The sequence below is a fragment of the Streptomyces sp. NPDC058691 genome (genome assembly GCF_042714775.1).
GTDB lineage: Bacteria > Actinomycetota > Actinomycetes > Streptomycetales > Streptomycetaceae > Actinacidiphila.
Window position 1 is genome coordinate 56615 of record NZ_JBHXSO010000003.1, and the last position, 112921, is coordinate 169535.

The 112921-nt window shown below is 72.5% G+C and carries 100 protein-coding genes (2 of these 100 cut by a window edge); 52 read left to right on the top strand and 48 right to left on the bottom strand.

The genetic code is table 11. The features are described 5' to 3' along the window. The 3 genes from ACFWVC_RS02990 to ACFWVC_RS03000 form a co-directional block, all read right to left on the bottom strand. A protein-coding gene (locus ACFWVC_RS02990) for a sensor histidine kinase (RefSeq protein ID WP_384275316.1) crosses the window boundary here: on the bottom strand, window positions 1-836 show its 5' portion. Its footprint begins 358 nt before the window's first position; 836 of the gene's 1194 nt are visible here — the first part of the coding sequence; it begins with the start codon at window positions 834-836; the stop codon falls past the left edge of the window. A gap of 41 nt (window positions 837-877) precedes the next feature. Then, complete coding sequence (locus ACFWVC_RS02995) at window positions 878-1414, bottom strand: hypothetical protein (protein ID WP_384275323.1); 537 nt, start codon at window positions 1412-1414, stop codon at window positions 878-880. A gap of 104 nt (window positions 1415-1518) precedes the next feature. Further along, entirely contained in the window at window positions 1519-2388 is an 870-nt protein-coding gene (locus tag ACFWVC_RS03000) for an alpha/beta fold hydrolase (RefSeq protein ID WP_384275326.1), read from the bottom strand. Between the two features lie 375 nt (window positions 2389-2763). Here ACFWVC_RS03000 and ACFWVC_RS03005 point away from each other — a divergent pair, with 375 nt between their 5' ends. From ACFWVC_RS03005 to ACFWVC_RS03020, 4 genes are all read left to right on the top strand, one after another. Further along, entirely contained in the window at window positions 2764-2991 is a 228-nt protein-coding gene (locus tag ACFWVC_RS03005) for a type A2 lantipeptide (RefSeq protein WP_384275329.1), read from the top strand. Window positions 2992-3105: 114 nt separating this feature from the next. Next, on the top strand, window positions 3106-3912 hold the full coding sequence (locus tag ACFWVC_RS03010; protein ID WP_384275332.1) for an HlyD family efflux transporter periplasmic adaptor subunit: 807 nt from the start codon (window positions 3106-3108) through the stop codon (window positions 3910-3912). Window positions 3913-4016: 104 nt separating this feature from the next. Further along, window positions 4017-6146: an NHLP family bacteriocin export ABC transporter peptidase/permease/ATPase subunit gene (locus ACFWVC_RS03015; RefSeq protein ID WP_384276370.1), complete on the top strand. Its 2130-nt coding sequence runs from the start codon at window positions 4017-4019 to the stop codon at window positions 6144-6146. A 1-nt stretch (window position 6147) separates the two neighbouring features. Further along, window positions 6148-8979 carry an NHLP bacteriocin export ABC transporter permease/ATPase subunit gene (locus tag ACFWVC_RS03020; RefSeq protein WP_384275338.1) on the top strand — a complete coding sequence of 944 codons (2832 nt, stop codon included), beginning with the start codon at window positions 6148-6150 and terminating at the stop codon, window positions 8977-8979. A gap of 94 nt (window positions 8980-9073) precedes the next feature. Here ACFWVC_RS03020 and ACFWVC_RS03025 read toward each other — a convergent pair whose 3' ends face one another. After that, window positions 9074-9889, bottom strand: a complete 816-nt coding sequence (locus ACFWVC_RS03025) for a class I SAM-dependent methyltransferase (RefSeq protein ID WP_384276373.1) — start codon at window positions 9887-9889, stop codon at window positions 9074-9076. 332 nt (window positions 9890-10221) lie between these two features. Here ACFWVC_RS03025 and ACFWVC_RS03030 point away from each other — a divergent pair, with 332 nt between their 5' ends. Next, entirely contained in the window at window positions 10222-11301 is a 1080-nt protein-coding gene (locus ACFWVC_RS03030) for a hypothetical protein (protein ID WP_384275347.1), read from the top strand. On the opposite strand, the gene ACFWVC_RS03035 is transcribed toward ACFWVC_RS03030, so the two are convergent. Beyond that, window positions 11282-12508 carry a helix-turn-helix domain-containing protein gene (locus tag ACFWVC_RS03035; RefSeq protein ID WP_384275356.1) on the bottom strand — a complete coding sequence of 409 codons (1227 nt, stop codon included), beginning with the start codon at window positions 12506-12508 and terminating at the stop codon, window positions 11282-11284. The two genes, ACFWVC_RS03030 and ACFWVC_RS03035, sit on opposite strands and share 20 nt — an antisense overlap. A gap of 116 nt (window positions 12509-12624) precedes the next feature. On the opposite strand from ACFWVC_RS03035, the gene ACFWVC_RS03040 reads away from it, so the two are divergent. The 3 genes from ACFWVC_RS03040 to ACFWVC_RS03050 all read left to right on the top strand — a co-directional run bounded on the left by ACFWVC_RS03040 (window position 12625) and on the right by ACFWVC_RS03050 (window position 16469). After that, window positions 12625-14334, top strand: a complete 1710-nt coding sequence (locus tag ACFWVC_RS03040; protein ID WP_384275362.1) for an alpha-keto acid decarboxylase family protein — start codon at window positions 12625-12627, stop codon at window positions 14332-14334. Window positions 14335-14481: 147 nt separating this feature from the next. Then, window positions 14482-15300 (top strand): maleylpyruvate isomerase family mycothiol-dependent enzyme, encoded by an 819-nt coding sequence (locus tag ACFWVC_RS03045; protein ID WP_384275367.1) that lies wholly within the window; start codon window positions 14482-14484, stop codon window positions 15298-15300. A 95-nt stretch (window positions 15301-15395) separates the two neighbouring features. Next, window positions 15396-16469 (top strand): alpha/beta fold hydrolase, encoded by a 1074-nt coding sequence (locus ACFWVC_RS03050; RefSeq protein ID WP_384275372.1) that lies wholly within the window; start codon window positions 15396-15398, stop codon window positions 16467-16469. Between the two features lie 105 nt (window positions 16470-16574). Here ACFWVC_RS03050 and ACFWVC_RS03055 read toward each other — a convergent pair whose 3' ends face one another. After that, window positions 16575-17531: a 2-hydroxyacid dehydrogenase gene (locus ACFWVC_RS03055; protein ID WP_384275380.1), complete on the bottom strand. Its 957-nt coding sequence runs from the start codon at window positions 17529-17531 to the stop codon at window positions 16575-16577. Between the two features lie 252 nt (window positions 17532-17783). Between ACFWVC_RS03055 and ACFWVC_RS03060 the strand changes: the two genes are divergently transcribed. From ACFWVC_RS03060 to dhaM, 5 genes are all read left to right on the top strand, one after another. After that, complete coding sequence (locus ACFWVC_RS03060) at window positions 17784-20255, top strand: SpoIIE family protein phosphatase (RefSeq protein WP_384275385.1); 2472 nt, start codon at window positions 17784-17786, stop codon at window positions 20253-20255. A gap of 54 nt (window positions 20256-20309) precedes the next feature. Then, complete coding sequence (locus ACFWVC_RS03065; protein WP_384275390.1) at window positions 20310-20969, top strand: LuxR C-terminal-related transcriptional regulator; 660 nt, start codon at window positions 20310-20312, stop codon at window positions 20967-20969. Window positions 20970-21116: 147 nt separating this feature from the next. Further along, complete coding sequence (dhaK, locus tag ACFWVC_RS03070; protein ID WP_384275397.1) at window positions 21117-22109, top strand: dihydroxyacetone kinase subunit DhaK; 993 nt, start codon at window positions 21117-21119, stop codon at window positions 22107-22109. 21 nt (window positions 22110-22130) lie between these two features. Beyond that, window positions 22131-22799 carry a dihydroxyacetone kinase subunit DhaL gene (dhaL, locus tag ACFWVC_RS03075; protein ID WP_384275404.1) on the top strand — a complete coding sequence of 223 codons (669 nt, stop codon included), beginning with the start codon at window positions 22131-22133 and terminating at the stop codon, window positions 22797-22799. Beyond that, on the top strand, window positions 22796-23194 hold the full coding sequence (dhaM, locus tag ACFWVC_RS03080) for a dihydroxyacetone kinase phosphoryl donor subunit DhaM (RefSeq protein WP_384275409.1): 399 nt from the start codon (window positions 22796-22798) through the stop codon (window positions 23192-23194). Before dhaL ends, dhaM begins: the two co-directional genes overlap by 4 nt. A 112-nt stretch (window positions 23195-23306) precedes the next feature. On the opposite strand, the gene ACFWVC_RS03085 is transcribed toward dhaM, so the two are convergent. Together ACFWVC_RS03085 and rpmG are read right to left on the bottom strand one after the other, a co-directional pair. Then, window positions 23307-23564 (bottom strand): type B 50S ribosomal protein L31, encoded by a 258-nt coding sequence (locus ACFWVC_RS03085; RefSeq protein WP_384275412.1) that lies wholly within the window; start codon window positions 23562-23564, stop codon window positions 23307-23309. A gap of 79 nt (window positions 23565-23643) precedes the next feature. Continuing rightward, window positions 23644-23808, bottom strand: a complete 165-nt coding sequence (gene rpmG, locus ACFWVC_RS03090) for a 50S ribosomal protein L33 (protein WP_384276376.1) — start codon at window positions 23806-23808, stop codon at window positions 23644-23646. A gap of 164 nt (window positions 23809-23972) precedes the next feature. On the opposite strand from rpmG, the gene ACFWVC_RS03095 reads away from it, so the two are divergent. Continuing rightward, complete coding sequence (locus ACFWVC_RS03095) at window positions 23973-25061, top strand: PP2C family protein-serine/threonine phosphatase (RefSeq protein WP_384275415.1); 1089 nt, start codon at window positions 23973-23975, stop codon at window positions 25059-25061. 20 nt (window positions 25062-25081) lie between these two features. Here the strand turns inward: ACFWVC_RS03095 and ACFWVC_RS03100 are convergent, their stop codons facing one another. Together ACFWVC_RS03100 and ACFWVC_RS03105 are read right to left on the bottom strand one after the other, a co-directional pair. Further along, entirely contained in the window at window positions 25082-25624 is a 543-nt protein-coding gene (locus tag ACFWVC_RS03100) for a PadR family transcriptional regulator (RefSeq protein WP_384275417.1), read from the bottom strand. Between the two features lie 26 nt (window positions 25625-25650). After that, entirely contained in the window at window positions 25651-27678 is a 2028-nt protein-coding gene (locus tag ACFWVC_RS03105) for an FAD-dependent oxidoreductase (RefSeq protein ID WP_384275420.1), read from the bottom strand. A 177-nt stretch (window positions 27679-27855) separates the two neighbouring features. On the opposite strand from ACFWVC_RS03105, the gene ACFWVC_RS03110 reads away from it, so the two are divergent. The 4 genes from ACFWVC_RS03110 to ACFWVC_RS03125 all read left to right on the top strand — a co-directional run bounded on the left by ACFWVC_RS03110 (window position 27856) and on the right by ACFWVC_RS03125 (window position 31137). After that, window positions 27856-28665 (top strand): DUF6597 domain-containing transcriptional factor, encoded by an 810-nt coding sequence (locus ACFWVC_RS03110; protein ID WP_384275423.1) that lies wholly within the window; start codon window positions 27856-27858, stop codon window positions 28663-28665. 143 nt (window positions 28666-28808) lie between these two features. Next, window positions 28809-29522 (top strand): flavin reductase family protein, encoded by a 714-nt coding sequence (locus ACFWVC_RS03115; protein WP_384275425.1) that lies wholly within the window; start codon window positions 28809-28811, stop codon window positions 29520-29522. Window positions 29523-29623: 101 nt separating this feature from the next. Further along, window positions 29624-30244 carry a CGNR zinc finger domain-containing protein gene (locus ACFWVC_RS03120; protein ID WP_384275427.1) on the top strand — a complete coding sequence of 207 codons (621 nt, stop codon included), beginning with the start codon at window positions 29624-29626 and terminating at the stop codon, window positions 30242-30244. Window positions 30245-30267: 23 nt separating this feature from the next. Further along, window positions 30268-31137 carry an alpha/beta hydrolase family protein gene (locus ACFWVC_RS03125; protein ID WP_384275430.1) on the top strand — a complete coding sequence of 290 codons (870 nt, stop codon included), beginning with the start codon at window positions 30268-30270 and terminating at the stop codon, window positions 31135-31137. A 499-nt stretch (window positions 31138-31636) separates the two neighbouring features. On the opposite strand, the gene meaB is transcribed toward ACFWVC_RS03125, so the two are convergent. From meaB to ACFWVC_RS03145, 4 genes are all read right to left on the bottom strand, one after another. After that, window positions 31637-32620 carry a methylmalonyl Co-A mutase-associated GTPase MeaB gene (gene meaB, locus ACFWVC_RS03130; protein ID WP_384275433.1) on the bottom strand — a complete coding sequence of 328 codons (984 nt, stop codon included), beginning with the start codon at window positions 32618-32620 and terminating at the stop codon, window positions 31637-31639. A gap of 4 nt (window positions 32621-32624) precedes the next feature. Beyond that, window positions 32625-34808, bottom strand: a complete 2184-nt coding sequence (gene scpA / locus ACFWVC_RS03135) for a methylmalonyl-CoA mutase (protein WP_384275435.1) — start codon at window positions 34806-34808, stop codon at window positions 32625-32627. Continuing rightward, a complete protein-coding gene (locus tag ACFWVC_RS03140) occupies window positions 34808-36703 on the bottom strand; it encodes a methylmalonyl-CoA mutase family protein (RefSeq protein WP_384275440.1) in 1896 nt (631 codons plus the stop codon). Before ACFWVC_RS03140 ends, scpA begins: the two co-directional genes overlap by 1 nt. A gap of 96 nt (window positions 36704-36799) precedes the next feature. Then, window positions 36800-37582, bottom strand: coding sequence for a potassium channel family protein (locus tag ACFWVC_RS03145; RefSeq protein ID WP_384275443.1), 783 nt, complete (start codon window positions 37580-37582; stop codon window positions 36800-36802). A gap of 291 nt (window positions 37583-37873) precedes the next feature. Between ACFWVC_RS03145 and ACFWVC_RS03150 the strand changes: the two genes are divergently transcribed. Beyond that, a complete protein-coding gene (locus ACFWVC_RS03150) occupies window positions 37874-39937 on the top strand; it encodes a phosphocholine-specific phospholipase C (protein WP_384275446.1) in 2064 nt (687 codons plus the stop codon). 87 nt (window positions 39938-40024) lie between these two features. Here the strand turns inward: ACFWVC_RS03150 and ACFWVC_RS03155 are convergent, their stop codons facing one another. Then, entirely contained in the window at window positions 40025-40402 is a 378-nt protein-coding gene (locus ACFWVC_RS03155; RefSeq protein WP_384275449.1) for a nuclear transport factor 2 family protein, read from the bottom strand. Between the two features lie 2 nt (window positions 40403-40404). After that, a complete protein-coding gene (locus ACFWVC_RS03160) occupies window positions 40405-40866 on the bottom strand; it encodes an Lrp/AsnC family transcriptional regulator (protein ID WP_384275452.1) in 462 nt (153 codons plus the stop codon). 94 nt (window positions 40867-40960) lie between these two features. Between ACFWVC_RS03160 and ACFWVC_RS03165 the strand changes: the two genes are divergently transcribed. Continuing rightward, the gene (locus tag ACFWVC_RS03165) at window positions 40961-41806 is read left to right on the top strand and encodes an LLM class flavin-dependent oxidoreductase (RefSeq protein ID WP_384275456.1); all 846 of its coding nucleotides are present in this window, start codon (window positions 40961-40963) and stop codon (window positions 41804-41806) included. A 2-nt stretch (window positions 41807-41808) separates the two neighbouring features. Continuing rightward, window positions 41809-42258 carry a nucleoside deaminase gene (locus ACFWVC_RS03170; RefSeq protein WP_384275463.1) on the top strand — a complete coding sequence of 150 codons (450 nt, stop codon included), beginning with the start codon at window positions 41809-41811 and terminating at the stop codon, window positions 42256-42258. 23 nt (window positions 42259-42281) lie between these two features. Here ACFWVC_RS03170 and ACFWVC_RS03175 read toward each other — a convergent pair whose 3' ends face one another. The 3 genes from ACFWVC_RS03175 to ACFWVC_RS03185 form a co-directional block, all read right to left on the bottom strand. Beyond that, the gene (locus ACFWVC_RS03175) at window positions 42282-43328 is read right to left on the bottom strand and encodes an ABC transporter permease (RefSeq protein ID WP_384275466.1); all 1047 of its coding nucleotides are present in this window, start codon (window positions 43326-43328) and stop codon (window positions 42282-42284) included. A 2-nt stretch (window positions 43329-43330) separates the two neighbouring features. After that, window positions 43331-44917 (bottom strand): sugar ABC transporter ATP-binding protein, encoded by a 1587-nt coding sequence (locus ACFWVC_RS03180; protein ID WP_384275470.1) that lies wholly within the window; start codon window positions 44915-44917, stop codon window positions 43331-43333. Between the two features lie 107 nt (window positions 44918-45024). Then, entirely contained in the window at window positions 45025-46077 is a 1053-nt protein-coding gene (locus ACFWVC_RS03185; protein WP_384275473.1) for a sugar ABC transporter substrate-binding protein, read from the bottom strand. A 260-nt stretch (window positions 46078-46337) separates the two neighbouring features. Here ACFWVC_RS03185 and ACFWVC_RS03190 point away from each other — a divergent pair, with 260 nt between their 5' ends. The 6 genes from ACFWVC_RS03190 to ACFWVC_RS03215 all read left to right on the top strand — a co-directional run bounded on the left by ACFWVC_RS03190 (window position 46338) and on the right by ACFWVC_RS03215 (window position 52385). Continuing rightward, a complete protein-coding gene (locus tag ACFWVC_RS03190; protein ID WP_384275475.1) occupies window positions 46338-47678 on the top strand; it encodes an enolase C-terminal domain-like protein in 1341 nt (446 codons plus the stop codon). Next, window positions 47675-48439 (top strand): SDR family NAD(P)-dependent oxidoreductase, encoded by a 765-nt coding sequence (locus ACFWVC_RS03195; protein WP_384275477.1) that lies wholly within the window; start codon window positions 47675-47677, stop codon window positions 48437-48439. Before ACFWVC_RS03190 ends, ACFWVC_RS03195 begins: the two co-directional genes overlap by 4 nt. Window positions 48440-48453: 14 nt before the next feature. Next, window positions 48454-49455, top strand: a complete 1002-nt coding sequence (locus ACFWVC_RS03200) for an aldo/keto reductase (RefSeq protein ID WP_384275481.1) — start codon at window positions 48454-48456, stop codon at window positions 49453-49455. Next, window positions 49452-49763, top strand: coding sequence for an L-rhamnose mutarotase (locus tag ACFWVC_RS03205; protein ID WP_384275484.1), 312 nt, complete (start codon window positions 49452-49454; stop codon window positions 49761-49763). Before ACFWVC_RS03200 ends, ACFWVC_RS03205 begins: the two co-directional genes overlap by 4 nt. A 2-nt stretch (window positions 49764-49765) precedes the next feature. After that, window positions 49766-50614, top strand: coding sequence for an amidohydrolase family protein (locus ACFWVC_RS03210; protein ID WP_384276379.1), 849 nt, complete (start codon window positions 49766-49768; stop codon window positions 50612-50614). A gap of 127 nt (window positions 50615-50741) precedes the next feature. After that, entirely contained in the window at window positions 50742-52385 is a 1644-nt protein-coding gene (locus ACFWVC_RS03215; RefSeq protein ID WP_384275486.1) for a PucR family transcriptional regulator, read from the top strand. A 37-nt stretch (window positions 52386-52422) separates the two neighbouring features. Here ACFWVC_RS03215 and ACFWVC_RS03220 read toward each other — a convergent pair whose 3' ends face one another. The 4 genes from ACFWVC_RS03220 to ACFWVC_RS03235 form a co-directional block, all read right to left on the bottom strand. Next, entirely contained in the window at window positions 52423-53955 is a 1533-nt protein-coding gene (locus ACFWVC_RS03220; protein ID WP_384275489.1) for an NCS1 family nucleobase:cation symporter-1, read from the bottom strand. 101 nt (window positions 53956-54056) lie between these two features. Next, entirely contained in the window at window positions 54057-55076 is a 1020-nt protein-coding gene (locus tag ACFWVC_RS03225; RefSeq protein WP_384275496.1) for a TIGR03842 family LLM class F420-dependent oxidoreductase, read from the bottom strand. A gap of 29 nt (window positions 55077-55105) precedes the next feature. Then, complete coding sequence (gene hydA / locus ACFWVC_RS03230; RefSeq protein WP_384275501.1) at window positions 55106-56506, bottom strand: dihydropyrimidinase; 1401 nt, start codon at window positions 56504-56506, stop codon at window positions 55106-55108. A 17-nt stretch (window positions 56507-56523) separates the two neighbouring features. Next, complete coding sequence (locus ACFWVC_RS03235) at window positions 56524-57366, bottom strand: nitrilase-related carbon-nitrogen hydrolase (protein WP_384275507.1); 843 nt, start codon at window positions 57364-57366, stop codon at window positions 56524-56526. Window positions 57367-57677: 311 nt separating this feature from the next. Between ACFWVC_RS03235 and ACFWVC_RS03240 the strand changes: the two genes are divergently transcribed. Both ACFWVC_RS03240 and ACFWVC_RS03245 read left to right on the top strand, forming a co-directional pair. Next, complete coding sequence (locus tag ACFWVC_RS03240; protein ID WP_384275513.1) at window positions 57678-58319, top strand: ArsR/SmtB family transcription factor; 642 nt, start codon at window positions 57678-57680, stop codon at window positions 58317-58319. A gap of 116 nt (window positions 58320-58435) precedes the next feature. Continuing rightward, complete coding sequence (locus tag ACFWVC_RS03245) at window positions 58436-59167, top strand: SRPBCC domain-containing protein (RefSeq protein ID WP_384275517.1); 732 nt, start codon at window positions 58436-58438, stop codon at window positions 59165-59167. 92 nt (window positions 59168-59259) lie between these two features. On the opposite strand, the gene ACFWVC_RS03250 is transcribed toward ACFWVC_RS03245, so the two are convergent. Next, window positions 59260-61479, bottom strand: coding sequence for an NADP-dependent isocitrate dehydrogenase (locus ACFWVC_RS03250; RefSeq protein WP_384275520.1), 2220 nt, complete (start codon window positions 61477-61479; stop codon window positions 59260-59262). 281 nt (window positions 61480-61760) lie between these two features. Here ACFWVC_RS03250 and ACFWVC_RS03255 point away from each other — a divergent pair, with 281 nt between their 5' ends. Next, window positions 61761-63137, top strand: coding sequence for an MFS transporter (locus tag ACFWVC_RS03255; protein WP_384275526.1), 1377 nt, complete (start codon window positions 61761-61763; stop codon window positions 63135-63137). 113 nt (window positions 63138-63250) lie between these two features. Then, window positions 63251-63487 (top strand): hypothetical protein, encoded by a 237-nt coding sequence (locus ACFWVC_RS03260; RefSeq protein ID WP_384275531.1) that lies wholly within the window; start codon window positions 63251-63253, stop codon window positions 63485-63487. On the opposite strand, the gene ACFWVC_RS03265 is transcribed toward ACFWVC_RS03260, so the two are convergent. From ACFWVC_RS03265 to ACFWVC_RS03275, 3 genes are all read right to left on the bottom strand, one after another. Further along, window positions 63478-65376 (bottom strand): helix-turn-helix domain-containing protein, encoded by a 1899-nt coding sequence (locus ACFWVC_RS03265; RefSeq protein ID WP_384276382.1) that lies wholly within the window; start codon window positions 65374-65376, stop codon window positions 63478-63480. The genes ACFWVC_RS03260 and ACFWVC_RS03265 overlap by 10 nt on opposite strands. Before the next feature lie 96 nt (window positions 65377-65472). Next, a complete protein-coding gene (locus tag ACFWVC_RS03270) occupies window positions 65473-66267 on the bottom strand; it encodes a 3-hydroxybutyrate dehydrogenase (RefSeq protein ID WP_384275538.1) in 795 nt (264 codons plus the stop codon). An 85-nt stretch (window positions 66268-66352) separates the two neighbouring features. Then, window positions 66353-66838 (bottom strand): NUDIX domain-containing protein, encoded by a 486-nt coding sequence (locus ACFWVC_RS03275; protein ID WP_384275546.1) that lies wholly within the window; start codon window positions 66836-66838, stop codon window positions 66353-66355. Between the two features lie 174 nt (window positions 66839-67012). On the opposite strand from ACFWVC_RS03275, the gene ACFWVC_RS03280 reads away from it, so the two are divergent. The 3 genes from ACFWVC_RS03280 to ACFWVC_RS03290 all read left to right on the top strand — a co-directional run bounded on the left by ACFWVC_RS03280 (window position 67013) and on the right by ACFWVC_RS03290 (window position 70835). Then, the gene (locus ACFWVC_RS03280; RefSeq protein ID WP_384275553.1) at window positions 67013-68098 is read left to right on the top strand and encodes an O-antigen ligase family protein; all 1086 of its coding nucleotides are present in this window, start codon (window positions 67013-67015) and stop codon (window positions 68096-68098) included. A 218-nt stretch (window positions 68099-68316) separates the two neighbouring features. After that, on the top strand, window positions 68317-69366 hold the full coding sequence (locus tag ACFWVC_RS03285; protein WP_384275558.1) for a LacI family DNA-binding transcriptional regulator: 1050 nt from the start codon (window positions 68317-68319) through the stop codon (window positions 69364-69366). Window positions 69367-69443: 77 nt separating this feature from the next. Continuing rightward, a complete protein-coding gene (locus ACFWVC_RS03290; RefSeq protein WP_384275564.1) occupies window positions 69444-70835 on the top strand; it encodes a GH1 family beta-glucosidase in 1392 nt (463 codons plus the stop codon). 61 nt (window positions 70836-70896) lie between these two features. On the opposite strand, the gene ACFWVC_RS03295 is transcribed toward ACFWVC_RS03290, so the two are convergent. Both ACFWVC_RS03295 and ACFWVC_RS03300 read right to left on the bottom strand, forming a co-directional pair. After that, the gene (locus ACFWVC_RS03295) at window positions 70897-71424 is read right to left on the bottom strand and encodes a hypothetical protein (protein ID WP_384275571.1); all 528 of its coding nucleotides are present in this window, start codon (window positions 71422-71424) and stop codon (window positions 70897-70899) included. Between the two features lie 66 nt (window positions 71425-71490). Continuing rightward, complete coding sequence (locus ACFWVC_RS03300; RefSeq protein WP_384275577.1) at window positions 71491-72291, bottom strand: glutamate racemase; 801 nt, start codon at window positions 72289-72291, stop codon at window positions 71491-71493. 59 nt (window positions 72292-72350) lie between these two features. Here ACFWVC_RS03300 and ACFWVC_RS03305 point away from each other — a divergent pair, with 59 nt between their 5' ends. Then, window positions 72351-73577, top strand: a complete 1227-nt coding sequence (locus tag ACFWVC_RS03305; protein ID WP_384275584.1) for a glycosyltransferase — start codon at window positions 72351-72353, stop codon at window positions 73575-73577. On the opposite strand, the gene ACFWVC_RS03310 is transcribed toward ACFWVC_RS03305, so the two are convergent. After that, window positions 73550-74665, bottom strand: a complete 1116-nt coding sequence (locus ACFWVC_RS03310; RefSeq protein ID WP_384275589.1) for a glycosyltransferase — start codon at window positions 74663-74665, stop codon at window positions 73550-73552. The two genes, ACFWVC_RS03305 and ACFWVC_RS03310, sit on opposite strands and share 28 nt — an antisense overlap. 348 nt (window positions 74666-75013) lie before the next feature. Between ACFWVC_RS03310 and ACFWVC_RS03315 the strand changes: the two genes are divergently transcribed. The 4 genes from ACFWVC_RS03315 to ACFWVC_RS03330 all read left to right on the top strand — a co-directional run bounded on the left by ACFWVC_RS03315 (window position 75014) and on the right by ACFWVC_RS03330 (window position 79742). Continuing rightward, window positions 75014-75550 (top strand): DUF6643 family protein, encoded by a 537-nt coding sequence (locus tag ACFWVC_RS03315; RefSeq protein WP_384275594.1) that lies wholly within the window; start codon window positions 75014-75016, stop codon window positions 75548-75550. Between the two features lie 63 nt (window positions 75551-75613). Further along, complete coding sequence (locus ACFWVC_RS03320; protein ID WP_384275600.1) at window positions 75614-76450, top strand: MOSC domain-containing protein; 837 nt, start codon at window positions 75614-75616, stop codon at window positions 76448-76450. A gap of 139 nt (window positions 76451-76589) precedes the next feature. Further along, window positions 76590-77195 carry a hypothetical protein gene (locus ACFWVC_RS03325; protein ID WP_384275607.1) on the top strand — a complete coding sequence of 202 codons (606 nt, stop codon included), beginning with the start codon at window positions 76590-76592 and terminating at the stop codon, window positions 77193-77195. Window positions 77196-77306: 111 nt separating this feature from the next. Then, entirely contained in the window at window positions 77307-79742 is a 2436-nt protein-coding gene (locus ACFWVC_RS03330; protein ID WP_384275611.1) for a right-handed parallel beta-helix repeat-containing protein, read from the top strand. On the opposite strand, the gene ACFWVC_RS03335 is transcribed toward ACFWVC_RS03330, so the two are convergent. Next, window positions 79712-82018: a hypothetical protein gene (locus ACFWVC_RS03335; protein ID WP_384275617.1), complete on the bottom strand. Its 2307-nt coding sequence runs from the start codon at window positions 82016-82018 to the stop codon at window positions 79712-79714. The genes ACFWVC_RS03330 and ACFWVC_RS03335 overlap by 31 nt on opposite strands. A gap of 283 nt (window positions 82019-82301) precedes the next feature. Here ACFWVC_RS03335 and ACFWVC_RS03340 point away from each other — a divergent pair, with 283 nt between their 5' ends. Further along, window positions 82302-83174, top strand: a complete 873-nt coding sequence (locus ACFWVC_RS03340; RefSeq protein ID WP_384275623.1) for a DeoR/GlpR family DNA-binding transcription regulator — start codon at window positions 82302-82304, stop codon at window positions 83172-83174. Window positions 83175-83238: 64 nt separating this feature from the next. Here the strand turns inward: ACFWVC_RS03340 and ACFWVC_RS03345 are convergent, their stop codons facing one another. From ACFWVC_RS03345 to ACFWVC_RS03355, 3 genes are all read right to left on the bottom strand, one after another. Then, window positions 83239-84435 carry a hypothetical protein gene (locus tag ACFWVC_RS03345; protein WP_384275630.1) on the bottom strand — a complete coding sequence of 399 codons (1197 nt, stop codon included), beginning with the start codon at window positions 84433-84435 and terminating at the stop codon, window positions 83239-83241. 91 nt (window positions 84436-84526) lie between these two features. Further along, window positions 84527-85906: a hypothetical protein gene (locus ACFWVC_RS03350; protein ID WP_384275636.1), complete on the bottom strand. Its 1380-nt coding sequence runs from the start codon at window positions 85904-85906 to the stop codon at window positions 84527-84529. A gap of 92 nt (window positions 85907-85998) precedes the next feature. Next, complete coding sequence (locus tag ACFWVC_RS03355) at window positions 85999-87099, bottom strand: PLP-dependent cysteine synthase family protein (RefSeq protein WP_384276385.1); 1101 nt, start codon at window positions 87097-87099, stop codon at window positions 85999-86001. Between the two features lie 163 nt (window positions 87100-87262). Between ACFWVC_RS03355 and ACFWVC_RS03360 the strand changes: the two genes are divergently transcribed. Beyond that, window positions 87263-87574 carry a hypothetical protein gene (locus tag ACFWVC_RS03360; protein ID WP_384275643.1) on the top strand — a complete coding sequence of 104 codons (312 nt, stop codon included), beginning with the start codon at window positions 87263-87265 and terminating at the stop codon, window positions 87572-87574. A 192-nt stretch (window positions 87575-87766) separates the two neighbouring features. Then, complete coding sequence (locus ACFWVC_RS03365) at window positions 87767-88318, top strand: ATP-binding protein (protein ID WP_384275648.1); 552 nt, start codon at window positions 87767-87769, stop codon at window positions 88316-88318. 66 nt (window positions 88319-88384) lie between these two features. Here ACFWVC_RS03365 and ACFWVC_RS03370 read toward each other — a convergent pair whose 3' ends face one another. Genes ACFWVC_RS03370 through ACFWVC_RS03380 form a run of 3 tightly spaced genes read right to left on the bottom strand, consistent with a single transcriptional unit; the run spans window position 88385 to window position 92027 of the window. Next, complete coding sequence (locus ACFWVC_RS03370) at window positions 88385-90952, bottom strand: ABC transporter permease (protein WP_384275653.1); 2568 nt, start codon at window positions 90950-90952, stop codon at window positions 88385-88387. After that, window positions 90949-91719 carry an ABC transporter ATP-binding protein gene (locus ACFWVC_RS03375; protein WP_384275659.1) on the bottom strand — a complete coding sequence of 257 codons (771 nt, stop codon included), beginning with the start codon at window positions 91717-91719 and terminating at the stop codon, window positions 90949-90951. The genes ACFWVC_RS03370 and ACFWVC_RS03375 overlap by 4 nt, the downstream gene beginning before the upstream one ends. Further along, window positions 91716-92027, bottom strand: coding sequence for an SHOCT domain-containing protein (locus ACFWVC_RS03380; RefSeq protein WP_384275664.1), 312 nt, complete (start codon window positions 92025-92027; stop codon window positions 91716-91718). Before ACFWVC_RS03380 ends, ACFWVC_RS03375 begins: the two co-directional genes overlap by 4 nt. Window positions 92028-92264: 237 nt before the next feature. On the opposite strand from ACFWVC_RS03380, the gene ACFWVC_RS03385 reads away from it, so the two are divergent. Further along, window positions 92265-93074, top strand: coding sequence for a DUF2797 domain-containing protein (locus ACFWVC_RS03385; protein ID WP_384275670.1), 810 nt, complete (start codon window positions 92265-92267; stop codon window positions 93072-93074). An 18-nt stretch (window positions 93075-93092) separates the two neighbouring features. Here the strand turns inward: ACFWVC_RS03385 and ACFWVC_RS03390 are convergent, their stop codons facing one another. Further along, on the bottom strand, window positions 93093-94316 hold the full coding sequence (locus ACFWVC_RS03390; protein ID WP_384275677.1) for an ROK family protein: 1224 nt from the start codon (window positions 94314-94316) through the stop codon (window positions 93093-93095). Between the two features lie 17 nt (window positions 94317-94333). Between ACFWVC_RS03390 and ACFWVC_RS03395 the strand changes: the two genes are divergently transcribed. From ACFWVC_RS03395 to ACFWVC_RS03410, 4 genes are all read left to right on the top strand, one after another. Then, window positions 94334-95578 (top strand): MFS transporter, encoded by a 1245-nt coding sequence (locus ACFWVC_RS03395; RefSeq protein WP_384275683.1) that lies wholly within the window; start codon window positions 94334-94336, stop codon window positions 95576-95578. Between the two features lie 84 nt (window positions 95579-95662). Then, window positions 95663-96019 (top strand): SCO4225 family membrane protein, encoded by a 357-nt coding sequence (locus ACFWVC_RS03400; RefSeq protein ID WP_384275689.1) that lies wholly within the window; start codon window positions 95663-95665, stop codon window positions 96017-96019. 48 nt (window positions 96020-96067) lie between these two features. Then, a complete protein-coding gene (locus ACFWVC_RS03405; RefSeq protein ID WP_384275694.1) occupies window positions 96068-96814 on the top strand; it encodes a maleylpyruvate isomerase family mycothiol-dependent enzyme in 747 nt (248 codons plus the stop codon). Window positions 96815-96872: 58 nt separating this feature from the next. Continuing rightward, window positions 96873-97340, top strand: a complete 468-nt coding sequence (locus ACFWVC_RS03410; protein WP_384275701.1) for a DUF4442 domain-containing protein — start codon at window positions 96873-96875, stop codon at window positions 97338-97340. A 49-nt stretch (window positions 97341-97389) separates the two neighbouring features. On the opposite strand, the gene ACFWVC_RS03415 is transcribed toward ACFWVC_RS03410, so the two are convergent. After that, on the bottom strand, window positions 97390-97782 hold the full coding sequence (locus ACFWVC_RS03415; RefSeq protein ID WP_384275707.1) for a MarR family winged helix-turn-helix transcriptional regulator: 393 nt from the start codon (window positions 97780-97782) through the stop codon (window positions 97390-97392). An 86-nt stretch (window positions 97783-97868) separates the two neighbouring features. Between ACFWVC_RS03415 and ACFWVC_RS03420 the strand changes: the two genes are divergently transcribed. Then, window positions 97869-99362 carry an MFS transporter gene (locus tag ACFWVC_RS03420; protein ID WP_384275711.1) on the top strand — a complete coding sequence of 498 codons (1494 nt, stop codon included), beginning with the start codon at window positions 97869-97871 and terminating at the stop codon, window positions 99360-99362. 55 nt (window positions 99363-99417) lie between these two features. Here the strand turns inward: ACFWVC_RS03420 and ACFWVC_RS03425 are convergent, their stop codons facing one another. Genes ACFWVC_RS03425 through ACFWVC_RS03435 form a run of 3 tightly spaced genes read right to left on the bottom strand, consistent with a single transcriptional unit; the run spans window position 99418 to window position 102144 of the window. Further along, complete coding sequence (locus ACFWVC_RS03425) at window positions 99418-100083, bottom strand: response regulator (protein WP_384275718.1); 666 nt, start codon at window positions 100081-100083, stop codon at window positions 99418-99420. Next, window positions 100080-101363, bottom strand: a complete 1284-nt coding sequence (locus tag ACFWVC_RS03430) for a sensor histidine kinase (protein WP_384275723.1) — start codon at window positions 101361-101363, stop codon at window positions 100080-100082. Before ACFWVC_RS03430 ends, ACFWVC_RS03425 begins: the two co-directional genes overlap by 4 nt. Before the next feature lie 58 nt (window positions 101364-101421). Beyond that, entirely contained in the window at window positions 101422-102144 is a 723-nt protein-coding gene (locus tag ACFWVC_RS03435; RefSeq protein ID WP_384275731.1) for a TetR/AcrR family transcriptional regulator, read from the bottom strand. 128 nt (window positions 102145-102272) lie between these two features. On the opposite strand from ACFWVC_RS03435, the gene ACFWVC_RS03440 reads away from it, so the two are divergent. Next, window positions 102273-102722, top strand: a complete 450-nt coding sequence (locus ACFWVC_RS03440; protein ID WP_384275738.1) for a nitroreductase family deazaflavin-dependent oxidoreductase — start codon at window positions 102273-102275, stop codon at window positions 102720-102722. Here ACFWVC_RS03440 and ACFWVC_RS03445 read toward each other — a convergent pair. Next, on the bottom strand, window positions 102715-103368 hold the full coding sequence (locus tag ACFWVC_RS03445) for a DUF4230 domain-containing protein (protein ID WP_384275746.1): 654 nt from the start codon (window positions 103366-103368) through the stop codon (window positions 102715-102717). The two genes, ACFWVC_RS03440 and ACFWVC_RS03445, sit on opposite strands and share 8 nt — an antisense overlap. Window positions 103369-103443: 75 nt before the next feature. Continuing rightward, on the bottom strand, window positions 103444-104727 hold the full coding sequence (locus tag ACFWVC_RS03450; protein WP_384276388.1) for a geranylgeranyl reductase family protein: 1284 nt from the start codon (window positions 104725-104727) through the stop codon (window positions 103444-103446). Window positions 104728-104828: 101 nt separating this feature from the next. Between ACFWVC_RS03450 and ACFWVC_RS03455 the strand changes: the two genes are divergently transcribed. Next, entirely contained in the window at window positions 104829-106190 is a 1362-nt protein-coding gene (locus ACFWVC_RS03455; RefSeq protein WP_384275751.1) for a dipeptidase, read from the top strand. Window positions 106191-106274: 84 nt separating this feature from the next. Here the strand turns inward: ACFWVC_RS03455 and ACFWVC_RS03460 are convergent, their stop codons facing one another. Beyond that, window positions 106275-107315: an NUDIX domain-containing protein gene (locus ACFWVC_RS03460; protein ID WP_384275757.1), complete on the bottom strand. Its 1041-nt coding sequence runs from the start codon at window positions 107313-107315 to the stop codon at window positions 106275-106277. A 499-nt stretch (window positions 107316-107814) separates the two neighbouring features. Then, window positions 107815-108822: an ROK family protein gene (locus ACFWVC_RS03465; RefSeq protein WP_384275763.1), complete on the bottom strand. Its 1008-nt coding sequence runs from the start codon at window positions 108820-108822 to the stop codon at window positions 107815-107817. Window positions 108823-108908: 86 nt separating this feature from the next. Here ACFWVC_RS03465 and ACFWVC_RS03470 point away from each other — a divergent pair, with 86 nt between their 5' ends. Together ACFWVC_RS03470 and ACFWVC_RS03475 are read left to right on the top strand one after the other, a co-directional pair. Further along, window positions 108909-109895 (top strand): LacI family DNA-binding transcriptional regulator, encoded by a 987-nt coding sequence (locus ACFWVC_RS03470; protein ID WP_384276396.1) that lies wholly within the window; start codon window positions 108909-108911, stop codon window positions 109893-109895. Window positions 109896-110045: 150 nt separating this feature from the next. Then, window positions 110046-110276, top strand: coding sequence for a hypothetical protein (locus tag ACFWVC_RS03475; RefSeq protein WP_384275772.1), 231 nt, complete (start codon window positions 110046-110048; stop codon window positions 110274-110276). A 21-nt stretch (window positions 110277-110297) separates the two neighbouring features. Here ACFWVC_RS03475 and ACFWVC_RS03480 read toward each other — a convergent pair whose 3' ends face one another. Next, window positions 110298-111353: a DUF4190 domain-containing protein gene (locus ACFWVC_RS03480; protein WP_384275780.1), complete on the bottom strand. Its 1056-nt coding sequence runs from the start codon at window positions 111351-111353 to the stop codon at window positions 110298-110300. Window positions 111354-111758: 405 nt separating this feature from the next. Continuing rightward, window positions 111759-112921, bottom strand: partial view of a DUF6986 family protein gene (locus ACFWVC_RS03485; protein ID WP_384275786.1) — the 3' portion only. It continues 118 nt past the right edge of the window; 1163 of the gene's 1281 nt are visible here — the last part of the coding sequence; its start codon lies off the right edge, out of view — the gene reads right to left on this strand; the stop codon is at window positions 111759-111761.

The window sequence follows — 112921 nt, forward strand, 5'->3', positions numbered from 1 at the left end:
ATCGCGGTCAGGCTCTCGACCAGCGGCAGGGCGTCCTCGCGCAGCGCGTGCACGGTCCACTGCGCCTGCTTCAGGCTGTCCCTGACCATGCTGTGCGCCTTGGCGTTGGCCTCGCGGACCTTGTCCAGGTCCCCGGTGTCGATCAGCGCGTCGGCCAGTTCCAGCTGCATGTTGATGCCCGCCAGCGAGTGCGCCAGTACGTCGTGCACGTCCCGGGCGATCCTGCTGCGCTCGGTCAGCACGGCGGCCTGCGCCTCGGCCCGGGCGGCGCGTTCGGCGGATTCGGCCGCCGAGAGCGCCGCTCGCACGGCCTTGTGGTGGCTGCGGTTGACGATCCCGGCCAGCACCGGGGCACCGGCGGCGAGTCCGACGGCCCAGGGCAGTACCTCATGGCCCGGCCCGAGGCGGAGGTACAGGACGCCGCCGCACAGCAGACTGCAGAAGAGCGCGAGGACCAAGGCCTGCCTGGTCTCCAGCCGGTATCCGATGTGACCGCTGATGAAGAAGGCGAAGAGATAGGCCGATCCGACGGTGGCGGTACCGATCAGTGCGGCCGCCGCGACGATGCCGATCGTGAACCAGACCAGAGCGGCCCGCCGGGGCACCTTCGTGTCGGGAAGGGCCCTGACGCCCAGCGCCGCGCAGTTGACCACGAACAGTGCGAGCACCACCAGGCCGCGGCCGCTCAGGCCCATCGGCCGGATGGTCAGCGCCCCGGCGACGATGACCGCGGCCGGGATGACCCATTGCACCCGGTGGTCGCGCAGGGGAACCGGCCGTGGGCCGGTCCCGGGAGGCGGGGTCGGCCCGTGCGGCGGGATCTTGGCTGCGGGCATGGCCCGACCATAGTCCACCGGCGTTCCGGGCCGCCTCACCGTCACACCACGTGGTCGAACGCGGGCCTGACCTGCGCGGTCTGCCGGGTGCGGCTCACCATTCGGCTGCGGACGAAGATCGTGGCCAGCCGTGTGACCACCTCGGTGAGCGCCATGAGCACGAACGCCGCCACCCAGGCCTGGCTGCTGCTGATGTGGTGGGCCATGCTGAACCGGGCCACGTCGTCCGCGCCGCCGCCATGCTCCACCCACATCTGGAAGACCATGCGCCCGCCCATGCCGAGCACCCACAGGGCCGCCGCGACCGCACCGGCCTTGATCAGGATGTGCTCACCGGCGGCCCGGACCCGGGTGTACACACCGCCGGTGATGCCGAGCACGGCACCGACGCCGATCAGGGACCCGATCAGCACCAGGTCGTTGCCCGCTGTGGGGATCGAGTCGAGATACGTGTGGGCCACGAACGCCACGATCCCCAGCGGGATCAGGAACGTCACCGGGCGCAGCCGGTCTTCGCGCAGTTGCCGGAAGACGACGAGGATGAGAGCGATGTCGGTGATCCACTCGGTTGCTGTCATGCCCGTAAGCCTGCTGCGGCAGGCCCCGCCGCACCTGGACCCAGGGGTGGATCCCGGGGTGGAGATCGACGGCCGGCCGCTGCCCGGGCCCCGTGAAGCTCCTCCTAGGACTCCCCCGCCACGGCCCGGCGAATCGCCGCCGCGAAGATCGCCGGGTACTCCACCGGCGCGAAGTGCCCCACTCCGTCGACGAGTTCGAGGGTGACGTCGGCGAAGAACTCCGCCAGCCGGTCGGACCACTCGCGGGGGAAGAGCGGGTCGGACTCGGGCCACAGCACCGTGGCCGGCACGGAGATCCGCTCCTCCGCCGCGGGTGCCTCCTCCGTGAGCGCGTTCGCCACCGCCCCCGCACCCGCCCGGTACCAGGCGAGGGACGCGGTGAAGGAGCCCGGCGGGCCGTAGGCGGTGACCAGGCGGTGCAGCCGCCCCTCGTCGGGGGTGAAGGACGGCCCGGACCAGTGCGTCCAGAAGTACCGCAGGTAGGCACGCACGGCCACCGGGTCCCCGTCGATCAGTTCCTCGGCGAGCGGGAGCCGGTGGAACCACTGGTACCAGAACTCCCGCTGCGCGTCCGGGTCGAGGATGCGCCGCCCGGTGCCCGGGAGCGGCGGGGTGACGACGAGCGCGCGCACCGCGTCCGGATGGTCGCGCGCCACGGCCTGCGCGACGCGGCTGCCGATGTCGTAGCCGGCCAGCACCGGCCGCTCCAGACCCAGTTCGCGGACCAGCCCGAGAACGCTGCGCGCCTGGGCGGCCGTGCCGTACTGCTCCGCGGGATCGGCGGCGTGCTTGTCCGAGCCGCCGAAGCCCCGCAGGTCGGGGACGATCACGTCGCAGGAGCCCGCCAGCAGGGGGACCACATCGTGGTAGTCGCCGCGGTCGCCCGGCCAGCCGTGGAGGAGCACGACCGGCGCACCGGATCCCCAGCGGTCGTAGGCGAGCCGGAATCCGTCCACCGGTGCGCTGTGGGGCATGCCAGACCTCCCGGGCCGAGTCGATCACCGGGTGCCACGCTACCTCCCGGCGCATTACCTCCGGTAAATCTGCACACCGCACACGCCGACGACATATCGCGCCCGACCGGTCGTCCGGTCCCCCCTTCCACACGCGACGTTTGATCCGGAGTGCCCGGTTCCGCCATGGGCGGGCAATCGCCCCCGCGTGAAGAAGTTGACACCAAGCCGTGGGAATTCGGGAACACCCGTGAAGTCGAGAATCCGAACCACATTCGAACAGGCGCACCGGCAATTGGCTGGGCCACGCGGCCCCGTGCTTGGATCCTGGTCGGTGGCGGGAGGTCCTCCCTGATTCGCCACTCGATATCTGTCAGCACGAAGGGAAGAACCATCATGAACTTCACCCCCCAGGTCGAGACCCGCGAGATTTCCGACGCCGACCTCGACAACGTCTCCGGCGGCCTCGTGGGCGGCCTGGTCAGCAACGTGACCGGCACCGTCGACTCCATCGCCCCGGTCACGGGCACCGTCGCCGGCGTGGTCGGCACGGTCGAGGGCCTGACGGGCCTCAACACCGGCGCGGTCACCGGCCTGGCCACCGGCCTCGTCGCCGGTCTCTGAGACGGCACCGCAACCGTGGGCCCCGGCAACCTCCCTACCGGGGCCCACGGGCGTGCCCGCACCATGTGTCCAGATGGCCCCGATAACGAGGAATGCGGCTGAGGGAAGAGTCCCGTGGAGTTCCGTCAAAAAGCCCTCACCAAACTGCAGTCGCCCGAGGAGCTCGATCTCCCGGTGCGTTTCGCAAAACCGCGGGGCCTGCTCGTGATGTCCGTCACGATTGCCGTGGCGGCAGCCGCCGCATTCTGGGCCGTCACCGGTTCCGTGGCATCGAAAATGAACGCCCCGGGAATTCTCACGCACGGCCAGGGCAGTTATGTGCTGCAGAGCCCGGTGGCCGGACAGGTCACCCGGGTATTCGCCGAGGAGGGGCGGCGGCTGGCCGCCGACGCGCCCCTGCTGAAGGTGCACACCCCGGAGGGCGACACCCTGATCCGCACCGTGGCCGCGGGCCGTGTGACCGCGCTGGCGGCCACCATCGGCACGGTCGTCACCGTCGGCACGGACGTCGCGGCCGTGGAACGCGTCGCCCATGCGGACGACCCGCTGACGGCCACCTTGTACATACCCGCCGGCAGCGCCTCCTCGGTGCCCGTCGGCGCCGCCGTCGACCTGACCGTCGAATCGGTCTCGCAACAGCGCTACGGCGTGCTGCGCGGTCATGTGCGGGCCGTGGGCAGGACCGTGCAGACGACCCGGCAGATCAGCGCCTACCTCGGTGACGGCCAGCTGGCGCAGGCCTTCGCGCGCGGCGGGCGGCCGGTCGCCGTCCTGGTGCGGATGGACACCTCGCGCCGCACCGAGTCCGGGTACGCCTGGTCGTCCTCCGACGGCCCGCCGTACGCGCTCGACTCCATGACCCTGGCGGGCGGCGCCGTCCACCTCGCCGCCCAGCGCCCCCTCGATTGGCTGCTCCCGTGACCGCGACCGCTCCCCCGCCCCAGGTCGGCCACCGGCGCGGCGACACCCGCCCCCGGCCCAAGGCGCGCAAACCGCGCCGGTACAAGGCCGTGCGCACCCCCACCGTGCTCCAGATGGAGGCGGTGGAGTGCGGCGCCGCCTCCCTCGCCATGGTGCTCGGCCACTACGGACGGCACGTCCCGCTGGAGGAGCTGCGGATCGCCTGCGGCGTCTCCCGCGACGGCTCCCGGGCCGGCAACCTGCTCAAGGCAGCCCGCGGCTACGGCCTGCGCGCCAAGGGCATGCAGATGGAGACCGCGGCGCTGACCGGGGTCCGCACGCCGGCCATCCTGTTCTGGGAGTTCAACCACTACGTCGTCTACGACGGCATGGGCCGCCGCCTCGGCCGGCCCGGCGTGCACGTCAACGACCCCGACAAGGGCCGCCGTTTCGTGCCGTTGGAGGACTTCGACACCAGCTTCACCGGCGTCGTCCTCACCTTCGAACCCGGCCTGGACTTCCAGCGCGGCGGGCGCAAGCCCGGCGTGCTGGCCGCGCTGCCCGCCCGGCTGCGCGGCACCGGCGGCACCCTGCTGACCGCGCTGCTGGCCAGCCTGCTGCTGGTCGGAGTGGGCGCCGCGCTGCCCGCGCTCAGCCGCACCTACATCGACCTGTTCCTGATCGGCGAGCAGACCTCGCTGCTCGGCGTGCTGTTCGCGGCGATGGCCACCATGGTGGCGCTCACCGCCGCCCTCACCGCGGTGCAGCAGTCCAATCTGCTGCGCGGCCGCGTCATCTCCTCCACGCTGGGCAGCGCCCGCTTCCTGCGCCATCTGCTCCGGCTGCCGGTCGCCTTCTTCACCCAGCGCAGCCCCGCCGACCTGGTGCAGCGCCTGCAGTCCAACGACACGGTCGCCGAGACCCTCGCCCGCGACCTGGCCTCCGCGGCGGTGGACGGGATCGTGGTCGTCCTCTACGCCCTGCTGTTGTGGACCTACGACCCCCAACTGACCGTCCTGGGCGTCGGGATCGCGCTGCTCAACGTGGTCGCCATGCGGGTCGTGGTGCGGCTGCGCGCCACGCGGACGCAGAAACTGCGGGCCGACAACGCCCGGCTGACCAACACCGCCTACACCGGCCTGCAGTCGATCGAGACGATGAAGGCCACCGGCGGCGAGAACGGCTACTTCCGCCGCTGGGCTGGCCAGCACGCGGTCACCTTGGAGGAGCAGCAGCGGCTCGGCGTGCCGAGCGCCTGGCTGTCGGTGGTCGCGCCCACGCTCGCCACGCTCAACAGCGCGCTCATCTTGTGGATCGGCGGTCTGCGGGCGGTGGAGGGCCACATCTCCATCGGCCTGCTCGTCGCCTTCCAGGCGCTGGTCACCCGTTTCACCGCGCCCGTGACCCGGCTCAACGGCGTCGCGGGACGCATCCAGGACTTCGCCGCGGACGTCGCCCGGCTCAAGGACGTGGAGAACTTCCCCGTGGACGCGCTCTATTCGCGACCCGAGGCCGAGGCGGGCACCCGCCGGCTCAAGGGCCATGTGACGCTGGAGGACATCACCTTCGGCTACAGCCCGCTCGACAAGCCGCTGCTGACCGGGTTCTCGCTCTCGGTCGCCCCCGGGCAGCAGGTGGCGCTGGTCGGCGGCTCCGGCAGCGGCAAGTCGACGGTCTCCCGTCTGGTGTCCGGTCTGTACAGCCCCTGGGAGGGCGTGATCCGCATCGACGGGCAGCGCCTGGAGGACATCCCCCGCAGCGTGCTCGCCGCGTCCGTCTCCTTCGTCGACCAGGACGTCTTCCTCTTCGAGGGCACCGTGCGCGACAACGTGGCGCTGTGGGACCCGTCCATCCCCGACGAGGACGTGGTGACCGCCCTGCGTGACGCCGCCCTGTACGACGACGTGATCGCCCGCCGCCCCGGCGGGATCCACAGCCGTGTCGAGCAGGACGGCCGCAACTTCTCCGGCGGGCAGCGTCAGCGACTGGAGATCGCGCGGGCGCTGGTGCGCCGCCCCAGCATCCTGGTGCTGGACGAGGTGACCAGCGCCCTGGACGCGACGACCGAGCAGGTCATCATCGACAACCTGCGGCGGCGCGGCTGCGCTTGCGTGGTGATCGCGCACCGGCTCAGCACCGTGCGCGACAGCGACGAGATCGTCGTGCTCGACCACGGCTCGGTCGTGGAGCGCGGGCGGCACGAGGACCTCGTCGCCGCGGGCGGCGCCTACGCCCATCTGGTCAAGGAGCACTGAGGTGATCCCCGTACAGCCCGCGGAGGCCACCGGCGACCCGGTGATCGCGGCCCTCGGCGGCCTCGCCGCGCCCGTGGACTGCGCGGGCCTGCGCAGCCTGTCCCTGGAGGGGCCGCACGTGCTGTGGCTGGTCGTGGCCGGCTCCCTCGACCTCTTCGCCGTCGACGCCGCCCAGCAGGGCCACTGGCACTTCCTCGGCCGGCTGGAGGCGGGCACCCTGCTGCTGGGCCCCGTCGAGGGCCCGCAGCACACGCTCGTCGGCCGGCCGCTGCAGTCCTGCGTCCTGCACCGCATCCCGCTGCGCGAACTGCACCGCCCCGGGTACGACGGCGCCTGGACGTACGACACCCAGGACCAGACCCTCAGCCTGCTGGAGCACGCGTTCGCGCTCGGCGTGGGCCGCAGCCAGCGCGTGCTGTACGAGGCCCCGCTGGACGGCCGCGGCGTCGCGGACGAGGCGGTGGCGGACGACGACATCCTGTGGCTGCCCGTCGCGCCGGGCAGCGTGCAGTACGGCGCCGCTTACAGCACCGAGGCGGCGGGCGACCTCCTGCTCGACGGCGCGATGTGGCAGGGCATGGTCAACCAGCAGTACCGGCTGCTGTCCACGCTGGACCGCTGGATCGAGCGGCTGGAGCAGGCCCACGAGGACCGCACCGCCGCCGGCATCCGGGCCGGCGAGGCCGTCCGCGAGCAGGCCGACCAGGCGCTCCTGGCGTCCATCGCCCGCTCCCGGAAGGCGCCGTCGCGCGCGTCGCACGCGCCCGCGGCCTCCGACGACGCGACCTACGCCGTCTGCCGGGTGGTCGCACGGGCCGCCGGGATCACTCTCGCCTCCCCGTCCGCGAGCGGCGCGGTCAGCGACCGCATCGACCCGGTCGAACGGGTCGCGGTCGGCTCGCGGGTCCGCACCCGCCCCGTACGGCTCGACGGCCGCTGGTGGCGGGAGAACTCCGGCCCCCTCGTCGGCTACCGGGCCGCCTCGGGCATGCCGGTCGCGCTGCTGTGGCGGCGGGGCGGCTACGAGGCGGTCAACCCCGCCAGCGGCAGCCGCATCCGCGTCACGGCAGACAACGCCGCGGAGTTCGCCCCGCGGGCGGTGATGTTCTACCGGCCGCTGCCCGAACAACCGCTGCGCCCCTGGCGGTTGCTGCGCTTCGCCATGCGCGGCACCGGCTCCGACCTGCGTGCGCTCATCGTCAGCGGGCTGATCACCGTGCTGCTCGGCGCGCTGGTGCCGATCGCCACCGGGCAGGTGCTCGGCCGTTACGTACCCGGCGCGGAGACCGGGCTGATCGTGCAGGTCTCGTGCGCGATCATCGTCAGCAGCGTGGTCTCGGCGGCCTTCATGCTGCTCCAGAACCTCACGCTGCTGCGCGTCGAGGGCCGCATCGAGGCCACCTTGCAGCCCGCCGTCTGGGACCGGCTGCTGCGGCTGCCGACGTCCTTCTTCGCCGAGCGCTCCACCGGCGAGCTGGCGAGCGCCGCGATGGGCGTCAGCGCCATCCGCCGCGTACTCGCAGGCGTCGGCCCGGTCGCCGTCCAGTCCTGCACGATCGGCGCGATGAACCTCGTCCTGCTGCTGGTGTACAGCGTCCCGCTGGCCCTCGTGGCGATCGGCATGCTGATCGTGATCGCCGCCGTCTTCCTCGGCCTCGGGCTGTGGCAACTGCGCTGGCAGCGGCAGCTGGTGGAGCTCGGCAACAAACTCAACAACCAGGCGTTCCAGACCCTGCGCGGGCTGCCCAAACTGCGTGTCGCGGCCGCCGAGAGCTTCGCGTACGCGGCCTGGGCCCGCGAGTTCGCCCGCAGCCGGGACCTCCAGCAGCGCACCGGGCGGATCAAGAACCTCACGGGTGTGCTCAACGCGGTCTATCTGCCGCTGTGCTCCCTGCTGTTCTTCGTGCTGCTGGCGGGTCCGGCCCGCGGCTCGCTGTCCGCGAGCGGTTTCCTGACCTTCAGCACCGCCGTGACGATGCTGCTCACCGCGGTCACCCAGCTCACCGGGGCGCTGGTCTCCGCCGCCGCCGCGCTGCCGATGTACGAGCACATCAAGCCGGTGCTCGACCAGGCCCCCGAGGTGCGCGGCGCCAGCACCCAGCCCGGCGAGCTGTCCGGGGCGATCGAGGCCCGCAAGCTCTCCTTCCGCTACTCCGAGGACGGCCCGCTCGTCCTGGACGACGTGTCGCTGGAGGTACGGCCCGGCGAGTTCGTGGCGATCGTCGGCCCCAGCGGCTGCGGCAAGTCCACGCTGCTGCGGCTGCTCATCGGCTTCGACCGGCCCGCGGCGGGCAGCGTGCTGTACGACGGCCAGGACCTCGCGGCCCTCGACCAGGCCGCGGTCCGCCGCCAGTGCGGCGTCGTCCTGCAGAACGCCCAGCCGCTGACCGGCTCCATCCTGGACTGCATCTGCGGCACCGAGAGCTTCACGCAGGAGGAGGCGTGGGAGGCGGCCGCGATGGCCGGCCTCGCGGAGGACATCAAGCGGATGCCGATGGGTCTGCACACCATGATCTCCGGCGGTGCCACGGTCTCCGGCGGCCAGCGGCAGCGCCTCATGATCGCCCAGGCCCTCGTCCGCCGCCCGCGCATCCTCTTCTTCGACGAGGCCACCAGCGCGCTCGACAACGAGACCCAGCGCGTGGTCATCGAGAGCACCCGCGCCCTGCGCGCGAGCCGCGTCGTCATCGCGCACCGCCTGACCACGGTCATGGACGCCGACCGCGTCGTCGTCATGTCCGACGGCCGCGTCGTCGAGCAGGGCCGCCCCGTCGACCTCCTCGCGAACCCCGAGGGCAGGCTCCGCGAACTCGTCCGCCGCCAACTGGCGTGATCACGCCGGTTGACGACGGCCGACGGGGGCCGGGGCGCTGTTTCCGGAGGCCGTGCGGGAAAACGAGGAGGTGGTACCCGTGACCGCAGGCGCTCTACCGGCGGACCGCCGAGATCAGTCCGCCGGACCGCTCCTCGCGCTGCGGCGGGGTGCTGATCGGGCGGCCGTAGGCGGCAGCGCGCTCGCGCAGGGTGTGGCTTTCGGCCTCCCATCCGTGGCCGGCCAGCCAGCCCACCGGGTCGTCAGGCATCTCCGAGACCCACATGGACGCCGCCGATCCCGGCGCGGCGTCCGCGCCGAAGCGCTCGATCACGCCGCGCGAGCCCAATGTCAGCCCCATCCGACTGCCTGCCGCCGACTGCGTGCCGATTCGGGCCAGCAGTAGCTCCACCGCGTCCTCGGGCAGATAGATCAGCAGTCCTTCGGCGATCCACACGGTCGGCACGGCCGGGTCGTGCCCTGCGGCAGCCAGCGCGCCTGGCCAGTCCTCACGCAGATCCACCGCGACGGTGATCCGTTCGCAGCGTGCGACCGCCCGCTCCTGGCGCAGCACCGATGCCTTGAAGTCCAGTGGCGCGGCGGTGTCGACCTCGAACAGCCGGGTGCCCTCGGGCCAGTCCATCCGGAAGGCCCGGCTGTCCATGCCGGCGCCGAGCAGCACGACCTGCCGGACCCCGGACGCGGAGGCCCGCCGCAACAGGTCGTCGAGGAACTTCGTCCTGATGACGATGGAGAACGACACGGCCAGCCGGCGGCGTCGCGCCGCCTCGTCATCGGGCAGCGGCGGCGAGGAGGGCCACAGGCCGCCGGCGGCGGCGAAGGCCTGTGCCAGTGGGTCGCGGAACAGCGCGTTCTCCCGCGCGGTCTCCAGCGCCCGCACCCTGGCCACCCCCACCGCCGTGGCCCACACTCCCGACGGCTGCACCCGCTTCTGCCCACCAGTCACCGTGCCAGCCTAGAGGTGCGCCCCATGGCGCGGGCGGTTACGGTCTTCCCTCCCGCCTACACCAGCGTGTGGGGGGCGGCAAGATCAGGCGCACCGTTGCCGCTACAGGACTTCGTAGTGCCGACCCGGGCCTGAACACGCAGACGGTGCGAAGGTGGACGAGTACCGCCCCGCAGAGGGCGGCCCCCTCAATCGAACGACCGCACACTCCGGCCGCGACCGGCCCGGGCATTCACCGACCGGTCCGGCGGCCGGTGAGCGGACAACCACCCCTGAACGCGAGGGAAGTCACCTTCATGCGCCACAAGCGCACCGCCCGCCGGCTGGTCCGCCACCTGCTCACCGGGCACCACACCGTCCGCCATATGACGGGCCACTTGGTCGTCCCGCTGCTGATGTGCCTCGGCATGGGCCTGGCCTACCTCGGCGCCTTCCACGCGCCGCAGGCCCACGCCCACGACCTCAAGGTCGCCGTGGTCGGCACCTCGGAGCGCCACCGACTGCTGGCCCAGACGATCAAGGACAAGGCCGGTGACGCAGTGGACGTCACCACCCTTCCCGACCGGGCCACGGCGCGGCACCGGATCCTGGACCGGGACCTGGTCGGCGCGTACGTCCCGAGCTCCAAGCGCCCGGAACTGATGGTCGCCGCGGCCAACTCCAGCACCTCCGCCACCGCCGCCGAGGAGATCTTCACGGCAGTGGCGGCCGGGCAGGACGACCCGCTGAAGGTCACCGACCTGTCGCCACCGGCCGGCGGCGACCCCGGCAATCAGGGCCTGTTCTTCGTGCTGATCGCGCTGACCATCGGTTCCAACGCCTGTGCCGTGGCCATCGGCACGGCCGGTGCCGCGCTCAGGGTCTGGACACGGGCCGCCGTCGGCCTCCCCGCCGCACTGGCGGTGAGCGTCATCGGTGCGCTGCTGGCCGGTCCGGCCTTCCACGTCGTCGACCACGACCTGCGGGGGGTGTGGGCCATGGCCTGGCTGTACACGGCGGGAGCCATCACCTTCGGTATCGGCCTGCACGCCTTCCTCAAACGCTTCACGATGCCGCTCCTGATGGTGCTGTTCATCATGCTCAACTTCACCTCCTCCGGCGGCGTCTTCGAACCCGAGTTGCAGAACGGCTTCCTCGGCGCGTTGCACGCCTTCTGGAACGGAGCCGGCTTCGTCGAAGGCGCCCGCAGCCTGCTCTACTTCGGCTCGGCGGGCCTCGGCGGCCGGCTGCTCTCCCTGGTGCTGTGGTTGCTCGCGGGCCTCTTGCTCGTGGCCGGAGCCCACGCCGCCGAGCGGCGCGCCCGCCCTGCCGTGGCGCCCGTCCTCCCGGACGAGGCGGGCCCCGGCGCAGCGAAGGTCAGGGCCGCCGCTGTGTGACCGGGATCGGCTGGGCCGTGCGGTAAAGGCGGAGCACGACCAGGGAGGCGACGAGCCCGTCGCCACTGCGCGGATCGAACTCGGTGAGTTCGTGCCACCGGCTGAGCCGGTACGCCAGCGAGTTCGGGTGCAGGTGCAGCGCGCGGGCCGCCGCCGCCACCGACAGACCGTGGTCGGCGAATGCGACGACGGCCTCGGCCAGGTGGGAGTCCGTGCGCGCGGTGGCCACGGCCTTGGTGAACAACGGCGCGAGGCGCTCGGCCTGTTCGCCGAGGCTGGCGGCGAGCCAGGTGTCGGCGAAGCGGACGACCTGACGCTCCCCGGCCGCCTGGGACAGCGCCTGGGTCGCGTCGGTGATGCTGTCCACCGCCCCGGCCAGGCCGGGCCGCGGAAGACCCACACCGGCCGCGCTGCCGGACTCCGGCGGAGAGATCGCCGCGATGGCCGCGGTGACCGTGTCCTGATCGTGCCGCTGCCCCAGGACCAGGAGCCGGGTGCCGACGGTCGCGCAGTGGAGTTCGCCGGGCAGCGCGGCCAGCCGGTGCCGCAGTTGTTCCGTGCGGTCGTCCGGCCAGTCCTCGGCGCGCAGGCACAGCGCCTGGAACTCGCCGTCCGGTGCGTAGCCGAGCGCCTGGGCCAAGGCGGCCGCCGGTTCCGCCTGGACGGGATCGGCGGTGAGCGCGGCGAACAGCCGGTGGGCAAGCGTGGCCCGGGTGACCTGGGCACGCCGGAGTTCCTCGCCGTAGGCGTCGGAGGCGTTGCCCATGAGGATCCGGAACCACGTCCAGATGAGAGCGACCAGATAGGCCAGCTCGCCGACCTGCTCGGATTCGTCGGCCGTGGCCCGCCGCAGGATCATGTTCCAGACCTCGCGGTAGTTGATGTGGTAGGCCCCCAGCAGCAGTTCGATGGACAGACCCTGCTGGGCGCGCCGCCTGCCGAGTTCCCGGGCGTGTGCGATGTGCTCCTCCCGTGGCGGGCTCTGCTCGGCGATGCCGGCCAGCAGCATGCGGCCCTGGTACAGCACGAACCGGCGTTGCTCCTCCTCGGGCACCAGGGCGTAATCGGGGATCTCGGCCCGGATTCGCCGGACGACCTCGTGACTGGTCTCCGGCAGGTCCCCGGCGATGTGCGCGCAGATCCGGGCGACGGCCTGCCGGGCCGCGTCCGAGAGCGGCACCGGCAGATCAGGGTTCGTCGATTCCACGAATTCGAGCCTAGCATTTTCGACTTTTCGCCGTAGCCCAGCGAATTCCGTAGTGAAAAGCTCGAAACATCGGATGCACGCACAGGCAGCGGCGCCTGCCGGAATCGAGGTTGGACATGCCAGGCGACTTCACCGTTGGCGACTACCTTCTCGCCAGGCTCGCGGAGATCGGCATCAGGCACCTGTTCGGGGTGCCGGGCGACTACAACATGGCGTTCCTCGATCACGTCATCGACCACGACCGGATCCGCTGGGTCGGCAATGCCAACGAACTCAACGCGGCCTACGCGGCCGACGGCTACGCCCGCTTCGCCGGGGCAGGCGCCCTGCTCACCACCTACGGGGTGGGCGAGCTCAGTGCGATCAACGGGATCGCGGGCGCCTACGCCGAATACGTGCCGGTGATCCACATCGTCGGCGGACCGTCCACAGCGGCGCAGGAGTCCGCCGTCCTGGCCCACCACACCGTCGGTGACGGCGACTACCGGCATTTCCTCCGGGCGCATGGCGAGGTCACCGTGGCCCAGGCCTATCTGAGCGCGGGCAATGCGCTCGCCGAGATCGACCGGGTGCTGGCCACCAGTCAGCGAGAACGCCGTCCCGGCTACCTGGTGCTGCCCACCGACGTGGCGGAGAGCCCGGCCGAGCCGCCGGCGGAGCCGCTGGTCGTGCCGGAGCCGGAAGCCTCGGCCCGGGTGCTGGCACGGTTCACCGACGCCGCGCGCAGCGCACTGGCCGGGGCCCGCACGGTGGGGTTGCTCGCCGACTTCCTGGTCGACCGGTTCGGGGCCCGGGACGAGGTGGCCGGACTGGTCGCCGCCGGGCAGGTCCCGAGCGCGACGCTGTCGATGGGCAAAGGCGTGCTCGACGAGGGCGACCCGAACTTCGCCGGCACCTACTGCGGCGCCGCCAGCACGAAGCGGGTGCTCGCCGCCGTCGAACAGGCCGACCTGCTGCTGTCGGTGGGCGTGCGGTTCGCCGACTCCACCACCGGGGCGAGCCACGGCGTCGACCCGGACCGGACGATCGACGTGCAGCCCTTCACCACCCGCATCGGCGACCGGCTGTTCGCGCCCCTGCCGATGCGCGACGCGGTCCGTGCGCTGACCGCGTTGGTGGCCGATTCCGGGCGGTCATGGGCACGCTCGGATCTTCCGCCGATGCCGCCCGCCCTCACGGACGGGCTCACGGACGAACTCACCGACGATCTGCGCCACGCTCAACTGTGGTCGGCGGTCGAGGAGTTCCTGCGGTCCGGCGACATCGTGCTAGCCGAGCTGGGCACCTCGCTCTTCGGCGCGCAGGCGATGCGGCTGCCCGCCGGGACGACGTTCGTCAGTCAGCCACTGTGGGCCTCCATCGGGTACACCCTCCCGGCGGCCCTCGGCGCACAGCTCGCTGCGCCCGGGCGGCGCACGATCCTGCTCATCGGGGACGGCTCCGCGCAGGTGACCGCTCAGGAGATCGGCACCCTGCTACGGGAAGGCTGCACGCCGATCGTGCTCCTGGTCGACAACGGGCGCTACGCCATCGAAGACGCGCTTCACGGCAGGGAGCGGCCCTTCAACGACATCCCCCGGTGGAACTGGACGCTGCTTCCGGCGGCCATGGGAGGGTCGGCGACCACGATGCGAGCGGGCACTGCGGCCGAACTGAGCGCGGCACTGGGCCGCCTCAGCGATGCGCCGTCCGGCCTGGTGCTGCTGGAGGCCGTGCTGCCCGCCTCGGACGTCCCTGACGTACTGCGGGCCGTGACGCGGTCGCGCGCCGTTACCGGCGGTTCCGGCGGTTCCGGCGGTTCCGGCGGTTCCGGCCTAGCGAACTGACCCCGGCGACCGCCCCAACGACCGCCCGGCACCAGGGCACCGGAGGAACCGAGACTCATCTGCCGTCACAACACCTGACTTGTGAAAACCAAGTCAGCCATGGGATGCTCTCTCCACCTTCAGGATGTTTTTCATCATCCTGAATAGGTGCGCCACCTCACCCCGGAGCAGAAGTCGACGCTCCCACTCACCCCCCGTCCCACGGAGATCGCCGTGCATCAGCCCCCCGTTCCGCTGCCGCTCGCCCCCGACACCCATCTCGCCGCACTGCGCCAGGAAGCGGCCGTACTCGAACAGTTGCTGCGCACCGCCGATCCGGCCACGCCGGTGCCCACCTGCGGCAACTGGACCCTGCACGACCTGGGCGTCCATCTGGGCCAGGCGTCCCGTTTCGCGGCCGCGGTGGTGCGGACCGGGGAACTGCCCCGCGAGCAGTTCGCCCCGGCTGCCGGCGAGCGGATCGCCGACTGGTACGCCGAGGGCGCGGCCTCGCTGCTGGCCACCCTGGAAGAAGCCGACCCCGCCGCACCGTGCTGGGCGTTCGGCATGGAGGACGCCACGGCGGCGCTCTGGTTCCGCCGCGCGACCTTGGACCCGGCGGTCCACCTGGTCGACGTCCAACTGGCCACAGGGGCCCGGGTGCACGTCGATCCGCTGATCGCGGCCGACGGCGTGGACGAGGTGTTCGCCCTGATGGTCCCCAGGGTCTGGCACAGCAGCGAACAGAAGCCGCTGCCCGCACCCGTGGCGCTGCGCACCACCGACACCGGGCACGGCTGGCTCATTCAGCCGGGCGACGTCCCGCACGCCCGGCCGGTGGACTCCGGGCCCGCGGCGGCCACGGTGGAGGCTCCCGCCGCCGACCTGCTGCTCGCCCTGTGGAAGCGGCAGCCCGTCCGGCCGGAGTGGATCAGCGGCGACGGCGCCGCGGCCGACGCCCTGCTGACGGCCACCCTGACGCTCTGATCACCCGTCACCCCACCAAATCCACTGCGGGGCCCCGCCGCACATCTCGGCGTCCCGTCTCTCCGCGCAAACCGAACAGTCTCAGGAGACTTACCGTGTCCGAAATACTCCCGCCGCACTCCCGGCGGAGTTTTCTCTCCACCTCTGCCGCCGCGATGGCCGCGGCGACCGCCGGTTCCCTCGGTCTGCTCACCACGCAGTCGGCCGTGGCAGCCGAAGGTCCCGACCGCGGACGGCCGGCAGGCAGCGGCGCGAGCGGTCCCGGCAGCGTCTCGCAGGCACCGCATCTCCCGCCGGGGTTCACCAAGACCTTCAGCAGCCGGTTCGTCCACGCCGGCGGGCTGCGGCAGCACGTGGTCGTCGGCGGCACCGGCCCTGCCCTGCTGCTGATCCACGGCTGGCCCGAGACCTGGTACGCCTGGCGCCTGTTGATGCCCGCGCTGGCCCAGAACTTCACGGTCGTCGCCGTCGACCAGCGCGGCATCGGCCTGACCGACAAGCCCCAGGACGGCTACGACACCGGGACCCTGGCCGCCGACCTGGCCGCGCTGATGGACGCGCTCGGCCATCAGCGGTTCGCCGTGGTCGGCCACGACACCGGAATGCCGATCGCCTACGCCCTGGCCGCGGATCACCCGGAGCGCGTCGAGCGCCTGGTCGTCGCCGAGGCTCCGCTCCCGGGCATCAGCACCTCACCGCCGCTGTTCGGCCCCGAGTGGCTCAACAACCGGGTGTGGCACATCGGGTTCAACCGGCTCGCCGAGGTGAACGAACTGCTCGTCAGGGGACGGGAAGAGATCTTCTTCGGCTTCGAGTTCGACATCAACGCCGCGAAGAAGCTGCCCGATCACGCCGTCGAGCACTACGTCCGCACCCTTGCCTCCCACCGCGACGCACTGCGCGGCAGCTTCGGCTTCTACCGGGCGTTCGACACCACGCTCGCGCAGAACGTCGAACGCCAGAAGACCGGCCTGCTGACCATGCCGGTCCTGGCGATCGGCGGAGCGCTGAGCATCGCCGACGGGGCTGCGGTCACCATGAAGGCGGCCGCACACGACGTGCAGACCCTGGTCATCCCCGACTGCGGTCACTGGGTCGCCGAAGAGGCGCCCGAGGAAATGCTGGCAGGCCTGACCACGTTCCTGGCCCCCCACCGCGCCCAAGCATGAGGCCGCGGCCCCACGCCGCCGCTTCGCACCGGTAGCCGGCCCCCTGCGCCCACGCGTCACCGGCACGAGCCCGCCACCGCCGTGGCGGGCTCGTGCCGGTGCGGTTCAGGCGTCCGTGACGACGTTCTCCAGTGGTTCTCCGGCGACGAAGCGGCCGATCTGGGAGCGCAGCAGGCGCTTGACCCGCGGCAGGAAGGCGGAGGTCGCGTTGCCCACGTGGGGGCTGATGAGCACTCCCGGAGCGTGCCACAGGGGGTGACCCGCGGGCAGCGGCTCCGGGTCGGTGACGTCCAGCGCCGCGCACAGCCGTCCGGACTCCACTTCGGCGAGCAGCGCCTTGGTGTCGACGACGCGGCCGCGGGCGATGTTCACCAGCAGGGCGCCATCACGCATCCGCGCCAGGATGGCGGCGTCGACGAGGTGGACGGTGGCGTCGGTGAGCGGTGTGGCCAGGATGACCACGTCGGCGCGTGGGAGGAGGTCGTGCAGGTCCGCAAGGGCGTGGACGGGGCCGCGGGGCGCACTTCGGGCCGTGCGCGCGACCCTCAGCACGTCGCACTCGAACGGCGTGAGCCGGTCCTCGATCGCGCTTCCGATCGCCCCGTAGCCGACGATCAGCGCGGTGCGGTCGGCGAGCGCCGAATGGACACCGCCGCGCCACTCCTCGGCGACCTGGCCGTGGACGAACTGCGGAATGCCGCGCAGTGACGCGAGGGTGAGGGCCAGCGCCAGCTCCGCCACGCTCGCGTCGTGCACCCCGTGCGCGTTGCAGAGCACGGTGCCGGACGGGACGTGGCCGCGCACGTGGTCGGTACCGGCGGTCAGCGTCTGCACGACGCGGGGCCGGGCGCCGTGCCGCAGCGGGCGTGTGGCGATCTCGGCGCCCTTCCAGTACGGCGGCACGTAGAAGTCGACCCCGGTGGGGTCGGCGGGGAACGTGTCCTCGCCGTCCCAGTGGACGTAGACCGGGCCCGCGGGCAGACCAGGAATCTCCGCGGGCGGAATCGGCAGCCAGACGGTCGCGCCCGCGGCTGCGGGGGCAGGGTTCGCTGTATCGGCCATGGAACACGAGGCTATGCCAGTCCCGGCCGCTGATTCCATCGCCGGCCGCCTCCGGGCGGCGGACCGCCCGGGCCGCATCCGAGAACGGCCCCGGCAGAACCGTCATTCGTCGATCCAACGAACCATGTCGGTGTAATTCCGACTTTTCGCCGTAGATTGACCGATTTCCTGGTGGAAAGCTCGAAGTGTCGATGAACAGAGTCGACAGCCGCACCCGCCGCGGCGTCACCGAAGGGATGCCCAATGACTGGAATGACTGGAATGACTGGTTCGACACTCACCGCCGCCCGGACGGCTTTTCAGGCGATCGACGAGGCGATGGCCCTGATCGACGCGGAGGGGACGGTGGTCGGGTGGACGCAGTCCGCCCAGCAGCTTGTCGGCTACCAGGCCGCGGAGGTGGTGGGCCGGTCCGCCGCGCTCCTGCTTGCGGCTGCCGAGGACCGGGCGAAGGCCTCGGCGTTCTCGGAAACCGGCGGTTCCCCCCGCCGCTGGTCCGGCGTCACCCGGGTCCGGCACCGCGACGGCCACGGGATCGATCTGCGCCTCGGGGTGCAGTCGCTGATCGGACCGGGCCGCCGCGCCCGGTGGGTCGTGACGGCGACCGAGCACGCCACGGTTCCCTCGCGGGTGGCGGACGGTTCCGTGACGGCCTCGCTCCCGGTCTCCCTGCGCCTGCCGGACAACCTGCCGCTCGGAGTCGTGATTCGCGACACCGGGCTGCGCTGCACCTGGGTGAACGACACCCAGGGCTTCAAGGACGGCATTCCTCTCGAACAACGGCTGGGGCGCACGCTGAGTGAAGCGGCGCCCGGCACTGAGGCCGAAACGCTCGAGGGGCTGATGCGACAGGTGCTGGAGAGCGGTGTCCCGGCGACCAAGGTGGAGTACCGGCCTTTCGCGACGGCGCGGGTACGCGCGGAACGCACGTTGGTCGCCTCCTACTTCCGCCTGGACGACGCGCACGGCCGTGCGCTGGGGGTGTGCGTCGTCAGTGTGGACGTCACCGACAGCCGTCGGGCGCGGGAGCGCCTGGCGATCCTGGGCGAGGCCAGTACGCGGATCGGAACCACCCTGGATGTCATGCGGACCGGGCAGGAACTGGCCGACCTGGCGGTGCCGTCCCTCGCGGACTTCGTCGCCGTCGATCTGGCGGAGTCGGTGCCTCTCGGCGAGGAGCCCCTGCCCCGCCTCGGCCCGGAGGGCCGTGACATCTCCGCCTTCCGCCGCGCGGGCCTGGCGTCGGTCCGTCAGGAGGTCCCGGAGTCCCTGTTCGCGCGGGGGGAGCAGGTCTCCGTTCCGCCGGCCTCGCCCGTCAACGACGTCCTGCGTTCGGGGAAATCGCACTTCGAGCCGATGCCGGGCACCGCCCCGGGTACCTGGGTGAGCCGGCAACCCCCCGCGAGGGTACGGAAGATCCACGACCACCGGATGCACTCCTTCATGATCGTCCCCATCCACGCGCGGGGCGCCGTGCTGGGGGTGGCGCAGTTCGTGCGCGCGGGGGATTCCCCGCCGTTCGAGCGGGACGACCTGCTCCTGGCGGAGGAACTCGTCAGCTGGGCCGCGCTGTGCCTGGACAACGCCCGCCAGTACGCGCGCGAACGAGCCGCCGCGCTGACTCTGCAGCGCCATCTGCTGCCGCACCGTGCCACGGGAGGGTCCGCCGCCGACGTGGCCTGGCGCTACCTTCCCGCCGACGACCACCACGGCGTCGGGGGCGACTGGTTCGACGTGATCCCGCTGCCCGGCGCCCGGGTCGCCCTGGTGGTCGGCGACGTGGTCGGACACGGCATCAACGCCGCCGCCGGCATGGGCCGGCTCCGCACCGCCGTACGCACGCTGGCCGACATGGACCTGCCCCCGGACGAGTTGCTGGCCCACCTCGACGACCTGGTCATCCGTCATCTCGCCGAGGATGCCAACCCCCTGGACCCGGCCGGAGCGACCATGGCCGCCACGTGCCTGTACGCCGTCTACGACCCGGTCACCCGGCACTGCACGATGGCGCGCGCCGGTCACCCTCCGCCCGCGATCGTCGACCCGCACGGCGGGGTGACCTTCGCCGACCTGCCGCCCGGAGCCCCGCTCGGCCTCGGGCTGGTTGCTTTCGAGTCCGTGGAGATGGAGCTGCCCGAGGCAAGCGTCCTCGCCCTCTACACCGACGGCCTGGTCGAGACCCGCGATCAGGACATCGACGTCGGCATGGACCGCTTGGGCACCGCCCTGGCCCGCGCCGGCCGCCCCCTGGAGGAAATGTGCGCGTCCGCGGTGGACGCGTTGCCGGCCAGGGCACCGAGCGACGATGTGACCCTGCTCCTCGCACGGACCCGGTCACTGGGCCCGGGCCAGGCCGCCACGTGGCGGCTGCCGGCCGATCCGGCCGTCGTCAGCCACGCCCGCGCCCTGGCCACCCGCCAACTCGCCGAGTGGGAACTGGAGCACCTGGCCGAGTCGACGGAACTGATCGTCTGTGAACTGGTCACCAACGCCATCCGCCACGGCTCCGGCACGATCGGCCTGCGCCTCATCCGGCACGAGGCGCTGACCTGCGAGGTGTCCGACGCCGGCAACAGCCGTCCACGCCTGCGCCACCCCCGCACCACCGAGGAGAACGGCCGGGGCCTGCTCCTCGTCTCGCAGTTGTCCCACCGATGGGGAACCCGCTGCACACCCGACGGCAAGCTCATCTGGGCCGAACAGCAACTGACACCCGGTCCGTGAGGCAGGCGCGGTCGGACGCCCGCATCCCCTCCGTCATCTGCCTTCGAGGTCGACATGATCAACGAATCCCGTGAAACAGCCACGTCGCGGCAGGAAACGGCGGCTTGGCGCAATCGCTTCCTGCGCCTGCTCGACCGCTCGCCGGCACCCACCGCGATCAGCCGCCCCGACGGTTCACTCATGATCGCCAACCCGGCATTCGCCACCCTGTGGGGCTTGAGTCCCGGACGGATACGTGATCGCAATCTGCTCGATCTCCTGGTCCCCACGGACGAGGACGCGTTGCTCAAAGCCACGGAGGGGCTACGGCACGGGCGCCGCTCCCGTTACCCGATTCACGTCGAGTGGGAGTCTCCCCACGGCTCGACCCGCACCGGCCGGCTCACCGTGGAGGCCGTCAGCGATGAAGTCATCTCCCCGACGCCGCTGCTCGCATTCCTGCACGTCGATCCGGTCGCGCAGGGCAGGGAACCGATCGCCGCACACGCTCTGTCCCCGCGAGAATCCCGGATCCTGGCACTGGTCGCGTCCGGAGCCACGTCCGCGCTGATCGCCCGGTCGGTCGGCCTCACCGCGGACGGCGTCAACTACCACCTGGCCCGGATGAGCCGCGTGCTCCACGTCCCGAACAGGACCGCGCTGGTGGCCAAGGCGTACGCGCTGGGGCTGCTGCGCCCCGCGTGCTGGCCCCCGGCCTCGCAAGAGGGCCGGTGACGTCCGGCACGGAGAGTGCCCGGTCGACAGCGGGGGGCGACCCCGGTCACGAAAGTCCGCAGGGGCCACGGCTGGCGCGACGATACGCCTGCTCACGCTGCGGCAAGTTCGTACGCTTGTCAGAGCAACCTCAGACGGAGGGTCCCCATGAAGATGCTGATCAATGTCCCCGAGACCGTGGTGGCCGATGCGCTGCGGGGAGTCGCCGCCGCGCATCCGGAGTTGACGGTCGACGTCGACAACCGGGTGGTGATCCGCAAGGACGCGCCGGTCGCCGGGAAGGTGGCTCTGGTGTCCGGTGGCGGGGCGGGGCACGAGCCGCTGCACGTGGGCTTCGTGGGACGCGGGATGCTGGACGGGGCCTGTCCCGGCGAGGTCTTCACCTCACCGGTGCCGGACCAGATGGTCCGGGCGGCGGCGGCCGTCGACAGCGGCGCGGGCGTACTGTTCATCGTGAAGAACTACACCGGTGACGTGCTGAACTTCGACATGGCCGCGGAACTGGCCGAGGACGAGGGCATCCAGGTCGCCAAAGTACTGGTCAACGACGACGTGGCGGTGACCGACAGCCTCTACACGGCCGGACGCCGCGGCACCGGCGGCACGCTGTTCGTGGAGAAGATCGCCGGGGCGCTGGCCGAGGAGGGCGCGCCGCTGGAGCGCGTGGAGTCCGTCGCACGGCAGGTGAACGAGGTGACCCGGAGCTTCGGGGTGGCACTGACCGCGGTCAGCACACCCGCCAAGGGCAGCCCCACGTTCGATCTGCCCGCGGGGGAGCTGGAGCTCGGCATCGGCATCCACGGGGAACCCGGCCGGGAGCGGCGGGCGATGATGACCTCAGGGGAGATCGCGGAGTTCGCGGTCGACGCGATCCTGGACGACCTGCGCCCGAACGGGCCGGTGCTGCTGCTGGTCAACGGCATGGGCGCGACGCCGCTGCTGGAGCTGTACGGATTCAACGCCGAGGTGCACCGGGTGCTGGCGGCCCGCGGCGTCTCGGTGGCCCGCACGCTGGTCGGCAACTACGTCACGTCGCTGGACGCGGCGGGCGCCTCGGTGACGCTGTGCCAGGTGGACGACGAACTGCTGCGCCTGTGGGACGCGCCGGTGAGCACACCGGGCCTGCGCTGGGGCGCCTGAGAAGCAGGAGGAGCACGACAGATGAGCGAGGGACCGTCCACCGGACCGGCGACGATCGACGCGGGCTTCATACGCCGCTGGCTCGCCGCGGCTGCCTCGGTGATCGAGCGGGAGGCCGACCGGCTGACCGAACTCGACTCCCCCATCGGCGACGCCGACCACGGCGCCAACATGCGGCGCGGCTTCATCGCGGCCCGCACGGCCGTCGAGAAGGAACCGCCGGACACCCCCGGCGGCGTCCTGGTGCTGGTCGGCCGGCAGCTGATCAGCACGGTCGGCGGCGCGTCGGGACCGCTGTACGGGACCCTGCTGCGCAAGGCCGGCAAGGCGCTCGGGGACGCGGAGCGCGTGACGCCCGAGCAGTTCGCCGAGGCGCTACGCGCTGGGGTCGACGCGGTGGCGACGCTGGGCGGGGCCGCGCCGGGCGACAAGACGATGGTGGACGCGCTGGCCCCGGCGGTCGAGGCGCTGTCCTTCGCGCTCGACAAGGGCGCGGGGCTGGCGGAGGCCCTGGCGGCGGCCGCCATGGCCGCCGACGAAGGCGCGATCGCCACGACGCCCTTGGTGGCGCACAAGGGACGCGCGAGCTACCTCGGCGAGCGCAGCGCGGGTCACCAGGACCCGGGGGCGACCTCCTCCGCGCTGCTGCTGGGCGTCCTCGCCATGACGTCGCGGGAGGACGCGGGATGACCGTGGGCGTGGTGCTGGTGTCGCACAGCGCGGCGGTGGCGGAGTCGGTCGCGCACATGGCGGCGGGGCTGAACGGTGGCGGCGAGGCGGTTCCGGTGGCGGCCGCGGGCGGCACCCCGGACGGCGGGCTCGGCACCGACGCGGAGAAGATCGCCGCGGCGGCGCACTCCGTCGACCGCGGCGAGGGCGTGGCCGTCATAGCGGACCTCGGGAGCGCCGTGCTGACGGTCAAGACGCTGCTGTTGGAGGAGGACGAGCTGCCGCCGGGCACTCGCCTGGTCGACGCGCCCTTCGTGGAAGGCGCGGTGGCCGCGGTGGTCACGGCCTCGACCGGTGCAGATCTGGACGCCGTGGTGGCGGCGGCCCAGGAGGCGTACACCTTCCGCAAGACGTGACGTCCCGGCCCCCGCAGGGTGCCTGGAGACGGCGACGGCCGCCGCGGTGATCCGCGACGGCCGTCTGTGCTTCTGTGCTCCCCGATTCCCGCGTTCCCGCGTTCCCGCGGCGTCAGCCGCGCGCGGCGGCGCGCCCGTAGCGGCGCTCGAAGCGCTCGACGCGGCCAGCGGTGTCCATGACACGGGCGTTGCCGGTGTAGAACGGGTGGCTCGCCGAGGAGATCTCCACGTCGAACACGGGGTAGGTGTTGCCGTCCTCCCAGACGACGGTCTTGTCGCTGGTCAGCGTGGACCGGGTGAGGAAGGCCTGGTCCGCGCTGCGGTCGCGGAAGACGACCGGGCGGTAGGCGGGGTGGATCGCGTGCTGCATGATGCTCCTCCAGTCGGTGCGGTGGGACGGACGGCTACGGGCGGCTACCGGCGACGGTGCCGCGCGGTCGGGCGCCGGATCAGCGCTCCTCGCGGAACTCGACGTGGCGGCCGACGGCCGGGTCGTACTTGCTCAGGACCATGCGGTCCGGGTCGTTGCGCCGGTTCTTCCGGGTCACGTACGTCGTGCCGGTGCCGGCGGTCGACCGGAGTCTGATCACCGGGCGCTGCTCGCTGCGGGCCATGAAGCGGGTCCTTTCTGCCATCGCAATGGTTTTCATTTCCATCGGATGTACCCCTCAACGCGGGGCACCCCCCGCTCATTCCCGCGCTCCCGGGCGGGTGCGGCGAAGATGGAAGGAGGCGCCGCGGGCACCCGCCGGCGGCGGTGACAGGAGGGCTGACACCCATGGCCCGCGGCCCCGCGCCCCAGCAATCCCGGCCCCTCCCGCTGCCCCGGTGGGCCTGGTGGTTCCTCGCCGCCTCGTACGCGCTGATCGCGGCGTGCATCGCCGTCGACGTCGCCAGCGGCCCGGAGACGACCCTGACCCCGGTCCTGGCGGCGCTGCCCGTGCTCGCCGGAGTCAGGGCCCGCCGGGCCCGCGTGCCGCTGCTGACGGGCCTCGTGGCGATCGGCCTGGTCTTCTTCCTGGCCGCGGCCAACAACGGGGTCCCCGCCCTGGTGCACGTCACCGCCGCGGTCTCCGTCCTGGCCGTGACCTTCACCATCACCGGCTCCGTCGTCCTCGTCACCGCCAGGGAACGGGAACTGGCCCGGGTCCGCGGGGTCGCCGAGGCCGCGCAGGGGGCGCTGCTGCGCCCGCCACCGCCCGAGGTGGGCGGCCTGCGGGTGGCCGTGCGCTATGTGGCGGCGGAGGCGGAGGCACGGATCGGCGGGGACCTGTACGAGGTCGTGGAGACCGACTTCGGCGTGCGCGCGCTGCTGGGCGACGTACGCGGCAAGGGCCTGGAGGCCGTCCAGACCGCCGCCGACGTGCTGGGCGTCTTCCGCGACGCCGCCCGCGCCGAACCCGCCCTCGACGCGGTGGCGGCCCGGCTGGACGGCGCGCTGGTACGCCGCGGCGGGGGCGAGGAGTTCGTCACGGCCGTGCTGCTGACCGCACCCCGCTCCGGTGACACGGCCGTCCTGGTCAACTGCGGCCACCCTCCACCGCTGTTGCGCCACGAGGGGACCGTGACGGAGGTGACGCCCGAGGCGTACGCGCCACCGCTCGGGCTGCTGGCGCTGGCCGGCGGCCACTACCGCCCGCAGGCGGTGCCGTACGGGGCCGGCGACCTGCTGCTCCTCTACACCGACGGCGTCTCCGAGGCACGCGACCGGCGTGGCCGCTTCTATCCGCCCGCCGAGCGGGTGGCGGACATGACCGAGCAGGACCCCGACGCGCTGCTGGACCGCGTCCTGCTCGACCTCCACGCCTGGACCGGCGGCGGACTCGGCGACGACGCGGCACTGCTCGCCCTGCGCCGCCCGTCCTGACCGCGCCGGGTCAGATGGGGTCACGCCGGGTCCATGGTCCCGACCTCGGCCAGCGCCTCGCGCAGCCACTGCGTCCAGAACGTCTCCAGCTCGATGCCCGCGCGCAGCACCAGATGCCGCAGCCGGTCCTCGTCGTTCACGCGGCCGGGCGGGAAGTCGCGCCGCTCGATGTCCGTGTACTCCGCCAACTGGGCCTCGTGCAGCGCCAAGTGCCTGCGCATCTCGTCGGCGAGGCCGCGGCCCCCGACCACGGCCGCGGCGCGCATGCGCAGCAGCAGCGGGTCACGGATCGGCCGGGGGTCCTCGACGGCGGCGACCCAGCCGGCCAGTTCGTCCCGGCCGGCGGGCAGCACCTCGTACTCCTTCTTCTGCCCGCGGGCCGGCTGAGCCGTGGGCAGGGCGCGGATCAGGGCCGCCTCCTCCAGCCGCCCGAGTTCGCGGTAGATCTGCTGGTGCGTCGCGGACCAGAAGTAGCGGATCGAGCGGTCGAAGCGGCGCGCCAGCTCCAGCCCCGAGGACGGTTTCTCCATCAGGGCGGTGAGGATGGCGTGCGGGAGGGACATGGCCGCATCCTACGGACGGGTCGCGGTCACAGGGCCGCGGCGAGTTCGGTGCCCTGGCGGACGGCCCGCTTGGCGTCGAGTTCGGCGGCCACGTCGGCGCCCCCGATGAGGTGGACGCCGTGCCCGGCGGCGCGCAGGGCGTCGTACAGGTCGCGGCGGGGCTCCTGCCCGGCGCAGAGGACCACGGTGTCGACCGGGAGCGTGCGGCGCTCGCCGTCGACGGTGATGTGCAGCCCGGCGTCGTCGATCCGGTCGTAGGCGGCGCCCGCGACCATGGTGACGCCCCGGTGCTTGAGCTCGGTGCGGTGGATCCACCCGGTGGTCTTGCCCAGGCCCGCGCCGACCTTGGTCGTCTTGCGCTGCAGCAGGTGCACGGTGCGCGGGGGCGCCGGCCGCTCGGGGGCCCGCAGCCCGCCCCGGTTCGCGTAGCCGGTGTCGACGCCCCACTGCCGGAAGTACGTCTCCGGGTCCCGGCTCGCGCCCTCGCCGCCGTCGGTGAGGAACTCGGCCACGTCGAAGCCGATCCCGCCCGCGCCGACGATCGCGACCCGCTCCCCCACCGGGGCGCCGTCGCGCAGGACGTCGAGGTAGCTCAGCACGCTGGGGTGGTCCACGCCGTCGATCTCCGGCGTGCGGGGCGCGACGCCGGTGGCGAGGACGACCTCGTCGAAGCCGGGGTCGTGCGCGGCCAGCGTCTCCGGCGTGACGAGCATGTTCAGGCGCAGTTCCACGCCCTCCTCGGCCAGCCGGGTGCGGAAGTAGCGCAGCGTCTCGTCGAACTCCTCCTTGCCGGGCACCTTGCGAGCGATGTTGAGCTGCCCGCCGATCCGGTCGGCGGAGTCGAAGAGCGTGACGGCGTGGCCGCGTTCGGCCGCGGTGACCGCGCAGGCCAGTCCGGCGGGCCCGGCGCCGACGACGGCGACGCGCTTGCGCAACCGGGTGGGCAGCAGGACGAGTTCGGTCTCGTGGCACGCCCGGGGGTTGACCAGGCAGGAGGTCAGCCTGCCGCTGAAGGTGTGGTCGAGGCAGGCCTGATTGCAGCCGATGCAGGTGTTGATGGCCTCCGCCCGGCCCTGTTCCGCCTTGGCGACGAACTCGGGGTCGGCGAGCATCGGGCGGGCCAGGGAGACCATGTCGGCGTACCCGTCGGCGAGCAACTGCTCGGCGACCTCCGGGGTGTTGATGCGGTTGCTGGTCACGAGCGGCACCGACACCGCACCCATCAGCTTCTTCGTCACCCAGGTGTACGCGCCGCGCGGCACGGAGGTGGCGATGGTGGGAATCCGGGCCTCGTGCCAGCCGATGCCGGTGTTGATGATCGTGGCGCCCGCCGCCTCGACCGCCTTGGCGAGGGCGACGACCTCCTCCAGGGACGAGCCGCCGGGGACCAGGTCGAGCACCGAGAGCCGGTAGACGATCACGAAGTCGGGGCCGAGCCGTTCGCGCGTGCGGCGGACGATCTCCAGCGGGAAGCGCGTGCGGTTCTCGAAGGACCCGCCCCAGCGGTCCTCGCGGAGGTTGGTGGCGGGCGCGACGAACTCGTTGATCAGATAGCCCTCGGAACCCATGATCTCGACGCCGTCGTACCCGGCCCGGCGGGCGAGTTCCGCCGCCCGCACGAAGGCCTCGATCGTCTCCTCGACCTCGCCGTCGGTGAGGGCGTGCGGGACGTAGGGGCTGATCGGCGCCTGCAGCGCGCTCGGGGCGACCAGTTCGGCGTGGTAGGCGTACCGGCCGAAGTGCAGGATCTGCATCGCGATACGGCCGCCCTCGCGGTGCACGGCCCGCGTGACCACGGCGTGCTGATCGGCCTCCGCCTCGGTCGTCATACGGGCGCCGCCCGGGTAGGGACGGCCCCGGTCGTCGGGGGCGATGCCACCGGTGACGATCAGGCCGACGCCGCCCCGGGCACGCTCGGCGTAGAAGGCGGCCATGCGCTCGAAGCCGCCCTCGGCCTCCTCCAGCCCCACGTGCATCGAGCCCATGACGACACGGTTGGGGAGGGTGAGGAATCCGAGGTCGAGCGGGCGCAGCAGGTGCGGATAGCGACTCATCGGAATCTCCTCGGGCGGCGGCGCGGCGGCGCGTGGGTGGCAGTCCGTCCTTTGTAGACCAGCCGGAGACGATTCTGCAACTAGTTGCATAAGATCTGGCGCGCCCCCGCACCACGGACGGAGCGCAGACGCAGGGCTTGAAGAAATGCGACACCAGGCCGCCGTACCATCGCCCTCATGGCCGGTCAGGACACGCCGCGGCGCGACACCCGGGGCATCGTCGGCGCCCCGGAGCTCTTCGCGCGCGTGCGGTTCCGGCGGCGGGCCCCGGCGCCGGAGCTGCGGCCGTACCTGGAGCACTACTGGCTGATCGACTGGGACCTGACCGAGCCGTACGCCTCGCACGTCGTGCCGCACCCGTCGGTCAACGTCGTCTTCCAGCGCTTCGCCGGCACGCCGGACTTCGGGGAGGTCGCCGGCATCGGACTGGAGCTGTTCACACAGAAGCTGGAGGGTGCCGGGCGGGTGTGCGGCGTCCAGTTCCGGCCGGGCGGCTTCCGGCCCTTCGCGCCCGCGGTGCCGGTGTCCCACTGGACCGGCCGCCGGGTCCGGCTGGACGAGGCGCTGCCCGGCCACGCCGCCGCGCCGGGCGCCGTGCTCGGGCCGGACGAGGAGGACGAGCGGGTCGCCGCCCTGGACGCCTTCCTGCTGTCACTGGCCCCCGCGCCGGATCCCCAGGCCGACCTGGCGATGGCGCTCGCCGAGCGGATCCGGCACGACCGCGGCATCCTGCGCGTCGCCGCCCTCGCCCGCGCCGAGGGCCTGTCGGTGCGCTCGCTGCAACGGCTGTTCGCCGCCCACGTCGGCGTCAGTCCCAAGTGGGTCATCCTCCGCTACCGCATCCACGAGGCACTGGAACGTGCGGAGTCGACGACGGCCGTCGACTGGGCGGGCCTGGCGGCCGAGCTCGGCTACAGCGACCAGGCCCATCTGGTGCGGGACTTCACGGCGACCGTGGGGGTTCCCCCGACCGCGTACGCGGGCTGAGGGTCCTGCCGAGAGTGACATGAAACGCACCCAAATAGGTCGATACCATCTTGCCTGACATAGCCAAGGAACTTACGCTCATGTCAACGACAGATTTACCCGACTGCGGGAGAGCGAACACCAAGGCGCCATAGGAGGCCGCTGTGATCATCGACTCCGCCACTCTTGATGCCACGTCGGCCTACAAATTGCTGATCGGAAGCATCATTCCCCGGGCGATCGGCTGGGTGAGCACGATGTCCGCGGACGGCGTTCCCAATCTCGCCCCCATCTCGTTCTTCACCGCGGTCGGCCGCAAGCCGCCGATGATCTCGCTCACGTTGCAGCCGCGGTCCGACGGCGTCACGCTCAAGGACACCTTCGTCAACATCCGCGACACAGGGGAGTTTGTGACCAATCTCGCCACGCTCCCGCAAGCGGGCGAGATGCATCGCACCGCAGTCGAATTCGACTCCGGTATCGACGAATTCGACGCGGTGGGCTTGGAGAAGGCCCCGTCCGAGGTGGTCCGTCCCCCACGGGTGAAGGGGGCGCCCATCGCCATGGAGTGCAGGGTGGAGCGCATCATCACGATCGGCGACCTGAACGACCACGTCGTCTTCGGGGAGGTCGTGCGATTCCACATCCGCGACGACATCTACCTCGACAGGGGCCGCATCGACACCGGCGCCCTTCCCGCGGTGGGGCGGCTCGCCGCCGAGTACACCGTGGTCGAGAACGCCTTCACCACGCCGCTCGACGGCGGGATTCTCGACGCCCGCCACGGACGCCGCGTGGGCCGACTCGACGCCAAACCGGCCGACTGGTCACCGATCGACACCGACGAATGGTCCCCCTCCGGATCCGTCACGTCCTGAGTCGCGGAGGCGGGCGGCGCCGCCCGGGCCTGGTTCCCAGCTGCCAGGGGCGTACGTCACTCACTTCTGTCATATCCGGGAAGAACAGGTACGGTGGTGACATGTCATGGTCGGCGACTGAACGATTCGAGGTGCGGCCCGCACCGGGCGGACTCGTCGTGGTGCAGGAACTGCTGAACACCTCGGCCGGCGGCCGGCCCCGGAAGCCGGACCTGCTGGACACCCTCGACTCCGCGCAGGGCTGGCTCGATCGCGTCCTGGACGAGTGGGCGGCGGCCTCGGGCCGCACGCGTGAGCGCGTGGCACTCATCGACCGCGACCTGGACGAGCTCAAGCGGCTGCGCACGCGGCTGCGCCAGGCGCTGGCCGCCCGCGGCGGGAACGGAGCGGCAGACGAGGCGGAAGACGCCCTGCTGGCCGCGGAACCGGTGACGCTCCGGATGGCCGCGGATTCCACCGTCACCGTGGAGCCCCAGGGCGACGGCGCCCGCCGCGTCACCTCCGCGGTACTGGCCGAGTGCCTGCTCTCGCAGACGCTCGGAACCTGGCAGCGCCTGAAGATCTGCCGCCACGACCGCTGCGGCGCCGCCTTCTACGACCACTCGCGCAACAGCAGTGCCGTCTGGCACGACGCGCGCACCTGCGGCAACACCGTGAACCTGCGCGCCTCGCGCGAGCGCCGCCGCGCCCACCAAGAGTCCGAACATCCCGTCCGGCCGTAGGGCGGTCCCCCTACGATGCCGCTATGACGACCACCGGGCGGGACGAGCCGCTGATACGGGTCCTGTACGACGCGTCCCGCCCCGACCTGCGGGAGCCCGGGCGCCCGCGCCCTGTCCGCCTCTATCTGTGGGAGCCGGTCAAGCCGGCCGGCGGACCCGCCCCGCTGGTCGTGGTCTCGCACGGCACCGGAGGCTCCGGCAGTGCCATGGACTGGCTGGTGCGTCCGCTGCGCGAGGCGGGTTTCCGGGTGATGGCCCTCGACCATCACGGCAACAACTTCGTCGACGGCTACGAGCCGGAGGGCTTCCTCCACGTGTGGGAGCGGCCCCGGGACATCTCCTTCGCCCTCGACACGCTCGCCCGGGAAGAGCCCCTCGGCCCGGTCGGCGCGGCGGGTTTCTCCATCGGCGCCTACACGGCGGTGGCGCTGGCCGGTGCCCGTGTCGACGAGCGGATCCTGTGGGCCGTCCTGTCCGGGGCGGTGCCCCTGCCGGAGATCCCCGAATACCCCGATGCGCTGGAGGCGTTGCGGAAGAAGTACCCGGATGAGCGGTCGTCGCGGCGCGCGCTGGAGGGTGCCGGGTCGGACCTGTCCGATCCCCGTGTGGTGGCGGTCTTCCAAGTGGCGCCGGGAGCAGGCGGTTTCGTGACACCGGAGAGCCTGGCGACCGTGCGGGGGCCGGTGGAGATCCGCTGGGGTGGGGCGGACACGGTGAACCCGTACGAAGCCGACACCAGGCCCTATCTGGACCACATTCCCACGGCGAGCGGCCGCTCGGCCGGCCCCGGCGTCCGCCACGACGACTTCTTCGCGCCGGAACCCGCCGACCCGGCCGTCCGCGTCCGGGTCGGCGGGGAGGCGGCCGCCTTCTTCCTGCGGCACCTCGGCTGACCTGGCCCGGCCGCGGGATCCCGGCGGCCCGGTAACCGCCGGGCCCGGCGGTTACCAACTTCTGACCTCCGAACACGCGTCGGGGACACCCTTGAGCGGGCACACCCATCTGTAGGGCGCGAAAACGCCCGTTCCCGGAGACGTACGCATGTGTCGTCGCATCCTGCGACAAGGGAGCCGAGCCCTATGGCAGAGCCGCCGATCACCCCCCGACTGACCCCGATCCCCATCGACGGAACGACTTTGTGCGGGCGCCTGGAGAGCGGTGGCGCGCGGCCCTGCGGAGGGCCCGCCGAGTGGCACGTCCAATGGCTGCCCGGGCACGGCTCGTTCGCGTGCGGGCCGCATATGGCGGAGGCGCGGAGGTTGTTCGCGTACATCGACCGGCATCGCGTCGGCCCGGACTGCAACATGCCCGGCGCGTTGTGGTCGACGGGGCGCTGCGCGGTGCCCCGGAGCCAGGCGAAGGCGGCCTGACCTGACCCCGGGGTCAGGCGCGTCAGCCGGAGAAGGCGTCGAGAATCCGCTCGGCCGCCGAAGTGGCCGTCAGCGTGCCCTCGCGGACCTGGCGTTCGACCTCAGGGGTCAGGCGGCGGACCCCGGGGTGGTCCCGCAGCCGGCCGAGCAGTTCGTCGCGGACCATGCTCCAGGCCCACTCGATCTGCTGGTCGCGGCGCTTGGCCTCCAGCCGCCCGTCGGAGTCCAGGAGCGCGCGGTGCTGCTCCAGCCGTTCCCAGACCACGTTGAGGCCGGTGTCCTCGCGGGCGCTGCAGGTGAGCACCGGAGGCGTCCAGGCGGCGTCGGCGGACTGCATCAGCCTCAGGGCGCCGGACAGTTCGCGGGCGGCGGCGCGCGCGTCGCGCTCGTGCGGGCCGTCGGCCTTGTTGACGGCGATGACGTCGGCGAGTTCCAGGACGCCCTTCTTGATGCCCTGGAGCTGGTCGCCCGTGCGGGCCAGCGTGAGCAGCAGGAAGGAGTCCACCATGCCGGAGACCGCGGTCTCGGACTGGCCGACGCCGACGGTCTCGACGAGCACGACGTCGTATCCGGCGGCCTCGACCACGACCATCGACTCGCGGGTCGCCTTGGCGACGCCGCCGAGCGTCCCGGCCGACGGGGACGGCCGCACGAAGGCCGCGCGGTCCACCGCCAGCCGTTCCATCCGCGTCTTGTCGCCGAGGATGGAGCCGCCGGTCAGGGTGGACGACGGGTCGACGGCGAGCACCGCGACCCGGTGGCCGAGGCCGGTGAGCTGCGTGCCGAAGGCGTCGATGAAGGTGGACTTGCCCACCCCGGGCACTCCGCTGATGCCGATCCTGCGGGCCTTGCCCGTGTGCGGCAGCAGCTCGGTCAGCAGCCGCTGGGCGAGCTCCCGGTGGTCCGGCCGCGTCGACTCCACCAGGGTGATGGCGCGCGCGATCCAGGCCCGGGAGCCGTCCAGCACACCTTTGACGTAGGCGTCCAGATCGAGGGTCGGCGGCATGGGCTCACAATTCGTGGCCGAGCGCGGCGGCGAGCCGCGTGACCAGGTCGTGTGCGGAGTCCGGGATGACCGTGCCGGGCGGGAAGACGGCGGCCGCGCCGGCCTCCAGCAGTTCGGGCACGTCCTGCGGCGGGATGACGCCGCCGACCACGATCATGATGTCCTCGCGCCCCTCGGCGGCCAGTTCCTCGCGCAGCGCGGGGACCAGGGTGAGGTGTCCGGCCGCGAGCGAGGAGACGCCGACGATGTGCACGTCGGCCTCCACCGCCTGCCGGGCCACCTCGGCCGGGGTCTGGAAGAGCGGGCCGACGTCCACCGTGAAGCCCAGGTCGGCGAACGCGGTGGCGATCACCTTCTGGCCGCGGTCGTGGCCGTCCTGGCCCATCTTGGCGACCAGGATGCGCGGGCGGCGGCCCTCGGCCTCCTCGAAGCGGCCGACCAGCGCACGGGTGCGGTCCACGGACGGCGACTCCCCTGCCTCGTTGCGGTACACACCGGAGATCGTACGGATCTGCCCGGCGTGCCGGCCGTACACCTTCTCCAGGGCGTCGGAGATCTCGCCGACGGTCGCCTTGGCGCGGGCGGCGTTCACCGCGAGCTCCAGCAGGTTGCCGCTGCCGCCGGCGGCGGTGGTCAGGGCGCTCAGCGCGTCCTGGCAGGCCCTTTCGTCGCGCTCCTCGCGCAGCCGGCGAAGCTTGGCGATCTGCTGGGTGCGCACCGAGGAGTTGTCGACCTTGAGGACCTCGATCTTCTCGTCGCTGTCCACCCGGTACTTGTTGACGCCGATCACCGGCTGACGGCCGGAGTCGATACGGGCCTGCGTGCGGGCCGCGGCCTCCTCGACGCGCATCTTCGGGATGCCCGCGTCGATGGCCTGGGCCATGCCGCCCGCCGCCTCGACCTCCTGGATGTGCTGCCAGGCGCGGCGCGCCAGGTCGTACGTCAGCTTCTCCACGTACGCGGACCCGCCCCAGGGGTCGATGGCCCGGTTGGTGCCCGCTTCCTGCTGGAGCAGCAGCTGGGTGTTGCGGGCGATGCGCGCGGAGAAGTCGGTGGGCAGCGCCAGCGCCTCGTCGAGGGCGTTGGTGTGCAGCGACTGGGTGTGCCCCTGGGTGGCGGCCATGGCTTCCACGCAGGTGCGTGTGACGTTGTTGAAGACGTCCTGCGCGGTGAGCGACCAGCCGGAGGTCTGCGAATGGGTGCGCAGGGACAGCGACTTGACGCTCTTGGGCTCGAACTGCTTGACCAGCTTCGCCCACAGCAGGCGCGCCGCGCGCAGCTTGGCGACCTCCATGAAGAAGTTCATGCCGATCGCCCAGAAAAACGACAGCCGCGGCGCGAAGGCGTCCACGTCCAGGCCCGCGCCGAGACCGGCCCGCAGGTACTCCACGCCGTCGGCGAGGGTGTACGCCAGCTCCAGGTCGGCCGTGGCCCCGGCCTCCTGGATGTGGTAGCCCGAGATGGAGATCGAGTTGTAGCGCGGCATCTTCTGCGAGGTGTACGCGAAGATGTCGGAGATGATCCGCATCGAGGGCTTCGGCGGGTAGATGTAGGTGTTGCGGACCATGAACTCCTTGAGGATGTCGTTCTGGATGGTCCCGGCCAGCTTCTCGGGCGGTACGCCCTGCTCCTCCGCGGCGACGATGTAGAGCGCGAGCACCGGCAGCACGGCACCGTTCATGGTCATCGACACGGTCATGCGGTCGAGCGGGATGCCGTCGAAGAGCTGCCGCATGTCGTAGATCGAGTCGATGGCGACGCCCGCCATGCCGACGTCGCCGGTGACGCGCGGGTGGTCGCTGTCGTAGCCGCGGTGGGTCGGCAGGTCGAAGGCGACCGACAGGCCCTTCTGGCCGGCGGCGAGGTTGCGCCGGTAGAACGCGTTGGACTCCTCGGCGGTGGAGAAGCCCGCGTACTGGCGGATCGTCCAGGGCTGGTTGACGTACATCGTCGGGTACGGGCCGCGCAGGTACGGCGCGATGCCCGGGTAGGTGCCCAGGAAGTCCAGGCCCTCCAGGTCGCGGCCGGTGTACAGCGGCTTGACGCCGATGCCCTCGGGCGTCTCCCACAGCAGGTCCTCGACGGCGCGGCCGGTGGTCTCCTTGACCGCCGCGCGCCACTGGTCCTCGGTGGCGCCGCTGCCGGCGCCCGGTCCGAGCTCGATCTCGGAGAAGTCCGGGATCCGCATCACGCCACTCCCATCCGGTCGAGAACCGAGGTCAGGACGGCGACCGCGTCGCCGCCCGCGAAGACGAACGCGTCCACGCCGGCCTCCGTGTACGCCTGCTCCCGCGCGCCCGGGCGGCCGGCCAGGAACACCGGGCCCGCGCCCGCGGCCTTGAGGGCGGCGGCCACCTCGGCGGCCTGCTCCTCGTACAGCGCGTCGCTGGAGCACAAGCAGGCCACCTGGGCGCCGCTGCGGGCGAAGGCCCCGGCCACGGAGCCGGCGTCCACGGACACCGGGTCGTGGACGGGCTCGATGCCGCCGGCCTGGAAGAGGTTGGCGGCGAAGGTCACCCGGCCGGTGTGCGCGGCGGCGGGGCCGAGAGCGGCCAGGAACACCCTGGGGCGGGCGCCGGTGGCGGCCAGGTGCGCGTCCGAGCGGGCGCGCAGCGCCTCGTACGCCTCGTCGCGGCGGACCCTCGGCAGGCCGCCGGAGGGCGCGGCGGGGGCCGGGTCGCGCTCGACCGGCGTCTCGGAGAGCAGCGGGAACTCGCTGACGCCCGTGATGGGTTCGCGGCGCTTGGCCAGCGCCTTGGCCCGCACCTGCCAGGTGGCGGCCAGCCGCTCGCCGACCAGGCCGGAGGCCAGCGCCGCGGCCTGGCCGCCGGCGCGCTCCAGCTCCTGGAACCAGGACCAGGCGGCGTCGGCGAGCTCGGCGGTGAGCCGCTCCACGTACCAGGAGCCGCCGGCCGGGTCGACGACCCGGGCGAGATGGGACTCCTCCATCAGGATGGTCGAGGTGTTGCGGGCGATGCGCCGGGCGAAGGCGTCGGGCAGGCCGAGCGCGTGGTCGAACGGCAGCACCGTGACCGAGTCCGCGCCGCCGACACCGGCGGCGAGCGTCGCGACGGTGGTGCGGAGCATGTTCACCCACGGGTCGCGGCGGGTCATCATCACCGACGAGGTGACGACGTGCTGACGCTGCGCCCCCGCGGCCGCGGTCGCGCCGCACACCTCGGCGACACGGGACCACAGGCGGCGGGCGGCGCGCAGCTTGGCGATCGTCAGGAACTGGTCGGCGGTGGCGGCGTAGCGGAACTCCAGCTGCCCGCAGGCCGCGTCGACCGGCAGCCCGGCCTCGGTGAGCGCGCGCAGGTAGGCGACGCCGGTGGCGAGGGAGGCACCGAGTTCCTGGGCCGCCGAGCCGCCGGCCTCGTGGTACGGCAGCGCGTCCACGGTCAGGGCGCGCAGCCCCGGGTACTCCTCGTGGACACGGCGGGCGAGCCGCGTGGCCGCCGCGGTGTGCGCGTCGAGCGCTCCGGGGTCCCCGGTGCGGGCGAGAAGGCCGAGCGGGTCGGCGCCGAGGTTGCCGCGGGCGGCCTCGGGGGCGATGCCGCGCTCCTCGTACAGCGCGAGCAGCGCGTCGGCCGCCGCCTCGGTGTCGGGGCCGGCGTCGAGCACCACGGGCGCGAGGTCGAGGAAGACCCCCTGGAGCGCGGTGCCGAGCGCGGCGGCGGGGACGCCGGAGTCGCCGACGGCGAGCCAGAGCGAGGTGACCCCGTTCTCCAGGTCGGCGAGCACGGCCTCGTTCGTGCGGAGCGCGTCGGGCCGCGTGTGGCGCTGCCGTACGTCCCAGCCGCCGGCCACCGGGCCCGCGGGCCCGGCGCCCCGGGTGAAGGGCGCGAAGCCGGGGAGTCCGACCGCGTCGCCGAAGGCTCCGGGCGCGTCGGACGCGGTGTACAGCGGGCGCGTGGTGAGCCCGTCTTCGAGGGTGGTGGACAGCGCGTCCTCCACCGCCTCTCCCGAGACGTCCTTGCCCGCCTTGCGCAGCACGCCCTCCACGAGGGACTGCCATTGCGCGCGGCTCGCATCCGGGAATTCGGCGGCCAGAGAAAGCCCGTCGTCAGGCAGGACCGTCATGCTCAAAGGTTAGTGGGCGTTAGCAGGTGAGCAGCAGGGGCAACGCCTGTGACCTAGCCCATTCCGGGCCGTCTTGATCGGTTCCACTCCGATGCCCTATCCGGGGGTCTGCTCGTGGGCCCTTTCCGGCGGGGCGGCCGCCGCGTCCCGCGCGCCGCCCGCCCTGGCGGCGCCGAGCTCGGCGACCTCGCGCCGCAGCTCCCTGAGCTCCCGCAGCACTTCCTCGGTCACCTCCTGGAGGCGGCGTCCCTCCTCCTCGTCCTCCTGGAAGCGGGCCAGGAACCAGGCCGCGATGTTGGCGGTGACCACACCGAGCAGGGCGATCCCGGACAGCATCAGGCCGACGGCGATGAGCCTGCCGACGCCGGTGGTGGGGGCGTGGTCGCCGTAGCCCACCGTCGTCATCGTGGTGAACGACCACCACAGCGCGTCGCCGATGGTGCGGATGTTCCCGTGCGGCGAGTGCCGCTCGGCCTCCAGCACCGCGACCGAGCCGAACGCGAGCAGCCCCAGCACCGCGCCCACCACATACGTCGTCAGCCGCACCTGTGCCGCCAGCCGCACGCGCTGGCCCACCAGGAAGAGCGCGGACACCAGCCGCAGCAGGCGGAGCGGCTCCAGCAGCGGCAGCACGACCACGGCCAGGCTCAGCGGCTGGCGCCTGATGAACTCCCACCGCTGTTCGCTCAGCCCCAGCCGGACCACGTAGTCGCCCGCGAAGAGCGCCCACACGCTGCGCTCGGTCCAGTGGGCGGTGGTGATGAGCGCCGGGTCGGCGTCCGGCACCAGGATCGGCAACGCGTACGCCGCGCCGAACACCATCGCCAGGGCGAGCAGTGGCGCCCTGGTCCGCTGCTCCCAGCGTTCGAGACGGTTCATGGGGGCAGTATCCCGTGCGCTCTTGGCGCGACGGCCGTCCCGGCACCGGTGGGGGTCCGCCGCTGACCTGCGGTGACGTTCGGTCCGCGATGGATCAGGCCGGGCGCAGGAGCATCGCTCAACTACGGTTTCGTGTGGGCCCGTTGGACGGCGACAACGGTGTCCCGGGGGGCGGCGGGTTGGCGCAGGTTTCGCAGGTGCTTCTCCTCGCCGCCAACAGGAGTTCGCGCGGGCCTGGTGACACTGGCCACCCCTGTTACGGCCGCGGAGATTCCGGGAGACAGGCCTTACATGAACGCCATCGACCGCAGACGCTTCATGCAACTGGCAGGCGGTACCGCCGCCTTGTCCGTGCTTTCCACCAGCATCGCCCGAGCGGCGGAGATCCCGGCGAACCGCAGGACGCGTTCGCTCCAGGATGTCGAGCACATCGTCGTCCTGATGCAGGAGAACCGCTCCTTCGACCACTACTTCGGCACGCTGCGTGGTGTCCGCGGTTTCGGCGACCCCCACCCGGTGACGCAGCCGAACGGCAAGTCGGTGTGGTACCAGTCGGACGGCACGAAGGACGTCCTGCCGTTCCGCCCGGACCACGACGACCTCGGGCTGGCGTTCCTGCAGGACCTGCCGCACGGCTGGAACGACGGCCACGCCGCTTTCAACCAGGGCAAGTACGACAAGTGGGTGCCCGCCAAGTCCGCCACCACCATGGCGCACCTGACCCGCGAGGACATCCCGTTCCACTTCGCGCTCGCCGAGGCCTTCACGATCTGCGACGCGTACCACTGCTCGTTCATCGGCTCGACCGACCCGAACCGCTACTACATGTGGACGGGTTACACGGGCAACGACGGCAAGGGCGGCGGCCCGGTCCTCGGCAACGACGAGGTGGGCTACGGCTGGACGACGTACCCGGAGCGCCTGGAGCAGGCCGGGGTGTCGTGGAAGATCTACCAGGACATCGGCGACGGCCTCGACGCGGCCGGCGGCTGGGGCTGGATCGAGGACGCCTACCGCGGCAACTACGGCGACAACTCGCTGCTGTACTTCAACCAGTACCGCAACGCCAAGCCCGGCGACCCGCTGTACGACAAGGCCCGCACCGGCACCGACGCCAAGCACGGCGAGGGCTTCTTCGACATCCTGCGCGCCGACGTCACCGCCGGGAAGCTCCCCCAGGTCTCCTGGATCGTGGCGCCCGAGGCGTTCACCGAGCACCCCAACTGGCCGGTCAACTACGGCGCCTGGTACATCGCGCAGGTCCTCGACGCCCTGACCTCCAACCCCGAGGTGTGGAGCAAGACGGCGCTGCTGATCACCTACGACGAGAACGACGGGTTCTTCGACCACGTCGTGCCGCCGTTCCCGGCCGCCTCCGCCGGGCAGGGCAAGTCGACCGTCGACGTCACCGGCGACCTGTACGCGGGTTCCGGCTCGCGCCCGGCGGGCCCGTACGGGCTCGGCCAGCGCGTGCCGATGTTCGTGGTGTCGCCGTGGAGCAAGGGCGGCTACGTCTGCTCGCAGACCTTCGACCACACCTCGATCCTCCAGCTGATCGAGCGCCGCTTCGGGGTGACCGAGCCCAACATCTCGCCCTGGCGCCGCGCGGTGTGCGGTGACCTGACCTCAGCGTTCGACTTCCGCCACACGGACACCGACGCGCCGGAGCTGCCCGACACCAGCGGGTACCTCCCGCCGGACAACGACCGGCACCCCGACTACGTGCCGACCCCGCCGGCCAAGGGCGCGCTGCCCCGCCAGGAGGGCGGCATGCGCGCCGCGCGGGCCCTGCCGTACGACCTGTCGGCCGACGGCCGGGTCAGCACCGCCGCCGGTTCGCTGCGGATCGACTTCGCCTCGCACGGCACCGCGGGCGCCGGCTTCCTGGTGACGTCGGCCTCGCACGCCGCCGGTCCGTGGACGTACACCGTCGAGTCGGGACGCTCGCTGTCCGACACCTGGAGCGTCGCCGAGGACGCGCAGGGCGGCTACGACTTCACCGTCCACGGCCCCAACGGCTTCCTGCGCCGCTTCGCCGGCCGGGTCACCGGCGCGGGCCCGGAGGTCAGCGCCCGGCACGACGAGGAACTCGGCATCGCACGGCTCGTCCTGACCAACGACGGCCCCACCACCGTGCAGCTGACGGTGACGGACGGATACGGCAAGGAGAAGGCGGCCACCTACTCGCTGCGTCCCGGCGCCCGCGTCGTGCACTCCGCGGAGACCAAGCGCAGCCAGCGCTGGTACGACCTGACCGTGACCGCGGACCACGACAGCACCTTCGTACGCCGCCTGGCAGCGCACGTGGAGAGCGGCTACACGAGCACCAGCGACCCGGCCATCGCCGCCCGCTGACCCCGCTGACCGCACACGCACCGCGGACGTCACGTGCTCACCGCGTCGGCCGCGGCCCGGCATCCCGCCGGGCCGCGGCCGTCGCGGTCACATCGGTTCGGCCCAGGCGGCCCGCCACTGCGGGCGGGGGTCGCTCCCGGGGCTCGTCCAGTACTCGCGCCCGCCGGTGATCCTCCCGTCGCGCACCGTCCAGAAGGAGGCCGCCCGGAAGACCCCGAGTTCGACGTGCGGGACCTCGACCTCGGAGACGGCCTGGTCGTCCTCGCCCAGCACGCGCAGCACGCGGATCGACCAGCCCTGCGGGTACTCCCTGTTGACGGCGACGAAGTTCGCCCTGCCGACGATGCGCTCGCCGCTGACCGGCCACTCCACGACGGCGTCCTCGGCGATCAGCTCACCGACGCCGGTCCAGTCCCGTGCTTCGATCCGGGCCCACAACTCCTCGACGACCTCTGCGGCTTCCATCGTCACAGTGTGGCGGACGCGGGGCCGCACGGTCCCCGGTACGGCAGCGTCTGCCGGTAGACCACGCTGGTGGTCGTGCTCCCGAAGCCGGCCAGTTCGTCCATGACCTCCTCCAGATGAGCCATGGACGTGGCGGCGACCTTCAGCACGTAGCAGTCCTCGCCCGTGGTCCGCAGGCACTCCAGGATCTCCCGCCGTTCGCCGAGCAGGCGGTGCAGCGGTTCGTGCCGGCTGCCGGGGTACTTCAGGCGGACGACGGCGAGCACCGGGAGCCCGGCCCTGCCGAGGTCGACCTCGGCCCGATAGCCGGTGACGACGCCCAGCGCCTCCAGCCGGCGCACCCGCTCGGTCGTCGCCGACGCGCTCAGGCTGACCCGGCGCGCGAGTTCGGTGAAGGGGACCCGTCCGTCGCGCTGCAACTCGTCGAGGATCGCCCAGTCGGTCGCGTCAAGACTCTCGGCCATCTGCCGAGAATACCGGTGGATCCACGGCGGTCGACCCGGTACTCCGTGAGGAATGCCTTACGATCGGCCGCCCGCGGTGGATAGCCTCATCGGCATGCGACTTGGTGTGAACGTCCCCAATTTCGGGCCGGGAACCGACCCCGGCGTGCTGCGCGACTGGGCGCGGACGGTGGAGGGACTCGGCTTCGACCTGCTGATGGTCTCCGACCACCTCGTGGTGACACCCGACGTCGCCGAGCAGTACCCGGCCCCGTTCTACGAACCGTTCACCACGCTGTCGTGGCTGGCCGGGGTCACCGAACGGGTGAACCTCGGGACCACCGTGCTGATCGTCCCGTACCGGCACCCGCTGGCCGTCGCCCGGATGGCCGCCAACCTCAACGCGCTCAGCGGCGGACGGCTGGTGCTCGGGGTGGGCGTCGGCTGGGCGCGTCAGGAGTTCGAGGCGCTCGGTGTGCCCTTCGAGCGGCGCGGGCGGCTGACGGACGATCACCTGGAGGCCATGCGGGCGGCGTGGCGGAACGAGGCCGACTACGCCGGCGGGCCGATCCCGTTGTGGGTAGGCGGCAACAGCGACGCGGGTGTCCGCCGGGCGGTCCGGCTCGGCGACGCCTGGCATCCGCTGCGCGCCACGATGCCGTGGCTGCGCGAGGGGCTCGGCCGGCTCGTGTCGGCCGCGCGGGAGGCCGACCGGCCCGTACCGGCGTTCGCTCCGCGGATTCTGCTGCGCCTCACCGACGCCCCGATCGCCACGCCCGGCCGGCGCGCCGGTGAGGGCACGCTCGACCAGATCATGGACGATCTGCGGCAACTGCGCGTGATGGGCGCGGAGTCGGTCGTCCTCGACCCCTTCGGCGGCGACCCCCGCGAGACGCTGCGTCCGCAGTGGGCCTGGCACGCGCTCGCGGCGGTGGCCGCCCACCGCACGGAAACGGAGTGACCATGGACGACGGAGTGACGATGGACGACGAGACCACACGCCTGCTGCGCAGGGCCCTCGCGCTGGCCGCCGAGGCCCGCGCGTCGGGCAATCCGCCCTTCGGTTCGCTGCTGGCCGGCCCGGACGGCGCCGTCCTCGCCGAGGAACGCAACAGCAGCGTCACCGACGACGACATCACCGCCCACCCCGAACTGAAGCTGGCCCGGTGGGCGGCGCGCGAGCTGGACCCCGCGACGGCCGCCGCCACGACGATGTACACCAGTTGCCAGCCCTGCGGCATGTGCGCGGGCGCCCTGGAGCGGTCCGGCCTCGGCCGCGTGGTGTACGCCCTGTCCGGCGAGCAGCTCACGGGACTGAAGTCGCCCGCCGCGAAGGCCGGGTTCCCGCATGTTCCGCAGGAGGGCCCGGCCCTCTACGACGAGGCCCGCGTCCCGGTCGAGGGCTACTACTGACCGGGCTGTCCGCCGGGCCGGTCCTACTCCTGCTTCTCCCCGGAGGCGAAGCGGGAGATGATCAGGGCGACGATGATGATGGCGCCGTTGAGGAACTGGTTCCACAGCGGCGGCACGCCCGCCAGCGTCATGACGTTGACGACGAGTTGCAGGGTGAGCACACCCGTCAGCGCCCCGAACAGCGTGCCGCGCCCGCCGTTGAGGCTGACGCCGCCGATGACGGTCGCGGCGAAGACCTGGAAGATCCAGCCGCTGCCCTGGTCGGCGGAGATGGACCCGTAGTGCCCGCTGTACAGGACGCCCGCGAAGGCCGCGAGCACCCCGCCGGCGATCAGGACGACCCAGGTGATCCGGTCCACGCGGATGCCCGCGGTGCGGGCGGCCTCGGCGTTGCCGCCGATCGCGTACAGCGCCCTGCCGTGGCGCAGCCAGGCCAGGGCACAGCCGCCGATGGCGAACAGGAAGGCGCAGACCCAGATCGCGGCCGGCACCCCGAGCCAGGAGGCGTGACCCAGATAGGTGAAGGAGCCGGGCAGTTCCACGATGGAACGCCCCTCGGAGATGGCGATCTGCAGACCGCGCAGCATGGTGAGGGCGCCCAGGGTGACGATGAAGCCGTTCAGGCGCAGCTTGAGGATCAGGAAGCCGTTGACCGCGCCGATCACCGCGCCCACCAGCAGGCACAGCGGGATCGCCGTCCACACGGGAAGGAGTTCCAGGCCGGTGAAACGGCCGCCGGCGGAGGGCAGGACGAGCCACACGGCGATCACCGGGGCGACGCCGATGGTGGATTCCAGGGACAGGTCCATGCGCCCGGCGATGAGGATCAGCGCCTCGGCGAGCACCAGCAGACTCAGCTCGGTGGACTGCTGGGCCACGCCGATGAGGTTGTCGGAGGTCAGGAAGGCGGGCGAGACGATGAAACCGATGACCCCGAGCACGAGGATCGCCGGGACGAGGGAGAGTTCACGGAAGCGCGCGAGACCGCCGGGCCCGCGGCGCGGCACGTCCGCCGCGGAGTTCTTCGTGGTGGGCACCGGGGGTTCGGTGACGTCGGTGGTGGCGGACATGACTACCTTTCCTGCTCTCGGGGGCCGGGGACACCGGCGGTGTCGCTCGCTCCGGCGGACGGCGGGCGGGACACGCCCTCCATGGCGGCGACCAGTTCCTCGTCCCGCCAGCCCCGGCCGAACTCCGCGACGACCCGGCCGTGGAACATCGCCACGATCCGGTCGCAGGCCCGCAGGTCGTCGAGCTCGTCGGAGATGATCAGTGCCGCCCGGCCGGCGCCGGCGACCTGGCGGATCCTGCCGAGCAGGAATTCCTTGGACCGCACGTCCACGCCGTTGGTCGGGCGGACCGCCACCAGGACGTGCGGGTCGGTGGCGAGCGCGCGGGCGACCACGACCTTCTGCTGGTTGCCGCCGGACAGCGCGGAGACGGGAGTGGCGAAGCCCGGGGTCCTGATGTCCAGGTCCTCGATCATCCGCTCGGCGAAGTCCCGTGTGCGCGAGGGGAGTACGGTGCCGAACGGCCCGAGCTGGTCGGTGACGGTCAAGGTGGCGTTCTCGGCCACGCTGCGGTTGCCGACCAGTCCCTGGTGGTGACGGTCCTCGGGCACCAGGCCCACGCCCGCCGCGAGGGCGTCGGGCACCCCGCCGGCCCGCACCGGGCGCCCCGCCACGGCGATCCGCCCGGCGTCGGCGCGGTGCAGCCCCGCGATCGTCTCGCCGAACCGCACATTGCCGCTCGCGGTGGCTCCCGCGAGGCCCACCACCTCGCCGGCGCGCACCGAGAGGCTGACGTCCCGGTACGCCCCGTCGAGCGTCAGCCCGGCGACGGAGAGCAGCTCCGGGCCTTCCGCCGCGGCGGGCGCGGCGGCGGCCGCGTTCTCCTCGGGCCGCCCCGCCCCCCCGGACTCCCCCGTCATCGCCTCCACCAGGGCGTCGTGGTCGATCTCGGCCACGGGCGCGGTGACGATGTGGCGGGCGTCCCGGTAGACGGTGACGGTGCTGCAGAGGTCGTACACCTCCTGCAGGTGGTGGGAGATGAACAGGAAGGCGACGCCCTGGCGTTGCAGATCGCGGAGCTTGTCGAACAGACGCGAGATGCCGCGGGCGTCGAGACGCGCGGTGGGCTCGTCGAGGATGATGAAGCGCGCGCCGAAGGACAGGGCGCGCGCGATCTCGACGAACTGCCGCTGTTCGACGGTGAGGTCACGGGCCCGCGCGGCGGGGTCGATGTCGACCCCGTACTCGGCGAGCAGATCCGTCGCCCGCTGCCGCAGGGTCTTCCAGCGGATGGGCCGCAGAGCGGCGGGGCTCTGCCGGTTGAGGAAGAGGTTCTCGGCCACCGACAGCTCGCCGATGACCGTGGAGCGCTGGTAGACGCACGCGACGCGGGCGCGCCAGGCGTCGGTGTCCCCGAACGAGGGAGCCGGTTCGCCGGAGAAGCGCAGGCTGCCGGAGTCGGGCTGGTGCAGGCCGGTGAGGATGTTGACGAGGGTGGACTTGCCCGCGCCGTTGCGGCCGACGAGTGCGTGCGACTCGCCGGCCGCGACCGAGATGCGGGCGTCGCGCAGCGCCACGGTGGCGCCGAAGCGTTTGCCGATCCCGGTCGCCTCGGCCACGGGAGGCGGCGCGGTGGCGGGGTCCGCCATGGTGGATTCCGTTCTGCGGATGCGGATGCGGATGCGGTGGGCGCGGATGCGGTGCGGCCTGGTGACGCGGGCCGGTGGGGCCGGCAGGACCGGCCCCGGACCGCGGATCAGCCGATGTTGTTGCCCCACAGGGCCTTGTCGTCGACGTTGTCCTTGGTCACCAGGGGCGCCGGAAGCTGGTCCTCCAGGCCGTTGGGGATGGTGATGATGGTGGAGTCGTGGTCGGTGGGGCCGGCCTTGAAGGTCTTGCCCTCGGCGGCGGCCTTGGCGTAGAAGAGCGCGTACTTGGCGTACAGGTCGGCGGGCTGGGAGACGGTGGCGTCGATCTCGCCCTTGCGGATCGCGTCCAGTTCCTGCGGGATGCCGTCGTTGGAGACGATGAAGATGTGGCCCTTCTCCCCGGCGGGCTTGAGCAGGCCCTTCTGCTTCAACAGGGCGAGCGTGGGCTGCAGGAAGACGCCGCCGGCCTGCATGTAGACACCGCCGAGGTCGGGGTGCTGGGCGAGCAGGCTCTGCAGCTTGGCCGAGGCCACGTCGCCCTTCCAGTCGGTCGGCAGCTCGAAGACCTGGATTCCGGGGAACTTCTCCTTCATGCAGGCCGCGAACGCCTCCGAGCGGTCGCGTCCGTTGATGGAGTCCAGCGCGCCCTGGAACTCGGCGATCTTGCCCTTGCCGCCCATCTGCTCGCCCAGGAACTCGCACGCCTTGGTGCCGTACGCCTTGTTGTCGGCGCGGACGACCATGTACACGTCACCCTTGTCGGGGCGGGTGTCCACGCTCACGACCGGGATCTTCTTGCCGGCCAGGGTGTCGAGCGTGGAGGCGATGGCGCCGGTGTCCTGCGGGGCCATCACGACGGACTTCGCGCCGGTGTTCTCGAACACCTGGACGTTGGCGACGAGCTTGGTGACGTCGTTCTGGGAGTTGCTGCGCGGCAGGGCGTTCAGGCCGTCGTCCTTGATGCCCTGCTCGATGTACTGCGCGTAGGAGTTCCAGAAGTCGGAGTCGGAGCGCGGCAGGTCGATGCCGATGGCCGGCTTCTTGTCCCCACCTGCCCCGGCGGTGCTGTCGCTGCCGCGGTTGCAGGCGGTGGCGAGGGCGGCCATCGCGAGTGCGGCCGCGGCGACCGCGGCGGTGGAGCGCGTACGGGCGAGCTTCATGGCCGTGTTCTCTCCTTGCCCAGTGCGGGGGCGATTCATCCGAGGTATGGCGGACGAGAAGGAAAGTAAGTCCGCCGTGCGGCCATGACAACCCCCTGTACGGACACGATCGGCCGAATCCGTCACCCACGGGGCGCGGCACACACATCCGTCACAGACATCCGAGGAATGGATTGCCAGCCGCGGCCGATGACGCTTACAGTCACCGTGGTGCGAGACCTCCGATGTCTTGCCCATGGCCGAGCGTGAAAGGCAGCCAGTTGTCCGCGACCTCCGCCTGTATCACCGCGATCGACACCCACGACATCCGCTTCCCCACCTCACGGGAACTGGACGGGTCGGACGCGATGAACCCGGACCCCGATTACTCCGCCGCATATGTGGTGCTGCGCACCGACGCCGGCGACGGCCTGGAGGGGCACGGCTTCGTCTTCACCATCGGGCGAGGCAACGACGTCCAGGTCGCGGCGATCGAGGCGCTGCGTCCTCATCTGATCGGCCGCCCGGTGGACGAGGTCTGCGCCGACCCCGGCTCGGTCGCCCGCGACCTGACCGGTGACAGCCAGCTGCGCTGGCTGGGCCCCGAGAAGGGCGTGATGCACATGGCGATCGGCGCCGTCGTCAACGCCGTCTGGGACCTGGCCGCCAAGCGCGCCGCCAAACCGCTGTGGCGCCTGCTGGCCGACGCGGAGCCCGAATGGCTGCTCTCCCAGGTCGACTTCCGCTACATCGCCGACGCCCTCACCCCCGAACGCGCCCTGGAACTGCTGCGGCGCGGCAAGGAGGGCGCGGCCGGCCGCGCCGCCACGCTGCGGGAACGGGGCTACCCCGGCTACACGACCTCGCCCGGCTGGCTCGGCTACTCCGACGAGAAGCTGACCCGGCTCGCCAAGCAGGCGGTCGCCGACGGCTTCGCCCAGATCAAGCTGAAGGTCGGCGCCGACCTGGACGACGACGTCCGCCGGCTGCGCGCCGCCCGCGCCGCCGTCGGCCCCGACGTGCGCATCGCGATCGACGCCAACCAGCGCTGGAACGTCGGCGAGGCCGTGGCCTGGGTGAACGCGCTCGGCGAATTCGGCCCCTACTGGATCGAGGAGCCGACCTCGCCCGACGACATCCTCGGCCACGCCGCCATCCGCGAGGCCGTGGCCCCGGTCAAGGTCGCCACCGGCGAGCATGTGCAGAACCGCATCGTCTTCAAGCAGTTGCTCCAGGCCGGGGCGATCGACGTGCTGCAGATCGACGCGGCCCGCGTCGGCGGCGTGAACGAGAACCTGGCCATCCTGCTGCTCGCCGCCGCCTTCGGGGTCCCGGTCTGCCCGCACGCGGGCGGCGTGGGGCTGTGCGAGCTGGTCCAGCATCTGTCGATGTTCGACTACGTGGCGCTGTCCGGCACCACCGAGGACCGCGCCATCGAGTACGTGGACCACCTCCACGAGCACTTCGTGACCCCGGTCGTGATCCGGCACGGCCACTACACCGCACCCGCGGACCCCGGATTCTCGGCGCAGATGAAGCCGGAATCGATCGATGAATTCCGCTACCCGGACGGTACGTTCTGGGTGGCCGACCGGGCACCGCAGGAGGGACAGAGGGCATGAGCGATCTGCACGGACTCGACGGGCTGGCAGCCCTGGTGACAGGGGGCGCCTCGGGGATCGGACTGGCCACCGCGCGGCTGCTCGCGGAGCGCGGGGCCAAGGTCGCCGTGCTCGACCTCGCGCCCGGCGCGCTGCCGGAACCGCTGCTGGCGTTCAAGGCGGACGTGTCGGACGACGCCTCCACGCGGTCCGCGGTCGACGCGGCGGCGCAGGAGCTGGGCGGTCTCGACATCCTCGTCAACAACGCCGGGATCGGCGCCGCGGGCACCGTCGAGGACAACCCGGACGAGCAGTGGCACCGTGTGCTGGACGTCAACGTCCTCGGCATGGTCCGCACCACCCGCGCCGCCCTCCCCCACCTGCGGCGCTCCGCCCACGCGGCCGTCGTCAACACCTGCTCGATCGCCGCGACCGCGGGCCTGCCCCAGCGTGCGCTGTACAGCGCGAGCAAGGGCGCGGTGCTCTCGCTGACCCTGGCGATGGCGGCCGACCACGTCCGTGAGGGCATCCGCGTCAACTGCGTCAACCCCGGCACCGCCGACACCCCGTGGGTGGCGCGGCTGCTGGACGCGTCCGAGGATCCCGAGGCCGAGCGCGCCGCGCTGCGTGCCCGGCAGCCGATGGGCCGCCTGGTGACCGCGGACGAGGTGGCCGCGGCCATCGCCTACCTGGCGAGCCCCGCCGCCGCCTCGGTCACCGGCACCGCGCTCGCGGTCGACGGCGGCATGGCCGGCCTGCGCCTGCGCCCGGCCGGGCAGTGAGGGGGGCGGCCGGCATGCGACGCAACACTCTGGGCCGCAGCGGCGTCCCCGTGACCGCGGTGGGCTTCGGCGCCGCCGCCATCGGCAACCTCTTCACGCTCGTCACCGACGACGCGGCGGCGCAGGCCGTGGACGCCGCGTGGGAGGCGGGCATCCGCTACTTCGACACCGCCCCGCACTACGGCCTGGGGCTGTCCGAACGCCGGCTCGGCGCCGCCCTGCGCGACCGGCCGCGCGAGCAGTACACCGTCTCCACCAAGGTGGGCCGCCTCCTGGAGCCGCTCGGGGACGGGAGCCCGGCAGGCGACGACCTGAACAACGGCTTCGCCGTCCCCGCCACCCACCACCGGGTCTGGGACTTCAGCGCCGACGGCGTGCGCCGCAGCATCGAGGACAGCCTGGAACGCCTCGGCCTCGACCGGATCGACGTCGCCTTTCTGCACGATCCCGACGCGCACGCCGAGGAGGCCTTCGCACAGGGCTATCCCGCCCTGGAGAAGCTGCGCACCGAGGGCGTCGTGGACGCGATCGGCGCCGGCATGAACCAGACGGGCATGCTCGCGCGCTTCCTGCGCGACACCGACGTGGACGTGGTGCTGATGGCCGGCCGCTACACGCTGCTGGAGCAGGAGGGCCTCGCCGAGGTACTGCCCGAGGCGGCGGCACGCGGCAAGAGCGTGGTCGTCGGCGGCGTCTTCAACTCCGGTCTGCTGATCGACCCCCAGCCGGACGCCCGGTACGAGTACGCGCCGGCGCCGGCGCCCGTCCTGGCCCGCGCGCGCCGTCTCCAGACGGTCACCGGACGCCATGGTGTCCCGCTGCGCGCGGCGGCGCAGCGCTTCCCGGCGGCGCATCCGGCCGTGGCGAGCGTGCTGCTGGGGCTGCGCTCGCCCGCGGAAGTGCGGGACGCCGAGGCGATGCACAAGCACCCGCTGCCGGCCGCGCTCTGGGCCGATCTGCGCGCCGAGGAACTGCTCGGGCCCGACGTGCCCGTCCCTGCCGGGGACACGGCATGAGGGTCGCGCTGCACACCAGGGTCCGCGCCGACCGGATCGAGGAGTACGAGGCGGCGCACCGCGAGGTGCCCGGGGAACTCGCCGGCGCGATCCGCGCCGCGGGTGTCCACGAGTGGACGATCTGGCGCAGCGGCACCGACCTGTTCCATCTCCTGGACGTGGACGACTACCCCGCGATGATCGCCGCACTGGAGCGACTGCCCGTCAACATCGCCTGGCAGGCCCGGATGGCGGGGCTGCTGGAAGTCGCGCACGACTACTCGGCGGACGGCGCCGGGGCGACGCTGCCGGTGGTGTGGGAGCTGTGAGCATGCCGCACGGCGTCGTGGACGCCCACCACCACGTCTGGGACCTGACCGTCCGCGACCAGGACTGGATCACCGGCGAGCGGCTGGCCCCGCTGCGCCGCTCGTTCTCCGTCGCCGACCTCGAACCGGAGGCGCGGGCGGCGGGCGTCACCGCCACGGTCCTCGTCCAGACCGTCACCGTCGCCGAGGAGACGCCGGAATTCCTGGCCCTGGCCGCGCAGGGAGGTCTCGTCGCGGGGGTCGTGGGCTGGACCGACCTGAAGGACCCGTCGGTCGCCGACCGGCTGGCCGCCCTGCGCGAACTGCCCGGCGGGGAGCGCTTGGTGGGCATCCGCCACCAGGTGCAGGGCGAGGCCGACCCGGAGTGGCTGCTCCGCCCCGACGTGCAGCGCGGGCTGCGCGCCGTGGCCGACGCCGGCCTGGTGTACGACCTGGTGGTCCTGGCCGAGCAGTTGCCGTCGGCCGCCAAGGCCGCCGCGCTCCTGCCGGACCTGGTGTTCGTCCTGGACCACCTGGGCAAACCCCCCATCGCCGCGGGCACGTTGCGGCCGTGGGCGGACGACGTGCGGGCGCTGGCCGCGCTGCCCAACGCCGTCTGCAAGCTGTCCGGCATGGTCACCGAGGCCGACTGGGACTCCTGGACGGCCGCCGGCCTCGCGCCCTATGCCGACACCGTGCTGGAGGCCTTCGGCCCCGACCGCCTGATGTTCGGCTCCGACTGGCCGGTCTCGCGGCTCGCGGCCTCGTACGCCGAGGTGGTCGGCGCCGCCCGGACCCTGACCGACGGCCTCGCCCCGGCCGAGCGGGACGCGGTGTTCTCCGGGACCGCGCGCCGGGTGTACGGACTCTGATCCCGGGGGTGGTCCGGCCCGGCCCAGGACCGGACCGCCCGCGGCGAGTTCTTCGCCGGGCAGCCGCACCCCACAGGGCGGTGACTAGACTCCCACCCCTGGCAGGACGAGGGACGGGCGTGATCGCGTGGGCGACGACAGACCGGACGCACCCCCGCGGCACACGGCGGGCCGGCTGACCGTGCGCGACGTCCTCGACCTGGACCTCGTCACACCCTGGGGACCGGAGGTCGTCGCGGGCTCCGCCCACCTGCACCGCGCGGTGCGCTGGCTGCACGTGGCCGAGGCCCTGGACGTCGGGGTCATGCTCAGCGGCGGGGAGATGGTGCTCACCACCGGCCTGCTGCTGGCGGGCGACGAACGGGCGCAGCGCGAGTACATCGAGTCGATGCAGCGCGCCGACGTCGCCGCCGTGGTCCTGGGCCTCGGCCGTGCCTTCCGCACCACGCCCGAGCCGATGCGGCGGGCAGCGGAGCGCTGCGGGGTGCCGCTGATCGTGCTGCACCGGCCGGCGCCGTTCGCCCGGCTGACCGAGGAGGTGCACGCGCGCCTGGTGCACGGCCGCTTCGCCGCCCTCGACCTGTCGGAGCGGATACGGTCCTCGCTGACCGTGCTCAATCTGTCCGGGGTGACGCTGCAACGGGTGCTGGACGAGATCGCCGCGCTCAGCGGCTGCCCGGCGCTCGTGGTCAACCTCGCGCAGCGCGTGCTGGCCTCGGCCGGCGACCAGGGGTCGCTCAACGGCCTGCTGCGCGACTGGGAGCGGGTCTCCCGCCAGGTGGCGGAGCTCGCGGGGAGCGGGGCGGTGACGGTCGGACCCGACGGCTGGATCGTGGCACCGCTGGAGGCCAGGGGGCAGCAGTGGGGCCGGCTGGTGCTCGTCGGCTACCACGGCCCGGAGGAGTCGGGGCACGTGCTGGGGGCCCGCGCCGCCGAGGCGCTGGCCATGCACCGCCTGCTGGGCGACCGCGACCGGGGCTGGGAGGACCAGGCCGCCGAGTCGCTGCTGCTCGACCTGGCCTCGGGCACCGCCCGCCCCGAGCAGTTGCTGACGCGGGTGCGCGCGGCCGGTCTGCCGGTCAACCGGCGCGTCCTGGTGCCCGTGGTCGTACGCCCCCTCGGCCCGGCACCGGACGGCAGGGACGACCTGCCGGAGCTGATCGAACGCGCGCTGGCGGAGCACCCCGACGTCGCGGGCCTAGTGGCCCGGATCGGCCCGGCCGGCACGGCGGTCCTGCTCAGCGTCCCGTACGGCCAGGACACCGATGCCGCGGTGCGGCGGGTCGCCGTCCAGGTGCACGAGGAACTGGCCGCCCGGGGCCGGACGGCGGTCGCCGGGGCGGGCTTCGGCTGCCGCGAACTGGACGAGGTCCGGCGCTCCTTCGTCGAGGCGGTGCACGTCGCGGACGCGGCGGTGGCCGGACCTCCGGCGGCGCCGGTGGCCCGGCTGCGGGACGTGCGGCTGCGCGGGCTCGTCCGCCTGATGCGGGACGAGCCGGAGCTCCAGGCCTTCATCGGGCGGGAGCTGGGGCCGCTGCTGCGGAACCCGGCGCTGCTGGAGGTGCTGCGCACCTATCTGGACACCGGCCGCAACAAGTCGGCGGCGGCCCAGATGCACCACGTCAGCCGGCCGGCGTTCTACCGGCGGCTGCAGAGCATCGAGACACTGCTCGGCATCGACCTGGACGACTGGGAGCAGCTGACCTCGCTGTACGTCGCGCTCCTCGCGCACGAGGCGCAGCGCGCCGCGGGGCCCGGGGCCGACCGCTGAGGCGGCCGGGCCGGGCCCCGCGTGCGGGCGGCCGGGGTCAGTTCCTGCGATCCGGGGCGAGCCGGGTCAGCAGGAGGTAGACGATCAGGGAGGCGGCAAGCCCCACGGCCCAGCCGTAGTCGGCGAGCGGCTTGAGGAAGGGGATCATCCCGTCGACGGGGAACGGCCCCTGCTTGACGCCCTTCGCGTCGAGCCCGGAGTGCGAGCCGCCGATGGCGAGGACGCCGCCGACCGCGAACGCCACCACTGCCCGCCAGTTCCAGCCGCCGTCGTACCAGTAGCGGCCCTCCGCCCGGTACAGGTCGGCGAGTTCGAGCCGGGTACGGCGGACGATCCAGTAGTCGGCGATGAGGATGCCGGCCACGGTGCCGAGCAGACCGCCGACCGTGCCGAGCCAGGTGAAGATGTACGCCTGCGGGCTCGCCAGCAGCTTCCAGGGGAAGATGACCACGCCCACGACCGCGGTGATCAGCGCGCCGGTGCGGAAACTGATCCTGCGCGGCGCGATGTTGGACAGGTCGAAGGCGGGCGAGACCACGTTGGCCGCGATGTTCACCGACAAGGTGGCCACCAGGACCGTGATGAGCGCGAAGAGCACCCCGGCCCAGTTGTCCAGCTTGGCCGCCAGCGCCACCGGGTCCCAGATGGGCTCCCCGTAGACGGCCTGCGAGCCCGAGGTGACCAGCACCGAGAGCAGTGCGAACAGCGTCATCGTGGTGGGCAGGCCCAGGGACTGGCCCCACAGCTGGGCGCGCTGGCCGGCGGCATAGCGGGTGAAGTCGGGGATGTTGAGGGACAGCGTCGACCAGAAGCCGATCATGCCCATGAGCGCGGGGAAGAAGACCTTCCAGAAGCCGGATCCCCAGCCGAGCGAGGAGGGCTGGTCGAGCAGCGGGCCGAAGCCGCCGGCCTTGACGCTCATCCAGATCAGCAGGGCGATGGCGCCGACGATGACGAAGGGAGCCGCCCAGTTCTCGAACCGCCGGACCGTCTCCATGCCGCGCACGATGATCGCGACCTGCAGGATCCAGAAGATGACGAACGACAGCCACTGCGTCCACGGGTAGCCCCCGATGTGGCCGGCGGTCGCCCATCCGTCGCCGAACAGCTTCCCGGCCAGCAGGAAGATGCCGGAACCGCCGATCCACGTCTGGATGCCGAACCAGACGCAGGCCACCGCCGCCCGCACCAGGGCCGGCAGGTTCGCGCCCCGGACGCCGAACGAGGCGCGGGCGAAGACGGGGAAGGGGATGCCGTACTTGGGCCCGGCGTGGCCGGTGAGCAGCATCGGCACCAGCACGATGATGTTGGCCAGGGCGATGGTGAACACCGCCTGCTTCCAGTCCATGCCGAGCGCGACCAGGCCGGAGGCCAGCGTCCAGGAGGCGACGTTGTGGGCCATGCCGACCCACAGCGCGGTGAAGTTGTACGTGGTCCACTTGCGTTGGGCCAGCGGGACCGGCAGCAGGTCCTCGTTGGCGTACGGGCCGGACGGGATCGCGTCGGGCGCGAGCTCGACGCGGCCTTCGGCCCCGGTTCTTCCGGCGGGCGGTGGAGCGGTGGCTGTCATGGCAGCAGCCCCTTCGTTCGAGACGCGGACGGGGATCGAACGCTTGCCGTGCGGGTGGCGGTGGGGGGATGCGGGGGGGGGATGCGGGAGGCCTGTCCGGGTCAGCCGCTGACGGCGGGGATCACCGTCGAGCCGTAGACGTCGATGACCGACTCCTTGGTGTCCTGCATGTCGTAGAGCGCGAACTGGTCGACGCCCAGGGCCTTGAGGGCGGTCAGCTTCTCGATGTGCTGCTCCGCGGTGCCGATCAGGCAGAAGCGGTCGACTATCTCGTCGGGGACGAAGGCCGTGTCGGGGTTCCCGGCGCGGCCGTGGTGGGCGTAGTCGTACCCCTGACGGGCCGTGATGTAATCCGTCAGCTCCTCGGGGACCGCGCTGGAGGCCTGACCGTACTTGGCGACGAGGTCGGCGACGTGGTTGCCGACCATGCCGCCGAACCAGCGGCACTGCTCACGGGCGTGGGCCAGCGCCTGCGGGGAGTCGTCCTCGGTGACGTACGCCGGGGCGGCGACGCAGATCCGCACGTCCCCCGGGTCGCGGCCGGCCCGCTCCGCCGCGTCCTTGACGGTCTTGACCATCCATTCGGTGAGGTAGACGTCGGCGAGCTGGAGGATGAAGCCGTCGGCCTTCTCCCCGGTCATGGCAAGGGCCTTGGGCCCGTAGGCGGCCATCCACACGGGGAGGCTCGCGCCCTCCTTCACCCATGGCAGGCGCACGGGCGTCCCGCCGAGGTCGGCCTCGCGGCCCTCGGCGAGCTCGCGGATGACGTGCATGGCCTCCTCGATGCGGGCGAGGGTGTTGGGTTTGCGGCCCGCCACCCGCATCGCCGAGTCACCGCGGCCGATGCCGCAGATCACCCGGTTGCCGAACATGTCCGCGAGCGTGGCGAACGTGGACGCGGTCACCTCCCACGTCCGCGTCCCCGGATTGGTGACCATCGGGCCCACGATCAGCCGCTCGGTCTGCGCCAGGATCTGGCTGTAGATGACGAACGGCTCCTGCCACAGCACCGCCGAGTCGAAGGTCCAGCCGTAGGTGAAGCCGTTGCGCTCGGCACGCTTCATCAGCTCCACGACGCCCGAGGCGGGCGGGTCCGTCTGCAGGACGAGACCGAAATCCATAGCACTGCTCCCTGGGTGGCTGGGCGGGGCTAGACGAGGTACTGGCAGGTCGCGCGGGTCTGGTAACGGCCGTGGCCGGCCCGGCCCAGGTAGCGGTCCTGGTCGATGATCACGGTGCCGCGGGACAGGACGGTGCGGGTCTTGCCGCGCACCCGCTTGCCCTCGTAGGCCGAGTAGTCGACGTTCATGTGGTGCGTCTCGGCCGACATGACCTGCTCGGCCGCCGGGTCGTAGATCACGATGTCCGCATCCGCACCCGGCGCGATCGTCCCCTTGCGCGGATACAACCCGAACATCCGAGCCGGAGCAGCACACGCGATCTCGATCCACCGCCGCCGGCTGATGTGCCCGTCCACCACCGCCTGATGCAGCAGATCCATCCGGTTCTCCACCCCCGGCAGCCCGTTCGGAATCTTCGAGAAGTCCCCCCGGCCCAAATCCTTCTGCCCCACGAAGCAGAACGGGCAGTGATCCGTGGACACCACCTGGAGATCGTTGGTCCGCAACCCCCGCCACAACGCCGCCTGATGCTCCTTCGGCCGCAACGGCGTCGAGCACACGTACTTCGCCCCCTCGAAGTCCGGCTCCGCGAGATTGTCCGTCGACAGGAACAGATACTGCGGACACGTCTCACCGAAGACGTTCAGGCCGCGGTCGCGTGCCGCCGCCAGTTCGGCGACCGCCGACTCGGCCGACACGTGCACCACGTACAACGGCGAACCGGCCACCTCCGCCAGCTTGATGGCGCGGTGCGTGGCCTCGGCCTCCAGCAACTCCCGCCGCACCTCGCCGTGGTACCGGGGGTCGGTCTTCCCGGCGGCCAGCGCCTGCTCGACCAGCACGTCGATGGCGATCCCGTTCTCCGCGTGCATCATGATCAGGCCGCCGTTGTCGGCGCCGCGCTGCATGGCGCGCAGGATGCGGCCGTCATCGCTGTAGAACACCCCCGGATAGGCCATGAACAGCTTGAAGGAGGTCACGCCCTCCTCGACCAGGATGTCCATCTCCTTGAGGCTGTCCTCGGTGACGTCGGACATGATCATGTGGAACGCGTAGTCGACGGCGCAGTTGCCCTCGGCCTTCGCGTGCCAGGTGTCGAGCCCGGCGCGCAGCGACTCGCCGACCGACTGCACGGCGAAGTCCACGATCGTGGTGGTCCCACCCCAGGCGGCGGCCCGGGTGCCGGTCTCGAAGGTGTCCGAGGCATGGGTACCGCCGAAGGGCAGCTCCATGTGGGTGTGCGCGTCGACGCCGCCGGGGATGACGTACGTCCCGGTCGCGTCGATCACGGTGTCCGCCGTCCAGCCCTCGGCCGCGGTGCTGCCGGTGGCGGCCAGGGCGACGATCCGCTCGTCCTCGACGAGCACGTCGGCGTGGGTCTCCTCGGCGGCGGTGACGACCAGTCCGCCGCGGATCAGAATCCGGCTCATGTCTTCCGTCCCTCCCCTCAGGCCTCGGTCAGCGGGCCGTAGGCGTCGGGTCGGCGGTCCCGGTAGAAGGCCCACTGCTGCCGGACCTCCTCGATCTGCCCGAAGTCCAGGTCGCGCACGACCAGTTCCTCCTCCTTGTCCGAGGCCACGTCGCCGACGAACTGTCCGCGCGGGTCGACGAAGTAGGAAGTGCCGTAGAAGTCGTTGTCGCCGTACTCCTCCTGGCCGACACGGTTGATCGCGGCCACGAAGTACTCGTTGGCGACGGCGGCGGCCGGCTGCTCCAACTGCCAGAGGTAGGCCGACAGTCCGCGCGAGGTCGCGGAGGGGTTGTAGACGAGTTCGGCGCCCGCGAGGCCGAGCGCGCGCCAGCCCTCGGGGAAGTGCCGGTCGTAGCAGATGTAGACGCCGACCTTGCCGACCGCGGTGTCGAAGACAGGCCAGCCGAGGTTGCCGGGCTTGAAGTAGAACTTCTCCCAGAAGCCTTTGACCTGCGGAATGTGGTGCTTGCGGTACTTGCCGAGGTAGGAGCCGTCGGCGTCGATCACGGCCGCGGTGTTGTAGTAGAAGCCCGCCTGCTCGACCTCGTACACCGGCACGACCATGACCAGGTTCAATTCCTTGGCCAGGGCCTGCATGCGCCGCACGGTCGGGCCGTCCGGCACGGGCTCGGCCCAACCGTAGTGCTCCGGTTCCTGGACCTGGCAGAAGTACGGGGCGTTGAACACCTCCTGGAAGCCGATCACCTGCGCCCCCTGGGCGGCGGCCTCACGGGCGTACCGCTCGTGCAGGTCGATCATCGATTCCTTGTCGCCGGTCCACCTGGTCTGCACGAGCGCTGCGCGCACAACTCGACTCATCGGTCTTCCCTCCGAAATCGCGGCGATGAGCGGCCCCGGAGACCGGCTCCGGGCCGCTTGACGGCTGACATTAGGAGCCGGGGGACGCGGGGAGCAGTACCACGCTGTAACGCGATGGGGGGCCGCGCGTTCCGCCGCGTCACCTGCGCGGACGCCGATCAGAGCGATGTCAGGGGCGCTCGCCCGCCCGGTGAAATCGGCGTTTCGTCCCCGCCTCCGGGGTTACCGGCCGGTGTCGCGGGCCGCACTCGCCGGCATCCGACAAGACGACGAGTCTGGACAAAAATATTCGTCGGTGAGAGTCTGGGGCCATGTTGGACGTGACCGTGATCGAGGACTCCGCGGCGGCCGCCGCCTCCCTGGACCCCGTACGGGCCCGGCTCCTGGCCGAGCTCGCCGGGGGCCCCGCGTCGGCGACGATGCTCGCCGCGCGGGTCGGGCTGCCGCGGCAGAAGGTGAACTACCACCTCAGGGCGCTGGAGTCGCACGGACTGGTGGAGCTGGCCGGGGAACGCCGCAAGGGCAATGTCACCGAGCGGCTGATGCAGGCGACCGCCGCCTCGTACGTCATCTCGCCGCTGGCGCTGGCCGCCGTGCAGCCGGACCCCGGGCGTTTCCGCGACCAGTTGTCCGCGCGCTGGCTGCTGGCCGTCGCCGCCCGCCTGGTGCGCGACGTCGGCACACTGATCACCGGCGCGGCCAAGGCCCGCAAGCGGCTGGCGACCTACGCCCTGGACGGCGAGGTGCGCTTCGCCTCCGCCGCCGACCGGGCCGCCTTCGTGGAGGAGCTGACCCGCGGTGTCAGCGCGCTGATCGCCAAGCACCACGACGCGGACGCCGAGGGCGGCCGCGAGCACCGCATCGTCATCGCTCTCCACCCCACCGTCAAGGACCCCGTACCCGCGCCGGACTCCCCGTCGGAGTCCGCGCCGGCGATCGAGAAGTCGCCGTGAGGAGGCCGGCCCGCCCCGCGCGGCGGGCCGGCCGCGGCGCACACCGCATCCACCGCATCCACCGCATCCACCGCATCGTTTCCGCGCGGCAGCGCGCACGAGGAGAGAGCACCACCATGGGCAAGGAATTCGAGATCGTCCGCGAGTTCGAGGTCGAGGCGGCACCGGAGGAGGTCTGGGAGGCCGTCACCACCGGCTCGGCGGGCTGGCTGTGGCCCCAGGAGTTCGAGCCCCGCCAGGGCGGCGCCGCGCCCTTCGGCGGCGTCCTGACCGTCTGGGACCCGCCGCACCACCTGACCGCCCGCGCGGAGTTCGGCGACGCCGTCGAGAACCAGGTCTTCAACCAGCTCGAGCACGTCATCGAGGCGCGCGAGGGCGGCGGTTCCCTGGTGCGCTACGTGCACAGCGGCATCTTCGTGGACGACTGGGACAACCAGTACGACGGCGCGAGCAAGCACACCGACTTCTACCTGCACACCCTGCGCCAGTATCTGACGCACTTCGCGGGCCGCCCCGCCGCCTTCGCGACCGTGAACGGCCCCGGTGCCTCCACCGCGCCGGACGCCTTGGAGGCCGTCAGCCGCGCGCTCGGCGTCCCGGACGACGCCGCCGAGGGCGCCGGGATCCGCCTGCGACTGCCCGGCGCGGCGGCCCCCGTGGACGCCGTCGTGGACTTCCGCAACCCGTACTTCGTCGGCGTGCGCACCGCCGACGCCATGTACCGGGTCTTCGGCCGCAACCACTTCGGCGCGCCGGTCGGCGTCAGCGTGCACGACTTCTCCGGCGGCGCCGACGGCAAGGAGGCCGGGGAGCGCTGGCAGCGCTGGCTCGACGGCGTCTTCGCCTGACGCGCGCCGGAGCCGTCGCAGGGACGAATGACGAAACCGCCCCGGCTGGAGTTCCAGCCGGGGCGGTTCGCGTCGTGCGGGCAGCGGCCGGGTCAGCCGAGGATCGCCAGCGCCTCGTTGAGGGTGGCCGACGGGCGCATGACGGCCGAGGCCTTCACCGCGTCGGGCTGGTAGTAGCCGCCGATGTCGGCCGGGGAGCCCTGGACGGCGATGAGCTCGCCGACGATGGTCTCCTCCTGCTCGGCCAGTGTCTGGGCGAGCGGGGCGAAGGCCTTGGCCAGCTCCGGGTCGTCCGTCTGCCGCGCCAGCTCCTGGGCCCAGTACAGGGCCAGGTAGAAGTGGCTGCCGCGGTTGTCGATGCCGCCGAGCTTGCGGCTGGGCGACTTGTCCTCGTTGAGGAAGGTGCCGGTGGCGCGGTCGAGGGTGTCGGCCAGGATCTGGGCGCGGGCGTTGCCCGTGGTGGTCGCCAGGTGCTCGAAGCTGACGGCGAGGGCCAGGAACTCGCCCAGGCTGTCCCAGCGAAGGTAGTTCTCCTTGACCAGCTGCTGCACGTGCTTGGGCGCGGAGCCGCCGGCGCCGGTCTCGAACAGGCCGCCGCCGTTCATCAGCGGGACGACCGACAGCATCTTGGCGCTGGTGCCCAGCTCCAGGATCGGGAAGAGGTCGGTCAGGTAGTCGCGCAGCACGTTGCCGGTGACGGAGATCGTGTTCTCGCCGCGGCGGATGCGGTCGAGGGAGAACTTGATCGCCTCCACCGGGGACTTGATCTCGATCTGCAGGCCCTCGGTGTCGTGCTCCGTCAGGTACTGCTTCACCTTGACGATGAGGTTCGCGTCGTGGGCGCGCTCCTCGTCCAGCCAGAACACCGCCGGGTCGCCGGTCGCGCGGGCGCGGGTGACGGCGAGCTTGACCCAGTCCTTGATCGGCGCGTCCTTGGTCTGGCAGGCGCGGAAGATGTCGCCCGCGGAGACGGCCTGCTCCAGCACGACGTTGCCGGCCCGGTCGACCAGGCGGACGGTGCCGGTGTGCTGGATCTCGAAGGTCTTGTCGTGGCTGCCGTACTCCTCGGCCTTCTGCGCCATCAGGCCGACGTTGGGCACCGAGCCCATGGTGGCCGGGTCGAAGGCCCCGTGCGCGCGGCAGTCGTCCAGGACGGCCTGGTAGATGCCGGCGTAGCTGCTGTCCGGGAGCACCGCGAGGGTGTCGGCCTCCTGGCCGTCCGGGCCCCACATGTGGCCGGAGGTGCGGATCATGGCCGGCATCGAGGCGTCGACGATGACGTCGCTCGGGACGTGCAGGTTGGTGATGCCGCGGTCGGAGTCGACCATCGCCAGGGCCGGGCCCTCGGCGAGCTCGGCCTCGAAGGACGCCTTGATCGCCGCGCCCTCGGGAAGGGCCTCGACACCCTTGAGGATGCCGCCCAGGCCGTCGTTCGGGGTCAGGCCGGCGGCCGCGAAGGCCTCGCCGTACTGCGCGAAGGTCTTGGGGAAGAAGGCGCGCACCACGTGGCCGAAGACGATCGGGTCGGAGACCTTCATCATCGTGGCCTTCAGGTGCACGGAGAACAGCACGTCCTCGGCCTTGGCGCGGGCGACCTGCTCGCCCAGGAACTCGCGGAGCACCGCGACGCGCATGACGGAGGCGTCCACGACCTCGCCCGCCAGGACCGGCACCGACTCGCGCAGCACCGTGGTGGTGCCGTCGTCGCCGACCAGCTCAATGCGCAGGGAGCCGTCCTCGGCGATGACCGCGGACTTCTCGGTCGACCGGAAGTCGTCGCCGGTCATGTGCGCGACATTGGTCTTGGAGTCGGCCGACCAGGCGCCCATACGGTGCGGGTGCGCCTTGGCGTAGTTCTTGACCGACGCGGGGGCGCGGCGGTCGGAGTTGCCCTCGCGCAGGACCGGGTTGACGGCGCTGCCCTTGATCTTGTCGTAGCGGGCGCGGACGTCCTTGTCCTCGTCGGACTTCGCATCGTCCGGGTAGTCCGGCAGCGCGTAGCCCTGCTCCTGCAGCTCCGCGATAGCGGCCTTCAGCTGCGGGATCGAGGCCGAGACGTTCGGCAGCTTGATGATGTTGGCCGCGGGGGTCTTGGCCAGCTCACCGAGCTCGGCGAGGGCGTCGGGAATGCGCTGACCCTCCTCCAGGTACTCGGGGAAGCTGGCGATGATCCGGCCGGCCAGGGAGATGTCGCGGGTCTCCACGGCGACTCCGGCCGTGGAGGCGTACGCCTGGATCACGGGCAGGAACGAGTACGTCGCCAGCGCCGGCGCCTCGTCGGTGTGCGTATAGATGATGGTCGAGTCAGTCACCGGGTGCTCCGCTCCACGTCTGCAACATTGCAACATTGCTCGACATCAAGATATCTCGTGCCCGCGCCCCTCTCGACGGGACCCTGCCCGCGGCGGCGTCGCCCGCCGCCCGGGCTCCGCCGATGACCCCTTTCCGCCCCCCGGCCACCGCCCGGCCGTGGTGGTCGCGCGGATATCAGGCACGTTAACTATGGTGTCCCACCACATGGGCCGGTGACCTGCGTCTTTCTACGTTGTGCCGACACGGAAACGTCCCCGACAACCGCCTGGAAGTGGTGCACATGGCTTCCCCCGCAACCGCTCCCCCACCGCCGGCCGGCCTCCGGCGGATCGTCGCCGCGAGCCTGATCGGCACGACCATCGAGTGGTACGACTTCTTCCTCTACGGGTCCGCCGCCGCCCTCGTCTTCAACAAGCTGTTCTTCCCCGGCTCGGATCCGCTGGTCGGCACGCTCCTGTCGTTCCTCACGTATGCGGTGGGCTTCGCCGCGCGGCCCATCGGCGCGCTGGTCTTCGGACACTATGGGGACCGCCTCGGACGCAAGCGCCTGCTGGTGCTCAGCCTGCTGCTCATGGGCGGCGCGACCTTCTGCATCGGCCTGCTGCCGACCCACGCCACCCTCGGCTCGGCCGCTCCCGTGCTGCTCACCGCGCTGCGCCTGGTGCAGGGATTCGCGCTCGGCGGCGAGTGGGGCGGCGCGGTACTGCTGGTGTCGGAGCACGGGGACGCCCGACGGCGTGGCTTCTGGGCCTCCTGGCCGCAGACCGGCGCGCCCGCGGGTCAGCTCCTGGCCACCGGTGTGCTGTCCGCGCTGACCGCTCTGCTCTCGGATGCCGCCTTCACCTCCTGGGGCTGGCGCGTGCCCTTCCTGCTGTCCGGCGTCCTGGTCCTGGTCGGCCTGTGGATCCGGCTCTCCGTGGACGAGTCCCCGGTCTTCAAGGAGGCCCTCGCACGGGCCGATGCCCGCAAGACCGAGACCGCGGCGGTGGAGCGGATGCCGCTGGTCGCCGTGCTGCGCGACCACTGGCGCGACGTGCTGGTGGCGATGGGCGCGCGGATGGCCGAGAACATCAGCTACTACGTGATCACGGCCTTCGTCCTGGTGTACGCCACCACACAGGCGGGCCTGGGCAAGCAGACCGCGCTCAACGCCGTACTCATCGCCTCCGCCGTGCACTTCGCGGTGATCCCGGCCTGGGGCGCCCTGTCGGACCGGATCGGCCGCAAACCGGTCTACCTGCTGGGCGCGGCCGGGGTGGGCCTGTGGGCGTTCCCCTTCTTCGCCCTCATCGACACCAAGAGCTTCCCGGCGCTGCTGCTGGCCGTGACGGTCGGCCTGGTCATGCACGGCGCCATGTACGCGCCCCAGGCCGCCTTCTTCTCCGAGATGTTCGCGACCCGGATGCGCTACTCCGGCGCCTCGATCGGCGCCCAGTTCGCCTCGGTCGCGGCCGGCGCGCCGGCGCCGCTCATCGCGACGGCGCTGCTCGCCGACTACGGCAACTCGACCCCGATCGCCCTGTACGTGATCCTCGCGGCCGTCATCACACTGGTCGCGGTCTCCGTCGCCAAGGAGACCCGCGGCCGCGACCTCGCGGCCGTCGAACCGGAGGTCGCGGACGAGGCACCCCTCGCCCGGTCGGCCCCGGCGAGCTGAGGCCGCCCGGGCCGGACGTGCACGGGCCGGCACAGACCCCGCCACCGTTGTCGGTGGCGGGGTCTACTGTTGTGACCGTGAGTGACGGCGGGTGACACGGAGGGCGGACGGGGGTGCTGCACCATGTGGAGTTGTGGGTGCCCGACATCGGGCGGGCGGGTGCCGAATGGGGCTGGCTGCTGGAGGAGATGGGCTACCGGCCGTACCAGGAGTGGCCCGCGGGCCGCAGTTGGCGGCTGCTGTTCCCCGACCGGCAGCCGTACGCGGGCGGGGAGGGGCACTGCGCCGCGTATCTGGAGAACGGCGACGGCTTCGAGGTGGAGCTGGTCGTGGCCGTGGATCAGTCCTGACCCGAGGAGAGGCGGTGCAGGCGCAGCGCGAGCTGGATCTCCAACGCGCGGTCCGGTGACTGCCAGTCGGGGCCGAGGAGCTGGGATATCCGTTCCAGACGCTGGGCGACGGTGTTGACGTGCACGTGCAGGGCGTCCTTGGTGCGCACCGGGCTCATGCCACTGGAGAAGTAGGCGTCGAGGGTGCGGACGAGCTCCGTGCCGCGGCGCACGTCGTAGTCCGCGACGGTGCCGATGGTGCGGTGGACGAAGCCGTCGACGTCCCGGGCGTCGGTGAGCAGCAGGCCGAGGAATCCGAAATCGGCCCCGGCCGCGCCCTCGCCCGCGCGGCCGAGGGCCCGCAGGGCATCACCGCAGCGCTGGGCTTCGGCGTAGGCGAGTGCCACGGATCCGGGGCGGCCGGCCGGCGCGGCGACGGGGCTGGAGGCGCCCACGGTGACGGCGGCCTGGACGGCGGTGCCGAGTTGGCGGGCGATGCGGCGCGCCGTGGACGAGGCGTCCGCGTCCGGTTCGGCGGGCAGCAGCAGCACGGTGCCACCGTCCCGCGCCGCCGCCAGGCCGCGGTGGGTGGCCGCGATGTGGGAGGCGGCGGACCACAGGCGGAGCCGGTCGGAGCTGCCGTCGGTCTCGTCGTCGATGCGCGCGGCCAGCACGATGTGCGGGGCGTCCAGGTCGGCGCGGAGCCGGCCGGCGCGTTCCCGCAGCAACCGCGGGTCGCGGTGCGGGGCGTCGAGCAGGTCGTCCAGCAGTTCGCCGCGGAAGCGCTGCTCGGCCTCGGCGGCGTTGCGGCGGGCGAGCAGCAGCAGGGAGGTCACCATCGCGGCCCGCTCCAGGGTGCGTTGGTCGACGGGGTCGAGCTCGGGGTGGCCCCGCAGGAGCAGTGCGCCGAGGAGTTCACCGCCCGCGGTGACGGCGGCGGCCCAGGTGCCGCCCTGACGGACCGCGCGGCCGTCCTTGCGGGAGCGGGCGACGGCGTCGGCCAACTCGTCCGGGATGGGCTCGTGGTCGTGTCCGGCCACGCGGACCGTTCCGGCGAGCACTTGGGCCACCGCGCGTGCCACATCGTCCACGTCGCCGCCGCGCAGCACGAGTTCGGTCAGCCGGTCGTGCACCTCGGAGGCACGCTCCAGCGCCGCGCTGTGGGTACGGATGGTCTCGTTCGCCGCGCCCAGGTCGGCGAGGGCCGAGCGGGTCTCCTCCAGGAGGTTGGCCGTGTCGATGGCGACGGCCGCGAGCGAGGCGAGCGAGGCCAGCAGGGCGATCTGCTCCCGTTCGAAGACACGGGCCCGCCGGTCGGCCGCGTACAGCACGCCGATGACCCCGGTCCCGAGCACGAGGGGCACCCCGAGGATCGCGACCAGGCCCTCGTCGTGCACCGCCGAGTCGATCGGCGAGGTGTGGCAGAAGCGTTCGTCGTCGAAGTAGGACTCGGTGACGTAGGGCATGGCGGTCTGGGCGACCAGCCCGCCGAGCCCCTCCCCCATGCCGAGCCGCACGCGCTGGAAGCGCGCGGAGACCGATCCCTCGGTGACCCGCATATAGGTGTCGCCGACCTTGCGGTCGATCAGGCTCAGATAGGCCACGTCCGTGCCGAGCAGGGAGCGGGCGCGCTGCACGATGGCCTGCAGCACGGAGTCCAGGTCGCGCAGGCCCGCGAGGTCGCCGGCCGTCTCGAAGAGCGCCGAGAGCTCGGCCTCGCGCCGCCGTCTGCCCTCCAGTTCGGCGCGCACCCGCAGCGCCAGCATTTTGGCCTGCTCCAGCTCGGCGAGCGCGGCGGGCGCTGCGCCCTCGGCACGGGCGGCCAGCAGCGGGCGCTCGTACTCGTCCGCCGGGGCACCCCGGGCCAGCAGCCGCAGGTACGGCGCGTCGGCGGGTCCGTACGGAGGCATGGGTCCGTGGGTGTCCTCGTGGTCGTCCCGGGCGGGTGGGCCCTGGCGGTCGGACGGGTCGTCGTGGTCGGGCACGGTGTCAGGGATACCGGCAGATCAATGCGCCGTCCATCCTCCGTCCATGGTCAGGGAGGCGCCGGTGACGAAGGAGGCCTGCGGGGAGCAGAGGTAGGCGGCCATCTCGGCGACCTCTTCCGGCTCCACCAGCCGCTTCACGGCGGAGTCCGCGAGCATGATCTCGCCGACCACCCGCTCGGGGGCGATGCCGTGCGCGGCCGCCTGGTCGGCGATCTGCCGCTCGACCAGCGGGGTGCGCACATAGCCGGGGCACACGCAGTTGGAGGTCACGCCGTGCGCGGCGCCTTCGAGGGCGGCGGTCTTCGAGAGCCCTTCGAGGCCGTGCTTGGCCGCGACATAGGCGCTCTTGTAGGGCGAGGCGCGCAGCCCGTGCACGGAGGAGATGTTCACGATCCGGCCCCAGCCCTGGCCGTACATGTGCGGCAGCGCGCCGCGGAGGAGCCGGAACGGGGCCTCCAGCATCACGCGCAGTACGGTGGAGAACACCTCCGGCGGGAAGTCCTCGATGGGCCGGACCAGTTGCAGCCCGGCGTTGTTGACGAGGATGTCGGTGCCGGCCGCGGCGTGCTCGGCGGCGTCGAGGTCGGTGAGGTCCAGCGTGAGCGCCTCGACCGTGCCGGGCCGGCCGTCGGCCGCGGCCCGTTCGACGAGGGCGGCAAGGCCCTCGGCGTCACGGTCCACGGCGCGCACCTTGGCGCCCGCGGCGGCCAGTCGCAGCACGCACGCGCCGCCGATGCCGCCCGCGGCACCGGTGACCAGAGCGGTGCGGCCGCCCAGGTCGAGGACGCCCGGCTGGGGGGTGGAGTCCGTCATGGCCATGAGGCTAGGCAACGGCGGCTCCCGTACCGATGTGGGCAACGCCCACAGTCGTGTACGTGCAGGTGGGCGGCGCCCACACTCACTCTTCCGGCGGCCCCGCAGGCTCGAACCAGGTGGGGCCGTCGGCAAGCGCGTGCTTGAGGCGCAGCCGGCCGTGGCCGCCGAGCTCCGGCAGCCCGTCCACGTCGAACCAGGCGACTTCCAGCGACTCGTCGTCCGCCACGTGGGCCTCGCCGCCCACGGCGCGGCAGCGCAGGGTGATGTCCACGTACTGGCAGCGGTCGCCGTTGGGATAGCGCACCGGCGCGATCGTCTGCACCAGGACGACGCGTTCGGCGACCGCCCGGACCCCGGTCTCCTCCAGCACCTCCCGGACGGCGGTCTCGGCGGGCTGCTCACCGGGTTCGCTGATGCCGCCGATCAGGGACCAGCGGCCGTTGTCGGCACGGCGGTTGAGCAGAACGCGGTTGTGGTCGTCGAAGACGACCGCCGTGACACCGGGCAGCAGCAGCTGCCGGTGGCCGACGACGGCGCGCAGCTCACGGAGGAATTCGGGAATCGGCACGTCCACGAGCCTACGTGCTCGCGTGGATCATGTCCGCCGCGGCGGCCGGACCGCGTCGGGTGCCACGGTGTTACCGCACGACATATCCACACCACCACGTCACAGCGGTTACCGTGAGCCCGGGGGTGCCCGGGGGTTCCCCGCCCGCGCGGGGTGGCGTCAGGGGGTTCGAGGGTGAACACGACAACGGGCGACGCGGCCGGCATCGCCGGCGACGACGCCCCGCCCGACAGCCCGCGACCCGGCCGCACCGACGCCGTCGGCGCGGCACTCCTGGTCGCGAGTGCGGTGTGGGCGCTGGTCTCGGCGGCCGGCCGTCCCGCCCGGCCCGAGGGCGTCCTGCTCGCGGTGCTCGCCGTCGCCGCCGGATTCGCGGCCGGACGGATCGGCGGGGCCCTGCGGCCGGTCGCCGTACCCGCGACGGCGGCGGTGGGCGCGGTCGCGCTGACGCTGCTCCTGCCCGGACGCCTGTCGCACGGTCCGCAGCCCCCGCCACTGGGTTACGCCAACGCCGACGCCGCTCTCATGGTGCTGGCGACCGGTGCCGCATGCTGTGCCGCCTGGGCCGCCCGCTCGGGCCCGCTACGGATCGGCCTGCGGCTGCTCGGCGTCCTGGCGGCGTTTGTCGCCCTCGGCCTCGGATCGGCGGCGGGGTTCGCCGCCTCGCTCGGCGTGCTCCTGTGCTCCCTCGCCGCGGACCGCACGCCGCGGCTGGTGGGGCTCGCCGGGCTGGCGCTGGCCACCGCCGTTGCGGTCGGCGGCACTTGTGCGGTCGCCGTGGACGCCCTGCCGCCGGGACTCTCCGCCTCCCTGTCCGGGCGGCTCACGCCCGCCCGCGTCGAGCTCTGGCACGACGCCCTGCACATCGCCGAGGCCAGCCCGCTGCGCGGTGTCGGCCCCGGACGGTTCGAGGAGGTGGCGGACACCGGGGAAGCACCGCTGGCCGACCTCCCCTCCGTCGGCGCGAAACCCCCGCCCGCCACCCTCCAGCTCGCCGCGGAGCAGGGTGCCCCCGGCGTCGCCCTTCTCGCCGCCTCCTACGCCTGGCTGCTGTGGGCCCTGCGCCGCTCGCCCCGCACCACGCCCGTCGTCCTCACCGCCGCGGCCGCGCTCACCGGCCTCGCCATGCAGTCCGCCGTCGACCACGTCCTCAGCTTCGCCGCCGTCACCGCCGGTGCGGGCCTCCTCGCCGGCCTCGCCACCTCCCGCCCCACCCGCGACGGCCCGCCGGCGGGCTCCGCGCCGCGGCGAAGGGCATGACGCGGATCTCCTCCGCCCCCGGACCGGCAGCGGCACTGGGCTGAGGGACGGACTAAGGGACCGGACAGTCCCCGGGCCGGCGACCGGAAGTGCCACCCCGCTGCCGGCACTTGCCGCGGATCGGGGCGGCGGCCTACGATCATGGCCGCGTTTTCGAATCGATTCGACAACCGGCTTCGACGACGCAGTCGCGCACGCTCGCCGCCGAGAGGAGCCGCATGGCCACGATCAAGGACGTCGCGGAGCGCGCGGGGGTCGCGCCGAGCACCGTGTCGTACGTCCTGAGCGGGTCCCGCAAGATCTCCGAGGACACGCGCCGCGCCGTGCGGCAGGCGATCGACGAGCTGGGGTACCACCCGCGCGCGAGCGCTCGGACGCTGCGCAGCACGCGGACGCAGGTGCTGGCCCTCGCGCTGCCGCGGGTCGCCGGGGGCTACCGGGCGGTCGACGGGCGCTTCGCCATCGGCATCAGCGACGCGGCCCGCGCGCACGGGTACGACGTCCTGCTGACGACCGCGCGGGAGGGCGTCCCCGGGCTGCGCCGGATCGCGGGCGGACGGCAGGCGGACGCCGCGATCCTCATGGCGGTCGAGATGGAGGACCCCCGTATCGACGCGCTGCGCGAACTCGCCTTCCCCACGGCCCTGCTGGGCCGGTCGGCCGACGACTCGCAGCCGTGGACCGACCTGGACTGGGAGGCCGCGACCGCCCTGGCGGTCCGGACGGTCGTGGCGGCCGGGCATCGCGACGTGGCCTTCCTCGCGACCACCGACCACGAACTCCGGGCCCGGCGCGGTTACGCGGTCCGCGGGGTGGCCGGCGCCCGCAAGGCCGCCGCGCGGACGGGGGCGCTGGTCACGGTCCGTGAGTCGACCGGCGACATGCCCCGTCTGCCGCAGCTGCTCCGCGCCCTGCTCTGCGGCGAACGGCCGCCGACCGCGCTGGTCGTGCAGCACGTCGCCGCGTTGCCGCACATCCTGGCCGCCGTCAGCGCCGAGGGGCTGCGCGTCCCGGAGGACCTGTCGGTCGTCGCGGTCGGCAACCTCCCCGACGACGTCGGCGGACGTGAACTGCCGCGCATCGAACTGCCCGTGGAGGAGATGTCCGCCGAGGTCGTGCGCCTGGCCGTGGAGACGGTCGGCGCTCATGCGCGAGGCGTGCCGCCCGGCCCCGCGGCCGCCGGCCGGCTGATCGCCCCCGTCCTGCTCTCGCGGGAGCGCGTCGCGCCGCCCCGCCCGTGTCCGCTTCCGCGGGCCGCCCGGAACTGAACCAACTGAACCACCGATCCGCACCCACCGTCACACCGCACCCGCACCCGCAGCACCGAGCCGAGGGAGCCCCACTCGTGCCCACCGAACTCCCGTCCTTCCCGCCCGGATTCCTCTTCGGCGCCGCGACCGCGGCGTACCAGATCGAGGGCGCCCACGACGAGGACGGCCGCGGGCCGTCCATCTGGGACACCTTCAGCCACACCCCCGGCCGCACGGCCGGCGGCGCCACCGGTGACGTCGCGTGCGACCACTACCACCGCCACTCCGAGGACGTCGCGCTCCTCGCGGGGCTCGGCGTCGACTCCTACCGCTTCTCCGTCGCCTGGTCGCGCGTGCTGCCCGAGGGCCGAGGGCAGATCAACGCCAAGGGCCTGGACTTCTACGACCGTCTCACCGACGACCTGCTCGCGGCCGGCATCTCCCCCGCCGTCACCCTCTACCACTGGGACCTGCCCCAGGCCCTGGAGGACGAAGGCGGCTGGCGCAGCCGCGCGACCGCCGAGCACTTCGCCGTGTACGCGGGGATCGTCGCCGAACGGCTCGGGGACCGCGTCGGGCGCTGGATCACCCTCAACGAGCCCTACTGCTCGGCGTTCGTCGGCTACGCCGAGGGGCGGCACGCCCCCGGCGCGCGCGAGGGCACGGGCGCGCTGGCCGCCGCCCACCATCTGCTGCTCGGCCACGGCCTCGCGGTACCGGCCCTGCGCGCCGCGGGAGCGCGTGAGATCGGCATCACCCTCAACCTCGACCGTATCGAGGCCGCGAGCGACTCCGCGGCCGACCAGGGCGCGCTGCGCCGTGCCGTGACCCTGCACAACGACACATGGACCGAGCCGCTGTTCGCCGGCCGCTACCCGGCGGGCGAGGCGGAGACGTGGGGCGCGCTCGCCGACGGTTCGTACCGCCGTGAGGGCGACCTCCAGGTCATCGGCGCCCCGCTGGACTTCGTGGGCCTGAACTTCTACCGTCCGCTCACCGTCGAGGACGCACCGCACCGCGAGGCCGACCCGGCGCGGCGCACCGCGGTCGACATCGGCGTGCGCGAGACCGATCCGTACGGAACGCGCCACACCACCATGGGCTGGCCGGTGGTGCCGGAGGCGTTCACCGCGCTCCTGCTGGAACTGCGCGACCGCTACCCGTCACTGCCCCCCGCGCTGATCACCGAGAACGGTTCGGCCGAGGCCGACGTCCGTTCCGCCGACGGCAGCGTCGACGATCCCGACCGGGTGGCGTACCTGCGCGACCACCTCCACGCGCTGGGCGCCGCGATCGACGCGGGCGTGGACATACGCGGTTACTACGTCTGGTCGCTGCTGGACAACTTCGAGTGGGCCCGCGGGTACGGGCAGCGCTTCGGCATCGTCCACGTCGACTACGACAACGGCGCCGAGCGGATCCCCAAGTCCAGTTACGCCTGGTACCGCGACCTGATCGCCGCCCACCGCGCACGGGCCGCGAAGTAGTCCCCGCGGGCACCGAGGAGCGCTGGGCCACCAGGGTGAACCCGTGGGCGGGGTCGCCCGTCTACGGGCGCAGGCCCAGCCGGGTGCGGATGGCCCGGACGGCGCCCTCGGCGTCGTCCACGGTGACGGTGAAGTGCCTCCCGTTGCCCAGGTCGATCACGACACCGGGTCCGCGCCGGACGACGACCGCCGTGCCCTGCTCGGGCCGCCAGCGGTAACCCCAGCCGCCCCAGTGCCGGGGGCTCACCAGGGGTGCGAGGTGGGCGTCGTTGATCTCGTCCCACGGGATGCTGCGGCGCGGCACGCCGATGTGCCCGCAGCGCACCTGGAGTCCGTCCCGGTCCACCTTCACGCGCACATGAGTGAACGCGACGGTGCCGAACAGCACCAGGAGCCCTGCCGCGATGCAGCCCACCACCGACATGATCAGCGGCGCGGCGCCCGAGGTGTACGCGGAGTCCACTGCGAGTTCGATGCCCAGCGCCATGCAGGCAGCGCCCACGCCCGCCAGCAGCCACTGGAAACGGTTGCTGGCACGACCCGTCCACACCTGGGGCGTACGCGCGTCGTCACGCTGCGCGTCCGTCATGTGAGCAGGGTACTCATCCGCGCCGCGAATGGCAGCCGTGCGAACGGGACCGGGGACGGTGGGCCGTCAGAGGACGGGCGCCGCGCCGGACGCGGCGGCGGAGGAGGCGGCATCCGCGAGGTACCGTCCCTCCGCGTAGGCCAGGGCCTGCGGCGTGAAGGCGCCCGGCCGGCCGCTGAGGATGACCGCGAGCCCGCCGGTCGGCGCGTCGGCCGGGGCGGGCGCTGCACCGATCCGCCGCAGTGTCTGCGCGGCGACGGCGTCGGCCGAGCCGAACAGCGGGGCCGTGGTGTCCAGGGCCGCCCGGATGCGGTCGGCGACGAGTTCGTAGTGGGTGCAGCCCAGCACGACGGCCTCGGCGTCGGCGGGGGTGAGCGCCGCCGCTGCGGCGATCGCGGCGGCGGTGGCCGCCTCGTCGGCCCGGTCCACCGCGTCGGCGAGACCGGGGCAGGGCACCTCCGTGACGGTCGCGCCGTTGCCGAAGTCCCGGATCAGGTCGCGCTGATAACGGCTGCCGGTGGTCGCCGGGGTCGCCCAGATCGCGACGGTGCGGGCCGCGGCGGCCGCGGGCTTGATCGCGGGCACGGTGCCGATGACCGGGATCGAGGGCTCCAGTTCGGCGCGGAGCGCGGGCAGTGCGTGCACGCTCGCGGTGTTGCAGGCGACGATCAGCGCGTCGGGGCCGTGCGCCGCGGCCGCGCGCGCGCAGGCCAGCGCGTGCTCGGTGACGTCCTCAGGGGTGCGCGGGCCCCAGGGCATGCCGTCGGGGTCGCTGGAGAGAACGAGGTCCGCGTCCGGCCGCATCCGGCGGAGCGCGGCGGCCGCGGCGAGCAGCCCGATTCCGGAGTCCATCAGCGCGATCTTCACGGGGCACCACTTTACGTGATCCGATTGTCGGCCTGGCGGGCGCTGAGGTACCCCGGGAAATGCCGCGCAGGTGGGGGCCGTGGCGGCAGACTGCGGGGGTGACGTGGCTGACGTGGGCGACCGTGGTGTCGCTGCTGGCATGGCTGTGGCTGCTGCTGGCGCAGGGGATGTTCTGGCGGACGGACGTACGGCTGCCTCCACTCCCCCCGGCGGACGCCGGCGGCCCCGGGGGATGGCCGGACGTGACCGTCGTCGTACCGGCGCGGGACGAGGCCGGGGTGCTGCCGCTCAGCCTGCCGAGCGTGCTGGGGCAGCGGTATCCCGGCCGCGCCGAGGTGGTGCTCGTGGACGACGGCAGTACGGACGGCACCGGTGAGCTCGCGAAGCGGCTGGCGGAGGAGACGGGCGGACTGCCGCTGCGGGTGGTCTCGCCCGGCCCGCCGCCCCCCGGGTGGACGGGCAAGCTGTGGGCGGTCCGGCACGGCATCGAGGTGGCGGGGCAGTCGGCCGTGGCTCCGGAGTTCCTGCTGCTCACGGACGCCGACATCGCTCACGCCCCCGACTCGCTGCGCCACTTGACGGCCGCGGCGCGGGCGCACGGGCTCGACATGGTGTCGCAGATGGCGCGGCTGCGCGTGGCCACCGGGTGGGAGCGGCTGATCGTGCCCGCCTTCGTCTACTTCTTCGCCCAGCTCTATCCGTTCCGCCGGGTGAACCGCGATCGGTCCGGGACCGCGGCGGCGGCGGGCGGCTGCGTGCTGATCCGCCGGACGGCCGTCGAGCGGGCCGGGGTCCCGGACGCGATCCGGCACGCGGTGATCGACGACGTGGCACTGGCCCGCGCGGTCAAGGGCAGTGGCGGCCGGATCTGGCTCGGGCTGGCCGACGAGGTGGACAGCGTCCGCCCCTACCCGGGCCTGTCCGAGTTGTGGCGCATGGTCTCGCGCAGCGCGTACGCCCAACTGCGGCACAGCACGGCCCTGCTCACGGGCACGGTGCTGGGGTTGCTGCTGATCTACGTCCTGCCCCCGGTCGCCGCCCTCGGCGGGGCGCTGGCGGGGGCGTGGTGGCTGTGCGCCGCCGGGGCTGCGGCGTGGGCCGTGATGTCCGGTACCTATGTGCCGATGCTGCGGTATTACCGGCAGCCGTTGTGGCTCGCCCCTCTGCTGCCGTTCACGGCGGTGCTCTATCTGCTGATGACGGTCGACTCGGCCGTGCAGCACTACCGGGGGCGCGGGGCGGCCTGGAAGGGCCGCACCTATGCGCGGCCGGACGCCTCGGCGTAGGCGACGGCCAGGCGGGCCCCGACAGCGGCGGTGCCGAACCGGCGCAGGGTGCGGTCGGCGAGGGCGGCGGGCTGGTGCCGGGGCAGCGCGGCGGCGGCCTCCACCAAGGCGTGCGCGAAGGCGGCGGGGTCCCCTGGGGCCACGAGGAAACCCCCGTCGTGGCCGACGAGTTCGGGCAGGGCACCGGTCCGCGTGCCCACCACGAGGGTGCCGCAGCCCAGGGCGTCCAGGGCGCGCAGGCAGAAGCTCTCGGCATCGCTGGCAACCGCGTAGAGGTCGGCGTGGGCGACCGCGTGCAGGGCCTCGGCACGGCCGCGCGCCCGGCGCACGGTGACGGCGGAGGCCGCCCCGCATCGGCGCAGGAGACCCCGCAGCTCGGCGGGGACCTCCGCGCGCCCCTCCGCGATGATGTCCAGCCGCAGCCGTGGGTCCTTCAGCCGGGCGGCGGCGAAGGCGTGGACCAGCGTCTCCCAGCCCTCGTGCGGCCCGAAGCTCCCCGCCGCCGCTATCCGCACCGGGTCCTGGCTGATCCGGGCCCGGGCCGGGACGCGGGGCAGTGTCTCGGGGCCGACGGGATGCGGCACGACGCGGTGGCGCCCCGGCATCCGCTGCTCGCCGAGGCGCAGGAGCAGGGCGTCGCTGACCGCGAGTACCGAGGCGGCCTCCCGGTAGGCCCGGGCCCGCCCGCGCCGCATCCGCGAGGGGCTGTCGAACCAGCGGACGTCGTCCTCGCTGAGCACGTAGGGCAGGCGCACCGCGCGCGCTACCCACGGCAAGAGGTCGTCGGCTCCGGGGACATGGCCGTGGAGGACGTCGACGCGACCGCACTCGGCCGTCTCGTGCCGCAGCACACCCCCGATCCGCCCGACCGTGACGCGGCGTGCGGCAAGGCCCCCCAGGGGAAGGGCGACCTGGTAGTGGTGGGGCCGTTCAGGATCGCGGCCGGCATAGGGGAGCCCGGGCACGGCGGGGAGGGTCAGCTCCCGGACCGCGACCACGTCCACGACCTCGGCGACGGAAGCCGCGGCCTTGTGCCACTCCTCCGGCCTTGCGGGACGTGCCTGCCCGAAGAACATGGCGACGCGCATGGCCCACTGTGGCACACCGGGCGCCGGGCCCGGGGGAGTTCGCCGGAGTCACCCGAAGGGCTTGACAGCTCCCCCGTGCGGGTGAGCTGTTGGACCAATGAGTGGCCGTTCCGTCACGCAGGGCAATGAGCGGAAACGCTTGCGGAAAAGGCGGGGAGGGCCGCCCGCACCGCCGTCAGAACAACCGGTAACACCCCAGGCCCAGGGCTTTTACGCGATCGAAACGGCGACCGTGGCCCGTTTTTCTCCCATTCGCTCACAATCGGCTTCGCCCGTCACTCGCTGCACATGAAATGACCCGCTAATCGGTCTCCCCAACCAGCACATCGTGGGCTTAACTTATGGGCTATGACCTCCCCCCGCGGTTCTTACGGCGGTGGCTACTACACGTCGCCGTTCTTTCCCGACACGCCCATCTACGACAGCCTTGTCGCGGAGCGGGGCACTCCTCAGATCGCGCCGATCCGCGTTCCGTCCGCGTACGACACCGGCAGCAGCATCGGCAGCAATCTCCCGGCCCTGCCCGCAGCGCTCCCCGCGCTGCCGCCCGGCCCCTCCTCGTACAACCAGGCCCCGAGCGCGCCGCCGCAGAACACGTACTCGGGCTACCAGGCGCCCGGCGGCTACCAGCAGCACCCCCCGCTGCAGCAGACGCCGGCCCCGTACATCCCGCAGCAGGCCACCGCTCCCCGGCCCGCGGCGTTCAACGGCGGCTACCAGCAGCAGCCGGCCCCGCAGCAGTACCAGGGCCCGGCCGGCTACGAGCAGGCCCGTCCGGTGGCGCCCCGCCCCGTGCCCCCGCGCCAGATGGCGCCGAGCGGCTACGAGGAGCAGCAGCCCTACCAGCAGCGGCGCAACCTCGGCCAGGGCTACTACCCGAGCTGAGCATGACGCCGGACGGCCGGTCACCCGCCGACGGGTGACCGCGCCGACTGGCACGATGGCGGTATGACGACGCCGACGCCGCCACCGCGCCTGAGCGCACTGCACGTCTACCCGGTCAAGTCGGCCGGGGGCGTGCGGCTGTCCGGGGCGACGGTGGAGCCGTGGGGGCTCGCCGGGGACCGTCGGTGGATGCTCGTGGACGCTGCGGGGAAGTTCGTCACGCAGCGGGAGCAGCCCCGGCTGGCCCTGGCACGCGCGGAGTCGCTGCCGCACGGCGGGTTGCTGCTGCATGCCCCGGGGCAGGACCCGTTGACCGTGGACGTGCCCGCTCCGGGGGCGACCGCGCCGGTGACGATCTGGCGCGACAAGGTGGAGGCCGTGACCGCGGGGGTCGCGGCGGCCGCCTGGTTCGACGCGTACCTGGGCATGGAGGTCACTCTCGTCCATCTCGACGACCCGGCACGTCGGCGCCCGGTCGACCCGGACTTCGGCCGTCCCGGGGAAACGGTGAGCTTCGCGGACGGGTTTCCGCTGCTGCTGACCACCGAGGCATCGCTGGACGCTCTCAACGCGCTGATCGCCGCGGGCGATCACGCAAACGAGGGGCCCCTCCCGATGAACCGTTTCCGGCCCAATGCCGTCCTTACGGGTACGGAGGCATGGGCCGAGGACACGTGGCGGCATATCCGTATCGGGGAAGTCGAATTCCGTGTCGCGAAACCATGCGGGCGCTGTGTGGTCACCACGACCGACCAGCGGACCGCGGAGCGCGGCAAGGAGCCGCTGCGGTCGCTCGCCCGGCACCGCCGGATCGGCGCCGGCCTGATGTTCGGACAGAATGTCGTGCCCCTCGGGACCGGAACACTCCGGGTCGGTGACGCGTTGACCATCATGGAGTGATGCGCGTCACGTGGCCGCGGCACGGTCCGGGCGTCGGCGCGGACGGGCTGAGGGGCGAGATGGCCCTCTCCGGCCCGGTCGGCGCCGTGCATGTCCCGTGCCGTGTGCGGTACTTGTACGGTGAAGGGGGTGCGGTGCGATGGCCGGGAGCGCGCTGGCATGGCGTTGGCGGCACAATCCGCTGCGGCGCCGGTCGGATGTCTTCGAGGCCTGGATCGGGCTCGCCACCACATGTGTGATCGCCCTGGGCGCGCCCGCGGCCGGCTGGGCCACCGGCGCCGCCGTGGGCAGCACGCTCCGGCACACCGTGAGCGTCGAGCACGCACAACGGACGCAGCTTCCCGCGGTGGTACTCAAAGCCGACCCCCGCGAAGTGCCCGACAGCGACCCGGAGTCCGGCCAGGTGCACGAGGAGAGCCGCCCCGCCGTCGTGCGCTGGACCGCCTCCGACGGCCGGGCCCGCACCGCGAACGTGCTGATCCCGGCCGACCGGGGCAACGGCGACCGCATCACCCTCTGGACCGACCGGGCCGGGCAGGCGCCCGTGCCCGCCCCGCTGGACGCCGGTACCGCCGACACCCACGCGCTGCTCGCCGGGATCGGCACCTTCCTCGCCGCGTCCGTCCTGGGGCTCATGGGGCGCCAGGCACTCATGTGGCACCTGATGCGGCGACGCCTCGCCGAGTGGGAGAGGGAGTGGGCCGCCGCCGGACAGAGCTGGGGCCGGGCCGGCGCCGGCGGCTGACATATCCGGCAGGTGATCCATCCCCATCTCGGTGCTGACGGGCACCCGGCGCACGCTACCGTGGAGGCCCCCAGGTCGGCGCAGTGCAAGAGGACGGGGCACAGCATCTCCATGGCACAAGGCGTGGTTCAGGTGACGCATACCAGCAGCTCACGGTGGCGCCGCCGCACGGGAGAGTACGAGAGCCTGGCCGCCGCCCTGGAAGCGGCCGCCGATGGTGACGTGCTGTCGATCAACCCCGGCACGTACCGGGAGAACCTCGTCGTGGAGAAGGCCATAACCCTGCGCGGAGCCGAGGGCGCCGGGTCGGTGCGCATCGCCCCGCCCTCGGGTGTCGCGCTCACCGTGTGCGCGTCGGCGACCGTCCAGGACCTGTCCGTCGAGGGCCAGGACATCTCCATGGCCGCCCTGCTTATCGAGGGCTCCGCCACTCCCGAACTGTCCGGGCTGCGTGTCAGCACCCGTTCCGCGGTGGGCATAGAGGTCCGCGGCGGCGCCCGTCCCACCGTGCGCCGCTGCACCGTCGACAACCCCGCCGGGCTCGGCATCAGCATCCTGGAGGCCTCGGGCGGTCTCTTCGAGGACTGTGAGGTCGTCGCGGCCGGCCAGAGCGGCATCTCCGTGCGCGGCGGGGCGTCCCCCCGGCTGGAGCGCTGCAGGATCCGCAACACCTCCGGCGCCGGGCTGGCACTGACCGGCGAGGGGACCACCGCCGAGGCGATCGGCTGCGAGGTCTACGAGGTCAAGGGCACGGGCGTGCAGGTCGCCTCCCGCGCGGCCGGGCACCTCACCGACTGCCAGGTGCACCGCACCACGGGCGACGGCATCACACTGGACACCGACGCCGTGCTGACCCTGTCGGACTGCGACATCCACGACATCCCCGAGAACGCCATCGACCTGCGCTCCCGCTCGGTGCTCACGCTCACCCGCACCACCGTGCGCCGCTTCGGCCGCAACGGCCTGTCCGTCTGGGACCCGGGCACCCGCGCCGACGCCAACCAGTGCGAGATCCACGACAGTCAGGGCGACTACCCGGCGGTCTGGGTCAGCGACGGCGCCGCGGCCGTCCTCGAGTCGTGCCGCGTCCACGACGTGCCCGACGCCCTGTTCGTCCTGGACCGGGGCTCGCGCGCCGACGTCGTCGACAGCGACATCACCCAGGTCCGCAACACGGCCGTCTCGGTCAGCGACGGCGCCACCGTGCAGCTCGACGACTGCCGGATCCGCGAGGCCTCCACCGGAGCCTGGTTCCGTGACCACGGCAGCGGCGGCACCCTCTCCGGCTGCACCATCGACGACACCGCGACGGGCGTCATCGTCACCAAGGGCGCCGACCCCTCCATCGAGCGGTGTGTCGTCGCCAACCCCGGCGAGGCAGGCTTCTACGTCTCCGCCGGGGGACGCGGCACCTTCACCGGCTGCCGGGTCACGGGCAGCCGCAGCTACGGCTTCCACATCATCGACGGGTGCCGCTCCACCCTCATCCGTTGTCGCACCGAGCGCTGCGCACGCGGCGGTTACGAGTTCGCCGAGCCCGGCCCGGTCACCGAGGACTGCACCGGCGACCAGAGCGGCGAGCTCGGGACCACCTCGGCCGAGACCCCGTCCGGCGCCTCGCCCACGGCCGAACGGCAGCCCGCGACACAGTCCTTCGGGCTGCTCGGCGGCGTGCCGGTACAGCCCACCTTCACCACACCGGCGTCCGCGGCGCCCGCGCCGCCGGCTCCCGACAACCGGCCCTCGGAGGAGGTGCTGGGCGAGCTCGACGCCCTGGTCGGCCTGGACAGCGTCAAGCGCGAGGTGCGCTCGCTCATCGACCTGATCGCGGTGGGCCGTCGCCGTCAGGAGGCCGGGCTCAAGGCTCCCTCGCCGCGCCGGCACCTGGTCTTCACCGGTTCCCCCGGCACCGGCAAGACCACCGTCGCCCGCCTCTACGGGGAGATCCTGGCCGCGCTCGGCGTCCTGGAACGCGGCCACCTGGTCGAGGTCGCCCGTGTCGACCTGGTCGGCGAGCACATCGGCTCCACCGCGATCCGCACGCAGGAGGCCTTCGACCGGGCGCGCGGCGGTGTGCTGTTCATCGACGAGGCCTACGCGCTGGCCCCCGAGGACTCCGGGCGTGACTTCGGGCGGGAGGCGATCGACACCCTGGTCAAGCTGATGGAGGACCACCGGGAGGCCGTGGTGGTGATCGTGGCCGGCTACACGGCGGAGATGGAGCACTTCCTGTCCGCCAACCCGGGTGTCGCCTCCCGCTTCTCCCGCACCATCACCTTCGACGACTACACACCCGTCGAACTCCTGCGCATCGTGCAGTCGCAGGCCGACGAGCACGAGTACCAGCTCGCCGACGACGCCGCCGAGGCGCTGTACAAGTACTTCACCGCCATCCCCAAGGGTCCGTCGTTCGGCAACGGACGCACCGCCCGCCAGACCTTCGAAGCCATGGTGGAGCGCCACGCGGGCCGTCTCGCCCGGGTGAGCGAGCCGAGCCACGAGGAACTGCAGCTCCTCTACCCGGAGGATCTGCCGCCGCTGCCCTGAGTCTGCGCGGGCACCACCTCCTTCCGGTGCTCCGACACCCACGTGAGCAGGGCACTGCGCTCGGCGGCGAAGGCGGGGTCGGCCTGGTAGTCGAAGTGCGTCAGGAGCGGTGCGGGCAGCGGGTGTTCCTCCGTGCGTCCGTACGCCGCCGGATCCGGCAGCGGCCCGCGGTCGACCGGCGGCCCCGGCTCGTCCAGGTGGACCGGGCCCCCGATCGGGTCGGTGCTGCGCCACAGATTGCGCCACGCCTGGAGTTCCCGGTGAAGGGCGGTCAGCGCCTCGGGGCCGAAGTACGCGGGGAACCACCGCCCGTACAGCCGGGACAGGGGCGAGCCGTAGGTCAGCAGGGCGATCCGGCCCCTGGTGGCCGGATCGAGCTGCCACACCGCGGCCGCGGCCAGCACACTGCCCTGGGAGTGCCCGGAGAGGATGATCGGTCCGCGATGCGCCTCGGTCCAGGTCGTCATCCGCCAGGTGAGATCGGGGACGGCCCGCTCGGCGTAGCAGGGCGGTGAGAAGGGGTGCGCCGCGCGGGGCCAGAACGTTCCGACGTCCCACAGGATGCCGATCGTCCGGCGTGCCCCCGCGTCGCGATAGGCCCGGCGGCCCAGTGCGATCAGGGCGACCACGCCCGCGCCCACCAGCCAGGAGCCCAGGGCCTGGGCGGTCTGCGCGGCCGTGCGCACCACCGCGGGCGCTCCGTGGCTCGCCACCCCCGGCACCGCGTCGCTCAGCCACGCCCCGGCGAGTGCGCCCGCGCCGAGCAGGAAGGACACCACTCCGGTGACCCCGATGAAGACCGCTGCCTGATCGGTGAGTTCGGCCCGCGCCCGGGCCATGGCGATCTGCCGGGTGCGCGCCGGCTCGTGCTCCTCGTCCGGGTAGTCCGCCTCGACGCGGGGCATCAGCTCCCGCGCGCGGCGCCACAACCGCCGTGCCCGTAGCACGACGACCACGGCCAGTACGAGGAGGAGCACCGGGATGACGGCCGCCTGCCACGACAGCAGCACCGGCGGCCCGGCCACCGTCCTGCCCGCGGCGCCCGGGATCCCGCCCCGGTCGAGCCAGTCCGCCACCCGCTGCGCGATGCCGCCGCTGAGCACGCCGCCGAGCGCGCAGGCCAGAAGCGCCACAACGGGGCCCGCCAGACCGCTCAGTTCCCCCGGCCCGCCTCCGGCTCGGTGCATCCGGTGGGCGACGGTCCCGAGAACCACCAGCAATACCACCTGGAGCAGTGCGAGCCAGGCGAAGGCCTCTCCGGCGGGGAGTCGGCCCGCGGAGATCCAGCCCGGACGGTGCCAGCAGGCGTACAGGGCAGTGGTGAGCAGTGCGGCGGCCGTGCCGCCCAGCATCGCCCGGGCCAGCCGGGGATCCAGCACCTCGTCCGGCGCGTGTTCGCTGCGGCCCATCCCGCAGGTCACCGCGACCACGGCGGCCGTCAGCCCGGCCAGGCTCCCGGTGAGCAGCCACCCCAGGGCGGCCAGGACCGGTCGGCCCTCCGGCGCCGTGTCGTGCCGCAGCGGCGGTACCACCAGTGCGACCGCCACCGTGAGCAGTCCCGCCGCGGTGTGCGCGACTCGCAGCCGGGCCACCAACCGCCGCCCGTACCAGAACCCGCGCCGGGACAGCGGGGTGACGTCCGCGGTCACCGGCGGGTCCTGGGCGTTCGGCGGGAGCGGCAGCGGGCGCTGGGATTCATACGCGTACCAGGTGTGGCGGGAGAGCCACCAGAGCAGGAGGGTGAGGCCGACGGGCAGCGCGGCGCCCGCCGCGACGCGGCGTCCCGGCTCACCGCCGGCGAGGAAGGTCAGCCAGCTCTTAGCGCCGACGCACGCCGCGTTCCCCGCGCACTGCCAGGCCACCAGATCCATCGCGACCTCGCAGGCCGCTGCCACGAGCAGCACGGTGAGCGAGAGCGCGAGCAGCCGCACCAGCACGTCGTACGCCCGGTTCAGCCGGCCGCCGTCGACCGGCGGACGCATCCAGTGGGCGAGATTGGCGACCATGAAGGGGAGCAGCAGCAGCCACAGGGCACGACTGCCGTCCCCCGAGGTCAGATTGCACCACGAGTAGGCGTCCGGCACGGGCGCGTCCGCGTAGTCGCCGGGGCGGCGCTCGGCGTCGGCGTCGTCGGCACGGCGGTAGATCCCGGCGGTGTCGTCACCGCAGACCCGGGTGATCCGCGGATCGTTGAGCATGGTCTGCGGGGCCGTGCCCCCGACGCCGTGCACCAGTAGTTCGAGCGAGAGCTCCGCTTTTACCGCATCCGACCGCATGGCGATCGCCTCCCCGTGCTTTCACGTACTTTCCCGTACTTTCCCCGTAATGCGTGTACGGCAACGCGCGTACTCAGAATCGGGCACGCGTACGCGAATTGGACAGAGGTGTGCCCCGATCCCACTCGATCGAGTTACACGCGTTGTGTGTGTGACCCATCACGCCGAGCGATCCGCCCCCTCTCATCGGCGCGCGGGCGTGGAAGGATGGCGACTCCGCCGGTGCCTGGACAGGACAGGTACAGGACGGCGCGGGACCTCGCAGGATGGGACGGCACCTCGGGTGAGCGACAATCAGAACCTGCTGGCGGAACAGCGGCGCGCGCTGATCCTGGACGAGGTCCGGCGGCGCGGCGGGGTCCGGGTCAACGAACTGACCCGGAAACTCAACGTCTCCGACATGACCGTCCGCCGCGATCTCGACGCCCTCGCCCGCCAGGGCGTGGTGGAGAAGGTGCACGGCGGCGCCGTGCCCGTCGCGCCCGCCAGCAGCCACGAGCCGGGATTCGAGGCCAAGGCCGGGCTGGAGCTCGGGGCCAAGGAGGCCATCGCGCGCGCGGCGGCCCGGCTGGTCGTGCCCGGCAGCGCCATCGCGCTCTCGGGCGGTACGACCACGTACGCGCTGGCGCACCATCTGCTCGACGTGCCCGACCTCACCGTCGTCACCAACTCGGTGCGCGTCGCCGATGTCTTCCACTCCGCGGCCCGAGGCGCCGGGACGACGGGCGGCGCGGGCCGCGAGGGCGCCGCGACGGTCGTGCTCACCGGAGGTGTGCGCACGCCCTCCGACTCACTGGTCGGCCCGGTCGCCGACCAGGCGATCGGCTCGCTCCACTTCGATCTGCTCTTCCTCGGGGTGCACGGCATCTCCGTCGAGGCCGGCCTGTCGACGCCCAACCTCGCCGAGGCGGAGACCAACCGCCGCTTCGTGCGCTCCGCGCGTCGGGTGGTCGTGATCGCCGACCACACCAAGTGGGGGACGGTGGGCCTGAGCTCGTTCGCCGCCCTGGAGGACGTGGACACCCTGGTCACCGACGCGGGCATCCCGGAGGTGCTGCGCGCCGAGATCTCCGAGCATCTCTCGCACCTGATCGTCGCCGGCGACCCCGAGGGTTCCGATCGCCCGGCCACGGAAGCCCACGCCGCCGAAGGCTGACGGACCGGCAGGCAGTCGTCGGCGACGACGGCCACGACCGGCCGCGGTGGCCCTTCGCGCCACCTCAGGTCCGCGAAGAACTCCGGCACCCCTCGCCCGGGCCCGACGTGAGGTCCCTGCTGCGGTCGTACGGGTCGACGGGAGCGCCGGTCCCCCGCGCGCCGGTCCCCGCATCCGAGCCGAACGCCGGGTGCAGGAAGCCGTCGTCGACAAAACAGGCCGAGTTGGATATCTCCTGGTCGTAGTCGCTGATGTACAACATGCCCTTCGTGACCCGGTACCGCTCGGGGTTCGGCACCTCGAAGTCGATCACGCGTCGCACGACGGTCCGGGCGACCTCACGCGAACCACCGTCCGCCTTGATCAGCGGGTAGACGAAGGTGTAGTCGGCGTGGACCGCCAGCGCCCCCTGCTCGCCCTCCTCGAACGTCATGCGACCGTGGGTCCGCACGGCGTTCCCCAGGACCCGCACTTCCGAGGGATCGAAGCGGGAGGCGATCCACAGCGGGTCGTGCTTCTTGTCCGGCTTCTTGAAGGCCACGTCGTACAGCGAGTGGATGCCGCCCTGGCTCGGGTCGACGAGCGCGAGGGCGGCCTCAGGACGCGCCCCGCGCAGTGTGGCCGGGTCGATGTTGCCACTGACCAGAAAGGCCTTCGCCTGCTTCAGCGACGTCGCGACCTGCTCGCGCGTCATCCAGCCGACCGCCTTGGCCTCGGGGGGCACGATCCCCGCCGCGCCCTGCGCGTACCGCTCGGCAGGAGATCCGGCGAAGGGGGCCTCGCGTGTCGGCGTACCCGGGAAGGACTTCTCGGACGGCGGGGCCGTGGGGCGCGCGGTCTCGGGCGGCAACAGCCCCTGGCCGGAGGAGTCCGCCCGGTCGCCGCGGAGCCATGACAGCGCCGCGCCCGGATTGAGCAGGACGAGCACCGCGGCCACCGCCATCAGGACGCCCAGAATGCCGAGTCCCCTGCGCCGCCGCCTGGGCCTGCGCACCGCCTCCGCGAACGGATCGGGACCGGCACGCCACGCCTCCGGCTGCGCCTGTCGCGCGGCGGTCTTCGCGGCGCGGCCGCTGCGCTTGGCCTCCCGCGCGGCCAAGGCGTCCTGCTGCCGCAGGCGCTCGGTGACCATCCGCGCCCGGGCGGACGGCTCCTTGGGCGCCGAAGCCCTGATGGAGGCCTCCGTGTCACCGACGAACCGGTCCCACACGTCGTCGGGCACGGAGGGTTCGTCGTCGGGATGCGGCGGGGTGGTGGTCACCGTTGCTCTTTCGCGCGTTCGAAACGGACAGCAATTTGTACCGACGAACACGCGTTCCCCACAAGCGCCGACGACAACGTTCGTCGGGTATTCACCTGTACTCCGCCAGTCGCGGACGGACGCCCACCAGGACGAGCGCCACGGCGAGTCCCAATGCCCCCAGCGGAACCGCGGGCCAGCCGTCCAGCTCCGAGCGGGCCTGCGAGGTGCGGGAGTCGAAGTCGGCCTGCTGCGCCTGCGTCAGCCGCTCCAGAGTGGTGGCGAAGTCCCAGAAGTCGAAGCCGACCTTTCTCCACCCGACGTTGGTCAGGACGTCCACGGCGTCATCGAGGTCGCCTGCCGCCATCTCACGCCGCAGATCCCGGTCGTCGGACCGGAAGTGACCATAACGCGTGGCGACGTCGGCATAGGCCGGCCGCTCAGCGGCGGAAGCGTACGTGCCCGGTGCCAGCAGACCGTCCAAACTCTTGATGAGGGAGTCCAGTTCGGCACGCCGCTCCGGATCGGCGCCGTTCACCACCCAGCGGCTCTGCGCGGCGGCGGACTCGGCCGCGACGGCCCGTGCCTGGGCCAGCCGGGACCATGGCCGCAGCCCTTCGGACACACCTGCCTCCAAGTCGTTCGCGGCGGAGGTGAAGGACACCACTCCGGCCACGGTGACGGCGAGGGCAGCGACTGTGGCGACCACGAGCGCCGGGTTGAGCAGACGGCGATGGCGGCGGGCCAGGTCACGTTGCCACCAGAGCAGGACGAGCACCGTGAGCAGACCCAGCGCGCCCACGGTGAGCGCGGAGCGCAGCGCCGTGTCCTCGGCGGCGCGCGCGGCATCGGTGGCCTGCTCGTCGTAGGCCCTCGCCAACGTGGCGGCTTTGGGCAGCAGCTGACTGTGCATGATTTCGCCCGCCTCCGCCGAGAAGTCCTTCGCTGCTACGGGCGGGTAGCCCGCCGGGCGATCGGGTTCCTTCTCGTCCAAGTAGGCGGCACGACCGCTGGCGTCGTCGTAACGGCCGAGCGCGTCCAGCAGGTCGCGCACCTGGTCGCCGTACGCGTCGTCCCCGCCGAGCTGTCGCAGCAGGTCGCTGACCTCGGCGCGGCGCTCGCGGGCAGTGATGAGGGCCACCAAGCGGTTGCCGACCAGGACTTCCTTGTCGCGGCGGTCGTAGCCCGGCACCAGCTGATTGGCCCGCTGCGCGTCCAGGTCGGCCAGGGAGAAGCGCAGTTCGGCTGCGGCGGCCGCACGGTGTGCGGAGGCATCGCGCAAATGCTCCGCGTCGGACCGCACGGCGAGGGCGCCGATCACGGTGGCCGCGCAGAGCGCGACAAGCGCGGCCAGCGTCACGCAGGTCTGCACCACGAGTCGTACCGGCGACGACATACGACGGCGCCCGTTCCGCGTGCCCACCGCGGGCGCCGGCCCCGGGACGAGGGAGGATGGGACGACCGCCGGAGGTGCCGCCTGAGAGATCGTCATGCTCGGAAACTAAGAGCGCACGGGGAAGGGAATACGGTAATCCGGCGGCGCTCAGGTGACCACGACGTAACAGAACGGAACGGACGTAAGCCTCAGCCCGGCCAGACTCCCGTGCGGAGGAACGTCTCCATGGTGGCGGAGTACGGCGCGATGTCGAGTCCCTGTTCGGCCAACCACGCGTCGGAATAGTACTTGTCCAGATAGCGATCACCCGGGTCGCAGATGAGGGTGACGACGCTTCCCGTACGCCCGGCCGCGACCATCTCGGCGATGATCTTGAAGGCGCTCCAGAGCCCGGTACCGGTGGAGCCCCCCGCCTTGCGCCCGATGGCCGCCTCCAGTGCGCGCACCGCCGCGACCGACGCGGCGTCGGGCACCTTCATCATCCGGTCGACGGCGCCCGGCACGAAACTGGGCTCCACCCTGGGGCGGCCGATGCCCTCGATGCGCGAACCGCGTTCACAGGCAACGGAGTCGTCACCGCTCACCCAGCCGTCGAAGAAGACCGAGTTCTCGGGATCCGCGACGCACACAAGGGTGTCGAACTGCATGTAGTGGACGTACCGCGCGATGGTCGCGGAAGTGCCGCCGGTACCGGCCGTGGCCACGATCCAGGCCGGGCAGGGATGACGTTCCAGCCGCAGTTGCTGGTAGATCGACTCCGCGATGTTGTTGTTGCCGCGCCAGTCCGTGGCGCGTTCGGCGTAGGTGAACTGGTCCATGTAGTGGCCACCGGTCTCCTGCGCCAGGCGGGCGGAAACCTCGTAGACCGTGCGCGGATCGTCGACCAAGTGGCACTGCCCGCCGTGGAACTCGATGAGCCGTTGCTTCTCCCAGCTCGTGGTGCGCGGGATGACCGCGATGAAGGGCACGCCGATCAGCGCCGCGAAGTACGCCTCGGACACGGCCGTTGAGCCGCTGGACGCCTCGATGACCGGCTTGTCCGGCCGGATCCAGCCGTTGCACAGGCCGTAGAGGAACAGGGACCGGGCGAGCCGGTGCTTGAGGCTGCCGGTCGGATGGGTCGACTCGTCCTTGAGGTACAGGTCGATGCCCCAGGCCTCGGGCAGCGGGAAACGCAGCAGGTGCGTATCGGCGGAGCGGTTGGCGTCGGCCTGCACCTTGCGCACGGCGTCTTTCAGCCATGCCCGGTAGACGGGATCGGTGCGGTCCACGTCCAGCGTGGACGCCATCGGCACGCCCGCTCCCGTCCCCGTACAGCCCCCGTCGCCGCCCGTCTCGATGGTGCTCACCCACTCGCCTTCCCTCGGTCTCCGTGAGCCGATCATAAGCAGCCCCTGGTGCGTGGCAGCCCGGGCCGGGCAGACTGCGATCGGACCGAGGAGGGGGATCACCGTGGCCGAGGCGGAGTTCACCGCGACAGGGGTGCGGATCGGACGGCGACTGCGCTCGCTGACCCGCGGCGGGCAGGTCCTGATCCGCGACGGCCGGCTGGTGCTGCTCACCAGCCGCGGACGGGAGATCGACAGCGCCCCCGTGGAGGACGTGCGGGCCCTGACCGCGCGCTTCGCCGTGAAGCGCCGGACGCTGGCCAGGCTCAACGGAACGGGATATCTGCTCACTCTCCGCCAGCAGGGCGCCACTTCGGCGAGCCGCTTCATGGAAGTGCTGCACACGGCCAGGCAGAAAGTCACCAGCGGACGCTGACCCGAAACGGAACGGGACTCTCCGCGCACACGGAGTTGCGGACCGCATCCATCGGGGTGACCCTGTAGGGGCATCACGGAGTCACTGCAGCAGTCACTCACAGCAATCCCGCAAAGGTGTTCCCATTCCATGCGGGGCGGGGCACGGCCCCGGACAAAGGGGCCGCGCTCTCCCGCGGAGGGAGTCGCAGCCGTGATCAGCACCGAAGGAAACCACCGGCAGTGTTCTCTTGAGCTGGAGGCACTGCCGTCCCGAATACAGCAGGTCCGCCGTATCGTGGCCGCTCAGCTGCGGTACTGGCGGTTGCACCCCCTGATAGACCCCACTCTGGTGGGCATCACCGAACTGCTCGCGAACGTCCACCGGCACGCCATGCCGGACAAGCGCTGTTCCGTCGAGCTGAGCTTTTCGTCGGGGTGGCTCACCATCGCCGTCTCGGACAACGATCCGCGCCTGCCGCGGGTCCGTGACTTCGAGCCACTGGCCACCTGTGGCCGCGGCCTGGCGATGGTCGTCTCGATGAGCGACAGTTGGGGGACCGAGTCGCTGCCGGCCGGCGGCAAGGTCGTGTGGTTCACATTGCGCGCGGAGACCACGGTCCCGGCCCGGCAGCTCACCGAGCCGTCGTCGGTGGCCGCGCGCAAGGTCTCTCCGCGTGCGGAGACGGCCCTGCCGGAGCCGTCGGATCAATGGGACCCCGAGATCGAGCGTGAGGCCGCGGACGCCGTGCCGCTGCTGGTCTGACCCACACGGCCGCCGCACCCCTGCCGGGCACGGCGGCCGTGGACCACGAGGCTGTCGCCCGCGGAGTCACTCCGCGGCGATGGCCCGGAGCACGTCCAGGCGGGCGGCCCGGCGGGCCGGACGCCAGCCGGCCAGAACGCCGGCCACCAGCCCCACCAGCAGGACGACGGCGAGTTGCACCGGGGGAATCGCGAAGGCCCCGGTGCCGGCGCTGTCGGAGGCCCGCACCAGCGCCCAGCCGAGAAAGGCACCGAGGCCCAGTCCGCCGGCGGTGCCGAAAGCGGCGACGAGCACGCTCTCCCAGCGCACCATGGCGCGCAGTTGTGCGCGGGTCTGGCCGACCGTCCGCAACAGCCCGAGTTCACGGGTGCGTTCGTGGACGGCGAGGGTGAGCGTATTGGCGATGCCGAGCAGGGCGATCAGCACGGCCAGCGCCAGCAGGGCGTAGACCAGGGTGAGCATGATGTCGACCCCCGCGGCGGCCGAGTCCGCGTACTCGCCGCGGGTCTGCACCCGCGGGTTGCCGTAGCGGTCGGCGACCATCGTGACCGCGGCCTTGCCCTCGTCCGTGGTGACGCCGTCCTTGAAGGCGACCGCGACGAGGTCATCGGAGTCCTGCACCTTGTGCGGTCCCCAGGCGGCGCGCGTGATGACGTAGTCACCGGCGAGCCCTGCCTCCTCGTAGACCGCGCGCACGGTGAACGTCTGCCGGTCGCCGTCGACGAAGGCGAGCACCGTGGTGCTGCCGCGCGCCCAGCCGCGCCGCTCGGCCTCCTGCCGGGAGACGGCGATGCCGTCGCGCCCCAGGGAACCGAGCGAGCCGTCCACGGCACCGAGGTCCAGGACGCGGGAGAGCGCTCCGGGGTCGGTGACGGTCAGCTGCCGCCCACCGCCGTCGACTTCGGCCACACCCTTGCCGAGCCCGACCGCGGTCGCCACTTCGGGGAGCGCGGCCACCGCCGGTGCGAGCCTCGGGCTCAGTCCGTTGGCCCCCGCCCCGAAGCCGGACGCCGTCACCGCGACATCGCCCGCGAAGGTGCGGGAAACGGTCTGGTCCATGGTCGCCTTGAGCGAGGCGCCGAACACGGTGAAGAGCGACACCACTGCGACGCCGATCATGAGCGCGGTCGCGGTGGCCGCCGTGCGCTTCGGGCTGCGCAGGGCGTTGCGCCGTGCCAGGGCGCCGGTCACGCCCCGCAGCCGGGCCACCGGCACGCCCAGGGCCCGTACGGCGTAAGAGGAGGCGACCGGGCCGAGCACCACGAACGCGACGACGGCCGAGGCGGCACCCGCGGCCGTGAGCCACACGTTCGGCGGGCCCGTCGCTCCCGCCACCGTCAGTGCGACACCCGCGGCGCCGACGGTCACCCCCAGGCCCGCCCGGCCCCGCGACGCGCCCGAGTGGTCGACCGTGGTCTCCCGCAGCGCGGCGAGCGGGGCGGTGCGGCCAGCGCGAACGGCCGGCACCAGCGCCGAGCCGGTGCAGACGAGCAGCCCGACGGCGAACGGCACGGCCAGCGCGGCGGTGCGGACGACCAGCCCCCCGTCAGGGAACGGGAAGCCGACCGCGGGGAACAGCGCCTGCAGCCCGGCGGCGATGCCGATCCCGCCGAGCAGCCCGGCCAGGGACGAGGCACAGGCCACGGCCACGGCCTCCGTGAGCGTCGCGCCGACCACTTGGCGGCGGGAGGCCCCGAGCGCCCTCAAGAGGGCGTTCTCACGGGTGCGCTGGGCCACGACGATCGCGAAGGTGTTGTGGATGCTGAAGGTCGCCACCAGCAGAGCGATGCCGGCGAACACCGTGAGCAGAGTGGTGAACAGCGACAGGAAGCGGCCGGAGACCTGGTCGAGGTTCTCGTCGGTCGCCTGCGCTCCCGTGATCGCCTCCACGCCGGCGGGCAGCACGCCGCTCACCCGTTCGGCGAGCTGCTGCTGTCCGACCCCCGCCCCGGCGCGCACCTTGATGGCGGACGCCTTGCCGGGCCCGGGCATCAGATACCGCTCGGCGTCGGCCGGGGAAAGGCCGGTGAAGGTGGTCTGCCCCATGCCGTCCTCACCGCCGAACGTCACCAGGCCCACGATCTTCACCCGCAGGGGATCCGGTGTGCGCAGCACCGTGGTGTCGCCGACGCGCAGCCCCCCTGTCCTGGCGGCCCCCCGGTTGACCACGGCCTCTCCGGCCGTCCTGGGCTCACGGCCTTCGACCAGCGCGTACGGATTGAGTTCAGGGTCGTCGATCCAGTTCCCGGCGAGGGTGGGCGGGCCCTGGCCCCCGATCGGTTCCCCGTCGCCCCCGATCAGCTGGCCCGCACCCTCGATGTCGGGAGCCGCGGCGGCCACGCCCGGGACGCCGCGCAGCCTGTCGGCGAGCGCGATGTCGACGGGCTCCCGTGTACCCAGCCCCTCGCCGGGGACGGTCACGACGTCCGAGCTCCGTACGACCACCGCCGTGCCGGTGTTGGCGTTCGCGAACAGGGTGTCGAAGCTCGCCCTCAAGGTGTCGCCCATGACCATGGTGCCCGCGAGGAAGGCGACCCCGAGGAACACCGCCGCAAAGGTGCCCGCGAAGCGCCGCTTGTGGGCACGTAGAGACGAAAGGCTCAAGCGCAGGGAAGCGCGTGCGGTGCCGCTCACGACGCCGCCCCCTGGGCCGACGGCAGGCCGTAAGCCGCGTCCCTGGTGCCGTCGAAGGCCTTCATCCGGTCCAAGACCTTCTGCGCGGTGGGTTCGGGCATCCGGTCCACCAGGCGTCCGTCCGCGAGGAAGACCACCTCGTCGGCGTGGCCGGCGGCGACCGGGTCGTGGGTGACCATGACGACCGTGCGGCCCATCTCGTGGACGGCCCGGCCCAGCAGGCGCAGCACCTCCTCCCCGGAGCGCGAGTCGAGGTTCCCGGTCGGCTCGTCGGCGAAGACGACGTCGGGGCGGCCGGCGAGTGCCCTGGCCACGGCGACCCGCTGCTGCTGGCCGCCGGAGAGCTCGGCCGGGCGGTGCCGCAGGCGGTCGCCGAGGCCCACGACGTCGATCAGCCCGTCCACCCATGCGCGGTCGGGCCGGGCACCGGCCAGGTCCAGCGGGAGCGTGATGTTCTCCGCGACGTCGAGCGTCGGCACGAGGTTGAACGACTGGAAGACGAAGCCGATCCGTTCGCGGCGCAACAACGTCAACTGCCGGTCGCCCAGGGTGCCGAGCTCCGTGTCGCCGATGAAGGCACTGCCGGAGGTCAGGGTGTCGAGCCCGGCCGCGCAGTGCATGAGCGTGGACTTGCCGGAGCCGGAAGGCCCCATGATCGCGGTGAAGCGCCCGGCGGGGAAGCCGACGGTGACGCCGTCGAGGGCGCGGACCCGGGCGTCGCCCGTTCCGTACGTCTTGACCGCGTCGACGACACGGGCGGCGGTCATCGGTCGCCGCCCTTGGCGTTGCGGCCGAACTGCTCGTCCAGGACGGACAGGCGGCGCCAGTACTCGTCCTCGTCGATCTCCCCGGCGGCGAAGCGGCGGCCCAGGACCGCGATGGGAGAGTGCTCGGCGAGTACGGCGCGGGTGTGCCACGGTCCGCTCCCCCGGCCTGACGCGCGCCAGAGGGTACGGCGCAGCAGGATGACGCCCGCGATGACGGCCGCCCAGACCAGCGGGAAGAACAGGATCCAGGGGCCGGGGCCGCCGCCGTCCCAGTGGTCGGCGAGCGGGATCAGTGCGGTGGCGTCCATACGGACTCATCTCCTTGGTGACGGCGGGATCGTGTGCCATCACCGAGCCTGGTCGGCGGCGGGCTCCGGGTCGTCGTACGGCCAGCGGCACTGCGGCTACCCCGGCGGGAGTACGCGGGGCTGTCAGTGGCTGCGCCTAGCATGCGGATCATGTGGCGGTGCACAGGTCTGCGATGGCGGTCCGGGGGCCCGGCGTGGGCGTGGTGGCACCCCGGGCACGGCGACCGGAGCAGTCCGGTGCGCCTGGGTGACCACCTGGCCCTCGCCGTGGAACCGGGCGCGGAACGGGTGTGCCTCGGGGTGTGGCGGTCCGGCCGGTGGACACCGTGCCCGCGGGCGCGGACGCTGCCGCCGCAGGCCCGGCACGACCAGTGCGAGGAGTGCGCGGCACTCGACCGCTCGCGGTCCGTGGCGGCCGACACCCGCCTGGACGACCCCCGGCCCTATGCGCTGTATCTCGCCTGGTTCGGCCCCGGATTGTGCAAGGTCGGCATCACCGCCGCCGAGCGCGGCTCCGCCCGGCTGCTCGAACAGGCCGCCATCTGCTTCTCGTTCCTCGGCCGGGGACCGCTGATGGCGGCCCGGCGCGCGGAATCCGTCCTCGGCACCGCCCTGGGTGTGCCCGACCGGGTGACCGCCGCCAAGAAGCGCGCCGCCCGTGACGTGCCGTCATCGCCCGACGTACGGCACGCGGAGCTGCGCGCGGTGCGCGACGCGGCCTTCGCCGTGCCCGACTGGCGTGACACGCTCACACCTTGCCCGTTCGAAGTGGTCGACCACGCGGCGGTGTTCGGGCTGGAGCCCGGCCCGCCGAGACCCGCGGCCGCGGTGACAGGTCTCCAGCCCGGCACCGCCCTCGGCGGCACCGTGGAGGCGGTCGCGGGCAGCGACCTCTACGTCCGGCTGCCGGGAGCGCCCGGTGATGTCGTGCTCCTGGACGCCCACTTGGTCTCGGGCTGGCCTCTCACAGCGGCAACCCAGAGCCGGCCCGCCCCGCCGATGCGGCCGCTGAGCCGGGCGGAGGAACCTCCGGAGCCGCTCTTCTGACCGCCGCCGCTTCTTCGGCTACGCGCCGAGAGCCGTCAGCGGGTCGTCGAGAACCGGCTGCCAGGCCAGCTCCGCGGCGCCCACCAGGCTGTTGTGCTCCAGGGCGCACGGCAGCACCGGCACGCTGCCGCTGCGTCCCCACAGGCTGCGGTCGGCGATGACGGCCCGCAGCCGTTCCGGGTCGGCGTCGAGCAGCGAGCGGTGGAGGCTGCCGAGCAGGATCCGGTCCGGGTTGAGGACGTTGACCAGTCCGGCCAGGCCCAGACCCAGACGGTCGATCAGGATGTGCGCGGCGCGGCGGACGGCGGGATCGTCGTACTCCTCACGGAGCAGGGTGACCGACTGCTCGAGCAGCGACACCTCCGGCCCGGGAGCACGGCCGGCCTCCTCCAGGAAGGCCAGCGGGTCGACCTCGACGTCGAGGCAGCCGCGGCTGCCGCAATGGCAGGCGCGTCCCTCGGGGTTGACGGTGAGGTGACCGACCTCGAGGGCCAGCCCGGAACTGCCGGTGTGGAGTTTGCCGTGCAGCACCAGGGCGCCGCCGACACCGCGGTGGCCGGTGGCGACGACCAGGAGGTGCTCGGCGCCGCTCCCCGCACCATGGCGGTGCTCGGCGAGCGCCGCGACGTTGACGTCGTTGCCGACGAAGCACAACGGCGGCATGCCGGTGGGGGCGATGATGCCGGCCCGGGCGACCTGCTCGCGGAAGATCTCCAGCACCGGGGCGCCGGCCGGCCACGCCAGGTGCAGCGGGTTGAGCGCCGTACCCTCGGGCTCGGCGACCGCAGAAGGAACGGCCAGGCCGGCCCCGACGCAGGCCCGCCCGTGCTCGCTCAACAACCGTGCGCCGGCTGCGACCACGTCGGCGAGCACGTGCGCGGGGTCGGCGGGCACCGCCATGCTGACCGGCGCCGTCGCGACGATGTGACCGCCCAGCCCGACGAGTGCGGCACGGAATCCGTCGGTGTGGATCTGCGCGGCGAGCACGACCGGGCCCTCGGGGTTGACCGCCAGCCGATGCGAGGGACGCCCTTGGGCGCCCACCGGGCCGCCCGGCCGCGTGTCGACCCGGATCAGCCGCAGCGCCTCGAGTTCGGAGGCGACCGCACCCGCCGTCGCACGTGTCACGCCGAGTTCGGCGGTGAGCACGGCGCGGGTGGGCGCGCGTCCCGTGTGCACGAGCGACAGCGCGGGACCGAGGGCGCCCCGGCCTCTCTCCAACCTTGTCCGAGTCTGGGTCACAGTCCTATTCTCACTTTGTGCCGAGCCTAAACAAAATACGGAGCGTACTCGCCGGGCAAGATCACACGTCGTCCCCGGCCCCTCTGCGGCGGCTGCGATTCGCGCTGACGGCCTTCTTCGCTCTGGACGGCTTCGTCTTCGCCGGCTGGGTGGTGCGCATCCCGGCGGTCAAGGACCAGGTGGGCGCGTCCGCGGGCGCGCTCGGCCTCGCGCTGCTCGGCGTGTCGGCGGGCGCCCTCGGCACCATGATCCCGAGCGGGTGGCTGTGCCGGCGCTTCGGTGCCGGTCCGGTCACGATCGCCACGGCCGTCGTCCTGTCACTGAGCGTCGCACTGCCTCCGATGACCCACTCCCCTCTGGCGCTGGGCCTGGTACTGCTGCTCCTCGGCGTGGGCTTCGGCGGCATGAATGTGGCGATGAACAGCCTCGCGGTCGACCTGGTGGCCGCGTTGCGGCGCCCCATCATGCCGGGTTTCCACGCGGCCTACAGCCTCGGCGGGTTGATCGGCGCCGCCGTGGGTGGCCCACTGGCCGCGCACCTGACGCCCACGCAGCACCTGTTCGCGGTCGCGGTGTTCGGCTTGGTGGCGACGGTGTTCCTCGGACGGGCGCTGCTCGCCCACACCCTGGCGCCGCTCGCGGGCATTCCGGACGACGCCGCGGGGACCGGCGCGGGTGGCACCGCCGGCACCGGGCGGACCCGCGCACGGACACGCCGGCCGGTCGCGGTGTTCGGGCTGATCGCCCTGTGCACGGCCTATGGCGAGGGTGCCCTCGCGGAGTGGGGACCGCTGCATCTGCAGGACGATCTGCACACCGGCCCCGCCCTGGCCGCGGCAGGCTACGCCGCGGTGGCGCTCGCCATGACGATCGGCCGCCTGTCCGGAACGGCTCTGCTGATGCGGTTCGGCCCGACCCGGGCGGTCGTGCTGGGCGGGCTTACGGCGTGCGCCGGGATGCTGGTGGCGGCGCTCGCGCCGGTGGTGTGGCTGGTGCTGGCGGGATTCGCGCTGACCGGCCTCGGCCTGGCCAACATCTTCCCCGTGGCGATCGCCCGGGCGGGCGCCTTGGGCGGCCCGAGCGGTGTGGCGACGGCCTCGACCCTGGGGTACGGCGGATTCCTGCTGGGTCCGCCGGCGATCGGCTTCCTCACCGATGCCGTCGGTCTGCCCGTCGCTCTGACCACGGTCGCCGCGCTCGCCGCGACGGCCGCCGTCATCGCCTGCGCGGCACGGCACCTTGCGGGATCCGACGGAAACTGACGCGTCATCTCCACCCATGGGGAGGCCTGGGAAGGCCATGGTGGTGATAACCCCTGTGGATCGCACGCAGCCGTCGGAGGAGACATGTCGATTCCTCACCGGCTCCGGGCAGCGGCCCGGTCGGTGTACCGAGAGCGCGTCTCGCGCCTGTACCTGGGCCTGGTGACCGCGGCCCTGGTGTTCCTGGCGGTCGACACGGCCTTCGTCTCGCACGAGGACGCCAGGCTGTCCGGAGTCTGGCTCGTACTGCTGACCCTGCCGTGGATGCCCATGTTCTGGCGGCTGTTCGCCGCGGCCGGGGGGCAGGACGCGGCCGACGCCGCGTACGGCTGGGGCGGTTGGTGGACGGCCGTCCTCGCGGCGCTGCTGTCTGCCGTGCTGAACGCCGTGGTGCTGAGGGTCTTCGCCCGGGCCAGGAAGCGACGTCCGCAGCCGCACTGACCACCGCGGCGCGGCCCCGTTGTCCGACCCGGATGCCACAATCACGTCATGGAGACCGCCGAGTTCATCGACACGCTCCGCCGGGACGGCACGCTGCTGGCCGACGCCGCGGAGCGAGCCGGCCTGGACGCCGCCGTGCCGCCGTGCCCGGGCTGGCGGGTGCGTGATCTGGTCCGCCATCAGGGGATCGTGCACCGCTGGGCGACGCTGTTCGTCGCCGAGGGACGGATACGCCCGGAGCCGATGGCCGCCGAGACGCCCGCGGACGACGCGGAATTGCCCGTCTGGTTCCGGGACGGGCACGAGCGGCTCGTGTCGGCGCTGGAGACCGCGGCACCGGACCTGGAGTGCTGGCACTTCCTGCGGGCCGATTCCCCGTTGGGCTTCTGGGCCCGGCGGCAGGCACACGAGACCGCCGTCCACCGCGTCGACGCGCAGATCGCGGCGGGCAGCGCCCCGTCCTTCGTCGACCCGGTCTTCGCGGCCGACGGCATCGACGAGTTGCTGACCGGCTTCCACGCGCGGCCGAAGAGCCGCGTACGCAACGTGGCGCCGGGCACGCTCCGTGTGCGCGCCGTCGACCTGCCCGCGGAGCGCGGGGACTGGCTGGCCCATGTCTCGGCGGATCCCCTGGTCGTCGAGCGCGCGGTCGAGCGGGACGCGGACTGCACCGTGAGCGGCACCGCCGCCGACCTGTACCTCGCCCTCTGGAACCGGGCTCCGTACGAGAAACTCCAGGTCACCGGCGACAGCTCGCTGGTGGAGTTGTGGCGGCGCACGGGGGCCGTCACCTGACGGACGCCTGCAGGCGGACCATTACCGGCGAGTAACTTCGCATGCTAGCGTCACCTCCATGGCACGACGCTCCCTCACACCCGCAGCCCTTCGCCGCGCGATCAACTGGTGGCCGCCTTACCTCTTCGCGGGCATCCGGGTGCTCGACATCGCCGACGACTGGAGTTCGGCCCGGGTGCGCCTGCGCCTGCACCGGTTCAACCGCAACTACGTGGGCACCCACTTCGGCGGCTCGCTCTTCTCGATGGCCGACCCGTTCTGGATGCTGCTGACGATGAACCGCCTCGGCCGCGACTACCTGGTGTGGGACCGCGCCGCCGAGATCGAGTTCCTCTCGCCGGGCCGGGGCGATGTGTTCGCCGATTTCAAGCTCACCGAGGACCGGCTGGACGACATGCGCGCCCTCACCGCGGACGGCGACAAAGCACTGGTGTGGTTCGAGAACGACATCGTCGCCACCGACGGCACGATCGTCGCGAAGGTACGCAAGCAGCTGTACGTACGGCGCAAGCCCGCCGCCCGCTGAACGCCGGGGACCGGTCGCGGAGGGATCCGCCGGAGCACCCCGCCAGGGGTCAGGACTCGCCGAGGATCCGTTCCAGGACGGCACGCTGGACGGGCCTGGCCGCTTCGTGACGTGCGCGCCCGGCGTCCGTCAGCCCCACCCGGACCCCCCGCCGGTCCTCACTGCAGATCCCCCGGCTGACCAGCCCTTCCTTCTCCAGCCGGCCGACGAGGCGGGACAGCGCGCTCTGGCTCAGGTGCACACGGTCGGCGAGTTCCTGGACGCGGAAGGTGCACCCCTCGTCCACACTGCCCTCCGCGAGGATGTCGAGCACCTCGAAGTCGCTCGCGCCGAGGCCCAGCTGGTGCAGTTCGCGGTCGAGCTCGCACGCGGTCCGCGCGTGCAGGGCAAGGACCTCCCGCCACCGCTCCACGAGCGCATGTTCACTCTTCACGCCGGTCATGCGCGCAGGATAGCAGAAATCCGCCAATTCATGTACGCGCACTAAATGCATTTGCATTGAATGCACGTGCATGTAGTCTGCTCCGCATGACCTCTCCCGACACCACCGTCCCCGGTACGGAAGGCCGCTGGATCGCCCGCCAGTGGGGCACCCTGCTCGTGCTCTGCGCCGCGCTCTTCCTCGACGCCCTGGACGTCTCGATGGTCGGCGTGGCCCTGCCGTCGATCGCCCACGACCTCGATCTGACCACCTCGTCCCTGCAATGGGTCGTCAGCGGCTACATCCTCGGCTACGGGGGCCTGCTGCTCCTCGGCGGCCGGGCCGCCGACCTGCTCGGCCGGCGCCGGGTGTTCCTGATCGCGCTGGGCGTCTTCGCCGCCGCCTCCCTGCTGGGCGGCCTCGTCGACTCCGGCGAACTGCTCATCGCCACCCGGTTCATCAAGGGTCTGAGCGCGGCGTTCACCGCTCCCGCCGGACTGTCGATCATCACCACGACGTTTCCCGAGGGCCCCGTCCGCAACCGGGCCCTCAGCATCTACACCACCTGCGGCGCGACCGGATTCTCCATGGGTCTGGTGCTCTCCGGGCTGCTCACCGAGGTGGGCTGGCGCTGGACGATGCTGCTGCCCGCCCCCGTCGCCGTCCTGGCGCTGGTCGCGGGACTGCGCCTGATCCCGACGAGTCCGCGCGAGAAGGGCGGGGGCCGGGGCTACGACCTGCCCGGCGCGCTCACCGGCACGACCTCGATGCTGCTGCTGGTCTACACGGTCGTCTCCGCCCCCGAGGCGGGCTGGAGTTCGGCGCGCACACTGCTGTCCTTCGCCGCGGTCGCCGTCCTGCTCACCGCGTTCGGCTTCATCGAGCACCGCAGCAGTCACCCGCTGATCCGGCTGGGCGTACTGCGCTCCCCGCACCAGATCCGCGCCAACCTCGGAGGTGCCGCGTTCTTCGGCTCCTACGTGGGCTTCCAGTTCCTGGTCACGCAGTACATGCAGTCACTGCTCGGCTGGTCCGCGCTGCAGACGGCGCTGGCGTTCCTTCCCGCGGGCGCGCTCGTCGCCCTCGCATCGACACGCATCGGACCACTGGTGGACCGCTTCGGGACGCCCCGCGTGATCGCCACGGGGTTCACCTTCCTGTTCATCGGCTACGTGCTCTTCCTGAGGATCGACCTGACCCCGCAGTACGCCGCCGTCATCCTGCCCTCGATGCTGCTTCTCGGCGCGGCCTGCGCACTGGTCTTCCCGTCGCTCAACATCCAGGCCACCAACGGTGTCCGGGACGAGGAGCAGGGCATGGTCTCCGGACTCCTCAACACCTCGTTCCAGGTGGGCGGCGCGATCTTCCTCGCCGTCGTGACGGCGGCGATCACCGCGGGCGGCGGGCACGACCCCGCCACCCCGCAAGCGGTGCTCGACAGCTACCGGCCGGGACTGGTCGTCGTCAGCGTGATCGCGCTGGCCGGACTGCTGATCACGCTGACCGGGCTGCGCCGCCGGGTCTCGTACGGATTCGTCGTCGCCTCGTCCGACGGCACGCGGCAGGCCGCCGAGGCCGAGCGGGTCTCCGTCGGCGACTGACGCCCGGACCGCCGTCCGGACCCGCGCGGTGAACGGGGGCGCGGGTCCGGGCGGCCTAACCGAGCCAGCCGGGCCGCACCAGGCCGGACTCGTAGGCCAGGACCACCAGTTGGGCGCGGTCACGGGCGCCGAGCTTGACCATGGTGCGGCTGACGTGCGTCTTGGCGGTGAGCGGGCTGACCACCAGGCGCCGGGCGATCTCCTCGTTCGACAGCCCGATCCCCACCAGGGCCATCACCTCGCGTTCGCGCTCGGTGAGCCGTTCCAGCCCCATCCCGACCGCGGGCGCCTTGGAGCGGGCGGCGAACTCCGCGATCAGGCGCCGGGTCACGCCCGGTGAGAGCAGCGCGTCACCGTCCACCACGGCCCTGACCGCGCGCACCAGTTCCTCGGGCTCGGTGTCCTTCACCAGGAAACCGGAGGCACCGGCGCGGATGGCCTCGAAGACGTACTCGTCCAGCTCGAAGGTGGTGAGGATGATCACCCTGACCGCCGCGAGCGCCGCGTCCTCGGTGATCCGGCGGGTGGCCTCCAGGCCGTCCATGACCGGCATGCGGATGTCCATCAGCACGGCGTCCGGGGTCAGTTCGCGAACCAGGCGCAGGGCCGCCGCGCCATCGGGTGCCTCGCCGACGACCTCGATGTCGGGCTGGGCGTCCAGCAGCGCGGCGAATCCGGCGCGCACCAGCACCTGGTCGTCGGCGAGCACCACCCGGATCATCGGATCTCCTTGTCCAGGACGGCCGTCGCCGCGGCGGCGTCGAAGGGCAGCCGGGCCAGCACACGGAAGCCCCCGTCCTGACGGGGCCCTGCCGCCACGTCGCCCCCGAGCGCCGCGGCGCGTTCCCGCATGCCGAGCAGCCCGTTGCCACCGCCGGTCTCCGGGACCTGCCGGCCGGCTGCCGTGGCGGGACCGTCGTCGTCGACGCACAACTCGATCTCGTGCGCGCGGTGGACGATCCCGAGGCGCGCCGTACGCGATCCCGAGTGCCGGATGATGTTGGTCAGCGCCTCCTGCACGATCCGGAACGCCGCGAGGTCGACGCCGGGAGGCAGCGGCACGGCGGTTCCCTCACGGGTCACATCGACGCCGAGTCCCGCGCCGGCGGCCTGTTCCAGCAGTTCCGGCAGGCGGTCCAGGCCCGGCGCCGGGGAGCGGGGCGCCTCACCCGGTGCGCGGAGCGTGCCGAGGACCTGGCGGACCTCTCCCAGCGCCTCCTTGCTGGCGGCCTTGATGGTCGTGAGGGCCTGGCGTGCCTGCTCGGGGCGCTCGTCCATGAGCGCGAGGGCGACGCCGGCCTGCACGTTGATCACCGAGATGCTGTGCGCGAGGACGTCGTGGAGTTCGCGGGCGATCCGCAGCCGCTCCTCGTCCGCCCGGCGGCGCTCCGCCTCGGCACGCTCCCGTCGTTCGCGCACGTATTGCTCACGGCGCAGCCGCCACAGTTCGGCCACGGCCAGGATGGCCAGCAGCCACGCGGCGGCGCCGGAGATCTGCGCCCACGAGGCCCTGTCGTCCCCGGCGGGTGGCAGGTAGCGGTAGAGCCAGAACGTGACGAGCGCGTAGGCCGTGTACAGCGAGGCCGCGACGACGAAGACGGACCGGCGCCGCCCGGCGGCCACCGCGGAGAAGTAGGCGGCGACGACGCTGAGGAAGACCGGGCCGTAGGCATAGCCCGCGGCAAGGTAGACCAGCGTCACCGCGGACACGACGGCGGCGACCACGACGGGCGCGCGCCGGCGCCACAGCAGGGCGACGGGGCCCGCGAGCAGCAGTGCGTAGCCGAAGCGGTCGAGCGGGACATGACCGGTGCCGTTGTGCGAGGCCGCGGTCGTGCCCACCACCTGGACGAACGCCAGGACGATCGACGCGATCCAGGGGCGGCGCGGGAGGCCGTCCCCGCCGCCGTGCCCGGGGCCGCTATGCCCGGGGCCGCCGTGGCGTGCCCACGGCGGGCCCCAGCGGGGGGCGCCGGGCGGCACGGATCGGTCGTCGCTCATGCCGCCACGCTAGACCGGCGGACCGGCGATCGGCGTCCGATCACGGCGGTGACCTCGTCTACTCCCCCGGGAGTACGCGGTCACGGCGGAGGCCGGCCTGGTGCGCAAGACCCGCCATGGCGTGGTCGAAGAACTCGTCCCGCGCTTCGACCACATTGTTGAACTGGCCGAAGAGTTCGAAGCCGATCATGCCGAAGAGCTGGGCCCATGCGGCGATCAACGCCGGAAGCGCCTGCGGCGGCAGCTCCTGTTCCAGGTCCTTGACGAGCCGCCAGGCGTCGGCGTGCACCCCCGCGGGCAGCGGTGCGTCCGGCGCGGGCAGGGCCAGGCGCCCTGCGGTGTGGGCCCCTTCGGCCACCGTGAGCAGGACGAGCGCGACACGGGACGCCGGGCCGATCGTGTCGAGCGGTGCGCTGTAACCGGGCACCGGGGAACCGTAGATCAGGGCGTACTCATGGGGATGTTCCAGCGCCCAGCCGCGCACGGCCCGGCAGACGACGATCCAGCTCGTGACGGGGTCGTCGTCCCCCGCCTCCTCGAACGCGGTCTCGGCGGCGGCGCCTACGGCGTCATAGGCGTCGACGATCAGCGCGGTGAGGAGCACGTCCCGATTGGGGAAGTAGCGGTAGAGGGCCGAGGAGACCATGCCGAGCTCCCGGGCCACCGAGCGGAGGGAGAGGCGCGCGGCCCCTTCGTCCGCGAGCTGCCGGCGCGCTTCTTCCTTGATCGCGGCGGTCACTTCGCTGCGGGCCCGTTCCCTGGCCGTTCTGATCACACCCATGAGGATCAGTGTAAACGAATCGGAGACATCGACCAAGAATCAGAGCACCGCTCTTGATTTTGCCGCACCCGCTGCTGCACACTGTTCTCAGGCGAGAGCACCGCTCACATTTCACGGAGGAGTCCCCCATGTCCGAGCACGTCATGAAGCCCGGTTGGTTCACCGTCAACGTCCTCAACCGCTTCGTCGCCTGGCTCACCCGGCGCGGTGTCAGCGTGTGGGGTTCGCGCGTGCTGGCCGTCAAGGGGCGCAAGAGCGGGGAGTGGCGCCGCACGCCGGTGAACCTGCTCACCGTGGGCGGGGAGCGCTTCCTCGTCGCTCCCCGCGGTCACGTCCAGTGGACCCACAACATGCGGGCCGCCGGCGGCGGTCAACTCCTGCTGGGCAAGCGAGCCGAGGAGTTCACCGCCGCCGAAGTGGCCGACGACGCCAAGCCCGAGGTACTGCGTGCCTACCTCAAGCGCTGGAAGGCGGAGGTCGGCGTGTTCTTCGGAGGTGTCGGCCCCGATTCCACGGACGAGGAGCTGCGCGCGATAGCCCCCAAGCACCCCGTCTTCCGGATCACGGCCGTCAGCTGAACCGCACCTCCACGCGTTCGAAGCCGAGCGAGATCAGCAGACGCTCCAGCATGGCGCGGGTGTTGGTCTCCGCCCGCTTCGCCAGCTCCGTCTTCTTGGCCGCGTCCTGGATCTTCTTCGCGGCCAGCTGCTGGATCTGCTGCTCGTCGTTGGGATGCGAGGAGAAGAAGTCGCCGAGCCGGTCGAAGAAGCCCCGCTCCTCGGCGACGATGTAGGAGCGGTCCGGATCGAGCGAGGTGCGCTCCAGCTGGGCGTGCGGCAGGGTCAGCACCGCCGACTTGCGGTCGTCGGTGACCTCGACGCCCTTGGGGCCGACGTCCCCGAGGTCCACATAGGCGTCGACGCTGCCCGCGCCGACGTAGAGCGTGCGCCGGCCGCGCACCGCGTCGGGGAGGAACTTGGCGTCCTTCTCCAGGTCGACGACGACCTGGAAGTCGCCACTCGCTCCCTCGAAGCGGTTCATGTCCTGGATCGCCTTGAGCACCACGGGGCCGGTGCGGTCCTTGGTCTCCACGGCGAAGGGGTTGGGCAGGCCGGGTATCAGGTCGGCTTTCGCGACCAGCAGCAGCAGGCCCGCCAGCACTATGAGCCCGGTCAACCACCGGGCCCACCAGGGCAGTCGGCCTTCTTGATTCCTCAACGGCATGTCAGGGCTACCTCCAAGAAGGTGTCTGCCCCTCAACACCCTCTTTAAGGCAGGCAGTAGATGGACAGATGAAGATCAGGAGCGGTCGAATGACTCTAGCGCACGACGGGCCAGCGGATGGGTGCGAACGATCTCGGCGAGCGAGGTCGAACCGCGGGTGATCCGGGCGAAGGTGTTCCACGCCGGCGGCAGGGTGGTGAGCACGGCGTGCAGCAGACCGGGGCGCTTCTCGAAGATGCCGAGCATGCGGCGGCCCACCCCCATCTCCACACCGAGGCCGGCCTTGACCGCGAAGGCGTAGTTGAGTGCCTGGCGCCGGGCGTCGACCGCGTCGTGCGACTCGGAGATCCGCACCGCCCACTCCCCCGCGAGACGGCCCGAGCGCAGGGCGAAGGAGATGCCCTCGCGGGTCCACGGCTCCAGCAGGCCCGCGGCATCCCCGCAGACCAGCACCCGGCCGCGGGACAGCGGGGAGTCGTCGGCGCGGCAACGCGTCAAGTGCCCGGAGGAGATGCTCGGTTCGAACCCGGCCAGACCGAGCCGGCCGATGAAGTCCTCCAGATAGCGCTTGGTGGCGCCACCTTCGCCGCGCGCGGAGATCACACCGACCGTCAGGGTCTCGCCCTTCGGGAAGACCCAGCCGTAACTGCCGGGCAGCGGGCCCCAGTCGATCAGAACCCGGCCCGCCCAGTCCTCGGCCACCTCCGTGGGGACCGGGATCTCCGCCTCGAGGCCCAGGTCGACCTGGTCCATCTTGACCCCGACGTGGGCGCCTATGCGGCTTGCGGAGCCGTCGGCACCGACGACCGCCCGGGCGAGCACCGTCTCGCCGTTGTTGAGCACCACCGCGACCGTGCGCCGGTCGGGGACGGAGGTACCGTGCTGTTCGACCCGGGAGACGGCGGCACCGGTGCGCAGCTCGGCGCCCGCGGCGACGGCCGCGTCGACAAGCTGGGCGTCGAACTCGGGCCGGTTGATCAGGCCGAAGAGCATGTGCCGGGACCGGCGGGTCCGGGTGAGGCGCCCGTTGAGGCTGAAGGTGACCGCGTGCACGCGGTCACGCAGCGGAAGTTCGAAGCCCGGCGGGAGGGCGTCGCGGGACGGGCCGATGATGCCGCCGCCGCATGTCTTGTAGCGGGGCAGCTCGGCCTTCTCCAGCAGCAGGACACGGCGTCCGGCCGCCGCGGCGGCATAGGCCGCCGACGCCCCTGCCGGCCCTGCTCCGACCACGACGACATCCCACACCGATGCGTCCTCGACGCCGTCCGTCGAACCGCCGTCCTGCGCCTGGTACTCGCTGCTCACGTGCTCCCGCTCCCGTCCGACCCGCAGGCTGCTGTCACCCCTGCTCAGCCGCATACTAATCCGCGGGTGCGCGGGCACGGCTGTGGCACCATCGATCACGACCACCTGTACACGAACCACGCGTTCGACCGAACACGCACCCACCAGGAGCGCTTATGTCCGCCGCACCGCTCGCCGCAACCGTCGCCGCCCTGATGCCGCGGGCCCGGACCGAGCTGGCAGAGCTGGTGTCGTTCCGCTCTGTGGCGGACCCGAGGCAGTTCCCGAAGAGCGAGTGCGAGCGGGCCGCGCGATGGATCTCGGACGCACTGACCGGGGAAGGTTTCCAGGACGTCGCACTGCTCGACACCCCGGACGGCACGCAGTCGGTCTACGGATACCTGCCCGGCCCCGAGGGCGCGCCCACCGTGCTGCTCTACGCGCACTACGACGTGCAGCCTCCGCTGGACGAGGCCGGCTGGCTGTCCCCGCCCTTCGAGCTGACCGAGCGCGACGGCAGGTGGTACGGGCGCGGCGCGGCGGACTGCAAGGGCGGCCTGATCATGCACCTCACGGCCCTGCGCGCGCTGCGCGACAACGGCGGGGTGCCGGTGAACGTGAAGATCATCGCCGAGGGCTCCGAGGAGCAGGGCACGGGCGGCCTGGAGCGCTACGTGGAGGAGCACCCCGAGTTGCTCGCCGCCGACGCGATCGTCATCGGCGACACGGGCAACTTCCGCTGCGGGCTGCCCACCGCCACGGCGACCCTGCGAGGCATGGCGATGGTCGAGGTGAAGGTGAACACGCTGGAGGGCAACCTGCACTCCGGCCAGTTCGGGGGCGCCGCGCCCGACGCGCTCAGCGCCCTGATCCGCATCCTCCACACCCTGCACGACGAGACCGGGGCGGCCACGGTCCAGGGCCTCGCCATGGACGCCTCGTGGGAGGGGTTGCAGTACCCGGAGGAGGACTTCCGCGGCGACGCCAAGGTGCTGGACGGAGTCTCCCTGGTGGGCGGCGGCACGGTCGCCGACCGCGTCTGGGCCCGCCCTTCGGTCACCGTGCTCGGCATCGACGCCCCGCCCGTCGTGGGCGCCACCCCGTCCGTCCAGGCGACCGCGGCCGCCAAGGTCAGTCTCCGGGTCCCGCCGGGTGTGGACGCCCAGGAGGCCGCCGACCTCCTCATCGCCCACCTGAAGGCCGCCGCCCCCTGGGGCGCCCACGTCGAGGTCACCCAGACCGGGAGCGGGCAGGCGTTCCGCGCCGACACCTCCAGCCCGGCGTACTCCGCCATGGCCGAGGCCATGCGCGGCGCCTACGGCAAGGACCTGGAGATCGCCGGCATGGGCGGCTCCATCCCGCTCTGCAACACCCTCGCCACGCTCTACCCCGAGGCGGAGATCCTGCTCATCGGGCTCAGCGAGCCCGAGGCGCAGATCCACGCGGTCAACGAGAGCGTCTCCCCGGAGGAACTGGAGAAGCTCTCGCTGGCCGAGGCCCTGTTCCTGCGCGGCTACGCCGAGAGCAAGGCCGTCTGACACCCGGGACACACCCGGCCGGGCCGCGGGAGCACCGTCCCGCCCCCCGGCCGGTGGCACCCGCGCACCGCACGCCGTCCGCGGTCAGCTGCCCACGGGCACACCCGCCTCGAGGTTGAGGACGGTGGCGCGCTCGCGGGCACGCAGGGCCCAGCGGAGGCGCTTGAGCCGGACGGGCGGGAGCATGGCCGCGGCCTCGTCCTCCGTGGCGAAGCGCCAGCCGCGCAGTTCGGCCCCCGGGAGAAGAAGACGTTCGGCGTCGGCGGCGGCGAGGCGGCCGCCGTCGAAGAGCAGCCGCAGGCCCCCGTAGCCGGGTGGCAAGGGCGGCTCCCAGTCGACGACGAGCAGACGCGGGACGACCGGCAGGTGAAGGCCGAGCTCCTCGGCGACCTCGCGCATCCCGGCCCGCGCGGGGGCCTCACCGGGCTCGACGACCCCGCCGGGGAACTCCCAGCCGGGCTTGTAGGTGGGGTCGACGAGCAGTACGCGGTCCTCCTCGTCGAAGAGGAGCACGCCGGCGGCGAGCGTCTCCGCCGTGGGCTCCGGGGTCTGCACGATCTCGCAGACGCCGGCGCCCTCGCGTATCGCCTCGGCGACACGCTCCGCGGTGGCCCGAGGGCTCAGGCCGCCGGTGTCGACGACATGGGCGTCGGCGGTGAGCCAGGGCAGCGCCTCACGGTAGGCGGCGAGCTGGTCCAGGCACCACCCGCGGACCTCCGCGCTCGCCCCGGGGTCGCCCGGGATGTCCGCTCGCTGCTCGATCCGCTCCCGCAGAACCGTTTCCTCAGCGTCGAGCACCATGTGCCGCACCGCGATTCTGCGCGCCGCCAGGCCCCCGAAGATCTCGTCCCGGTACTCCTGCCGCAGCAGTGTCATGGGGACGACCAGCGGGCCGCCGCCGATCTCGCTCAGCAGCGCCGCCGCCGTGTCGACGACCAGCCGCCGCCAGCAAGGCAGGTCCTGATAGTCGGAGACCTCGCCCAACCGCTTCTCGGGGAGCATGAGCCGCAGCCCGGTGCCGATGAGTTCCGGGTCGTAGAGCACGCTTCCCGGCAGCAGATCGAGCAGTTCACGTGCCGCAGTGGTCTTGCCCGCGCCGAACGTGCCGTTGAGCCAGACGATCACGGTGCCCCCTCTTCCGTAGCCCGGTAGCCCCCTACGAATTGCCCGGATCATCGGCGTCGGCAAACGCACAGACCCGGCCATCGGCGCATACCGGTGGCTTCAGAACCCGCGTTCCCCGAGCTCAGCCCGTGTTGGCCTCCTGAGTGAGCCGGGCGACGAACTGTTCGCGCAACGCCACGAGCACCGGTCCGGCCGCGGGCAGGACCGGTGCAGGGCATCGGCCCGACTCGCTCCCGGCCACCCGGGGACGGGCACGCTCACGGCAGCGGCGGTCCGTGCGCGGGCCCAAGTCCGCGAGATCTGCGGGGCTCTGGATCCCTGACGGCACATCCCAACCACCCCGTCCACCGCGGTGGGCCGGTCTACGCCCTCTTCCGCATGTACGAGCCCGCCCCGCAGCCGAGCCCGTGACGGGCACGGCGAAGGGCGGGTGACGGCGGGCCTGCCCTCGGCCCGCGTACCCGCCCGCTCGTCACGGCCGTCACGGCCGTCACGGCCGCTAGCGCACCGCGCCGAACGCCTCCAGGCCCAGTGCCTCCCCAGCCGCCGCGGCAGCGCCGACCAGGCCGGCGTCCGTGCCGAGCACCGCGGGGACGACCTTCACCCCGGCCGCGAACGACAGCGTGGCGTAGCGGCGCAGATGGGTGCGCAGGGGATCGAAGAGCAGCGCTCCCGAGCCGGCGACGCCTCCGCCGATCACCGCGATGTCGATCTCGACCAGAGTCGCCGTCGCGGCGATGCCCGCGGCCAGCGCCTGCGCGGCGCGGTCGAAGGACGCCAGCGCCACCGCGTCCCCGGCACGCGCGGCGCGGGCCACGGCCGCGGCGTCGGCCGCCTCCCCCACGGCGGGGAGCCAGCCGGCCTCCTGGGCGCGCCGCACGATGTTGGGGCCGCTCGCCAGCCGCTCGACACAGCCCCGGCCGCCGCAGGGGCACAGGTCGCCGTCGAGGTCCACGCTGATGTGCCCGATGTGGCCCGCGTTGCCGGTCGGGCCGGGGTGCAGCGCGCCACCGAGGACCAGGCCGCCGCCGACGCCGGTGGAGACCACCATGCACAACGCGTTGTCATGGCCGCGGGCCGCGCCCTGCCAGTGCTCGGCGGCGGTGATCGCCATTCCGTCGCCGGTCAGCACCACGGGCAGCCCGTCCACCCGGGCGGCGACCTCCGCCACCAGCGGGTAGTCACGCCAGGCGCCGATGTTGACCGGGCTGACCGTGCCCCGCGAGGCGTCGATCGGGCCGGCGCTGCCGATGCCGACGGCGACGACGCGGGGCCACTCCGCCGCCGCGCGCAGCTCGTCCAGCACTTCGGCGACGGAGCCCATCACGGTCTCGGCGTCCCGGTCGGCTCTCGTCGGACGCAGCGCGCGCAGCAGCAGCCGCCCGTGCGGGTCCACCAGGGCGCCCGCGATCTTCGTTCCCCCGACGTCCACGGCGGCGACCAGCGGACCCTGGTCGGCGGCGTACAACGGCGGTGTGGTGGGTTCAGCTGTGCTCTCGAACGGCATGCGCGTAGTGTCGCCCTTTGTTGACAACGTTGTCCAGCCCATAGGATCCGGCCGTGACCGATATTCCGCGTACCGCCCGGCCCACCATGAAGGACGTCGCCGCTCGGGCCGGTGTCGGCCTGAAGACCGTCTCCCGCGTCGTCAACGAGGAGCCGGGGGTCACCGACGACACGATCGCCCGCGTGCAGGCCGCCATCGACGCCCTCGGCTTCCGCCGCAACGACAGCGCCCGCCTGCTGCGCAAGGGCCGGACCGCCAGCATCGGGCTCGTCCTGGAGGACCTCGCGGACCCCTTCTACTCGCCGCTCAGCCGCGCCGTCGAGGACCACGCCCGGGCCCACGGGACGCTGCTGTTCACGGGGTCCAGCGCGGAGGACGCCGACCGCGAGCAGGAACTGGTGCTGGCTTTCTGCGCCCGGCGTGTCGACGGCCTCGTCATCGTCCCGGCGAGCGAGGACCACCGCTACCTGGAGCCGGAGATAGCGGCAGGGGTGGCCACGGTCTTCGTCGACCGGCCCGCCGGGGGCATCAACGCGGACGTGGTCGTGAGCGACAACGCCGGCGGCACCCGCGAAGGGGTCGCCCACCTCATCGCCCACGGGCACCGGCGTATCGGCTTCGTCGGCGACCTCCCCCGCATCCACACGGCCGCGGAGCGCCTTCGCGGCTACCGCGAGGCCATGGCCGACGCCGGGCTCCCCGTCCACGACGGCTGGGTCTCCTGCGGCACGACCGCGCCGGACCGCGTGCGCTCGGAACTCGACCGGATGCTGTCCGGACCGGAGCCCGTCACGGCGATCTTCACGGGCAACAACCGGATCACCGTGACCGCGGTACGCGTGCTGGCCGACCGCCCGCAGTTCGTCGCGCTCGTCGGCTTCGACGACTTCGAGCTCGCGGACCTCCTGCGGCCCGCGGTCACGGTCGTCGCCCAGGACCCGGCACAACTCGGCCGCACGGCGGCGCGGTTGCTCTTCCAGCGGCTCGATGGCGCCGCGGGCGCACCCGCCCGCCTCGAACTCCCCTGCCGGCTTGTCGCACGTGGCTCGGGCGAACTCCCGCCCATGGCGTAGCCGAAGCCCTGGAGAGTGGGAGCGTGGGTCGGTAGGGCGCGTGGGGCTCCGCCGGCCCCGGTCGAGCGGCCAGGGCGCCGAGTCAGCGGCCCACGGCGTGAGCCGGCGCCTTTCAGGGGAAGTGGGTCGCTGCGGCACGTCCGTTCGCCCGTGTCAGCGCTCGAGGTTCCGCTCGAACCAGTGGTGCGCGTACTGCTCGGTGCTGAATGCCTCGACCTCCACGAATCCCGCGGTCTCGACTGGGACGACCCGGATGAGGAGTACGAGGCACCCTCCGAGCCGTGGACGGTCGGCGGTGTACTGGCGGGCTTCGGCTGCCTGGCGGCGGCCCTTGCGTTCGTCGCGATCCGGGTGAACGGACTCGTCGCCCTCTTCGACTGACTCAGGTCACCTGCGCCGGTCCTAGGAGTCCACGGCCGCGTCCGACGTGGCAAGGCCCAGCGCCGCACGCGCCCTGACCGCCTCCTCGTAGCCCGACAGGCGCTCGGCCGCCTCGTAGTGGTCGTAGTAGGTGTCCGCGTCCTTCGCGGCGGCGGCCTTCGCCCAGTGCGCGCGGGCCGCGTCGATCTTCGCCTCGAGCGCGGCGACGTGCTGCTCAGCGGCGGCAGGCCACACGTGGCCGTGCAGGATGCGCGCCTCCTCGTCGAGGGCGCGTGTGACGTCCTGCGCCCACTCCTTGTAGCCCTTCAGGTCGTCCTTGACGTACTCCGCCTCCGGAGGTGCGGATTTGGCGTCGTTGATGGTGTTGGCGGCCTTGAGATAGGCGAGCTGGTGCTCGTCGAGCGTGGTCGCGTCCTGCCGGAGCGAGCCCTTGAGGGGTCCGCCGTCCCTGCCGAAGAAGCAGGTCACCTCGTGGTCGTCGTGCAGCCAAGTACTGCTGCTGGGCGCGAAGTAGTAGACGTCGACGTCCTGCGGTATCGCCCAGGTGTCCATGGCGTAGACGTTCTCCAGCTCCCAGCACCGGTTCTCCGCCGTCTTCGTGATCGAGGCGTCGCCAGGGAAGCCGCTGTTCTCCCCGGCCACTTGGAAGACCCCGAACACTTCCCCGGTGTGTGTACGCGTGCACGGCACGGTGGCCGCGTTCGCGACCTTCGCCACCACCTTGTCGCCGGGGGTGTCGAAGCAGTCGCCCTTGCGGAGGGTGAAGAGAGTGTTGCCGTCCGGCATCCCGTCCGCCAGGCCGTCGCTGAAACCCTTCGTGAACGCCGCCACGCCACTGACCAGGACGACGGCGAAGACCAGCGTGCTCACGGTCGAGAGCACCAGACCGGTGACGGCCATGCCCTTGCCGCGCTCGCCCGTCCTCCCGATCTGCGTCAACGCGATCGATCCCAGCACGATGCCGACCACCGGCACGACGCACACCAGCCCGAACACCAGGGCCGCGACCGCGAGTCCGTTGAGCGGCGGTCTCGCCGCCGGCGTGACCTGCGGGTAGGACGGAGACGGCGAGTCCACGGAACAGCGCTCCTCATGGAGTGTCGGACGAACGGCTGGGCGAATATATCCACCGGCACCCGCCTCCCGTGACCGCCCCTGGGACACCTGCGGTCGATCACGATCGCAGCCGGAGGACGAGGGACGCCGCGGCGGTGCGCCGGGATGGACACAAGGGCCAGGAGGCACCGCGCCCGGCAGGTCGGCCGCCCGCCCGCCGCCGCGGTCACGCGGCACTTCACCGAGCAGGGCGGCCCGTTGACACATGAGATGGCAGGCGGTTCGATGGCCGCCACGCCGCCGGGCTTCAGGCGCTGCGGGCGTACCGGGCCAACATCACCGACGTGCTGCCGAAGCCCGGTTGACGGGGCGCCGCCCCATCGCGGCCAGCAGCGCACCCCCGCGGATCCGCACGGCCGGTGGCGACTACGCCTGGCCGGGCACGCCCGCCAGCGCATCGAGGTCGCTCCGCGAGAGCCCCGTGGCGGCGGTGACCTCTTCCGGGTCGACGGCTCCGCAGTCGAGGCCGCGAAGCAGGTAGCCGCTCAGTGCCCTGGCGGTCGCGGGCTCGTCCATGACGTCACCACCGGCCCGGGCGACGTACGCCACGAGGCGGGCGGCCGCCGCGGGGAGACCTTCGCGGTAGAAGGCGTAGACGGCGGCGTAGCGGGTGGGCAGGTGGCCGGGGTGCATGTCCCAGCCCTGGTAGTAGGCGCGGGCGAGGGAGCGGCGGACGAGCCCGTAGTGCAGGCGCCAGGCGTCGTGGACCTGCGCGGTGGGCCCGACCGGGAGGACGTTCGTCGCGCCGTCCGAGAGCCGGACGCCCGTGCCGGCGGCGGCCACCTGCATGACGGCCTTGGCGTGGTCCGCGACGGGGTGGTCCATCGACTGGTACGCCGCGCTGACCCCACAGGCGGCGCTGTAGTCGAAGGTGCCGTAATGGAGTCCGGTGACCCGGCCCTCGGCCGCGTCGATGAACCGGGCGACGGTCGCGGTGCCGTCGGGGCCCAGGACGGACTGCGTCGTCTCGATCTGGATCTCGAAACCGATCCGCCCCGCGTCGAGCCCGCGGGCCTTCTCGAACTCCTCCGCCAACCGCACCATCGCCCTGACCTGCTGAGGGAACGTCACCTTCGGCAGTGTGAGCACGAGCCCCCGCGGCAGCTCTCCGGCGTCCATGAGACCGGTGAGGAAGACGTCCAGGGTGCGGATGCCACGGTCCCGGACGGCCGCCTCCAGGCACTTCATGCGGATGCCGACGTACGGGGGCGCGCTGCCGTCCGCCACGGCGGCGGTGACGAGGCGTGCCGCGGCAGCCGCGGCGGCGTCCTCCTCCGCGTCGGGCCGTGGACCGTAGCCGTCCTCGAAGTCGATCCGCAGGTCCTCGACCGGCTCACGCCGCAGTTTGTCGCGGACCCGGTCATGGACCGGGACGGCGAGCGCGGGCGGCAGTCCGAGGACGCCGGCGAGCGCGGCGGCGTCGGGGGCGTGCTCGTCGAGCGCGGCCAGCGCACGGTTGCCCCACGTGCGCACGGTGTCCGCGGTGAAGGCGTCAGCGGGGACGTAGACGGTGTGCACGGGCTGCCGGG

What these genes read in the sequence shown, in the direction of transcription:
- ACFWVC_RS03160 (WP_384275452.1), bottom strand. Translation starts at nt 40,866, where the DNA reads ATGGCCGAGAGTCTTGACGCGACCGACTGGGCGATCCTCGACGAGTTG.
- ACFWVC_RS03430 (WP_384275723.1), bottom strand. Translation starts at nt 101,363, where the DNA reads ATGAGCGACGACCGATCCGTGCCGCCCGGCGCCCCCCGCTGGGGCCCG.
- ACFWVC_RS03320 (WP_384275600.1), top strand. Translation starts at nt 75,614, where the DNA reads ATGACGACGCCGACGCCGCCACCGCGCCTGAGCGCACTGCACGTCTAC.
- ACFWVC_RS03255 (WP_384275526.1), top strand. Translation starts at nt 61,761, where the DNA reads ATGGCTTCCCCCGCAACCGCTCCCCCACCGCCGGCCGGCCTCCGGCGG.
- ACFWVC_RS03205 (WP_384275484.1), top strand. Translation starts at nt 49,452, where the DNA reads ATGAGGGTCGCGCTGCACACCAGGGTCCGCGCCGACCGGATCGAGGAG.
- hydA (WP_384275501.1), bottom strand. Translation starts at nt 56,506, where the DNA reads ATGAGCCGGATTCTGATCCGCGGCGGACTGGTCGTCACCGCCGCCGAG.
- ACFWVC_RS03145 (WP_384275443.1), bottom strand. Translation starts at nt 37,582, where the DNA reads ATGAACCGTCTCGAACGCTGGGAGCAGCGGACCAGGGCGCCACTGCTC.
- dhaK (WP_384275397.1), top strand. Translation starts at nt 21,117, where the DNA reads ATGAAGATGCTGATCAATGTCCCCGAGACCGTGGTGGCCGATGCGCTG.
- ACFWVC_RS03470 (WP_384276396.1), top strand. Translation starts at nt 108,909, where the DNA reads ATGAAGGACGTCGCCGCTCGGGCCGGTGTCGGCCTGAAGACCGTCTCC.
- ACFWVC_RS03165 (WP_384275456.1), top strand. Translation starts at nt 40,961, where the DNA reads ATGCGACTTGGTGTGAACGTCCCCAATTTCGGGCCGGGAACCGACCCC.
- ACFWVC_RS03270 (WP_384275538.1), bottom strand. Translation starts at nt 66,267, where the DNA reads ATGACGGACTCCACCCCCCAGCCGGGCGTCCTCGACCTGGGCGGCCGC.
- ACFWVC_RS03155 (WP_384275449.1), bottom strand. Translation starts at nt 40,402, where the DNA reads ATGGAAGCCGCAGAGGTCGTCGAGGAGTTGTGGGCCCGGATCGAAGCA.
- ACFWVC_RS03065 (WP_384275390.1), top strand. Translation starts at nt 20,310, where the DNA reads ATGATCAACGAATCCCGTGAAACAGCCACGTCGCGGCAGGAAACGGCG.
- ACFWVC_RS03220 (WP_384275489.1), bottom strand. Translation starts at nt 53,955, where the DNA reads ATGACAGCCACCGCTCCACCGCCCGCCGGAAGAACCGGGGCCGAAGGC.
- ACFWVC_RS03435 (WP_384275731.1), bottom strand. Translation starts at nt 102,144, where the DNA reads ATGGGTGTGATCAGAACGGCCAGGGAACGGGCCCGCAGCGAAGTGACC.
- ACFWVC_RS03440 (WP_384275738.1), top strand. Translation starts at nt 102,273, where the DNA reads ATGTCCGAGCACGTCATGAAGCCCGGTTGGTTCACCGTCAACGTCCTC.
- ACFWVC_RS03335 (WP_384275617.1), bottom strand. Translation starts at nt 82,018, where the DNA reads ATGCGGTCGGATGCGGTAAAAGCGGAGCTCTCGCTCGAACTACTGGTG.
- ACFWVC_RS03350 (WP_384275636.1), bottom strand. Translation starts at nt 85,906, where the DNA reads ATGACGATCTCTCAGGCGGCACCTCCGGCGGTCGTCCCATCCTCCCTC.
- ACFWVC_RS03235 (WP_384275507.1), bottom strand. Translation starts at nt 57,366, where the DNA reads ATGAGTCGAGTTGTGCGCGCAGCGCTCGTGCAGACCAGGTGGACCGGC.
- ACFWVC_RS03325 (WP_384275607.1), top strand. Translation starts at nt 76,590, where the DNA reads ATGGCCGGGAGCGCGCTGGCATGGCGTTGGCGGCACAATCCGCTGCGG.
- dhaL (WP_384275404.1), top strand. Translation starts at nt 22,131, where the DNA reads ATGAGCGAGGGACCGTCCACCGGACCGGCGACGATCGACGCGGGCTTC.
- ACFWVC_RS03120 (WP_384275427.1), top strand. Translation starts at nt 29,624, where the DNA reads ATGTCATGGTCGGCGACTGAACGATTCGAGGTGCGGCCCGCACCGGGC.
- ACFWVC_RS03330 (WP_384275611.1), top strand. Translation starts at nt 77,307, where the DNA reads ATGGCACAAGGCGTGGTTCAGGTGACGCATACCAGCAGCTCACGGTGG.
- ACFWVC_RS03380 (WP_384275664.1), bottom strand. Translation starts at nt 92,027, where the DNA reads ATGGACGCCACCGCACTGATCCCGCTCGCCGACCACTGGGACGGCGGC.
- ACFWVC_RS03315 (WP_384275594.1), top strand. Translation starts at nt 75,014, where the DNA reads ATGACCTCCCCCCGCGGTTCTTACGGCGGTGGCTACTACACGTCGCCG.
- ACFWVC_RS03195 (WP_384275477.1), top strand. Translation starts at nt 47,675, where the DNA reads ATGAGCGATCTGCACGGACTCGACGGGCTGGCAGCCCTGGTGACAGGG.
- ACFWVC_RS03425 (WP_384275718.1), bottom strand. Translation starts at nt 100,083, where the DNA reads ATGATCCGGGTGGTGCTCGCCGACGACCAGGTGCTGGTGCGCGCCGGA.
- ACFWVC_RS03060 (WP_384275385.1), top strand. Translation starts at nt 17,784, where the DNA reads ATGACTGGAATGACTGGTTCGACACTCACCGCCGCCCGGACGGCTTTT.
- rpmG (WP_384276376.1), bottom strand. Translation starts at nt 23,808, where the DNA reads ATGGCCCGCAGCGAGCAGCGCCCGGTGATCAGACTCCGGTCGACCGCC.
- ACFWVC_RS03240 (WP_384275513.1), top strand. Translation starts at nt 57,678, where the DNA reads ATGTTGGACGTGACCGTGATCGAGGACTCCGCGGCGGCCGCCGCCTCC.
- ACFWVC_RS03465 (WP_384275763.1), bottom strand. Translation starts at nt 108,822, where the DNA reads ATGCCGTTCGAGAGCACAGCTGAACCCACCACACCGCCGTTGTACGCC.
- ACFWVC_RS03310 (WP_384275589.1), bottom strand. Translation starts at nt 74,665, where the DNA reads ATGCGCGTCGCCATGTTCTTCGGGCAGGCACGTCCCGCAAGGCCGGAG.
- ACFWVC_RS03285 (WP_384275558.1), top strand. Translation starts at nt 68,317, where the DNA reads ATGGCCACGATCAAGGACGTCGCGGAGCGCGCGGGGGTCGCGCCGAGC.
- ACFWVC_RS03085 (WP_384275412.1), bottom strand. Translation starts at nt 23,564, where the DNA reads ATGCAGCACGCGATCCACCCCGCCTACCGCCCGGTCGTCTTCCGCGAC.
- ACFWVC_RS03400 (WP_384275689.1), top strand. Translation starts at nt 95,663, where the DNA reads ATGTCGATTCCTCACCGGCTCCGGGCAGCGGCCCGGTCGGTGTACCGA.
- ACFWVC_RS03450 (WP_384276388.1), bottom strand. Translation starts at nt 104,727, where the DNA reads ATGCGGCTGAGCAGGGGTGACAGCAGCCTGCGGGTCGGACGGGAGCGG.
- ACFWVC_RS03175 (WP_384275466.1), bottom strand. Translation starts at nt 43,328, where the DNA reads ATGTCCGCCACCACCGACGTCACCGAACCCCCGGTGCCCACCACGAAG.
- ACFWVC_RS03055 (WP_384275380.1), bottom strand. Translation starts at nt 17,531, where the DNA reads ATGGCCGATACAGCGAACCCTGCCCCCGCAGCCGCGGGCGCGACCGTC.
- ACFWVC_RS03305 (WP_384275584.1), top strand. Translation starts at nt 72,351, where the DNA reads ATGCCGCGCAGGTGGGGGCCGTGGCGGCAGACTGCGGGGGTGACGTGG.
- ACFWVC_RS03415 (WP_384275707.1), bottom strand. Translation starts at nt 97,782, where the DNA reads ATGACCGGCGTGAAGAGTGAACATGCGCTCGTGGAGCGGTGGCGGGAG.
- ACFWVC_RS03185 (WP_384275473.1), bottom strand. Translation starts at nt 46,077, where the DNA reads ATGAAGCTCGCCCGTACGCGCTCCACCGCCGCGGTCGCCGCGGCCGCA.
- ACFWVC_RS03100 (WP_384275417.1), bottom strand. Translation starts at nt 25,624, where the DNA reads ATGTCCCTCCCGCACGCCATCCTCACCGCCCTGATGGAGAAACCGTCC.
- ACFWVC_RS03140 (WP_384275440.1), bottom strand. Translation starts at nt 36,703, where the DNA reads ATGACGGTCCTGCCTGACGACGGGCTTTCTCTGGCCGCCGAATTCCCG.
- ACFWVC_RS03150 (WP_384275446.1), top strand. Translation starts at nt 37,874, where the DNA reads ATGAACGCCATCGACCGCAGACGCTTCATGCAACTGGCAGGCGGTACC.
- dhaM (WP_384275409.1), top strand. Translation starts at nt 22,796, where the DNA reads ATGACCGTGGGCGTGGTGCTGGTGTCGCACAGCGCGGCGGTGGCGGAG.
- ACFWVC_RS03095 (WP_384275415.1), top strand. Translation starts at nt 23,973, where the DNA reads ATGGCCCGCGGCCCCGCGCCCCAGCAATCCCGGCCCCTCCCGCTGCCC.
- ACFWVC_RS03170 (WP_384275463.1), top strand. Translation starts at nt 41,809, where the DNA reads ATGGACGACGGAGTGACGATGGACGACGAGACCACACGCCTGCTGCGC.
- ACFWVC_RS03355 (WP_384276385.1), bottom strand. Translation starts at nt 87,099, where the DNA reads ATGGCGTCCACGCTGGACGTGGACCGCACCGATCCCGTCTACCGGGCA.
- meaB (WP_384275433.1), bottom strand. Translation starts at nt 32,620, where the DNA reads ATGCCGCCGACCCTCGATCTGGACGCCTACGTCAAAGGTGTGCTGGAC.
- ACFWVC_RS03445 (WP_384275746.1), bottom strand. Translation starts at nt 103,368, where the DNA reads ATGCCGTTGAGGAATCAAGAAGGCCGACTGCCCTGGTGGGCCCGGTGG.
- ACFWVC_RS03245 (WP_384275517.1), top strand. Translation starts at nt 58,436, where the DNA reads ATGGGCAAGGAATTCGAGATCGTCCGCGAGTTCGAGGTCGAGGCGGCA.
- ACFWVC_RS03410 (WP_384275701.1), top strand. Translation starts at nt 96,873, where the DNA reads ATGGCACGACGCTCCCTCACACCCGCAGCCCTTCGCCGCGCGATCAAC.
- ACFWVC_RS03200 (WP_384275481.1), top strand. Translation starts at nt 48,454, where the DNA reads ATGCGACGCAACACTCTGGGCCGCAGCGGCGTCCCCGTGACCGCGGTG.
- ACFWVC_RS03375 (WP_384275659.1), bottom strand. Translation starts at nt 91,719, where the DNA reads ATGACCGCCGCCCGTGTCGTCGACGCGGTCAAGACGTACGGAACGGGC.
- scpA (WP_384275435.1), bottom strand. Translation starts at nt 34,808, where the DNA reads ATGCGGATCCCGGACTTCTCCGAGATCGAGCTCGGACCGGGCGCCGGC.
- ACFWVC_RS02995 (WP_384275323.1), bottom strand. Translation starts at nt 1,414, where the DNA reads ATGACAGCAACCGAGTGGATCACCGACATCGCTCTCATCCTCGTCGTC.
- ACFWVC_RS03030 (WP_384275347.1), top strand. Translation starts at nt 10,222, where the DNA reads ATGCGCCACAAGCGCACCGCCCGCCGGCTGGTCCGCCACCTGCTCACC.
- ACFWVC_RS03040 (WP_384275362.1), top strand. Translation starts at nt 12,625, where the DNA reads ATGCCAGGCGACTTCACCGTTGGCGACTACCTTCTCGCCAGGCTCGCG.
- ACFWVC_RS03000 (WP_384275326.1), bottom strand. Translation starts at nt 2,388, where the DNA reads ATGCCCCACAGCGCACCGGTGGACGGATTCCGGCTCGCCTACGACCGC.
- ACFWVC_RS03455 (WP_384275751.1), top strand. Translation starts at nt 104,829, where the DNA reads ATGTCCGCCGCACCGCTCGCCGCAACCGTCGCCGCCCTGATGCCGCGG.
- ACFWVC_RS03210 (WP_384276379.1), top strand. Translation starts at nt 49,766, where the DNA reads ATGCCGCACGGCGTCGTGGACGCCCACCACCACGTCTGGGACCTGACC.
- ACFWVC_RS03265 (WP_384276382.1), bottom strand. Translation starts at nt 65,376, where the DNA reads ATGCCTCCGTACGGACCCGCCGACGCGCCGTACCTGCGGCTGCTGGCC.
- ACFWVC_RS03125 (WP_384275430.1), top strand. Translation starts at nt 30,268, where the DNA reads ATGACGACCACCGGGCGGGACGAGCCGCTGATACGGGTCCTGTACGAC.
- ACFWVC_RS03180 (WP_384275470.1), bottom strand. Translation starts at nt 44,917, where the DNA reads ATGGCGGACCCCGCCACCGCGCCGCCTCCCGTGGCCGAGGCGACCGGG.
- ACFWVC_RS03105 (WP_384275420.1), bottom strand. Translation starts at nt 27,678, where the DNA reads ATGAGTCGCTATCCGCACCTGCTGCGCCCGCTCGACCTCGGATTCCTC.
- ACFWVC_RS03420 (WP_384275711.1), top strand. Translation starts at nt 97,869, where the DNA reads ATGACCTCTCCCGACACCACCGTCCCCGGTACGGAAGGCCGCTGGATC.
- ACFWVC_RS03225 (WP_384275496.1), bottom strand. Translation starts at nt 55,076, where the DNA reads ATGGATTTCGGTCTCGTCCTGCAGACGGACCCGCCCGCCTCGGGCGTC.
- ACFWVC_RS03110 (WP_384275423.1), top strand. Translation starts at nt 27,856, where the DNA reads ATGGCCGGTCAGGACACGCCGCGGCGCGACACCCGGGGCATCGTCGGC.
- ACFWVC_RS03405 (WP_384275694.1), top strand. Translation starts at nt 96,068, where the DNA reads ATGGAGACCGCCGAGTTCATCGACACGCTCCGCCGGGACGGCACGCTG.
- ACFWVC_RS03005 (WP_384275329.1), top strand. Translation starts at nt 2,764, where the DNA reads ATGAACTTCACCCCCCAGGTCGAGACCCGCGAGATTTCCGACGCCGAC.
- ACFWVC_RS03295 (WP_384275571.1), bottom strand. Translation starts at nt 71,424, where the DNA reads ATGACGGACGCGCAGCGTGACGACGCGCGTACGCCCCAGGTGTGGACG.